This window comes from Pedobacter caeni (genome assembly GCF_900129215.1).
Lineage (GTDB): Bacteria > Bacteroidota > Bacteroidia > Sphingobacteriales > Sphingobacteriaceae > Pedobacter > Pedobacter caeni.
Genome location: NZ_FQUQ01000005.1, coordinates 1 through 115,343, shown reverse-complemented (window position 1 = coordinate 115,343; position 115,343 = coordinate 1). Strand labels below are relative to the sequence as shown.

The following is a 115,343-nucleotide window of genomic DNA, read 5'->3' as shown; positions in this document are numbered from 1 at the left end:
ACCTTACTTTATGGATCTTCCTGGCCATGGCCATTGGAGTGAGCCTGGGTTATCTCATCCCCTCCTCTTCCCAAATGATCAATTCCTTTTCCAGCGGAACAACCAATATTCCGCTCGCTATCGGTTTGATCCTGATGATGTATCCTCCCCTGGCAAAGGTAAAGTATGAAAATATGGGAAAAGTGTTTAAAGACACTAAAGTCCTGAGTACTTCGCTGGTATTGAACTGGATCATTGGCCCTGTCTTGATGTTCGTTCTGGCCATCACCTTCCTGAGAGATTATCCTGAATATATGACCGGATTGATCCTCATCGGACTGGCCAGATGCATTGCCATGGTGGTGGTTTGGAATGAACTGGCAGAAGGAGACCGGGAATATGCTGCAGGGCTGATTGCACTGAACAGCATTTTCCAGGTCTTATTATATAGTGTATATGCTTATGTATTTATTACGGTCCTCCCTCCTCTGTTTGGGTTAAAAGGACTGGAAGTAAACATTACCATCGGTCAAATCGCAGAAAGTGTAGCCATTTATCTGGGGATTCCATTTGCCTTAGGCATCATCAGCAGATACGCCCTTATCCGCTTAAAAGGAGAAAAGTGGTTTCAGGAGAAATTCATCCCTTTCATCTCCCCAATTACGCTGATCGCCTTATTGTTTACCATTGTCATCATGTTTAGCCTTAAAGGAGCGCTTATTGTTCAGATTCCTATGGATGTAGCTCGCATTGCCATTCCATTAACCATTTATTTTGTGCTGATGTTTGTCTGCAGCTTCTTTGCGGGAAAGTACTTTGGCGCAGATTATTCCAAAAGCGCATCCATTGCATTTACCGCCACGGGAAACAACTTTGAACTTGCCATAGCAGTAGCAATCGGGGTGTTTGGCATCAACTCCGGACAAGCCTTTGCTGGTGTCATCGGCCCGTTGGTAGAAGTCCCGGCCCTGATTGCACTTGTCAACGTCGCATTCTGGTTTAGAAAGAAGTACTATCCCGGATCAACAAAAAAGCCTTTAAACGAGATAAATTCTTAATTTCCAATAAAAAAACCACGAAAGATAACTTCAGTTTTAAAAAATTATATAAGTTTGCGGGGTGAGATACTTAGCTTTCATATTTACGTTCTGCGTTCTGGCCCTATCTGTATGGCCATGCTGTGACGACGAAGCTACCCTCCGTACTCCGGAAACTCAATACTGTCAGACAGAAGATGTTCCATGTGATTCGGAAGAAAGTCCACATACCTGTTCCCCATTTTTTCATTGCAGCAGCTGTCAGGCTTTCGCTTTGACCAGCCCTGCTTATCTTGTGCAATCCACCAGCCTCTTTCAAAAAGAAAGCAGCTACCCTGAATTGCCCATTTCTCCTGTGATTGTTTTTGCCGGTGACATCTGGCAGCCGCCTCAGCTGGTATAAATCCATTTTCTTTTTACCGATTTATTTACCATCTGCTCATGGCCGGAACTTCCTGCCATTTAACAGGCTATAAAAACAGACAGACCGTATGTTTGACAAGATTATCCATTTTTCTATCAAGAATAAACTGGCAATTGGTTTAATGACCCTTGCCCTGATCCTCTGGGGGATTTATTCCTTAACAAAGCTCCCTATTGATGCTGTCCCCGACATCACCAATAACCAGGTACAGATCATCACCCAGGCCCCAAGTTTAGGTGCCCAGGAAGTAGAGCAGTTCATTACTGCTCCAATAGAACTGGCCATGGCCAATATCCCTGAAGTGATCGAAAAACGATCCATCTCCAGGTCAGGAATTTCGGTGATTACCATCGTCTTTGAAGACGAAACTGACATTTACTGGGCCCGGCAACAGGTAGGTGCGCAATTAAAAGAAGCGGAAGGAAACATCCCTAAAGGACTGGCTTCGCCCACCCTCGCCCCCATTACCACCGGACTGGGAGAGATTTACCAGTACGTACTCCATACCAAAAAAGGTTATGAAGAAAAATATTCCGCCACAGACCTCAGGACCCTGCAGGACTGGGTAGTACGGACACAACTGGCAGGAACAAAAGGCGTTGCCGAAGTGAGCGGATGGGGAGGATATGTCAAACAATACGAAATTGCCCTGGACAACGACAAGCTGAACTCCCTCAACATCACCATTGCCGATATTTACAAGGCACTGGAAAACAACAATGAAAATACCGGAGGCTCTTATATCGAACAACAGAGTAATTCTTATACCATCCGGGGTGTAGGGCAGGTAAAAAGCCTGGCCGACATTGAAAAAATCGTCGTTAAAAATATGGGCGGTGTACCCATTCTGATCCGGGATGTCGCTACTGTTCAGTTTGGAACAGCTACCCGTTATGGTGCAGTAACCCGGGATGGCGAAGGTGAAGTCGTTGCAGGGATTACCCTGATGTTAAAAGGAGAGAACTTCAATGAAGTCATCAAACATGTGAAAGAAAGAATCGTTCAGATTCAGAAATCACTTCCTGAAGGGGTGGTCATCGAGCCTTTTATCGACCGGACCGAACTGGTAGGCCGCTCCATCAGTACCGTTCAGAAAAACCTGATCGAAGGTGCACTGATCGTTATTTTTGTGCTGTTGCTATTGCTGGGAAACTGGAGAGCGGGCCTGGTAGTTGCTTCTGTGATCCCCCTATCCATGCTTTTCGCCTTTGCCATGATGCGGTTGTTCGGAGTTTCCGGAAACCTGATGAGCCTTGGGGCAATAGATTTCGGACTGATCGTAGATGGTGCGGTCATCATTGTAGAAGCCATTATCTTCAGGCTAAGCGCCAGAAATTCGGCTGAGAACGCCACTCCTTTAACCCAGACTCAGATGGATGAAGAAGTATATACAGCTTCCTCAAAAATCAGAAACAGCGCCGCCTTCGGGGAAATCATCATTCTGATCGTTTACCTTCCATTGTTATCCCTGGTAGGTATTGAAGGGAAAATGTTTAAACCCATGGCTCAAACCGTTGTATTTGCCATTGTAGGAGCCTTTATCTTGTCCATGACTTACGTTCCGATGATGACGGCCTTATTCCTGAGCAAAAACACCACCCACAAACGCAACATCTCAGATAAGATCATGGATGCTTTGCGCAGGGTGTATCAGCCAGCCTTGATTCAAGTGCTGAAATTCAAGAAATTAACCGTAGCATTTGCCATCGTACTCTTTGCCTTCACCCTTTTTGTGTTTAACCGCATGGGTGGAGAATTCCTGCCTCAGCTGGAAGAGGGTGATCTTGCCGTAGAAATCTCTATGTCACAGGGAACCTCTCTGACCCAGGTGGTAGAAACCTTTGGCAAGGCCGAAAAAATCTTAAAAGCACAGTTTCCGGAAGTAAAACAAGTCGTTACCCGAATCGGAAGCGCAGAGATCCCTACCGATCCCATGCCTGTAGAGCGCGGGGACATGATGGTGGCCATGAAACCTAAAGAAGAATGGAAAAGCGCTTCCTCAAAAGCCGAAATGTCGGAAAAGATGGAAAAGGCTTTGTCTATCCTGCCAGGGGTCAATATCGAAATCACCCAGCCAATGCAAATGCGTTTCAATGAGCTGATGACGGGTGTCCGTCAGGATGTAGCCATAAAAATTTATGGGGAAGACCTGGATGTCCTCACCCAGCAGGCCAATAAAATAGCAAAGTTAATCACCCCTGTATCCGGTGTAAATGAGCCTTTTGTAGAACAGGTGACCGGATTACCGCAGATTGTAGTAGAATACGACCGTGATAAAATTGCACAATACGGACTGAGCATTTCTGAAGTCAACACCCTGCTCCGGACCGCCTTTGCAGGAAATACCGCAGGAGTCATCTTTGAAGGCGAAAAACGCTTTGAAATGGTGGTACGCCTGGAAAGAGACCTGAGGGAAAACATCTCCAGCATCGAAAACCTGTATCTTCCACTCCCTTCAGGCAATAAAGTACCCCTCAATCAGGTGGCCAGTGTATTGTTAAAAAATGCACCTGCACAAATTTCCAGGGAAGATGGAAAACGAAGGATCTATGTAGGTTTTAACGTGAAAGGACGTGATGTGGAACGGACCGTATCGGAAATCCAGCAAATCCTCAACGCCAAATTAAAACTGCCTTCAGGATATTACCTGACTTATGGTGGCCAGTTTGAAAACCTGACCAAAGCCAAAGACAGGCTTTCCATTGCCGTTCCGATTGCCCTGCTCCTGATCATGGGTTTATTGTATGCGACCTTCAAATCGTTCGCTCAAACGATCCTCATTTTTACTGCGGTTCCGCTTTCTGCGATTGGTGGCGTATTCGCTTTGCTACTCAGAGACATGCCTTTCAGTATTTCTGCAGGAGTTGGTTTTATTGCCCTCTTTGGGGTGGCGGTACTCAACGGAATTGTGCTGATCGGCTATTTCAATCAATTAAAAGAAGAAGGAATGACAGATATTTATCAACGCGTAATCGAAGGGACTAAAGTAAGGTTACGCCCCGTGATCATGACCGCAGCAGTAGCTTCTCTGGGCTTTTTACCAATGGCCTTATCCGGAAGCGCAGGTGCAGAAGTACAGAAACCTCTGGCCACAGTCGTGATCGGAGGCCTCCTTTCGGCCACCCTGCTCACCTTGTTCGTGCTGCCTTGTCTGTACCTTATGTTTGCCGATAAAAAGATCAAAGCCGGAAAAACCGCTAAAGCACTAAGCCTTGCCCTGATCTTTAGTTTCATTGGAATCGGAGGCAGCCAGCAGGCTCATGCACAAAACAGCAACAGCCCTCTTAGTCTGGACAGCGTCCTTTCTATGGCCCTGAGAAACAACCTGAAACTGAAATCTGCCAGTCTGGGAACCACACATGCACAGGCTCTGCAAAAAACAGGTTTTGATCCCGGAAAGACAGAATTCTCCCTTTCTCAGGATCCAACCAGCGGAGGTGGAAATGACAATGCAATTAATGTGACCCAGACTTTTGCCTGGCCGGGACTCTATAAAAACCAGCAGAAAGTTTTGAACCTGCAGACTTCGGCCTCCGAGCAGTCGGTCCGCTATACCCGTGCAGAAATCATCAGAGATACCAAACTTGCGTATTACCATTACCTCTTCTTTCAGGAAAGCCTGAAAGTCCTTGATTTTCAGGACAGCGTATACCGGAATTTCATCAAAAAAGCAGAGGTCCGGTATAAATCCGGAGAAACCTCCAACCTGGAACTCATGACCGCAAGGAACAAATATCAGGAAGTGCAAAGCTTAAAAAATGCAGCCAAAGCAGGTTTAAAGGTTCAGGAGCTACAGCTTCAGCAGTTGATGAACACAAGAACCCCTATCCTTCTGGAAGAAAAAAAACTACCCGTTCTTTCTCCCGGATCGGAACAGACATTAGGCAACAGCAGCAATCCACTACTGAGTGTTCATCAGCAACAGATTGCCCTTGCCAAGGCAAAAATCGGTCTTCAAAAAGCGAAAGCATTGCCTGATTTCACCCTTGGTTACAGTCAGCAGCTCGTGATCCGGTCTTTTGATCCTGCAAACCTGAACCGCGATTACACCCCGGGCACCAGAATTGCCGGTTTGCAGTTTGGTGTTGCCGTCCCCTTATTCAATGGAGCAGGACGCGCAAAAGTAAAAAGCGAAAAGATCGCTGCGCAAATTGCAGAGACGGACTACCAGAATGCACAGCAACAATTTGAAATCCAGTACAAACAGGCCTTTCAGGAATACCTGAAGAACAAACAGACCGTAGACTACTACACTTCGGAAGGTCTGAAACAGGCCTCAGAACAACTGCGCATTGCCCAGGTATCTTTTGATCTTGGAGAAATCGGCTACATGGAATATGTACAGAACATTTCCCTCGCTGTTCAAAGCAGGATTACCTACCTGGAAACCCTCAATCAATTAAACCAGACTACCATTCAATTAGCATTTATCAAAGGAGAATAATCAGATGAACTTATATAAAAAACAATTCCAGCTTGCCCTAATGATCGCCATTTCCATGAGCATCAGCATGACTTCCTGCGGCGGAAGCAATGAAAAATCGGCAAAGGAAACTGCAGAAGCAGGTAAAGAGGCAGGACACAAAGAAGGAGATGAAGCAGGTCATGAAGAAGGCGGACATGGAGAAGAAGGACACAGCGATGAGATCGAATTAACGGAACAGCAAATGAAAGCTGTAGACATTCAGATCGGCAAAATTGAAGAGAAAAACCTCACCGCAGTAGTAAAAGCAAGTGGACAATTGGCTGTGCCTCCTCAAAATGAAGCAAAAGTAAACCTGCTTTCCGGTGGAATTATCCGCAGGATCAGTGTGTTGGAAGGACAAAAAGTACATAAAGGACAGGTATTGGCCATTATGGAGAATCAGGACATGATCCGTTTGCAACAGGATTACCTTTCTTCAAAGAATGGCTTCAGTTTTGTCGATGCAGAATATAAACGTCAGCAGCAACTAAAGGCGGCAGATGCCGGAACAGGGAAATCCCATCAGCTGGCCGAAGCAAATTACCGTTCAGAATTATCCAAGATCAAGGCATTGGAACGCCAGTTACAACAATTGGGGATCTCTCCTGCCAGGGTTGCTTCCGGTAAAATCATCTCGGAAATTCCGGTCATTGCACCGATTGCAGGTACAATTGGAACCATCTCAGTGACCACCGGATCTTTCATCCAGCCCGGGACTTCCCTGATGGATATCGTAGACAATTCGAAAATCCATGCCGACCTGCTGGTCTATGAAAAAGACCTCTTTAAAGTAAAAATCGGTCAGAAAGTAAGTTTCAGACTCACCAACCAGGAAAATCAGCAGATTGAAGGAGTATTAAACGGGATCAACAAATCTTTCGAAGATGACACCAAAGGGGTTATCGTTCATGCGGTCATCACCAGACCATTGAGCAACCTGATTCCCGGCATGTATGTAACCGGACTGATCAGTGTAGGAACCGCACTTTCTCCTGCAGTACCCATTGATGCGGTGGTAAAAGCAGAAGGCAAGGAATACATTTTTATTGTGGAAGAGGAAGCAAAAGGAGGAGAAAAAGAAGCAGGGCATGGGACACATTTCAAAAAAATTGAAGTCGTGACCGGGGTTTCAGAACTGGGTTATATCAACATCAACCCATTGGAAAAACTACCGCCAAACACACGATTGGTAACCAAAGGGGCATTTTACCTGCAGTCAAAATCTTCGGGTCCTTCGGAACACTCCCATTAAATCCCTAATTTTGCAAAGGATGAAACAACAGATTGGGTATATGGCACTGGTAGTTGCCGATTATGATGAAGCCATTGCCTTCTACACGCAGAAGCTGCATTTTACTTTATTGGAAGATACTGTTCAAAGCCCCACAAAACGCTGGGTGAGGATTGCCCCTCCCGGATCTCCGGAATCGGGTCTTTTACTGGCAAAGGCTGCAAATGAGGAACAGAAAAGCCGGATTGGAAACCAAACCGGCGGCCGTGTATTTCTGTTCCTTTACACAGATGATTTCTGGAGGGATTATCAGGACATGACCGATAAAGGAATCCATTTCATCAGACCACCGAAAGAAGAATATTACGGAACTGTGGCCGTTTTTGAAGATCTTTATGGTAACTTATGGGACCTCATACAATCCAAATAGCAGTTCATACAATCGAAACAGAAGGATGACAAAGGACATAGAACACCGGCTTAAAAACAAGGACATCAATCTCACGGCCATGCGCTTACTGGTACTGGATTTTTTGACTAAACAGGTTGCAGCAATCAGTTTGAACGACCTGGAGAAAGGAATGGGGCCCTCAGACCGCATCACCCTCTACCGAACCTTAAAAACTTTTGAGGAAAAAGGCCTTGTACACAGCATTGAAGATGGCACAGGCGCTACAAAATATGCTTTATGTGAGGACAACTGCGATGGAGACCATCACCATGACCTTCATGTTCATTTCTATTGCAACACTTGTAAAGAGACTTTTTGTCTGCCCAACACCAAAATCCCGGAGATCTCCCTGCCCAAAAGATTCCAGTCGGAGGAAATGAACCTGATCATTAAAGGGATTTGTGATCAGTGTCATCCGGACTAACATTGCAATAGCATTGCATCGTCATAGCAAGTACATTTGTAGTATCAAAATCTATGACGATGCTAAAAATGAAGAAACCCAAAGACTGCTGCTCCACTGAAGAAAACAGCAAACCGGCTACTCACTTACATAATGGTCAGGCACATGACCATAAAAACCATAACCATGCCGGCCATGATCATAAAGGTCATGAGGGCCATGACCATTCCCATGAAGAACATGATGACGATGACGGGCACAACCATGGCTCCGGTGAAACTACCAGCTGGACAGACCACTGGCCACTGTTAACCTCCCTTGCCATTGTTCTGGTGATGCTGACCCTGGAATATGGCTTTGACATCACTTTCAATAATGCCATTCAACTCGCCATATTTATCCCGGCTTATTTACTTGCCGGATATAACGTATTGGAACTGGCTTTCAGAAAAGCGCTGAGACTGGATTTCTTTAATGAATTTTTCCTGATGAGTGTAGCCACCCTTGGCGCCTTCGCCATCGGTTCCTATAGTGAAGGTGTGGCCGTAATGGTCTTTTATTCTATCGGGGAATGGTTCCAGGATGCCGCTGTAAACAGGGCAAAAAGAAGCATTAAAGCCTTACTGGACATCAGACCGGAAAGTGTCGATGTGATCCGCGAAGGAAAAGTAAGTACAGTTGCGCCGGCAGAAGTACAGATTGGCGAGGTGATTCAGGTAAAACCAGGAGAAAAAGTAGCTTTAGACGGGGTGTTATACTCTGATAAAGCCACCTTCAATACCGCAGCATTAACCGGAGAGTCCAAACCGGATTCCAAAGCAAAGGGAGAACAGGTCCTTGCTGGAATGATCAACCTGAACCAGCTGGCCCAGGTAGAAGTAAAATCACTGTTTAAAGACAGTAAGCTGAGCAAAATTCTGGAAATGGTACAAGATGCTACCGCCAGAAAATCACAGACACAGTTGTTCATCTCCCGTTTCGCTAAGGTTTATACCCCCATCGTATTCCTCCTTGCAGTACTGGTAGTGGCCCTTCCCTATTTCATAGTGGCCAATTACAGTTTTCAGGAGTGGTTTTACCGTGGATTGGTCTTCCTGGTAATCAGCTGTCCATGTGCACTCGTGGTTTCTATTCCACTGGGTTATTTCGGAGGAATCGGACTTGCTTCCAGAAATGGAATCCTGTTTAAAGGTTCTAACTTTCTGGATGTGATGACTAAAATTGATACCGTAGTGATGGACAAAACCGGAACACTGACCAAAGGGGTGTTCCAGGTGCAAAAAGTAGTCACCACAGGTATTGCCGAAGAGGAGTTTATTCAACTGGTAGCAGCGATAGAAAGCAAATCTACCCACCCCATCGCTACAGCGATCGCTCAGTATGCTAAAACAGAACCGAACCACGATAGTATCGGCGAAGTAGAAGAAATCGCAGGACACGGCTTAAAAGGGCTGATCAGTGGCAAGGAAGTACTGGCTGGGAATGCCAAACTGCTTAAAAAATACAATATCCCTTATCCTGAGGAAGTAGATGCCATTGTAGATTCAGTGGTAGTGGTGGCCGTCAACCAGCAGTTTGCGGGATATGTGACCATTGCCGATGAGATCAAGGAAGATGCAAAACAAGCCATTGCAGACCTGCATGCGTTAAACATTAAAACCGTGATGCTCAGTGGCGATAAACAAAGTGTGGTGGCTAAAGTTGCGGCATTCCTGGGGATTGATTTCGCCTTTGGCGATCTCCTTCCGGAAAACAAAGTAGAAAAAGTAGAGAACCTCAAAAAAGAGGGAAGAGCAATCGCCTTTGTTGGAGATGGAGTGAACGATGCACCGGTAGTTGCTTTGGCGGATGCAGGAATTGCAATGGGTGGCCTTGGAAGTGATGCCACAATAGAAACAGCGGATATTGTGATCCAGAATGACCAGCCTTCAAAAATCGTTTCTGCCATTAAAATCGGAAAAGTGACCAGAAGTGTGGTCTGGCAAAACATCATCCTTGCCATGGGTGTAAAAGTGATCGTTCTGGTTCTGGGTGCAGGAGGCGTTGCTACCCTTTGGGAGGCTGTAATCGCCGATGTAGGAGTGGCTTTAGTAGCGATCCTCAACGCTGTACGCATTCAAAGAATGAAGATATAAATGCCAATCTGATGGAGTAATCTGCTCATATCAGTTACAAAAAATTCGGATATTATCGCGGTATTGCATCCACAACCGATAATATCCGAATTCTGATGAAATACAAATCCATTTTCTCCCTGCTGATCCTTTCGGTCAGTGCCCTTCTTTTTTCCTTTATCAACGACAATGGAGGCTGGACCTCCAGATTCCTTCAGATCAATAAAAACGGAAGCATCACCTATCATCCTGATGAAAAGGGCAATACCATTCCTGATTTTAGCGCGGTAGGTTACCACCATGGATTTAAAGAGATTCCTCAGCTGAAAGTAGTTAAAACCCTGCATCCTGTAAATGGAGATGCAGGAAAGATGATCCAGGATGCCATAGACGAAGTTTCTGCCCTGGCTCCCGATGCAAACGGACACAGAGGTGCTATTTTGCTGACCAAAGGAGATTATCCCATCGCAGGCACACTGAACATCGAAACCAGTGGCATTGTATTGAGAGGTGCAGGAAGCAATACAGGAGAAACCAGGCTGATCGCCACCGGAAAAGGCCTGCGCTCCCTTCTGAAAATACAAGGCAAAGGAAAAATCACGGAAATTCCAGGAACAAGGGTTCAGATCATGGATAAATATGTTCCTACAGGGGCAAAATCCTTCCAGCTGAGCAATACCAAAGGCCTGAAAGCCGGCGACAAGATCATTCTTTTCAGGCCGGGAACAGACAACTGGATCCATGACCTTCAGATGGATCAGATTGTGGCCAGAGAAGGCACCAAACAATGGACCGGGGCAGATTACAACCTCAGCTATGAACGGGAAGTGGTACGCGTCCAGGGGAAGGTTGTCTTTATAGACAACCCGGTTGTAATGGCTATGGATCAGCAATATGGAGGCGGTAGTATCTTTAAGTACGAATACAAAGGCAGGATTCAGGAAGTAGGCATAGAAAACATGCTGTTCGAATCTGAATACGCCAGCGATACCGACGAAGACCATGGCTGGATTGCTGCAGACTTCAACCATATTGAAAACGGATGGGTAAGCGGCGTGACTTCCCGTTTCTTTGGCTATGCCTGCGTGAGTCTGGATGGAGGCGCAAAAAACATCACCGTAAAGGATTCTAAATGTCTGGATGCCAAATCGATAATCACAGGCGGAAAAAGGTATTCGTTCAATAATAACGGCCAACAGAACCTTTTCATGAACCTGGAAACCACAGAAGGCAGGCACGACTACGTCACAGGCGCAAAAACCTGTGGACCAAATGTGTTTTATCAATGTAAATCCAGAAATACCCATGCAGATATCGGTCCCCACCACCGTTGGGCCAGCGGCACTTTATACGATAACATCGATACGGATGGAGAAATCAATGTTCAGGACAGAGGAAACTGGGGCAGCGGACATGGCTGGGCAGGAGTTACGCAAGTGCTATGGAACTGTAAAGTAAAGTCTGCTGCCATCCAAAACCCCTGGGCATCAGGGAAAAACTATGCGGTCGGCGTACAAGGGAAAAAGCTTGCAGGGCGACTAAACGGCAGACCGGATGGGGAATGGGAAGGACAAGATCAAAAAGGCTTACAACCCCCTTCTTTATTTCAGGCACAATTAAGAGCCCGCGAGCTGACAAAATAAAAACTGCGCTTTTCTTATTATAAACTTAAATTAAATAATTATCTTTAAATACCATCTTGATTTAACCCAAAAAACCGGATTCTTCCGGAGGAAAATGGAAATATTTTTTTTCCATGCAGCAACAACACAAGGAATATTCTTATTACCCAGGCCGTGTAAGGGCCGCATACGGGTCGATATGACGCCGTACTGAGTCCACCTTAAGTCCACAGTGAGTCCACGTCAAGTCCACGTTTTTGCGATAAAAGCTGGACTTGGTATGGACTTAACCAGAACCAGCCCTGGAGTCAGTACGAATTATACCCGAACCTGACCCGAAGGATGGTTAACTTAAACTTAAACAAATCTGATTTTATTGTCCCGTCGCTTTTAGGATAAAGTCGACAATGGGTTGAGGATTGGGAAGGCTATGAGGATGATGTTTTCCTTCCGGTTTATGAATGATTTGAATATCTCCGCCAGCCAGTTTGATCTTTTCGGCAAAGGGAAGGCTGTTTTCAGCCATCGGAACCACCTCATCTATATCTCCGCAAACATGAAGCATCGGATACTTCCCTTTTACAATCGCTTCAATTTTATCCATAGGGCTGCCTTTAAAGGCCATTGCATCCGCATCCGCCTGATAACCATAATCTTTCAGGAAAGTCGCCCAGCTTTCTTTATTTCCAGGCCCCTGTCCCTTTCCTCCGGGCCAGCTTTTAAGGTCCAGTACCGGATTATCGGCATACACACAGGCTACTTTTTCCGGATTGGCCGCAGCCCAGTTATAGACATACACGCCACCCCTGCTCATTCCCTCCAATACTGCCTTTTTAGCAAAGCCCATCTTTTGCAATGAAGCATAAAAAGCATCCCAGACCCGAATAGATTCGGCATTGCCAAATAGCTCTGCGACATCACAATATACCAAATAAAAACCTCTTTCCAACAGGGCAATATCCGTTTGCGGCTCATGCCCCCAAAACCTTGCCCTCCAGATCCATGGTGTTCCTTTAGCTACTTTTTTGGGTTGTACAATTCTGGCTTCATGTCCCTGAAATGAAAATTTAAGGGACTCATACCCATAAAAAGAATCCTTTTGAACCGGGCCTTTAATCTTGTCGGAAAGGGACTTTAAAGGCTTTATCTGTTGTTTGATAAAAGATTCCAGGCGAAGTGCAATGAAGTTATCTCCAACTGCGTTTGGATGGATTTTATCGGCCAGTAACGCTTCTTTATCAGCGAACAGGGAATACAGATCTAAGATCTCCAACGCTTCTTCATAGGCGATTTTTTGAATCAGCGGGATCATGCTGTTTTTAAGATAACTTCCGGAGATTCCATATTTCTCGTCCGAAAAAGCTTTGATTGGAAGCAACAAAACCACCCTGGGTTTACTGCTTAATCCTTTAAAGTTCCGGATCATTTCTTTGTAATCGGCTTCAAATCCCGGCATCTCTGCCCGGTTGATTTGCTTGCTGTCGTTGGTGCCAAGTTTGATAAAAACCAGGTCAGGAGCGGAGCGCATCACCTGCTGATATTCGGGGGTTTTCCAGTAAGGTTTATTTCCTTTTTTCAGCATCGTTGCCCCGCTCACCCCATAATTCAGAACCTCATATCCAGGCCCAAGTAATGCCTGTAAGCGGGCCGGGTAAGACTCCGTTAAGCGGTCCTTCAGTCCCGAGCCATAGGTGATGCTGTTTCCAACACAGGCGATCCTGAATTTTGATTGAGCATAAATCTGATTCCCAGAAAAAAGCAAAGCCCATATCAAGAAACACTTAAACCATATTTTCATTAGTATACATTTGTTTTTTTCTTCTGTTATACCCTACCTTGCTTTTACTATATCTGTTCCTTTTAGCCTCCATTGAAGCTGCGCATCGAACAAAGAACGGGGAAGAACTGCTGCTCCCTGCGACTCATTGATCCCTGCATTTTCAAAGGTAACCAATCTGTCGGAAGTAAAGCCTGCCATCATTGGTGAAGCAATCGTATAGTTCCTTCTTTTGCTCATATCCCAGAAATTATAATGCTGGTCTTTGGCTGATTTATGCTGAAAATTCCAGAGCACCAATTGCTTACCATGGTGCGGATGGCCGGGTTCCGGCCCACCAAGATTATAAAAAACCCCACCCTCAATATCATCATACAGGGTCGCATAAGGTTGTCCGGAGTGGATGTCAAAATTCTGATCTGTTCCCAAAGAACAGTGGGTGATGACTGTCCCGACAGCACTATAACCCGTTCCGGCACCATGATGTTGTGCCCCATTGAAGGAGCAATTCTTAATCAGCACCCCGTAGCCTGTCCGGGCATGTACAGAGGCATGGCCTTTCTTTCCTCTGAAATGAGTGTTTTCGATGGTCATTTGGTACCCGGAACGGATAAAAACACCTTCATTCAGGTCATGAAACTCACAATTCCTGATCCAGCTGTTCTTGAGGTACTCCATTCCAACGGCCTCATATGCATAATCATGAATTTCATTCTTGTGGTGAATGAACTCTTCAGGGTAATTTTTCCAGTTACTGGAGAAAAGAAGGTCCTCAATCCCACATTCGGAGATGGACACATAACGCTCCAGTGTCCAGCTTGCTGTCTTCACCATTTTAATATCCAGGTGCAGCGGGTTCTTAAAAGTCACCTTATTTCCATTGATTTTTTCGATGGTATGGATCTCGTAAATCTGCATTCCGCCATCAGTTCCGAACAACCTTGACCATTGCGGCTTCAGGTCCAGCGGAGCAAAATACAGCTTCGTAAATTCTTCACTTCTGTGGCGGATCACGACATCCTCTCCGGCCTTCAGCTGACTTGCATCTTTCAGCACAACCGAGAAAGTTTCCCTTCCTGCATCTTCCACAATTGTGGTTATTTTTTTCGCCTCTTCAGCGGCAGGTTTAAAGAGAAACTGACGGCCATGGATCCGCATGTTTGCCTGGTAAATTTCGGTCCCTCCCGCAGCACTTCCACTCCCTTTTAAAACGATTCCGCTTTTGGAAATCCGGACCTGTTTCTGAGCATCTCCATCGGGAGCGATCAGGTACTTTCCGGGGGAGAAAAAAACGATGCCTCCACCGGGATTTGCTTCTGCTGCATTGACCGTTTTCTGAATGGCTTCATCATCATATTTTTCATCATTTGGAATCCCTCCGTAGTCGTCTACTCTGAACACCTTTTTACCTTCCAGCGAAGGTAGATTTGTTTCAGACCAGCGGTAACCGGCATAAGAAAAATCCGGAAGGACAGGAGTCCTCCCCTCTTGTTTTGCCTTCACAAAATCAACCCAAAGGGGTGTTACTTTTTGTGCTTTCATGGGCAGGGCCATGAACAAAAACGGAAGGGCAAAAATTGCTTTATTCATGTGGTTTTATGTAGGATATCAGGTCAAACTAGTCATAACCTCTGGTAATACGCTATTTTATCAAAAACATAACAAACTAATTACCAAAGCAAATACTAATTTATAGTAAACTTTTTATTTATATCTAAAAACCAGCCTGGCCCAATCTGCTCTGATTCCCAGAAAGGTTTAAAATCAGCTTGTCCTGGTCTTAAAAAAAGGCCCGAACTGCCCTTTTTCAGTTGCTCATTTCTGAGCTCAAATCCCCTACCCTTCTCACCGGAAAAGGCAGTACTGAAGATCAGGTTGTCTTCAAAATTCACCACTACTTTTTCATCATACACCTTCAAAGGACTCACATTACTCAGGATGATATTCTTTGCAAAATAGGTGTTCAAAGCAGGCAGATACCGGTCCTTTCTATAGCCCGCTGCAATGGCAAAAGGCTCCTTACAATTGAGGATCAGGTTGTCTGTAATCCGGGCATTTTTCACCTGCCAGTGGCTCACCAAAATGGGGTTCGGCAAGCCTGCCATCACAGAGATTGCAGCACTGTTTCCGGTCCCCGTCAGGTCCTGAAAATAGTTATCCCGGACGTTGTGATCTTCCCCGATAATCCGGACACCTCCGGTGCCTGGTTTCCCATTCCCGATGAAGTAATTTCCTATGACTTCCGAGTGGTTTCCATGCCTCAAAGTGAGGGTCGCTTTGCACTCATAAAAGAGGTTATTGCGCACAATATTTCTTCCCGATTTTACAGAGACGGCTTCGATTTCCCCGTCACAATGTTCAAAGATATTCTCCTCTACCAGGGTGAAAGAATCATGAAAAGACCAGGTGCTCGTTCCGATTCGGATCGTCTCTCCGCCATTCCTTCCCAACTCCGGACGCGGCCCGAAATAGTTGTGGTCGATCTGGTGGTAATTCGGTTTTTCGGAAAGCCAGACCACCATGGTTACTCCCTGATGGTTTTTCCCTTTCAGCAGACAATGGTCTACCCGGTTATGGGTTCCTCTCAGAGAAACCCAGGTATAATCCACTTTATCATCACTGCTGTTGTAATCAATAACGGAGGTATTGGTAAGCCGGCAGGAGAAAGACTTTTCAGAGAAATTAACCACCTCTCCGGAGTCCAAACGTCCATTGGCAAAAGAAAGTCCGTCCACGACTAACCATGAACCATCTATATCCAATGTAGAGTTTCCGTTTAAGACGGTTTTCCCTGCATTTGCCGCCATCAAAACAATCGGGCGACCTTTCACACCATTGCCCTTAAATTTTAATTGCTGATCCTTCCATTCGCCTGCTTTCATCAGGACCCGGTCGCCGGGTTTTAAACTGAGGGCCGAAAGTTCTTTTGCAGAACTGACCGGGTAATCCTTGGCAAAGCCCGTTAAACCGCTGGCCAGTAACCATACCAGCCCTAAACACTTTATTTTTTTCATCAGAATATAATTGTTTTTTATCGGTTATGAAGCGATCATGATCCTGATATCAATCGTTATGTGATCGGTATGATCATGATCCTTTCATGATTGATCTGGTTTAATCTAATGCCCCTGTTTTCATTTCTCTCTTTGGCTGATTTCCATGCTGACTGGCGATCTCGCCTTCAAATTCGACCTTGATCACACTTGCTACCGCATCAGGTGCCTGAGCAGGTAAAGTCAGCAACAGATCAGCCCCTTTAGTATCGGCTTTAACCTTTACATTTCCTGCCAGGAGCTTCGCAGAAAGCACTTTGTTTTTAACCCCCGGAATAATCAGCTGCCCGTTTGAAGGCCAGTTGAACACCGAGAAATACAGGATAGTACCCTTTTTAGTTTCTTTTTTCGTACATCTTCCCCAATCCAAAGGCAACAGCGGACTGGCCTTGGTGCCATAGATCGATTCGCTGTTAACTTTCATCCATTTTCCGATGTCGCTTAATCTCTTTACACTCTCTTCAGGAAAGGTGCCATCCGGCTTAGGGCCAACATTCAACAGGTAATTTCCACCTTTGGAGGCAATATCAGACAGGTTGCGGATCAGGGTTTCACTCGATTTCCATTTGTGATCCGAAGTCCTGAATCCCCAGGTTCCGTTCATGGTCATACAGGTTTCCCAGTCCATTCCATCCAGTTCCGACTGATTTGGGATCTTCTGCTCCGGAGTTTTGGTATCACCAGGGAAGTTAGGTCTTTTCAGACGGTCATTGGTGATGATATAAGGTTGTGTTTTTAAGGCATTCTGAAGCTTTACAGCGGCATCGTCTGTCATATTTGTCGGGGTATCCCACCAAAGCACAGCGATATCGCCATAATTGGTCATCAGCTCTTTTACCTGAGGAACGGCAACTTCATCGATGTACTGATCAAAGGTTTTTGTTTGTTGTGCAGGGTCCCAATGGCCTTTATTGGCAAGTGTATAGGCGTCCACCTTTACAGAATCCGGATTTGCCCACCCCTCACTCATCACTTTTCGTGCTGCTGCACCACCCGGATTGTTCCAATCCTGTGCCTGTGAGTAATAAAACCCCAGCTTTAGCCCATATTTTTTACAGGCTACAGCCAGGGGTTTTAGCAAATCTTTGCCATAAGGGGTGGCATCAGTAATGTCCCATTTACTTGCTTTTGAGTTGAATAAAGCAAAGCCATCATGGTGTTTTGCTGTGATGACCAGGTATTTCATTCCTGCATCTTTTGCCATTTTTACCCAGGCATCAGCATCATATTTTGTAGGGTTAAAGCTTTTTGCCATTTCCTGATACTCCGCAACGGGAATTTTGGACCTGTTCATGATCCATTCGGCTCCGCCACGGCGTTGCTCTTCTCCCCGGTACACTCCGGCAAATTGTGCATAGACACCCCAATGGATGAACATGCCAAATTTTGCCTCACGCCACCAGGCCATGCGCTCATCTTTGGAAGGTTGCTGACCATAAGTCAATTGAGTAAAGAAAGAGAGTGCCAGAAGCAGGGATAGTGATATTTTACGCATCATGTGATTAATCATTTGGTTATACTTTTCTAATTTAATATCTATTTATGGAACGGCACTCTGCTCAATTGGCTTATGGTTCAGCAATTTTAACCCTTACAGACTATTTACTGAGCAGCGTCAGCATAGGTAGTCCCGATTCTGATTTTCTTCACGAAATGGGTCACCTGCGCAGTATCGCCACCATAAACGCCCCATTTAGGATCGCATTCCGGTACCGTATCCAGGGTTCTGCAATATAAGCGGTCACTGCCATTGGAGAGTGTTTGTTTCACTCCATTGTACCAGAATTCAATAAATCCTACAGTTTTATCTCTGGATACTTTCATGCGGATCACAAACTTAAGCCAGGTGCTGGTTGAAAGCGTAGTAGACCAGGGAACAGAAGCTACATGATTAATGTCAAAATGCTGAAGTTCCAGTTTTCCGTTTTTGGTACGGACCATAAACGGATGATTTTGATCTGACCCATCCGTAGGATACGATTTCCATTGGAAAAGGGCATCTGTTTTCAGGTCGGTTGGCATATAGATCTTGCTCGTCCAGCCGATATAGATTTCATCGCCTTCCTGAGCACTATAGTTTTTTGCCCCACGGCATTCGGTTCTATGGCTCCCTGATGGTTTTAAAAATTTCCAGACCAGGGTCCCTGTTTCATCATTTACAGTGGTTACCGCCCCTGTCCCTTCAATATTAGTGGTTTTCCAGACATTTGAGGTGCCATTACTCGCATCCCCGTTAAAGAGGACAGACATGATCTGGCTTCCCCCGGAGGCAGTGGCCAGCTCTTTGTTCGCAGCTAGGGCATCTGGTTCTTTTTCTTTTTCACAACTCGACAACAATAGGCCCCCACTCATTAATACAGCAATCATTACATGTTTTGTTTTCATAATTTTTAGGTATATAATTAATATTTGGTTGATTCGTGTTGATTAAAAAAGGTTCTTCATACCCCATTGACTTCTGCAGTCCCCCTTGAACAGGGAGGCTTGTCTATTTCAGCTGATCTGCCCTTAACAAGGCTTCCAGATAGTAATAATCCGCATAGGAAAGCGGCTCATTCACCTCTGTATCAGACGGTTTTGAACCTGTACTACTGGTCAGGATAAATCCTTTGTTCTCCCCTACCCTTGCGGTATAGATATTGGCCATACTTTGCATCATGACCGCTGCTTTTTCTTTGTATAGTTTCTTTTGGTCACTATAACCGCTTAGTTCATAGAGCGCTGAAGCGATTACCGCACCTGCGGATACATCTCTTGGTTCCTTAGGAATGTTTGGCGCGTTAAAGTCCCAGTATGGAATCAGGTCTTTTGGCATATTCGGGTGGTTCAGGATAAAAGCAGCAATATTTTCTGCCTGTTTCAGGTACACCGGATCTTTGGTATAACGATAGCACAAAGTATATCCATAAAGTGCCCAGCCCTGTCCCCTTGACCATGCCGACTCATGGCTATAGCCCTGGTGGGTATTTTTTTTCAGTACTGCTCCGGTGGCAGGGTCATAATCAATTACGTGATAAGAGCTGTAATCCGGACGGAAATGGTTCTTCATGGTGGTGTTCGCATGACTTACGGCAATTTTATAAAAAGAAGAGTCGCCACTTAACCTTGTCGCCTCGAAAAGTAGTTCCAGATTCATCATGTTGTCGATGATCACCGGGTTTACCCATTTGTCCCGGCTATGGTCCCAGGAAAGGATCACACCTGTTTTGGGATTAAAACGGGTAGACAGTGTTTTTGCCGACTGCAGGATGACTTCCTTATAATGCGGATCATTGGTGAGACGGAAACCAGTTCCTATGCTGCAAAATACTTTGAAGCCCATATCATGGGTGCCTCCGTTTAGTTTTTCTTTTTCAATATCAGCAGAGAATTTCTGGGCTTCCTTTTTCCAGTTCTGCTGATGCGTATATTCATAAAGGAACCACAATACCCCAGGAAAAAAGCCACTGGTCCAGTCTTTTGAGGCCACCAGTTTCAATTTTCCATGTTCTATGGTTCTGGGAGAAACCAAAGCGCTCTTTCCCGAGCTGTGTTTTACTTTTTCAATCTCCCCCAACATCACTTCCGTTTGCCGGGCAGCTTTGTCAAAAGCTTTTTTAACGTTTAATTTCTGTGCGAAAGAGCTGGTATGCAATAATGAGAGGGCTAGTACGGTAAAAAAGTATCTTTTCATTGTCGTAGGTTCTTAGTTTTATATAGTTGAGCTGGTAGTTTAATTATAGTTGAGCTGAATTTTTTAGTTAACAGGGATCAATTGAATTTCCAATAGTTTCATCAGCTCCGTTCCGGAAATCTGAACTGGGCTGATTTTTAGTTGTGTCTCTCCTTTCTTTAGATCGACGATTCCAGCTTCCTGAGTCTGTACCCCGTTGGTAAGCGGCAATACCGGAAGTTCTTTTTTGAAACCGGCAACCTGCAGCTGGTAAGTTCCGCCGGCACCGGAAGGTGTAAGGTATTTGACTATGATCTTGTATTTTGAGGAGGCCAGAGACCTGATGTCCCAGGAAAAAAACTGACTCGCTGTTTTCCATTTATCCACAAAATAACGGTCGGTTTTTCCATCTCCAAAGCCAAAGTCTTTGCCATGTAAACTGGCATCAAAAGCCAGTAACCTATTTACATTTTTATCAGAAATGGCACGAACACCTTCTGCATTCCGGGAAGTTTTCAGAGGCGTTTTCAGCTCCAGAACCAGCACGGCATCCGATCCGTCCGGGGCCTGCCCCGGAACAGTGATGCGCAGATCTGAACTACTCAAACGCTTTACCTCAAGTTTATTTTTAGATTGATCAGCAAGCAGATAAGCTGATGAAACTTCCGTTTTTAAGCCAGACAATAATAAAACACCATCTGTTGGCCAGTCAAAGACATGCAGGTAAACCCGTTGCGCTTTCTGAGTCGTTACTCCCCAGGCGGGAATCGGTAAGGAAGAACGTTCCGTTCCAAACACAGCAGCAGAATTGACCTTTACCCAGGCCCCTATGCTGTCCAGAATCCGGCTGTCTTTCCCATCGAAACTACCATCCCCTTTGGGACCGATGTTCAATAAAATATTCCCTCCCCTGGAAGCCGCATTGGCCAATAGACGGATAAAGAATTTGGCCGGCTTATGACTGTTGTCGTGTTTCGAATAACCATAAGATTCGTTCGTTGTCGGGATGGCTTCCCAATCCCCATCCACAGTTCTTAACTCCGCAGGGCGATCTCCGGTATTCAGGTAATCGCCAAAATTTACCGCAGCACTTCTTGCCAGACGTCCGTTTACTACAATATCCGGATCTGTTTCCCGGATGGCCTGAAGGATGCGCAGGTTCTCCGAAAGTGGCAATTTATGAGGGGTATCAAACCAAAGGATGTCCGGATGGTATTTATTGATCAGTTCCTTAATCTGTGGAATGGCCTTCTGGTCTACATACCTGACTGCTTTAGGAAGCCATTCCGGATGACTGTCAAACCAATTGGCTCCGCCAAGGAGCTTGTCTCCTCCCGGATTTTGGTATTCCCAGTCGTTTCCGGGTGCATCAGGATGCTCCCAGTCAAAGGCGTGGGAATAGTAAAACCCAAACCTCATCCCATGTTTCTTTGCTGCAGCAGCAAGTTCTGCCATCGCATCACGCTTAAAGGGAGTCTGGTCAACGATGTCAAAATCCGACACCTTCGAATCAAATAACGCAAAGCCATCATGGTGTTTTGCGGTAACGATGAAATACTGCATCCCTGCTTTTTTAGCATTCAGAATCCATTCTTCCGCATTAAATTTTTCCGGATTGAACTCATGGGCAAGCTCCAGATATGCGGCTCTGCTGATCTTTTCCTTCCTCATCAGGTGTTCAGCATAACCGTTTACCACTTTACCTTTCCACTCCCCTTCAGGCTTGGAATACAGGCCCCAGTGCACGAACATACCAAATTTGGCATCCCTCCACCATTGAATCCGCTGTTCATGGTTTTTCATTGATGCTGTCCACCAACCATCTTTTGCCGCATCTATGGCTTTCTCATCACGTTGTCTTGCCTGATTAAACATCTCCTTATCCTCATCGCCTGCCACCTGAGTATAACCGGATCCTGCAATCAAAGAAAGGGAGAAGAATAAAAAGGCCGACTTACGGTTCATCCTGAGCTTCATATCTGTTTCCGTGTTTATATCAATTAGTTTATATCAAGTTAATTCATCCAGATCAGCGGGTTCCTTACCGGCAGGTTACGGATCACTTCCTCCACCTGAGGGTCATGATCCAGCTTTTTCCAGGTCTGCAGCCAGTCTTTCTGTTGGAATTCCCCGGCACCGAACAGCAATGCAGGCTGTGCCACAGGCCAGTTTTCCCAATGCATCACATCCGGCTTTAAAGGCCATTTGCTTTTATCCTTTAAATAAGGATACAGATAGCTGATTCCTTTTTGGATCGACTTTCCATCTGCAGTTTCATACTTCCAGAGGTTGTCCTCAGGAGTAGAAAGAATCTGACAAAGGGTAGTCATGGCATCCAGGTTGAAGATCGAATAACCATAAGGTTTGGTACGGCTCAGTTCTCTTGGAAAACTGCCATCGATTGCCATTTGATTGGGCAACAACACTGTTTTATAGCGTTCTCTGCAAAAATTCATCAATTGCTCATCCCCTGTTAGTTTTGCAAAAGCAGCCACCTGCATGACAAAGCAGGTTCCATGGTTGTTTTGTGCATTCATTTCGTCTTTACCGTAAGGATGGCTCATGAGCCAGTTCAGGTAATCCCCGAACCATTTCTTTGTACCCTTGAGTACTTCAGGCGTTAATGCGTTTTCCAATACCAGGATCCCCTGCGAAACTTCCAGCAGCTGGATCGTATCAATAATGCCGATTCCTCTTCCGGTAAACCGGCCTTTGATGGCTTGTGCAAAGGTCAAACCAGGGTTCATCCGGCTTCCTTCGTTGATAAACCAGGCTTGTAAATGCACCATGGCCTGTTTTGCGTATTTTTTATCTCCGGTGATTTTGTAGGCAGAAGCCAGCGCACCTATGATTTTGCTGAAGCGGATCATGGCCAGTCTGTGCGCTACAAAATTCTCCGGATTGGTCATCCCATCCTTCTGAATATAAGGACCATCCGGATTTGCCGGATCAGGCCACCAATAATCTCCTTCAGAGTAAAAGTCATGTACTCCTCCGGCAGACCTTGCTGAACTGGCCGCAGTAACGGTTACCGGTTTTTGCTTCATCGCCCATGCTGCCTGTTCCAACACTGTTTTTTTCAAAGTCAGCATGACCTCATTGTTTCTTTGAGAAGCAGCCGAACGCGAAGAAGAAGCAGCGCCTGACAGCTGAGCAAAAGCAGAGAGCGATAACAATAAAGTAAAAACAACAAAGCTTAATCTTTTCATTTGCTTAATCATTGGTCATTGCTTTAAAAATGATTTTATTCAGGCTGTTCGGTTTTCCCTTTTCCGCTTTGGAAATGGAAGTCTTTAATGTGCCCTTCTGATCTTTGCTGATGCTGATCTCTCTAAAACTGAAATCTCCTTTTTCATAGTTAAAAGTCTCCCCATCATCATCATAGAGCTGATATTTACCGGGTTTACTACCATAGTACCTGATTTCCAGGTCGATTTTATCAGTGGGTTTTGGCGCATGCATTAAGGCAGGTCCCATCGGAATGATTCCTCCATCCTTCACATATACCGGAATCCTGTCCAGTCCGGGGCTTACGGTGATGATTTCTCCATCGCCGGCAAATTTGCCCGTATAAAAATCAAACCATTTACCTCTTGGCAGAATCACCGTCCGGCTGGTTTTTCCGGCAAACACAGGGGCAACCAACAGGTATTCCCCAGCCATATACTGATCCTTAACTTCCTTGCTAACAGCCTCTACATAAGGATTATCTTCCAGATTAGTGCTTTTCACTTCCTTTTGAACTTCTGATAAGAAGCCCTCTTCCAGGTTCATCGCCCGGAATGGCGGAATGCCCTGAAAATGGTATTTGGCAAACTCGCTGTACCAGTATGGCATCATCTGCATGCGCAACAGCGCCATATCTTTCACTTGTTGCTCTACTTCAGGATAAGACCATGGTTTTGTGCCGCTGGACCAGGCATTGATCATCGCCATTGGCGAGAATACCACCGACTGCATCCTGCGCAACCATTCTTCTCCCGTTTTCGAAGCCCTGGCTTCCGGTGTCCAGAGTACGCCCGAAAAACTGCTGTTGATCAATGCGGTAATAAAGTCCTCATGATTGTAATAGTCATTGTAGATCACATAAGGCAATGCGGTACCACCTCCATTGGAAGCACGGACCAGTCCATAAGTACGTTGGTTCCGCTGATGAAAAAGCTCGGCACTGTAACGTTGAATCAACAGGCCATAGGTCTGACGTAATTGTTCGGCGCTTTTTCCGGAAGGGAAAGTAGTCACATCCGGCCATAAATAATGGTCATAACCATCCACTTCATCAAATTTGTATCCGCTTACCCCCAGATCTACCTGGCCTTTCTTTAATTGCCCGAACAGGATATTCCTGGCTTCAGGCATCGTCAGATCAGGCACTGCGCCCAGCCATACGGTATGATCGGCAGTGTAGGGCTTAATTTCTTTATAGATGGATGCAGCAGGGGAAACATATGGATTGGTCCATAAATTCAGCCTGATGCCTTTGCTGAGCATGTTTTTAACAAAACCTGCAGGATCAGGATAGCGGCTGTTGTCCCATTCAAAAGTACAGGGATACGCTTTACTCTGCCAGCCTGGCTCCAGACCGATATAGTCCAGCGGGAAACCTTTATCCGCAAAAGCTTTGGCTTCATTTTCAACTTCGGCAGAGGTATACAGGGTTTTAACCCTTTGCGTAAAACCCAGTCCCCAGCGAGGAGGCAAAGGACCGCCACCATTAAACAGGTTGTACCGGCTTACCGCATCCAGGGGTTTAGGGCCGGCAAAAATGTAGAACTCTACGCCTTCTGCAGGAACAAGAATCTCTACCGCGTCCGAATAAGGACGGGAAGACCAGGTTTTATCTGTATTTCTGTCTTTGGCTACCGGAGCATCTTTGCTGTCCAGTCTTACTGCAGAACCGGCATATACTTTTAAATAACGTGCAGAATTAATGAACACCCCATAACCATCCGACGACACATAAAAAGGAGTCGGGGCATGGGTCCGTCCATTGTCTTTGCCTCCATAATGGTCTACATGTAATTCCAGGATCTTCCCTCTCTGATGAACCGTCTGAAAGTTCAGTCCGAAGCCATAAAGCTGTTCCTTTTTGCTTAAAGGAAAACGGAGATAGGTTTTTCCATCATTCTGTTTTGCAACAATATCCTCCTTAAGGAGTGGAAAACCTGCATCTCCCATCCGTTTTAAACCTTCCATTGCCGGATTTGCTCCAGAGGCCGTCAGCAGGTTATAACTTTCAGGTTTCCCTACGCTTCCTTTCCAGATCCCAGGGGCCACCTGCTCCCATTTAATATCCTGCGCCTGTGCCTTCCCAAGGCCAGTCAATAAAAGGGCAATGCAAATAAATGTTCTTCTATATCTGAGGTTAAATATTCTTCTATACATGAGGTTTACAGGGCTATGATTTGATATGTTTTTCCTTTTTCTGTCTTGAAATCGAGCACATATCCATGTCCGATGTCCGGTTTTTCCAGGCGTACTTTTGAATTGTTCTGATAAGGCGGCAGGTAGGCTTTCTGTGTCAGCAGGTTGCTGTTTTCTCCTTTAGCTTCATTTCCGCTTGCAGCAAGTACTTTTCCTTTAGAATCAAGCACTTTAACAGGCTGCAAAGTGCTCAACCTGCAATTCCCTCCTATTTCTGATTTTATCCCTGCGGAAAGGAGCTTTCCCTTTTTCCAGTTGATGTCTACCGTAAAATTCCCCCTGGCTTTGATACCCTGAATACGGCCTTTCTGCCATACTTCCGGTAATGCAGGTAATAAACTGATCCTGCCATCCTGACTTTGCAGCAGCATTTCCGTGATTCCGGCAGTAGCGCCAAAATTGCCATCAATCTGAAATGGCGGATGTGCATCAAATAAGTTCGGATAGGTTCCACCCCCGCTCATTTGTGCTTTCGTTAAGGTTGGGTCGATGTAAGTAAAAGCATCTTCCAGAATTTTATAGGCATGATTGCCGTCCTGTAACCTTGCCCACCAATTGATTTTCCAGGCCATAGACCAGCCTGTACTCACATCACCCCTGAAAATCAAACTGTTTCTTGCAGCACTGGCCAGTTCGGGAGTACCATCAACAGAAATCTGGTTGCCTGGAAACAGGCTGAACAGGTGGGAAATATGGCGGTGTTTATCTTTGGGATCATCCCAATCCTGGAACCATTCCTGTACCTGACCATACTGCCCGATATGGAAAGGGTATAATTTTTCGCGTGCAGCGGTCAGTTCTGTTCTGAATGCGGCATCAATATTTAAGACCTCAGTGGTCCGGATTAAATCCGTAAACAACTGTCTGAGGATCGACATGTCCATCGTTGAAGCTTTGGAAAGCTGGTATTCTTTGCCCTGAATTTTAACTGTATTTTCAGGTGAGGTAGAGGGGCTGGTTACCAGGTAACCAGTCTTCTCATCCCTGATTAACCATTGCAGCATAAATTCGGCTGCCCCCTTCATGAGTGGGTAAGCGGTTTGTTTTAAAAAAGCTTTATCTCCTGTAAACTGATAATGTTCGAATAAATGGGTACTGAACCAGGCACCGCTCATCGGCCATGCCGACCATCTTGGCATTCCTTTAGGGTCCCAATCGTAACCTCCCGGAGGGGAAGTTTTGGCCCAAAGGTCTGAATTGTGGTGTGCCACCCAGCCTTTATCAATGTTGTAATTGACTTTTGCAGTCTTTGCTCCATTTACGGCCAGTTCCTTCATGAAATCGAACAAAGGTTGATGACATTCAGAGAGGTTGGCATTTTCTGCCAGCCAGTAATTCATTTCTGTATTGATATTGGTGGTATAATTGCTTCCCCATGGTGGTTGTACCAGGTCATTCCAGATGCCCTGCAGGTTGGAAGGCCTTGATCCCGGACGGGAGGAAGCAATCATCAGGTACCTGCCAAACTGATAATATAAAGCCTGCAGTCCCTGGTCATTTTTAGTCTTTGCATATTGCTTCAGACGTTCATCTGTCGTTTGCTTTTCGACAGCCGGATTGGGATTAAGTTCAAATTTAACCCGGTTAAATAAAGCCTGATAATCACTGATGTGTTGTGCTTTTAAGCTTTCATAGCTTTTGGGAAAGACCTGGTTCATATTGGCCAGACTTTCTATGGCCGGATCTTTACCCTCCAGGCCAGGGGATTTGTCGAAACCATTGAAACTGGTGGCTTCGGTTAAATAGATCGTTACCGCATTGGCATTTTTAACCAGCAGCTGATCTCCACTTCCACTAAGGGAACCGCCTTCATTTTTGATCCTGAGGCGGATTTGAAAGGTCATCCCTTCTTTTTCATCATAGGTTACCTGTTTCGGTTCATAATCCCTGTTGGCCACAAAACTGGGCGCCTTTCCTTTCAGGATCAGCTCATTCGATCCTGAGGCATTTGCACCGGAAACATTCGTTTGAAACTTCAATTTACTCAACAGACCTGTTGCAAAGCTAATGGAACCAGGTTTGTTTGCCGTAATTCTCATCACCAGTGCTTTACCCGGGAAGCTGGTAAAGATTTCTCTTTTATAACTGACTCCTTTGATCGTATAATTTAAGGTAGATACTGCGGTCTGCAGGCTCAGGTCTCTTTGATACTTTTCCGGAACTGTATCCGTATGGTTAAACTGAAGGAACAGCTCTCCCAGAGGAAGATACCTGGCCGAATAAGGTCCCTGCATCTTCTTCCAGAGTACCGCTGCCTCATCATACTGTCCTTCCTCAATCGCTTTCCTTACCTGCGGAAGCACGGTTGGCCCTGCGGGATTATTTCCAGCGTCGGGAAAACCCGACCATAAAGTATTGTCATTTAAAGCAATGCGTTCCCTGCCTACACGGCCATAAACCATGGCTCCGGTTTTACCATTCCCTAAAGGGAGGGCTTCCTCCCATACTTTGGCCGGACGGTCGTACCATAGCTTAAGGGGATCATTGCTTTGTGCATCGGCATTTACACTGATAAATACGGCTCCTAATAACAAACACTGGGTAATTTTCATTTCAAATCGTTAAAGTTCAACAAATACGGATGCGAGTCCATCAGCTTTTACGCTGGCTACGCTCTTTCCATTGTTCAGTTTGATGCTGATTTCGGCTCTTCCATTTCCGGTCTGCACCTTGCGTGAACCGCGGGCTGTTCCCAGATCATCGATGAGCTTGCCATCGCCGGTCAGGCCGAAAGTCACATAATTCTGAGCATCCAGGCACAAGATATTGTTCTTATCCAGAATTTTTACACGGATCAGGGCAACGCCATCTTTTTCAGAGACCTTCTCTAAAATCATTTTAGCTGGCTTATCCCATTTTGCCGTCTGGTATTCCTGAGTAATTTCGTCAGTAAACACTTTACCATCTTTCTTTCCTACGGCTTTGATCGTGTTGCTGCCTTCATTGAAGGTCACCATCCATCTTAAGCCTGCTGCAGGAAAATCCTGAGAATCACGTTTCTTTTTACCCAGGCTTTTGCCGTTCAGGAAGAGTTCCACCTCATCCAGGTTGGCATATACTTTAATCATTTTCGGTTCATCTGCTGCTCCCCACCTTACCGGCCATGAATGCCCGTAGATATGAACCATTGGAGCGGTTGTCCAGTAAGACTGGAATACATAAAAAGCTTCTTTTTTAGTAAAATCCCTTTCCACTACCCCTTTCTGGTTCATATATGGAACCGGGTTGTCAGGACGTACCGGTGTAGAGAAATCTTTAAAAGGCCAGTAAGCAGCTCCGGTTAACCAGGGCATGGTTTCCTGTTCTTTTAAATGCCAGTCGATCAGGTTCACCACATAACTTTCACTCCAGTCGCCATCTTTGGAAACCCTGGCACTGCCACCAAATAAAGAAGCATCTCCTGCCCTTTCATCAGCGCCTTTGCCGGTTTTCACCTGACTTAAGGCATTGTCCGGATTTTCAGAATGCCTTCCAGCATGACTGTCGCCACCCCATTCCACATGAAGGAAATGATCCACCTTGTCGAACTCCATTTTGGAAACCTCTTTATATTCTGTATAAATCCCACGGTACCATCCTGCCCAGATAGACGGAGAATAGACATCTACGATATCCTTACAGAAGTCGCACCTTCTGATCGCTGTTTTTCTGGAAGGATCCAGGCGATGAGAAAGGTCGTTCAGTTCTTTCATGAACTCTCTGATTTTATGCTGATCAAACTCACTGAAATCTCCCGGCCAGTCGTTTTCATTGCCCATTCCCCAAATGATGATGGAAGGGTGGTTATAATGTTGTTCCACCATATTGGTCAGCATGGTACGGGCCTGGTTCTTATAAGATTCTCCGCCTAGACCGCCTCTGCACCATGGAATTTCTTCCCACACCAGAATCCCAAGGCTGTCGCAAAGCTCCAGCACAATTCTCGATTGCTGATAATGACCGAGGCGGATAAAGTTGACCCCCATTTCTTTCATCAGCACCATTTCTTCACGGATCTGATCTTCTGTCATCGCTGCAGCTACCCCTGCATGGTCTTCATGACGGTGGGTTCCTCTCAGCAATAGCCTTTTGCCATTGAGCATAAAAGGCCCTTTTTTAACAAATTCAAAGTTTCTGAATCCTATTTTTTCTTTATGTACAGCCGTTTCCCCATTGGCGATGATGCTCGTTTCTACCGTATAGAGGTTTGGATTTTCCGGAGACCATAATTTTGGGTTCTTTACCGTGGTTTCCCAAAGGTCTTTCGTTCCATAAAATGCTTTTAGTTCTTTGTTCCAGCTGCTGATCAGTTTTCCCTGAGGATCTTTAACCAGGATCTTAACCATCACGGTATCTATTCCATCAGGATTCAGCAACCTGGTACCGATCTTTAACTGTCCCAATGCTCCTTTCACATCCACACTTGCATTCGCGAAAACTTTTTCTGCGGAAACCTGAGGGGCATATACCAGGTTCAGGTAACGGTATAAACCACCATAGATGTTAAAATCGGAAAGGTCTGAAGGAATCATTTCCAGGTCACGGGAATTGTCGCAACGGATTTCTACAGGGATTTTCCCTTTAAATTGCTTTTGAAACAAGGGGTTTTTACGAAAAGTTTCTACCGCAGCAGTAATATCTGCGGTCCATTCGTCGTAGCCCCCTATGTGCTCCGCCACTTTAACATCATAGATATACACCTGGGTTTTCTGGCCCGCTCCTTCAAAGTGAAGGAGCGTACGGCCATTTTTATAAGGGTTATTAATCGTCAGTTGTGTGCGGTACCATCCTGGTCCCTGATAATAGTTCAGGTCTGGGTCTACCCCGTCTGTCGCATTGAAAGAATGCGGCAGATTTACGTTTTCCCATAAGGGTACGCTTTCCGGGTTTCCTGCTTTCACAGGCCTGATGGCTTCGTAAATCCCACCCAGGTCACCTTTAAGGTATTCCCAGCTTTGGGTTAAACGCTGCGTTTGTTGTGCTTGTAAATTAAGGAAAAGGATCGAGCAAAAAAGGGTTAAAATTAGTTTTCTCATAGAGTTTTCGGTGTTCTGAAAGGATAGATGGTATTGCCGTAAACATGCACGATAGAATTGGTAGCGATATAACCACCAGACCTGTTGGACGTTTTGTCATTGATCATGATTGGCGCCAGATCATCGTTATTCAGGATTTTCAGTTCCATTTTCCCTTCCTGATCAAATCCGGTCTTGCTATTCAGAAAACCAAGCATAGATCTTTGGCTGGCGATACTTCCGGGAGGCAACATGGTTTGTACGGTGATGTTATTTAACGGAATGTTGTTAAAGTTATAGGTACCCTGTACCATCAGGTACAAAAAGAGGTTTTTAACATCTTCCTTAGGGTAATCCTCCCATTTTTCGGCGATACGGGTGGGAAACAATCCTGTTGAAGGATTAACCGGGCCTGTGATAATGGGAAAGTCTACCCATAAACCTGCAGATGTTTTTTTGGTTTTTGAATCGTAAACCCTGATGGCATCATTGTGCAGAAAAATGAAGGTCATGCCTTGTTTTTCATAGGCAGCAAGGTCGATTCCAGCATAATCCAACCCCTTTCTCATCCATTTAAAGACCGTATCTTTTGTATTTACCGCCGATTCATAAGAGCGGTTTTCTAAAAACTGTCTGGCCGTGATATTGATGTTCGGATCCAGGGTTTTATGTTCGTAATCGTATTTTTTCTGCAATTCCATATCGAATAAAGTACATCCTGATAAGGGCAGCAGTAATAAGAAGGCATATCTTTTTAAGATTAATCTGATCGTATTCATAAGGCTAATTTTAATCTGTGTAACCAGGGTTTTGAACTAATTTGCGATTGGAATTCAGCACATTTCTGTTTAATGGCCAGTAAGATTTCGTTTCAGGATCCTGGAAACCCGGAGCTTCGAGGTTACCTGCAGCGAGTTGTCTTCTTTTAAGGATTGGGTCCATTACTTGTTTTACGTGGTTGGTACGTACCAGGTCAAACCATCTTTTACCTTCTCCAAAAAGCTCCAGTTGTCTTTCGTTCAGAATGGCGTCTTCCATTGCTGTCTGACTGGCAACCAATGGGTCGGTAGCCAGATATTCCGGTATTCCTGCCCGTTTACGGATAAAATTCAGGTATTTCAATGCCCCTGCCAGATCGCCACTGCCATTCAAGGCTTCCGCATACAGGAGATAAATATCCCCCAGACGGTACATGGTCAGGTATACCGGCATCTCCCGATAGCTTGCAGGGTAAATATCTGTTGCTGTTGGATTAGCTGCAGTAGGGTACCATTTCAGGAAGCGGTCTCTGTTTGGTTTCGGCTGAGCAAGAAATACATCAGCAGTTTGTCTTGGCCTGATATCGCTAGATCTTGTGGCCTGCGACTGAGGCTGGAACCAGGTTGCCCAGATGCCTTCATCAATACTGATCTGTTTATTATTGCTGGTCCATGAGGATTGCATACAGGCACATCCGTTTTTCAGGTAATCCCAATGGATGCTCCAGATGGATTCATTGCTGGTTGCAGGCGCAGCAAACAAAGTTTTCCAGCTTGCAGAAGGCTGCAGGTTGGCATCGCTCAATCCTGCATAAACTGTACCTAAAGGGTTTTTTGCAGCAAACAGGTTTTTGATCCATTTGATGGCATTCGGATAATCTTTCTTCCACATGTATACATCAGCGAGGGTTGCACAGATTGCGGCTTCTCCCATATTATAGACTACTGGTTTTGATCCTTTAACCACCAGGCTGTAGGCTTTTTCAAGATCCGGAATGATCACCTGAGAGATGACCTTATCTTTTGATTCTCTTGGGTAATCTGCAGGTTCTGCAATGTCAACATAAGGCTCCAGTCTGATCGGGGCATCTCCCCAGACCCGAACCAGGTAAAAATAACTTACCGCACGCAAGGCATAAGCCTGGGACAGGTAACTATCTGCCAATGCGGGGGTCAGCGTCACATCCAGGGCTGCTGCCTGAGGCATAAATTTGATGGTACTGTTGGCCCTTCCGATCACGGCATATAAGCCTGACCAGTCCGAAAACTGATTGGTTGGCGTTAAGCCATTTAAGGCAATTTCATCTACATAATCTTTGGTATAGGCAAGGAAACGGTCGAAATTGTCCGAGCGATATTCTCCCCAGTACAGGTATTTTTCTGTATACTGCTCTTTACCTACCATTTCCTGCTGGAACGCAGAGTACACCCCTGTCAGAGAGGCTTCCATATCGTATCTGTTTTTATAAAAATCACCTATTGCTACCTGAGCTAAAGGTTTCTCAGTTAAAAATTTCTTACACCCACCCAGCAAAAGCACTGTAGCCATGGCAGACATCGTGATTAACTTTCTCGTCTTCATCTTATTATAAATTAATGTTTACACCAAAACCAAACTCTCTTCTTCTCGGGTATTTTCCGGTATCATCTCCTGGCGTCAATACGTTACCGGCACTGAACTCAGGGTCATAACCGCGGTAATTTGTCCAGGTCAGGAGATTCGTACCATATACATAGGTGGTTAAACCTTTAAGGAAAATGCGTTTTGCCCAATCCGGATTTAAACGGTAAGAAAGACGGGCACTCGACAACCTGATGAACGAAGCATTTTCGATGTAAAGGCTATTTTGATTGGTCTTCAGGTTTCCACGGTTATTTCGCTCTACATAATATGGGTATTTGGTATTATCCCCTGGTTTTCTCCATGAATTGTACACCATTTCCGGAGATCCTGCACCTGTATTGGAAGGATTATTCTGGGTTTGCAATAAACTATTGTATACTTCAGCACCAAATGAACCATTGAACAGGAAAGACAGGGAGAAGTTTTTGTAACGGACATTGTTCATGATCCCCAGATAGTAATCCGGAGTGGCATTACCAAGGATCTGACGGTCTGCATCATCGATCACCCCATCCGGTCTGACCTCTTCCCATTCCGCATCTCCACCTTTCAGTTTACCATCGGGCGCACGTTTACTTTTCACATTGCCTGTGTATTCCTGGCCGTCTAAAGTATATACTGCTTTTCCATTGGCATATTTAGGTTTACCATTCTCCAGCACGACCTCCAGTTTTCTCCAATCGCCATCATAGGCATTGGATTCATCCCAGGCATAAACACCAAGGTTTTTCCAGCCATAGAAATTTCCTATTCTTCCACCTTCTTCCACATACCATTTGTTTCCGGCGAAGAAAGGAACGCCATCTGCAAGTGACAACACTTTACCTTTTTCAAAAGAGATGTTGGCGGTGATGTTCCATTCGAAGTCTTTCGTGGCGATGGGTGTACCATTGATCACAAACTCCAGACCTTTGGTTTGTATCGTTCCTACATTCACCTGTACTTTACTATATCCGGTTTCCTTTGCAATTTCCCTTGGATACAGCAGGTTCGAAGTCTTCTTCACATAATAATCTCCCGTAAAGCCCAGGCGGCCTTTAAAGAAGCTCAGGTCTAAACCAACGTTATTTTGCGCAGTTGTTTCCCATTTGATGAATTTATTTCCAAGGATAGAAGTTGGTGCCGCAGAGCCCAGACCATTGTAGCTGCCCGAAAAAGCAATCCTGGTTACCGACTCATAATCACCAATCTGATCATTTCCTAACTGACCATAGCTGTAACGGATCTTTGCATCTTCCAGAAACGATTTAGACCATGACATGAATTTTTCATCAGAGAAGCGCCATGCTGCAGAAGCAGACAGGAAATTTCCCCAACGGTTTTCAGGACCAAACCTGGAAGAACCATCCCTACGGTAAGTTCCCTGCACAATATACCTACCTTTGTAGTTGTATCCCAATCTGGAAAACATAGATACAGTTGAATTTGCGGTGGCTTCAGAAAAGGTATTAGGCCCATTCACATAATCAGGAAGGGTCACTACGATCTCCTCACTTACACTATTTAAATATTCGGTATGCACACGATCCATCTTTTTTCTGTCGGCACTGAATCCCAGTAAAGCGGAGAAATTATGGTCCTCCCTGATCGTCTTATTATAGTTCATAAAGGCCTGATATTCCCAGCTGAAGTTTTTCCTCAGCTCATTTTTTCCTGAATTCTGATCTCTTTTACCAGAAAGGATTCTGGGAGAGAAATAGAGGTTCTGGAAATTATCCAGCTTGGCGTTGAACAAGGTGGTAAATTTCAAATCTTTGGTAAACTGATAATCCAATTGGTTATTGAACTGTCCGGAAAAGGTTTCATCTTCATCCCTTTCGAATAAGGCCTGGGCAATTGGATTTCTTTTAGAGGCTACATAACTTGTTAACGTTCCATCAGGATAATAAATCAGGGAATAAGCAGGCCTGTCGATCACCACTTTAATCGTATTACCTACCGGGATCTGGTTTCCTTTTTGCCAGCTGAAAGACATGTTATTGGAATACTTCAGCTTCTCGTTCACCTGATAGTTAACGTTGATTCTCGACTGCAGGCGTTTTGCCCAGCTGTTGATGATGATGGATTTATCGTCCAGGTAATTGATACTGGTATAATAGCTCAGTCCTTTTTGTCCGCCGCTGATTCCCATTTTAATCTCTTTCTTTTGAGCAAGATTTCCCAACAGGAGTTCCTGCAGGTTGTTATCTGCATTGAAGCTTGGGTTCAGGGAATCTGTTCCATTTGGTCTGGCCTGAATTTCGCGGAATGCCCTTACTTCTGCAGAGTTACTCACCGGAATACCATGAGCCAGACGTCCGAATACATGGTTATACGTCAGGTCGATCATCGGTTTTCCATCCTGACCTCTTTTGGTGGTAATCAAAATTACCCCGTTTGCTGCCCTGGAACCATAGATGGAAGCCGAAGCCGCATCTTTTAAAACTTCTACGTTGGCAATATCTGTAGGGTTGATGTTCGCTCCATCAGGATTGATCACTCCATCTACTATATATAAAGGTCCGTTACCTCCGTTTAGTGTCGAAGCACCACGAATCTGGATAGAACCTGTTGCTCCCGGAGCACCACCACCATCGTTCACGATCAAAACCCCTGCCGCCTGACCTTGTAAAGCGTCAAAAAGGTTAACCGGCTGGCGTTCCAGGATGGTTTTCTGGTTGATGGAAGAACTGGCACCTGTCAGGTCTTTCTTTTTCGCAACCCCACCATATCCTGTCACCACGACCTCTTCGAGGTCAGACAAATTCTCTTTCAGGCTGACATTGATGTCTGTTTTCTTTCCTACAGGGACTTCCTGTGGAAGAAAACCGATATAAGAGAATACCAGAATGGCTGCATCTCCGGGTACAGCAATGTTATAAATCCCATCAATATTGGTGGAAGTTCCAATAGCTGTTCCTTTCACTTTCACCCCTACCCCTGGCATGGGTACACCTTTGTCGTCTTTCACGACTCCTTTTATTTTGCTTGTTTTTTGTGCAAATACAGCGGGCGAAAATAACATGCCCAGGGCGAATAAAACGATCATCCCCAACTGTCTGATATTGCATTCTTTCCATTTGTTTGACAAATAGAGGTTCTTAGTATAAATTTCCTTCATACTTCTGTTTTAAAAAATGAGTAAATATTTTAATTGATCATCAGCAGATTAAACCGGATTTCCGGCTTTAAGCTGTTCAGTAGAGGGATGCCTTTAATCCCTTAAGGCGATTTTTTGTGGAGGTTCTCATGCTCGTTTTGGTTAGGTTTATATTGGTTCGTTATAAGGGATGATCTGATTTGGTTGTTTGTTTTTTTATTTTGATAGCCGATCTTAATAGCCCGTTTAATGTGTATTCGGTTTGTTGTTTATCCGGTAGGTTGCCTATTCAGTTCGCTGTTTATTCGGTTACAAATTCTCGCTGGTAACAAAGCGGGCTCTTTCCGGTGATTTTCTTAAAACACTTATGAAAACTGGCGAAATTGTTAAATCCACTGTTATAACAGATTTGTTTTAAGTTGAGGTGTGCTTCGATCAGGAGCTTACAGGCCTGCCCTACTTTAATCTCTGTGAGGAATTGCGAATAGGTTTTTCGGGTGCGCGATTTGAAATAGCGGCAAAAAGAATTGGGACTGATTTTGGCTACATCAGCAATTTCTTCCAGACAGATCTTATTCCTGAAATTGGCATAAGTATATTCATATATATCACTGATGCGGTCTTTTTCTACCTGCTCCAGGTCGTACTGAAAGCCGATGGAAGCCAATGATTCCAGCTCTCCGCATTTGGCGATCTCCACCAATGCCTGCATCAGCATGATGATCCTTTCGGTTCCTTCAGCTTTAACCATCCTGGTGAGCAGGTCTGCGACTTGCTGCTTGCTCTTCCCGGTCACCTTTACTCCTCTTTTGGATTTCTCCAGCACATCTTTCAGCAGTTTGTTTTCCGGCAGGTTCAAAAAGAAATCCCCCCAAAGGTCTTCCGAGAAATGGGCAACTTTTACATCCAGGTTCGCTCCTTTTTCAGTTTCATCAAAATACACCTCATCAAATTTCCAGTAATGTGGCAGGTGTGCCCCTACCAGGACAATATCACCGGATTTAAAAGGTTGTATACTATCGCCGATAAACTGGGTTCCTTTGCCTTCATTAAAATAGATCAGCTCCAGTTCCTGGTGGTAATGCCATTTGTTATTGACAAAGGGTTCTATATCCTGTCTTACACTAAATGATTGAGCAGGAGGCATGGATACTTTAAGTAATTGTGCTTTCATAATCAATAATTATCCAGGTGAAAAAATGGGGAAAGAAAATGCGAAACCTGTATATAACAGGAATCCACAGAAAGAAGGATCAGCATCGGAAACTCGTTCATAGCTTGGTTTAATCGTAACAGATATTTATAATTGGTTTTGCTAATGTAAGCGCCAGAGCAATCCACGAGGGGGTGAAATCTTAAAGAAAAGGGGTGAAATTCTTAAATAACCAAAGATTATTCTTCAAAAGCGTAATCAGAAGGGGTTCGTCCGAATTGTTTCACAAATTCTTTACTGAAATATTTGGGATCATTGAAACCCACGATATAGGCAATTTCGTAGACGGTATAGATATTCTGGCGCAATAGCTGGGCAGCTCTTTTCAGGCGGACGGATTTGATAAAGTTGTTTACCGTAAGTCCGGTCAGCACTTTAATTTTTTTATAGAGAATCGGTGTGCTCATGCCCAGGTCTGAAGCCAGGGTGTTCACACTGAATTCGGGTTGTGCAAAGTTGTTTTCAATAATCACCATTACTTTGTTCAGGAATTCTTCATCAGAAGATTCTATTAAAATATTTGAAGGCTGCAAAGTGATCTGCTGACTGAACTTGCGCCTCATGTTGGCCTGCAACATCAACAGGTTGGAGATGTTGAGCTGAAGGCTATTGATGCTGAAAGGTTTGGTCAGGTAGGCTTCTGCACCGGTCTTTAGTCCGTTTACCTCATGGATATTTCCGGATCGGGCGGTGAGCAGGATCACCGGAATATGACTCGTGCGGACATCCGTTTTCAGGGTCCGGCAAAGTTCCAGCCCATCCATTACCGGCATCATGACATCGCTGATGATCAGGTCGGGGATTTTCTCTATCGCCAGGTCCAGTCCTCTTTCTCCGTTTTCGGCCACCAGGATCTGATAAAAAGGACTTAAAGACTGTACGATAAAATCCCTCACCTCATGGTTGTCTTCGACAATCAACAGCGTCATGACCTCTTCAGTCGTATTTTCCGCAGGCTGAGGGCTCCATACATGTCCGGGATCGGTATTAAACTGATAATGCTCCGGATTTTCGCTGTTCAGAAACTCTTCCACCAGTTCATCCCTAGAGAAATGACTTTGGCCAAGTTTCAGTTTCAGGTAGAAACAGGTATGCATTCCTTCTTCCCGGATGTCTTTTTCGTCCGCAAGGAACAAACCTCCATAATGGAGCTGGGCAATCTTTCTGGAAAGTGCCAGTCCAATTCCGGTACCACTGTTTCTGGACAGCGGATCTTTCACCTGATAGAAATTGGTAAACAACCTTGCTTTGCTTTCTTCAGGAATCCCCTTCCCATTGTCAGAAATACGGAGTTCCAGAAAGTCCTTTTCTGTTTTTAAGATCGAAAAATGAATCGCACCACCATCGGGTGTAAACTTAAAGGCATTGGACAGGAGGTTAAACAATACTTTTTCCAGTTGTTCATTGTCGAAGAAAACTTCGATCTCTTCTGCTACAGTATGGAACTGATAATTGAGCTGATGTTTAATGGCCAGGTATTGAAAAGAAAGGAAAATTTCCTTGGCAAAAGGCACGATATTTCCCGGAGAGATGTTGAGCCTCAGTTTTCCGGATTCTGCTTTTCTGAAATCCATCAGCTCATTGACCAACCTGGTTAACCTTCCTGCATTCCTTCTCACCGTCAGCAATTTCCTGTTTAATGCCGGAGATTCCTGGGTTTCATTGATCAGGTTTTCCAGCGGGCCAACAATCAGGGTAAGTGGGGTCCTGATCTCATGAGATACATTGGTAAAGAAATCCAGTTTCATCTGATACAGTTCATGTTCTCTTTTTAAGAGCGCCCTGATCCATAGGAATCTGGAGAAGAAAAATAACAGTCCAAGGAAACAGCTCAGGTAAATCAGGTAGGCCCACCAGGTTTTCCAGAAAGGGGGATTGATATGGATCGTTAATCTGGAAGGAGCAGAAGTCCAGACCCCATCGTTATTGGACCCCCTGATCAGTAAAGTATAAGTTCCTGAAGGAAGATTGGTAAATGTTGCCGAAGGGCTGTTCACATAATTCCAGTCTTTTTCAAAACCTTCCAGTTTATAGGCATACCTGTTTTTTTCTGATTTGATATAATTGAGTAGGGCAAAGTCTATGGTAAAGATATTCTGATGGTAAGAAAAGGTAATCGCTTTCGTCAGGCTGAAGTTTTCAGAAAGCAATTCCGTCTCATCATTGATGTTGACTTGTTTATTGAAGAGCTTCAAACGGGTAAATACGGCTTTGGGCACCATTTTATTGTCCTTGATCTGATCCGGAAAGAAGCTCACCATGCCATTGAATCCACCAAAGAAAAACTCGCCCTTGCTGTCTTTAAAGAAAGAGTTGTAATTGAACACATTTCCCGGAAGGCCATCCCTTACGGTATAGGTTTTAAACACCTGATGGTCGAATCTGGAAAGCCCGTTGTCGGTGCTGATCCATAAGTCCCCTTTTGCATCTTCCAGCATTCCCAGCACCACATTACTCGGGAGGCCATCTTCTTTGGTAAAGAAACGTGTGGTTTTGCGTTCCGGGATATAGCGGATCAGTCCGGACTCATATCCACCCAGCCAGATGTTTCCTTTGGAATCTTCCTGAATAAAATTGATGTCATTAAAGAGGTTATGGTTATCCTTTGTTTTAAAGCGCCTGACGATATTGGAATTCTGCTGAAGTATATAGGTTCCGGAACTACAGGCAATCCAGATGTTCTTTTTGGAATCTTCAAAGAAACAGCGGACCACCTTTAAATCATGTTGTGCATCCTGACCGCTGTATGGGGCAAAGTTATCAGATTTCTCGTTGTAAAGATAAATCCCCTGTGCACGGGTACCAATCCAGAAGCGCTGCTGGCTATCGTGCAGCAAGGCAACAATCCGCGTGGAATTCAGCGCATAAGGATCAAGGGGATTGGGTTTATAATGTTTGAAACTTTGAGATTCAGGAAGGAAAAGATCCAGCCCTCCTTCATAGGTACCTACCCATACTTTTCCATTGTGGTCAATGGATACGGCTTTAACAAGATTGGAGCTAAGGGAAGCCGGGTTTTCGGGATCATGCCTGAAGCTGTTGAACTTTCCGGTACTACGGTCGTAATAGTTTAACCCTTCGGCCTCGGTACCAATCCAGAGGTTATGTTTTTTATCTTCCAGCACGGAGCTGACCACATTACTGCTCAGCGCGTTTTTTCCGGTATTTGATTTGTACTCCCTGAAGGGAGTTGAATTTTCATGGTATACATTTACGCCACCATAATAGGTGCCCACCCATATTGATCCGGCATTGTCCTGCATCATGTCGTAAATGGAATTCTGGTTCAGGCTCGAAGGATCATCAGGATGGTGGTTCAGCACGCGTACGGAATGGTTCTCCACATCAATGATATTGATCCCGTTTAAAGTGGATACCCATAGTTTTCCATCCCTGGCCATGATCATTTTACGGATCACATTGCTGCTGATGCTGTTGGCCTGTCCTTTTCTGGACCTGAAATGCCGGAAGGTACCTTTGCTACGGTCCAGGAGTTCCAGGCCGGCACTGTGGGTACCGATCCATAAATTATGCTGACGGTCTTCCAGGATGGAAGCAATGTCGTTGTCGCCTAAACTCTCCGGACGTTTTGCATCATGAACATAAGATTGGTAGCGGTATTTTCCCTTTTCCAGGGTCATGCTGTTCAGCCCCTGTAAGGTCCCGATCCACAAGACATGGTTATGGTCCTGATGGATGGCTTTAATCAGGTGATGAACCGCACCTTTAGGCCGGTCTGCCGTAGTGAAATAACGTTCGAAGCGCTCCTTCCCTACCAATTTATTTAAACCGCTGTCTGTCCCTACCCAAATATGCCCCTGACGGTCTTCATAAATACAACGGATAACGTTATTGCTCAGGCTGTTTTTTTGTCCTTCATGGTATTGAAAGCGTTTGAAGGAGTTTGTTTTTGGCTGATACAGGTTGAGTCCTTTTTGCGTGCCCACCCATAAATTGCCCTTACTATCGGTCAGCAGGGCGTTGATGTTCATGCTGCTCGTTAAGGAAGATTTGTCTTTTCTGTGGTACTTATAGATTTCGAAATTCTGGGTATTGAATTTATTGAGGCCATCTTTTGTGCCGAACCACATGAAGCCCATACTGTCCTGAGTGATCGATAAGACACTGCTTTGAGAAAGTCCGTTTTCTACGGTCAGGTGGTTAAAACTAATGTTATTCTTTTGCGCACTTGCCCCAATAGCAAAAAAGAGCAGCACAAAAAACAATAGTCTGTTAGGGTTCATATGGGTTAGGTTGCAACATATTCAGGTTTCGTCCAATATATTGCGGTATTTGGTCGGAGGTAAAAGTATAGAATTTAATGGAAATTAAAAGCGATCCCGGTTATTGATTTAACCAGTTTTTAAAAGCTTCGGCTCTTTCTTCACTCACCACCACTTCCAGTCCTTCTACCGGAGCAGGTTCAAGAACAATTCTGACACGGTTCCTGGAGAGCTTATACATCTCCCTGATGGCTTTGATATGGATGATAAACTTGCGATTGATGCGGAAGAAATCCGAGTTGTCCAGCTGTGGCTCCAGGCTGCCAATGGTTTCTTCAATGATGTAGTTCTGCTTGTCGTTGGTGATCAGGAAGAGGTATTTATCATCCGCCATAAAATAGGCCACATCATCAGACTGAACCGTCTTGATCAGTTTGCCCAGTTTTACCATAAAACGGTTGCGGACTCTGGTGAGTGGTTCTTCAGGTTTAAAGGCGATCTGAGGGATATTCATGTCAGAAAACTTACGGATACTCTTCAGCTTGGCGAGGGCTCCGGCCACATCTTCCTCATCGAAAGGCTTGAGCAGGTAATCTATTCCCTGATTTTTAAAGGCTTTTAAGGTATACTGATCGTAGGCAGTGGTAAAGATCACCGGGCTTTCTACGGTCACCTGTTCAAAGATCTGGAAGCTTTCGCCATCCCCGAGGTGGATGTCCATGAACAACAGATCGGCGGTGTTTTTGCTCAGCCAGGATACTGCAGCCTCTACAGTTCCCAGAATGGCCAGTACTTCTATTTTCGGATTCAGCTGCAACAGCATCTTATGCAACGTGTCTGCTGCCAGTTCTTCATCCTCAATAATTAATACCCTCATCTTTTTTTGCTGAACTGTAAATGTAAAAAAAAACTCCGGCCTGTAAAAACAGACCGGAGTAATTCACGTTCAAAAGACGTATGCTATTCTCCCCCCTATTGAAGATTAGGATTTGCTGATATGGCTTCCTGAGGAAAACGGATCACATATCTCGGATCATTTTTTTGAAGAGTATAGGTAACCCCTCCAACGGTATGTTTGATTTCCGGTTGGCCATAACGTTTCAGATCATACCAACGGTGACCTTCCAATGCCAGTTCTCTTTCTCTTTCGTTCAGTATTTCCTGCAAAAGACCCGCTTTATCAAGACCTGATATCCTGCTTTGCTCTGTTGCAAAATAAACAGGTGTCAAACGTTTTGCTTTTAAAGCCATCAGACTCTGTAATGCCAATGGCAGGTTATCTGTCTGTAAAGCTGCTTCAGCCTGGATCAGATATAATTCCCCGTTGCGGAAAGAAATTTTAAATTCATTGGAAGCACCTTTCTTTCCTTTAAACCTGCTCCCGGATTTGGAGAAGTATAAAGCAAACCTTTTGTCATTGATCTGATCATAGATACCGATCAGGTGTGCTGAAATAAAGCTGATCTTGGTAAGATCACTATTAAAAGTGTCTTCCATCGACATGATGTTTTCTTTTGAAGTATATTGGTTTGGCAGTAAAACTCCCGCGCCTGCATTCAGATCTTCCAGCTGATTCCCTAATGCCAGTGCATCCTGACTTGCTTTCAATGCATTTGCCCATTCTCCTCTGAATTCATAGACTCTTGCACTGAAGGCCAAAGCTGCACGTTTTGTAAAACGATAATTCTTGCCTGCATCAAAATTAATTACATTTAATAGCTTTTGCCCTTCTTCAAGATCAGCAAAAATCTGGCTGTATACTTCTCCGACAGTTGCCGGTTTAAAATTTTGTTCAAGGTTAACCGTTAGTGCTAAAGGAACACCGCGATCTGTGGAAGCACTGTTCTTATCGTAAGACTTTGCATATAAATTCAACAACTCAAAGTTATTGTAAGCACGCAACAAATAAGCCTCTCCTTTCAATTGTGCTGTTTCAGGAGTTTTCCCTGCTTTGGCTTCTACGTCAGCAATTACAGAATTTGCATAAAAGATAGACTTATAAAATGCAATGTACGGAAAGGCGTTCGAAACTGCATCCGGGGTTGCGTCATTCCATTTATAAATGTCGCGGTAAGCCGCAGTTCCTTCTTCATCCTCATTTGGCAACAACTCATCAGTACGTAAAGCCAATAAGGATTTATGCTCTGCAAATCCTGCATACCCTGAATTCAGCAATGCTCTGAAATCTTCAACCGTATTAGGAATCACTTTCCCTACCGGCTCTATATCTAAATATTTTTTACAGCTGCTGACCGAAAAAACCAGGAACAGCGCTACACTTAATTTTAGGATCTTCTTCATCAGATAATTAATTAAAAAGTGGCATTTAAACCAATAGAAATACTTCTAGTGATTGGTTGTGAATAAATATTACCATAAGTTTCCGGATCAAAGAATCCTTTATGACTGCTTCCGAACACAAAAGGATTCCTGGCTTCAACACTGATTCTTAAGCTGTTTGCTTTAATTTTCCCGGATACAGCCGATGGTAGTGTATAACCTAAACGGATACTATTGATCCTCATATAACTTATCTTTTTTGCAAAGATATCCAGGTCATTGTAACTGTTCCCCGGATCATTACCATCCTGCCATTTATAAGCCATCCATCTGCTGCCATCAAAACTCTCCCTGCCATAGATCCCAGGTAGGGTACTTCCTGAATTCAGTGGAGACCAGGCATTCAGTATATCCCTGGAATAGTTTCTTCCACGATCGACCTGAGCCGGATTATAAGCAGGTCTCACTTTTACCCATTGGTTGATGTTAAAAATGGCTGTTACCGAAAGGTCAAAATTAGCATAGCGGAAACGGTTAGTCAAACCTCCTGTGAATTGCGGATCCATATCACCTGCATAAGTGTAAAGCGCCTGTGTACCTTTCCCATCTAATCCACTATTTACAATTTCCCCAGGCATAAAGTCCGCATACGGGTCATATAATTTGTAGAACTCTTCCAGAGAAACGGATTTGCCATCTTTCTGAAACAAAGGGATACCATTCGCATCCAGTCCATTTGTTTTGATCACGAATAACGCATTCACCGGATATCCTTCTTTTGAAGGAGTCAACTGGTTATCGCGGACTTTATCTTTGACCACCCTGGTTTTATTATGAGCAATGTTAAAATCAGTCCACCATTGAAAATTACTGGTGCTGATATTTCTGGTTGAGATGGTCAGTTCCAGACCTTTATTCCTTACTTGTGAAGCATTGGAACGGGTAAAGTTAAAGCCATTTTCCAACTGTAAAGATTGTGTTCCAATCAGATCTTTACTGAAACGGTTATAATAATCAAAAGTGATCTGTACGGCATTATTAAGTATACCCAAATCCAGACCAGCATTGAAGGTGGAAGTTTTTTCCCATCTCAATTTATCATTTGGAGGGTTAGACACCGAAATTGTGGGTTGATTTGTTCCCGGAAGAATAGATGAATTGGAATAATCTCCAACCACAAAAGGCGAAGTGTTTTTATCAATATTCCCCTGAAGCCCATAAGAACCTCTTACACGAAGATTAGAGATCCAGCTGATGTCTTTAATAAATTTCTCTTCATTCGCATTCCAGGCACCTGAAACCGAGTAAATTGGAAGGTATTTATATTTCGGATCTACCCCAAAAAGATCTGAACCATCATAGCGGATACTTCCATATAAGGTGTATTTCCTGTCATAAGTATATGATAATGTACCATAGAATGAAGCAAATGCGTTCTGATTTTTTTGCTTTTGGTAAGCCCTCCAGATTGATTCTTTAGCCAGACCAGCGTTCGGAAAAACGATAGTTTCATTGGTCAGCGTACGTTCATTATAACCAAATCCCCTACTGATAATCACTTCATTGTTGTTCTTTCTCAGTTCAGATCCTGCAAGTGCTTCAATTTCATGCTTTTCACTGAAGACTTTCTTATATTCCAGAATAGATTTCCAGTTGTACTGAAAAAAGTCGGTATTCTGGTTTTGAATCGTTCCTCCTGCAGGCAGGAAATAATCATTTTTCTTAATTGCAGAATTATAGTATTTAGAAGCTTCTCTCAATTTGCGAAGGTAATATGAATCCTGTCCGGCGAATTTTTCTACACCGGTATCTTCAAATTGAAGTCCGAATTCTGTACGCAGGTTCAGGTCTTTATTCACCTGATATGCCAGGTCCAATACTGCTTTCACACTTTTATTGGCCAACTTATAGCGTGTATTCGCACGTTCTTCCAACATGTTTAGAGGAAGATAAACATCCCCGTTAACGTTCCCAAAAATATCCGGATCATAGTGGTAAGCGCCGGAAGCATCTCTGGCCTGCAGGTATGGGTTTACGTTCCTGGTGTAAGTACTAAGGTTAGTAAATCCATCTGCATCTGTCAGGTAATTATTACGGCTAGTTCTTGAGCCAAATATTGCGACTCCTGCTTTCAGCTTTTGAGAAATGTTATAGTCCGTTTTTAAGGTCAGGTTATAACGTTCTAATCCTGTTTGTTTGGTGGTTCCTTTTTCATTGTAATAGCCACCAGAGAAATAATAGTTAGCCTGTTCATTTCCACCGGACAACCCCAGGGTATATTGCTGATTAATAGCAGTCTGATACATTTCCTTACCCCAATCTGTGCCTGGTTGTCTGAGGTCATTTATGGCACGCTGCGTAGCGGGGCTAAGGCTGGAAAAGCCACCGGTTCTGTATTGGTTAAGCTCAGCACTTTTATTGAGAATTCTCGACACGCTACCCTGGTTATCCCTGTACGTAAGATCACTTCTGGATGCCAGGCCCAGTTCAAAATCCACCTTTTCATTGGCATTCATCAAGTTCAGTTTGTCCAGATCCGGGCGTTGTGAGATAAAGGTATTTGCACTGAAGTTAATCGCCAATGGACCTTTCTTACCTTTTTTTGTGGTAATTACGATAACACCATTTGCAGCCCTTGCACCATATATTGCCGTTGCAGCTGCATCTTTCAGAATGGTAATGTCGGCGATATCATCCGGATTTAACCCGGCAATCGGCAAATTGCGCAATTGGTCAATATCATCTTTCTCTCCAATCGTTTTGGGCAGATCTGTTCCTTCCAGGGGAAGTCCGTCTAATACCCATAAAGGATCCTGACCTCCATTCAAAGAAACGGTACCACGGATTCTGATCTTTGGTGCAGCACCTGGTCCACCTGTAATGGTTCCTACGGCAACACCTGCAACCTGTCCTGCCAGCATCTCGTCTATACCAGATACTCCGGTCTGACGAATCTTACCATAGTCCAGTTTTGTGGTAGCCGTTGTATTCTTGCGTTTGGCAATATCCGTATACCCGTTCACCACCACTTCTCCCAACGTATTATCGCTGTTTTTCAAAGAAACGGTGATATGGGACTTATTGATGATATTTATCAATGCCGCCTCATATCCAAGGTAACTCACCTTCAATGAGGTTGTCCCCTCCGGTACTTTTAAACTAAATTTACCATCGGTATCCGTTACTGTTCCGATCACAGAGTTTTGAATCACTCCGGGAACACTACTTTGTTCGCCGATTGCGGCATTGTCTACAAAGACCGAAGCGCCCGGTATGGGCATGCCGTCTTTTACGTCCAGCACCTGCCCGGTGATGGTCGTTTGTTTCTGACCGTAACCTGTAAGGCTGATGCCCAGCAGGAACAGTATTAAAAGTAATTGTTTATTCATATCCCCTATTATTATATTAGTTTGTTGGTGGTTTTTAATTCATTCTGAGGCTCTGACGAATCCTCAGGATCAGGTCCATATAATGACCTTTTGTGGCATCATCCCCTCTGCCTTTATTTTTCTCCAACAGTGTTACAATCTGTAACAGCTCTCCACGTTTTGCTGCTGCAACTTCAGAAGTTCTGCTCATGGAACTGAACTGAATGTTTCTAAGCGAAGTATTTTCAGCTCCTGTGGCCGTTTTACCATTGTCGCCGAAATCACAGATCTGCAATTCGTTTTTTAGTTTAAATGTGTTTTCTTTTAATGAAGTCTTGGTAATTTTTTCCAGCATTTTATCCGTGCTGACCAACAATACATCTACGTAATTCTGTTCCATCATGCGGTCTTCCACAGAAAGTGTTTTGCCGCTTAACGTTTTTGCAAAAGCAGTTGCCCTCAGATCTTTCAGTAATTCAGCTACCGTGAATACGTTTTCTTTGCCCTGCATCACTTCCATTTCCATCATTCTCAACAGGCGCTCCTGACTTACCAGGCTATACAAAAACCCGTATTGAAGTTCGCGTTTCAGGTTATAAGGCGCATATTCATACGGGCCCATTGGCGATTCTTTAACCGGGAAAGTCTTTTTTAACAGTTCTTTATCGAACAACCATTCCGGGGCAGTTAATGCCTCTTCCTTTAAAAACTTAAGCGCTTTTACCTGCATGGCTTTTGGAACGGGTGTATATGCATTTTTACGGTCGCCCGCTACGGGGTTTTCCAGGTATATCCCACCTATATTTGCCATCACATGTTCTGCATAGGTTTGCCATTGATAGATTGTTGCCATGAATAACTTTCCTGCCTGGATATAGTCTTCACCATCATTGGAAGCCCAGGTACTGATTTGTGGCACCAGACGTTTCAGGTTTGCCAACCCATATTCACTTGCTTTTACAGCATCATCTCCTAAATCTTCCGATTGCGCCCTTGGATCAACTACGTTTTTCGAATCCTGTTGTTCACCATAATGGTATAAAGGGTCGTTGGCATGTGCTTTAATCCATTCCTTTAGGACTGGAAGTTCCTGATGCGGATCTTCTACATCTAACCAGCGGTATCCCCAGGCAATGGCATATTTATCATAAAGTCCGATCTGAGGGGTAATATTGGTTACCTTATCTCCAGGTTGTGCCACATAATTGAAACGTGCATAATCCATGATCGAAGAAGCTGTTCCACCCATACGGTTGGTAAAAGAAGGCGAACGCAAAGAATCTACCGGAAAGGAGAAAGAAGAACTCATATTGTGTTTTAAACCCAAGGTATGACCGATTTCATGAGAAGATACAAAGCGGATGGCATGGGCCATGCGTTCGTCAGAAAGCTTATTGCTTCTTGCTCCCGGATCAATCACTCCCGTCTGTACCCTCATCCAGAAATTAAGAGAAGTCATTACATTATGCCACCAGATCACATCTGATTCCAGGATTTCTCCGGAGCGGGGATCTACAACAGCAGGCCCCATCGCATTGGACTTCGGCGAAGCCGCATAAGTGATCTCCGAATAACGGATGTCATCCCCATCGTAATCACTGGTATCTGTAACTTCTCTCGCCTGAATGGCATTTTTAAAACCGGCTTGCTCAAAAGCTTTCTGCCAGTCTGTTACGCCTGCAATGATTTGTTTTCTCCATTGCGGAGGAGTGGATGGGTCGATATAAAAGATGATCGGTTTTACCGGCTCTACCAGTTCTCCTTTTAGGTAACGGGCACGATCTGCGGGTTTTGGCTCCATTCTCCATCTCGTTAACAGCTCTCTGGTTTCCAGTTTATGCTGGGCATCAGAGAAATACCATCTTGGGGTAGTGAAAAAACCAACCCTATTGTCTGCAAATCGGGGTTTCATCGGTTTTTCCGGTAATAAAAGCAGGTTTGTCGTCACCGCCATACTCACTGGTATGGTTGTTCTGCCTTCGGTTACTTTGGTGGTCAGTAAAGCACGCACCACGATGTTTTCCGGGAAGCTCTTGATGTGTTCTATTGCCGATAAGGAGGTTTTTGGAGCAGTCCCCAATCCTATATCCGAAAAAACATCGTTAAAACTCTTCTCCGTTCCATCAAAAACTTTATTCATTTTGATGACTACTGCCGATGAATCAGGCGAGTAGGCTTCGATCTTGAAAGATTCGATTACAGAAGCAACGAAGTTATCCTTCACGGAACGGGTAATGGCGTCTCCTGCCGGCGATTCTACCTGTGGAACAACAGATTTAACCCAAATCGTTTTAGCCAATTTGTTCTGAGAAAACTGAATGACTTTATTGTCGTAGTTCACCCCTTTATTTAGCCCTAACTCATTTACAGACAGGGGTACGGAAGAGATCTTATTGACGATCAGGAAATCCTTTCCCATCAATTTTAAAGGGATCTCAAAGTAATAATCTGTTTCTACCTGATGAACTTTAAATAAACCATTAAGAGTTTTTGCTTTCTTTAACAGTTCGGTATAACTCTTGAGCTCCTTACCTTTGGTGGTATCGGCAGTACTCTTCTTTTTTAAGGTATCGGTCTGTACTTTTTTAACAGTTTTTTTAGGCAATTTCTTAGGAACCTGAGCGTTTACATTGAACGCAAAGAGGCATACTAAAACTACTAAAAGGGATTTCCCTGAAGTATCGGCTAGTCTAATCTGGTGTTTTTTTTCGGCTGAAAAAAATGAAGTCTTATTCAAAATCATGTTCCAAAGTGCTGCATAATTGGCACATTATGAAATTATTAGGAGTGGAATGGTGCATTATCCTTAGTGAAAGCGCAGTTTTAAGGAGTGAAAAAAATCATTGTTAATTAATTATGATGTCCTGATTACTATTCAGTTAAATAAAGAACAGGCAGATAAACCTGATACTGACCAGCTTCGATGCCATATTTCAGCTGTTCATTTCCAAAATAGGCATAGGTGCTTTGAAGGTAGTTTAAGCCCTGCTTTCCAGAGTCCCTGACATCCGGGCGCAACTGAAGGTTATTGCTCACCACAATTCCATCGTCCCTGCTTTCAATCCTGATCTTTAGCGGTTTGGATTTGGAGAGGACATTGTGTTTTACGGCATTTTCGATCAGGGTTTGTAAACTCATAAAGGGAATCTTCCCTTGCAGGTGTTCTTCAGACAAATCCAAATCTAAGGGCTGCAGGGCTTCTCCGAAACGGATCTTTAATAAGAAAAAATATTCATTCATAAAACGAAGCTCTTCCGCTACGGTAGCCAATCCATTGGGATAGGATTCCAGCACATAACGGTATACCCTGGATAACTTCACGACAAAAGACTTGGCCAGATCAGGGTCCTGGACAATCAATGCATTTAAAGAACTCAAGGAATTGAACAGGAAATGCGGATTCACTTTTTCTTTTAATTTTCCCAGTTGCAGCAAGGCATTTTCCTTTTGCTGGCGTTCTGCGATGGTGTTGAGCATCTGTTTCTCCATAGAGAGTTCCTGACGGTGAATCTCCACTTCCCTTCTCAGCAAAAATTCCTTTTGCCACCTTCGCTGGTAGAGCCAGATCAGGGTCAGAATAACTGCCACGGCAATCAGCCCCATGTAAATGGAGTAAGAGCGGACGGCTGCCAGATCCTCATCTAAGACAAAACCAGGGATATCCACGATAATGGTCCAGTTCAATCCTTTAATTAAATCCGGAATATAATACCTGGTGACCGGAAGCTTCAGATAGTCAGACATCACCACCTCGTTTCTGATATTTCCATCAGCAATCACCTGACTGATCATCGCATCCGGCTTCATCTCATAGAGACGCTGACCAATCAGTTTCTCATTTGGATTAGTAATGCAAAGCCCCGTTTCATCAACGATAAAGGCATAGGAAATCCCTGTTGCATCTACATCATAAAAAGATCGCTGCAAATCTTTCAGGTTGATATCCAGTCCCATCAGCAATAAGGTATTCCCTTGCTGCCGCTTATTTGTTGCCGTTAACCAATGTAAAGAATCGGCAACATTGATCATCTCTGTATTTAAACTCCCGGCTGTTTTAAGCAGCAATTGTTTTCTTACCCAAACTTTGACATAACCCGGCATAGCAGATTTCTGAAAAGTATTTACTTTTCGCAGCAGATATACAAAAGAAGTATCCTTTCCTTTTATCCTGACATACCATGCCTGCCTGACCTTTTCATCAGATAACAATAAGGTACCAAGGCTTTGATTTAAACTTTTTTCAGAGATGTCTTCGCTTAATTTCGGAAATAGGTTTGCCGCGATTTGTGTTCCTTTTAACAGGTTATTGAACTCATAACGAAAAACATTCACCTTTTGACGGTATACATTTACTCCGGAAAATGCGGCAATTTTGGTCAGGCGTTTTTCAACCAGATGACCGGTAAAAAGGATAATCCCGGCGATAAACAGAAAGATGGTAAAACCGATAGCCATCAGGTATCGGGGTTTTTGTATGGCAAGCTTCATTGCCGCAAAGATAAGAAAATCAGATTGATACGACTGGCAATGAAGCTATCTGCTCAGATATGGGATTAACATGACAAAAATTTATAGGCTATTTCTTCATCCTGAAATACGCCAACCTGTGGCAAAAGATCCTTTCTATTCAGAATCAGCACAAGATGAGCCATTCCAATCTGGGAGATATCTCCATATTTTGTGATCAGCTTATGCTTCTTAAAATAAGCCTCCTGGCTTATTTCTTTCTTTTTCAATATTTCTATCGAATTATACAAGTTTTCGTTTATCAAAAACAGCTCATTTTCAGTAAAAAGAGCTTTAAAATCGACGGTAAGACTCACATTTTTCAAGGATGCAACAACTTCTTCCTGCGAAGCATGAGTTAGAAAAGATTTTAATAGTTCCAGGCCATTTGCCTGGCTGTTCCTAATCCTGTTCAAATCCGCAGGACTGGGTTTAAACCGTTCTTTATTAAAGCAATTCACCAATGCCCTCGCTGTTGCACGAACAAATGATCTCATGCAGGTGTCAGGACAAAAGCTTCCATCGATCACCTCGTACACCAGTTTTTTTTCCCGTCTACCCTTTAACGCGTAAAGATAATTACCAAAAAAAGTGAGGACTTCTTCGATTTCATCACGGAAATCGCTTAAATCGGCAGGAATGTATTCTTCCTTTACGTTCCAGATGATCTGATCTGTATAATGGTCCCTTGTATAAACTTTTAGTTCAATATGAGCATACCTTTCAGAAGTTGAAAATACTCCCATCCCCTGCACCAACCCATAATCCCAGTCCTGGATTTCAGTAGTTACCTCTTGAAGATATTCAATGTCATATATAGTTCTCATATCACCAAAGTTATCATATTTTGAATGTCTGTCAACAAACAGCCAGCATTAAACACTAGCTATCCATAAAGGTTTTTCATATGACAAAACCCCGGGACTGCACAAACGTTTGCGACAATTCCGGGGTTCTTATAAATATGCTTTATCCGGGTTTATTTCACACTTCTCACAGTAGTATTTCCGCCTCCATCGAGTGTTAAATCCACAGGTTTATTGCTCGTCCATCCACCTCTGGTGAAATCAGGAATATCTACACTGCCAGATCTTTTCGAAACAGATTTCTTGCTCAATGGTACAATACAACTCCATGCTGCAGCATCGTACACGTCCTGATCCAATGGCAGGCCGTTGCGCAGACAATCAATCAGTCGCCAGTCCATCATAAAGTCCATTCCACCATGTCCGCCTACTTTTTTCGCGATCTCTCCAACATGTTTGATCAAGGGAGGGGTATGTGTATCGTATAATTTTTTCAGTTCATCAGGCTTCAACCATTCTTCACCAAAGGTGATGCGTTCCGGATCCGGCCATTTGCTGGCAAATCCTTTCGTACCACTTAACAAATGGATTCTGGAATAAGGTCTTGGAGAAGTCACATCATGTTGCAGCATCAGGGTTTTGCCTTTACTGGTCCTGATGGTTGTGGTATTCATATTCCCTCTGTAGTTTCTGCCTACAAATTCATTGTAGAAAGGGTCTGTTTTTGCTCTTTCTTTGGCTTCATTCCCCATCATAAAATCATTGGTGGATACAGAAACAAGGTAATCCATTTTATCACCCCTGTTGATGTTCATACATTGAGCGATAGGCCCTAAACCATGGGTTGGATATAAATTACCATTGAAATCAATGTTCTCTTTTAATCTCCACATGCTTTCATAACCTTTCTTATTGAAGTTCAGGCCTAATAAATCGTGGATATAAGCACCTTCTGCATGGATCAGTTCCCCGAACATTCCCTGGCGGACCATGTTTAAAGTGAGCATTTCGAAGAAGTCATAACAGCAGTTTTCCAGCATCATACAATGCTTACGTGTCTTTTCAGAGGTTTCAACCAGTTTCCAGCAATCTTCCAGGGTGAGTGCCGCAGGAACTTCCGTAGCGGCATGTTTTCCATGCTCCATGGCATAAACTGCCATTGGGGTATGTAAATGCCATGGACTACAGATATAAATCAGGTCCAGGTCTTCCTTTTCGATCATTTCTTTCCAGCCATTTTCACCGGAATATTCTTTTGCTTTAGGAAGGCCCTTTTTTTCCAGAATTTTTTGTGCAGCTGTGGCCCTTTCCGGAAGTTTATCACAAAGGGCTTTAATCTCTACTCCTTCAATGAATGACATTCGTCCAACGGCACCTGGCCCGCGCATTCCAAGACCAATAAAGCCAATGCGGACTTTATCAATTTTCGGTGCTGCATAGCCACACATGTTAAATTTTGGCGCGGTTCCGGCATAATGGTCCATCAGCTCTTCTTCAGCTCCCGGATCTTTGGAGAAGCCAGGGAGCCCAATCGCCATGGCGCTGGATCCAATGGCTAGTGTTTGTAAAAATTTTCTACGGTTCGGTTTCATTTGGTGGTTATGTTTGGTTAGTATTGTTCTTTTAAAACATTCTCAGAACGTTCTTAAAACGTTCTCAAAACGAATATAACGATTCCCCTTCTCCCCTTTTAGTCCCATCTCAACGCAAACGCTTGCGTAAATTTCAAATCGCGTTTTATTCCATTAATTTGCCTGCTTCCTGATCGTCATATTTTAGGATCTGCGCGTTCAGCATTCCTTTTAATTCTTTAGTTAGCTGCTCATAGCCTTTTTTACCGAAGAGGTTATTTTCTTCAGCAGGATCTTTTTGAAGGTCAAAGAGCTCCCAGCCATTTACCCGTTCGTAAAAACGGATCAGCTTGTATCTTTTTGTCCTGATTCCAAAATGTGGAGATACAGAATGGACGGTATTTTCATAATAATGATAATACATGACCTCCCTGCCTTTTTCTGTAGGTTTTCCTTTGATCAAGGGCAAGAAAGATTTCCCTTGTACCTCTTTTGGCGGGGTTAATCCTGCTGCATCAAGCATGGTTGGGGCAAGGTCCAGGTTCATCACAAAATCTTCTGATTTGCTTCCCGCTTTGATCATTCCCGGATAACGCATCATCATGGGCGTCCTGAAAGACTCTTCATACATAAAACGTTTGTCAAACCAACCATGTTCTCCCATGTAAAACCCCTGATCTGACAGATAAACCACAATCGTATTTTCTTTTAGGTTGTGCCGATCAAGGTAATCCAGGGTACGTCCGATATTGCGGTCCAGGGAAGCTGCAGTGCTCAGGTAATCTTTCATGTAGCGCTGGTATTTCCATTCCACAAGTGCCTTTCCTTCGAGCTTTCCGGCTTTAAAATCAGCTTCTATGGGTTGATAATACGCATCGAATTTCGCACGTTGTGCTTTGTTCATCCGGTTCACCGCGGGCTCTCCGTTTTTGCTGTAGGAAAGCATTTTCAGGTCATAACCCAGGGTCATCGTTTTATCAATCGTCATGTCCTGAACTTTTGCTGCTTCCCTGTTCTGGTAAGTATCGTAGAAATTTGCAGGCATTGGAAAATCTGTCTTTTCAAAACGTCCCATATCTGTAGTATCGGGCATCCAGGACCTGTGTGTGGCCTTATGTCCGATCACCAGGCAGAAAGGTTTAGCAAGGTCTCTTTTCTCCATCCAATCTTCCGCAGCGTCTTCTATCAGGTTGGAAACATAACCTTCTGTTTTCTTTCTGCTGCCATCCATCATCAGAAAATCAGGATTGTAATAATCTCCCTGATCGGGCAGGATCTGCCAGTAGTTAAATCCTTCCGGGTTGCTTCCCAGATGCCATTTCCCTATCCATGCGGTCTGGTATCCTCCGGATTGCAGCTGTTTGACAAAAGAATCCTGATTGCCATCAAACCTGGAATGGTCATTGTCTTTAAATCCGTTCTTATGGCTGTATTTCCCGGTCAGAATAACCGCCCTGCTCGGGCCACAAATTGAATTGGTCACATAAGCCTTATTGAACAACACCCCTTCTTTTGCAATCCGATCGATATTAGGGGTTTGCATTAGTTTACTGCCATAAGCGCTGATCGTCTGGAACGCATGATCATCAGAAACGATGATGACGATATTCGGTTTTTTCTGCGCAAACAAAGCGGTTGACAAAAGTGCTAAGCTGATCAAAAAGGGAATCTTTTTCATTGAGGTATTTTTTTTGTGATGAAGTGGTCATTAACTCCTATAAATATAAGAAGGCCTTTTATAATTCCCGGCTAGTCACGTTGAAAGCTATAAGAAGAACCTTTGGCAGCCTTAAAACTGAGTACTTCGGCTTTACCTTTTGTCCGGGCAATGATTTTACCTTGCTGATCTTTAAGCTGGGTATTTTCAGGTAAGGCAACACGACAGTCACCGCCATTTAAAGCCAGTATTTTACCGCTTTTCAATTGTGCATTTTGCCATTCGAAATCAACCACAAAAGCATTTCTGGCCCGCATTCCTTTCACACTTCCATCTTTCCAGTCTGCATTGGCAGGTAATGCCGGCAAGATCCGGATCACATTGTCCTGCCCATGACTTTGCATCAGCATTTCTGCAATTCCTGCTGTTCCTCCAAAATTTCCGTCAATCTGGAATGGCGGATGCGCACAAAAAAGGTTTGGATAGGTTCCACCGGTATGCATGTTCAGTTTGCTCATTGGATCTACAGGAGTTACGAGTTGTTGAAATAGTTTTAAAGCATGATCGCCGTCACCAAGTCTTGCCCAGAAATTGATCTTCCAGGCTTTTGACCAGCCTGTTCCTCCATCGCCTCTTTGTTTCAGTGTTTCCCGCGCAGCATTGGCCAGTTCAGGACTACCCCAGGGTGTGATTTCTTCGTAAGGATGTAATCCATACAACTGAGAAGTATGGCGGTGCTGAGGCTCCGCATCTTTCCAGTCGTTCAGCCATTCATTGATATCTCCCGCAGCGCCGATCTGGTTAGGGGCAAGTCGCTCTCTGATGTTGCTTAGCTTTCCTGCCCAGTCCTGATCCTTATTTAAAATCTTTGCCGCGGCTATGCTGTAACCAAAAATTTCCCTGCAGATCTGCATGTCCATCGTTGGCCCCATTGCAGTTTGTCCTTTAAAACCATTTGGCATGATATAGGTATTTTCCGGAGAATTGGAGGGCGCGGTAACCAGCCATTTATGTTCCGGTTCTTCAATGAGGATAGCGGATAGAAAGTTAGCCGCTTCCTTGAGTACAGGGTAATATTTGGCGAGGAAGGCCTTATCGTTGGTAAACTTATAATGTTCCCAGATGTGTTCACACATCCATGCTCCTCCGGTCAGTGTAGAGCCCCATTCTGCCCCTTCTCCCGGAGAAGTGTAGCCCCAGGGATTGGCAATCACATGTGCCACCCATCCCGGAGCATTGTAATAAGCTTTCGCAGTTTTCATCCCGGGTTTAACCAGGCCGGCAATAAAGCGGTGTAATGGGTCTGCCAGATCTCCTAATCCGGTGGGTTCCGCCAGCCAGTAATTCATCTGGATATTGATGTTCATATGGTAATCTCCATTCCATGGCGTCTGGTATTCTTCTGCCCAAAGTCCTTGTAAGTTGGCGGGTAGGCTTCCCCGCTGCGAAGAAGAGATCAGTAAATAACGTCCGAAATTATAATACAATGCCGGAAACTGAGGATCTGGCAATTGCTTTGCGTAGCGGATTAATCGTTCGGGAGTACTTAAAGTGGCAACTTCTGTGCTTGCCCCCTTAAGGTAAAAACGGTTTCTGTTGAAGAAACTGCCAAAAGCTTTCACATGTGCTTTCTCTAATTGCAGGGGGCTTTGTTTCGCTGCTTCAAGCAGGTTGTTTTTTACAACTTGCTCCGGGTCTGCCCCTCTTTTGGTGTAATCAGCAATGTTATAATCTGTAGCTGCCGTCCAGAGCAGGATACATTCGTCGGCATTTAAGATTTCAATTTCCTTTCCTTTAATGGATTTCTTTCCACCTTTGTTCAGGACCTGTAATCCTGCAGCAAAGCGTAATCCGGCGGCTTTACCATTTGGCAATTGTCCGGTCATCACCAGACCTTGTCCCCTGCTTTCTACAATGGCATTTTCTTTCCTGCTCATACTGGTGGAAAGGCTGATTTTTCCCTTTTGCGAGGCAGTGATCCTGATCATCATGATGTTTCCGGGAATGCTGATCAGCGCTTCCTGTGTATAGGTAACCCCATTGCGTTTCCAGGTAGTTCTCGCCATTGCTTTTTCCAGATTCAGCGTTCTGTGGTAATCCAAATAAGCGGTCGTAGTATCCTTCCAGGAGATGAACAGATCGCCCATGGTCTGGTAACAGCCATAAGGGACATTTTGTCCGTTTCCTGAGCCCGAACCTGCTCCTTTTGCCACAAACTGCTTTTGCAGCAGCTCCTGCGCTTCTTTGTTTTGTCCTTTTACCAGGTAATCCTGAATGGCTTTCAGGTATTGGTGTGCATTTTCATGATCGGCATCCTGCACCCCGCCAGACCATAAGGAGATTTCATTCAATGTAATCCGGTCTTTATTAGGATTCCCTCCGATCAGGGCCCCTAAACGGCCATTCCCTAAAGGCAAAGCCTCCTGAAAGGAGGCCGCCGGTTTCTTAAAATAAACTTGAATATCTGAAGACTGTCCATAGACAGAATGACTCATTGCAAAAAGGAAAGTATGGCCAATTGCATAAAGAAAAAAGTTCCGGTAAAACTTCATATTTGGTTTGGTTTCAGGTGTGTTACCCAAAGAACGGCACAAATAACGAGCAGAAAATTTATCTTTTTGTCAAATTATTAAGGGATTTTGGCTTTACACCACTATTTCTTCATGTTTGTTCGCAGTTGTAATTCTTTATCCCCATTCCAATATCCGCAATCCAGTTGCAGGAAAACAGAGGTGTAAGGAATGGTTTCATTCGTTTTGATCACCAACACTTTAAACAACTTTGATTCCGCATCTAATTTTTTAAAGACCTCATCATGCAGAATGGTTTGTACACTTTGTGTACCGAACATGGTCTTTGCATCCCGGACAAACTGTGTCACCCCTTTGGCCTGCTCCTCTTTAATAAAATCCAGCTCTTTATCCCGGTATATGATCGGTTTTACATGTGTAGATTGGTTCACCTGACCCAATACCAGTTTTAACACAGGTAAAAGATCTTCATTGGCGTAAATGTATTCCATGCCCGGGGCATTCTGCTCAGGGAACGCTTTATCTACGATAAGGATCCAGTTCCTATGCCCTAGCAGTGGCAATTTTTCATCAAACTGCTGCTTCCAGTTGTTACTGTTTTTTTCAGGAATCAGGTTTGTTTTCTGATCCATTGGAGGGTTACATCCTGCACTCAGGAAAGCAATGCTGATTCCAATTGAAATCAGCATTGCTTTAGAAGCAGTTATTGATAATACTTTCATAAGGATATGTTTGTGGTTTTAGCGGTTATGAAGCGATCATATGCATATATATTCTTTGGTGAATTAAGAAAACACCAGGTTTAAACTTTGGTTCTCCTTAATCATCAGCTTTTTATCAAACACCAATTCCAATACCTCCCCCTGCTGTTTAAAGCTCAGCGGCACTTTGACCTGATCCAGCGTCGCTGTCACAGATTTCAATGCTCCCTTGTCAATTCTCTCCAGTGTCAGCTTTTGCAGGGCCAACTCTCCATAGCTCATTTTCAGGCTATGCAACTGCTTCATTCCTGTTTTCTTTTGCGCATACGTACCCCATCCTTCGGCTGTGGTAAATGGTGTTTTGAAATCCCCTTTGTTCCATTTCGGAGCAAAACCCAGCTCTCCTTTCGGCCCATGACAGGTAAATCCGCAAGCTGTGATAAAGGTTCCATAACTGGCCATTGCCCTGGCATAATGGTCACTACATTCGATCTCGTTAAAAGGGTTTCTTTTTGAAGCATGGTAACGATCCTGGATTACGCGGGTCAAGACGAGGCTTTCCCCAACCATTCCTTCTGCCATCATATGTGCAGCCACCTGGTGTTCAAATCCACTCATACACTCATGAAAGTACCCCAGCTGCCAGGTTACATTTTCGCCGAAAGGCTGCGATTCGTTATGAGGATTGGTATTCATCACCATCCCGCCTTCTCCTTCAAGCGCATATGGACGGCCACCAACATGGGTTTTAATATAAGGGCCCACATCCATCGTGAAATTGTATTTCCACAATGCTTTCAGTGCGGCCACTGCTTTATCTTTAGCCAGCACCCTTGGCAGACCAACCTGGAAGGCCCAGCTTTGTCCGTAAACCTGATCAATATGACAGGTATTGTACGAGCCTAATTTTTTTCTTCCCTGTACCGGATCGGGACGGTGGATAAAATACTCTCCGTTAAAGAGTTCCTTTTCCATGTTTTTACGTCCATTGGCGACATAAGTTTCGCATAACTGAGCAAAGGTTTTGTCGCCCATTTCTTCGGCCATCAGCTGCGCCGCTTTAGCCGCTGCAATACAAAGACCTACAATCCAGGCAATCTCCCCTTCCCAGACAGCATCCAATGTATTTTCCATTGGCGTATCGGTCATCCCGTCTCCGTTTTTATCCTGAGCCAGCATAAATTCCACTGCTTTTTTGATCTTTGGCCAGTTGGTCCGCAAAAAGGAATCATCAGCATTCATCTGGTGCTCCCGGTAAAAGCGCAATACCGTCCCCGCCTGTCCGTCAATTGCCGGATGGGTTTCATTTTCCCCCCGGAACATAATCGCCCCGCTTTCTTCTTTAAATCCAAGTCCAAGATCTACGCGCTGGCGCAAGTCTCTTTCCAGCTCGGGAAAGATGCGGGCAACCGCATGTGCATATTGCCAGACATGGGTACAGGTTCCGGCACAAGCCCCCACTCCTTCCCAGCTCCAGAACCTTCCATCGGCAAATCTATAAGTGTTGGCGGTAGCAAGGGTACCAATATTTAAAAAGGTCCGCTCCATAAACCAATGTGGCAAAGTGGTATCGTTCCAGGTCTTCACCCAAAGCTCAGTTGTAGTCGTTAGCTTCCCGAAATGATCGTTCAAATAAACACTTACCGCTTTTGCATCTTTAAACCTTTTACCATACTGATAACCTTCTCCGGCATCTTTCACCAGATTTTTCAGTTTAGGATTGGCATTATTAAAATGCCAGCTTACAGAGTAATCGGCAGTAACAGATTTTCCGGGAGCAAGATTTTTGGTGGTGCCAATCCCGCCAACCAGTTTTTCAGGAGCCATTGCAGTAGCCTGTTCCACCACCAGGGTCTTGAAGCTTTGTTCATTTACCGGCCAGGGCTGGAAAGCCGCATAGCGCTTTGCGTTGCTGCCATGAAAACTGAAACACATGCTGCCATGGTCTATTTCTTTAGCCAATTCTTCTGTTCCCTCAAAAGTTGAAAAAATATGACTGGAGTTTGCCGTGGAACTGCCTTCATTTTTGCGTTTTCCGGCACCTTCCTTAGCACTTAATTTATTCACTCCGTTTTCCATCCAGCCGATCAGGGAAACTTCTGCAGGACTATTGGTTGTATTTTTAACCTCCAGCCTCAATACCGTTGCCGGCAATGCAGAATCTGCCGCATCCAGAGGAATAAATGGGGAATAAACTTTAAGTTGAACAGCCAGCGGAAAATCCTTGCTGTGGTAGCTGATGGTGGCCATCGGATAAGCAGGTGTAAAAATCACCTCTTCCCAATGCTCTTCATTCAGTTCTTTTATAATGGTTTTCCCATTGATGACCACCTTTACCGCAAAACCCTGGTCCAGGACCCGTTTATTACCCGCAATAGTAGGCTCTACATAGGCAGCACCATCCCTCACCCGGATCTTTCTTACGGAGGTTCCATCATTCCAGTTGACCACCTTAGGATCAATTCCTTCCTGATTCCCCTCAAAGGTTTCATTGTAAATCTGCCAAAGCCAAAGTCTTCCATCTCCGCCAACATACACCGTTCCGGCATGTAAACCTCCAACAGGCATGCCAATATAACGCAGTTCATTCCTGCTTTTCAGATAGGCAGTTCTTTCCCCACGGTTATAAAGCGATTTTAACCATTGAGGATCTATATTTTTTTCTTCAGGGATATTGTGTTTGGGATAGTCTATAGCAAAAATACTTTTTGCCCAGACAGGGAATTGCAAAAAGGCGAAACCTGCAGTAAGCAAGCCAGCTTTCTTGAGAAAGTCCCTTCGGTCTGTTGAGGTGGTTTTCATAATTACTAATTTATTAGGTTTCTTTGTGTGTGTGTGGTTCCCGAATTAAAAGCGGCTTGTTTAACTAAATGTAAATAGTTTCACCTGCATTATTGATCCGCTGCCAAAATCACACAATGTTTAGACAAAATCGATTAAGGTTTAAGCTAAAAAAGGAGGCCAATACAAATGACAAGATTGACCTCCGGGCATTCATATTACCAACCAGGGTTTTGTTTAATCATTGGATTTGCATCTATTACCGATTGCGGAATGGGCCATACATACATTCTTGATGCATCAAAAGCGCGATCCTGTGCTTTGATCTGAGGAACATTATATGCCCCTACCGGATCAGTCACATTTACGTTTATTCCATATGCAGGTTGATTCAGTACAATTTCTGCAGTCTTCCATCTCAGTATATCGAAATAACGCTTGTGCTCAGCAACAAACTCATGCCGGCGTTCATTACGGATCAAAGTACGCATTGCCGACTGATCAGCAGACACCGACGGTTCTACCACCGGAAGCCCTGCTCTTTGTCTGACCTGATCAATGGCTGATTTGATCTTTGGATTTCCGGGAGAAAATTCATTAAATGCCTCGGCAATGATGAGCAAAGTTTCGGAATAGCGATAGATTGGCCAGTTGATATAGGACTCATCAGGTCTCAGGGTATTCAGGTCATTAAATTTCAGATACATATACCCTGTTTTACCACCACCACCTTCAGCACCAATCCGCTCTGGCATACCAGAGGATGGATCCGGCTGAAAAGGCTTCATTGTTCCGTCGGGTCTTTTAATTGGGATTCCGGGAAGGATAAACGTCTTTGCAAGCCGCTTATCTCTGTTCTGATAAGGATTTGCAGGGTTATAAAGCGACGAAGTCTGGATGGTTTTCCCATCTGTACATTCATAAGAATCCACCAGATCACGAGTGGCACAAAAACTGGCCCATCCTTCACCAGTTACCCCAACTCCTCCTGGTGAAGCAAGAACGGGCAACATATGGGTAATCAGGTTTTTCACATATTGACGCCCAAGGATCACCTCTTTATTGTTGTTATTTGCGGCTTCTGTAAAAACAAAGGCAAAATCATCTTCCAGGCGATACCCCATTGTAGTTACCGAATCTGCTGAATTTGCCGCGTGTTGCCAGTAAACGGTGGCCCCAGATCCGGTATGAAATTTAGCCCAGCTGGCCATATACAAATAAATATTTGCCCTTAACATCAATGCTGCAGCTTTCGTAATCCGGCCATTATCACTGGCATCCGTATAAGCGACAGGTAAGTTGTCCACAGAAAAATTAACACATTGTAAAGCATAAGTAAGCACTTCCTGTTTCGCATTTCTGGGGATTTTAGATTCTTCCAGTAATACCGGCTGCTCTTTAATCAGTGGAACATCACCAAAATGTTCCACCAATCTGAAATACCGCATAGCCAGGGCAAATCTGGCTTCCGCTTCATAGCGCTTTTTTAAATTCGCATCAAAATCTATTGCTTTAAGTTTAGTCAGGTAATAGAGTGCCCTGCGTATAGATTGATAAGGCGTGCTGTATTCTTCCAGCAAATAAGCATCTGAAGCCTTCTGACTTCCCTGATTAATGAATCCCATCCCACCTTCCCCCCAGGCATTGGTCATGATGGAATTATCACTACTACAATCTTTCCAAAAATCACGATCATTAGGCAAAGTGGCATAAACCGCATTCAAGCCAACCTTTGCATCCTCAGCCGTTTTAAAATAAGTATTTTCAGAAGCATTCGCCAGTGGGTCGAGTTCAAGTACTTTTTTACATCCGCAAAAAACTACCGCTCCCATTATTAGTATCAATATCTTTTTCATTTTTTTACAGTTTAGCATTTATACCGAAAGAATAAGTCCTCGAAAGCGGATAATAACCAAGATTGGCTTCGGGATCGAAATTGATTCCCGAAAACGTAGCCATATTCTGCCCGGATAAAAAGAGCCTCAGCCCTTTGATCTTTGCCTTCTTTAACAGCTTGTCGGGGAGTGTATAGCCAACCTGGACGTTTTGGATTTTCAGGTAGTTTGCTTTCCTCAGCCAATAACTGGAAAACTGAGTGTCATTTGAAGTATTGAGCACTGATAATCTCGGGTTTGTTGCGTTGGGATTATCTGGTGTCCAATGATCCAGTCCTCCGATCGGAACGTTATCCGTCAGGAAGAAAGGCCATACCGAATACCCGCTCAGGTATAAATAATTGTTAAATCTGCCATTTAGATTTGCAGAGAAATCAAACTCCTTCCATCCGAAGTTCAGGTTTAATCCGAAGATCATAGGTACCTTCGTGTTGAGTACCACCCGGTCTAATCCATTAATAAGGCCATCTGGTTGTCCATTGGGACCACTCACATCTTTATATTTAATGTTTCCCGGAAAAATATTCAATCCCTGGGAAGGACTTCCTGCAATTTCTGCTGCGCTTTGAAATAAACCAATCGCCTGCAAACCATATAACAGATTAAATTGCTGTCCGATCTCAGAAATGTTGTTCCCGTTTACCGGAGGGTTTGTGCCATTGTTGACCACTTTTGTTTTTGACCAGCTCAGATTAAAACCAACACCCCAGCTGAAATCACCTTTCTGATCCGCATAGTTTCCACCAAATTCCCAGCCTTTATTTTTCAGAACTGCACCATTGGTGAGCGGGCCGGCCAATCCAAATTCGGCAGGTGCCGTACTTCTGAATAAGATCCGGTCGCGGGTATTGTCAAAATAATCAACACTCAGGTTTACCCGCTGTTTAAATAACCCAAGATCTACTCCGATATTCTTTTGTTTGGATACCTCCCAGACAATGTTAGGGTCAACTGCCAGAGACTGAAGTGCTCCCGGCACCGCAACACCATTGAAACCATATATCGCCGGGTTATAATCTAAAATCGTGGCATAAGGGTAAAAATTCGGGTTATTGTTGTCTATTTGCTTCTGGGCATCTCCAGCTTCACCATAAGAAGCCCTTAGTTTAAGCTGAGAAATCCATTCCGATTTAAAGAAGGATTCCCTGTGGATGTTCCAGCCTGCAGAAACCGTTGGATAATAACCCCATTTGTTTCCCGGTCCAAAATAAGAACTCCCATCAGCACGGATACTTGCCTGTAAAAGATAACGCTCATCATAATTGTAGTTCAAGCGGCCAAATCCCGATTGAAAAGCATAATCTCTTGCCGTCCCCGTCGACTGCATATTGGTGCTGGCACCGCTATTGATCACGTCAATATTATTGAAAGGAAGTTTATCCCTGAAAGCAGAAAAACTATTCTGGTAATAATATTCCTTTGAGTAACCAGCCAGCAATTTAAATCCATGCTTCCCAATATTGTAGCTGTAATCCCCTGTTACCTGCAGGGTATTTCTGTAATTTAGGCTTTCAGTTTCCCGCTGGCTGGTGACGTTATTTGCCAGCAATCCCATCGTTCCATCTGCATTGAACAATGGATAGCTCAATACGCGGTTTTTTGTATACTGATCCGTTGATGACCTTGCAAAACGTCCCTGAAAGTTCAGGTCTTTAACGGGGCTATAATTCAAATCCAGATTTCCCAGAAGTTCTTTATATTCATTTCTTGTATACCCTCCTTCATTGATACTGGCGATAGGATTACCTCCGATTGACCGGGTATTAAAATATTGGCCCATGGCATTCCTTATGGGCACGATCGGAGAATTTCTAATGGCTTGCGACTGGAAACCTTCTGTTCCTCCATTCGGCTCATTCAGGTAGGTATTGGTATACTGCAGGTTCGCTGCAACAGATATTTTATCTGATAACCGGACAGTTAAATTGGGCTTAATGACGTACCTGTTGTAATTGTTATTTGGTAGTGTTCCATTCTGATAATCATAAGATGCAGACAAGCGATAGGTCACATATTCTGTATTTCCAGAAACCGCAGCATTGTTATTACTGATCAGTGCATTGTTCTTATAAATGGCTTTATACCACTCATTATCAGGCAATAAACCATTGGCCAGATCCTGCTGTCCTTTTTCACCATAAAGCGCATTGGTACCTGCTCCATCGTTAAGTAAGGCCTGATCTTTCAATCTCATGAAGTCTGATGCCCCGACAAACTTTAGCTGAAACTGTGGTTTTTGAATCCCCACACTTTCATTGAACTCCACTACAGGTTTTCCATCCCCGCCTTTTCCCTGCTTGGTGGTCACCAACATGACTCCGTTTGCTGCCCTCGCCCCATAAATTGAGGCTGAAGCCGCATCTTTAAGAACAGATATGCTCTCAATATCATTAGGGTTTAGGGTGTTGATGTTCCCCACATTCCCATCGATGATCACCAATACGCCGGAGCTATTTCCCATTGTTTGCGTACCACGGATATTGATATTCGCAGCTGAGCCCACAGCACCGGAGTTCTTGGTTACATTCAAACCAGGAATTGCTCCAGCAAGCAACTCCTGAACATTCGTTACAGACCTGCCTTTTAATTGCTTCTCTACATTCACCACTCCGATAGCACCGGTAAGGTCACCTTTCTTTTGAGTACCATAACCCACCACCACGAGTTCTCCAAGCTGGGCCGTAGCTTCAGTCATCAGGATATTCAGGTCAGGATTCTGCCCTTCGGTAACCGTTAGGTTTTTTGAAACACTGGTATAACCAATATAATAAAAGGAAAGCTGATATACCCCTGGCTGAAGGTTGGCAAAAATATAATTGCCATTTTCATCTGTTGTTTTGGTTAACTGGCCTGCAGGACCTTCCAGTTTAATGGTTACTCCTGCCATCGGTCCTTTGGCATCGGAAACTTTACCTTTTAAAAGTCCGCTAACGACAAAAAAGCTCGTTTTCAATGGAACAGGAGCAGTTTTAATGACAATGGTTTTGTCTATAATGTGATAAACAATCCCTTGTCCGGAAAAACACTGTTTCAAAACCTCTTCCAGCAACACATTTGAAACATTGATATCCACAGGTTTTGTTTTACTGAGCACATCGTCACCATAAAGGAATTGATACCCACTTTGTTTTCCAATCTGTTTCAGGATGGTCTTTAAATCAGCATTTCTGGAATTCAGGGTAATCCGCTGGGCATGAGCAGCCTGGCCAACCTGTAAAAATAAGGTGATCAATAAAACAAAAGTTATTTTTGTTCGCATAATGATTCGTTTTATCAGCTCCGAACTGATGCTCAGCCCCCCTGAGTCAGTTTGCAATACATAGCTTACCGGCCAACCGATCGGCCAGCCCAATAAATTAGAAAATTTCATACATTTGATTTGGTTAGATTTCCCGTTCCATTTATTCCTCTTCAGTTGAAAGAATGGTCCGGGGGTTAATTGATTCTGTTTAAATACATTGATCAATAAGAAAATCTAAACTTGCCGGGAGTGTTCTCAGCACTCCTGGCTTCTTAGATTAACCTATTTGTGTAAAAGTTTACGGCATAACGGTTATTCTCCTTTCTTCGATTTTAAAGTGTACAAGATTCGTTGATTCTAACATTTTTAACACCTCACTTACATTCTCATACCGGGAAATCGTCCCTGTAAACACTTTCTCAGCGATCTGCCCTTCATAGATCACTTCCACATTGTACCAGCGGGAAACCGATCGCATGATGTCTTTCAAAGGTTTGCTGTTGAATATGAGCTTATTATTTTTCCAGGCCATTTCCTCTTCCACATCAACCTGAGCAATCCTGATCTGATCTCCTTCCTCTTTGGAAACCTTAGCTTGTTCTCCGGGTTTGATGATACTGCCTTGTTTGCCTGAATATACTTTAACACTTCCCTCCAGAAGTGTGGTCTTATAGGAAGCTTCGTCTTCATAAGCCTTTACATTAAAATGTGTGCCGAGTACCTGTATCATTTGATTTCCGGTTTTTACTTTAAAAGGCATTGCTTTATTTTTAGCGACTTCAAAATAACCCTCACCTTTTAGTTCTACATTTCTTTCCTTCCCTTTAAAACGGTCAGGAAAGCGCAGTGATGAGGCGGCATTTAGCCAGATATGAGTACCATCCGGAAGTGTAATCTGATATTCCCCTCCCTTAGGAGTTGAAATGGTATGGTATAAAACCGGTCCATCTGGCTGGGAGCCAGCATTAATCTGATATACCAACTGACCATTTCCTGACTTTCTAATCGTCATTCCCGACTGGCTGATCAGGACTCCGTCTTTTGCCTCATCGAGTATCACCTGTTTTCCGTTGGCCAGTGTCAAAATTGCTTTATTGCCACCTGGTTTGATATCAGTAGCATATTGGGGCACCGGCACAGTTAGGACATTTTGTTTTTTTACCGGTGATTGGTAGAAGTAAAAAGCAACACCAATCACGATGAGCACGGCCGCAGCAGCGGATAGCTTAACTGCATTAAATTTATAAGGATTTGGTTTTCTTTGATCAGAATCAATGTGCGCTGAGATGTTTCCCCACATGGACGCTCCTTTTTCCAAAAGATCTTCCGGATCTCCGGAAAATTTCCTTTCCTGTACTTGTTCCATATAAAAACGCTCCACCAGCGCCTTTTCATTCGGACTGCAATTACCTGCCACATATCTATCCAGAAGTTCTTTTATCTCTTGATTGTTCATTGATTGTCCGGCTAATGTTGTAAAGACACCTGCCAGCCCCCCTGGTAGTAGAAGGTTTAAAGAATTATTTGAAAAAGAGGTAGATGAGAAGTAAGATCAACCCGGAAGACAAGCTTAATTTCAGACGGATAACCTTAATTGCATTCCCGATTTGTTTCTTAACGGTTTTATCAGATATGCCTAGTTTATCTGCAATTTCACGGTTAGACAGGTAAGCTTTCCGGCTATATTCAAAAACTTCTCTCATTTTTTCAGGAAGGTTTTGAATCTCTTTTTCGATGGCGATTGCCAGCTCCTTTTCAGTAATCTGCTCGAGAACCGAATGATCCTGAGCCTGAATATAGCTTGCTAACACATCGATTAGTTTATCACTATTCTTACGTTTACGAATGGCATTAAGTACTTTATGTCTTGCAGTAACATAAAGGTAACCGGAAAGACTGGTCTTGAAATCAAGCTCATTTCTTTTTGTCCACAGCGTAATAAAAAGGTCCTGAACAATATCCTGTGCATCAGACTCCTCTCTCAACATCTTATGACAGGTCGTATACAACATCGCCCAATACTTATTATAGATTTCAGAAAATGCAGTCTGGTCCCCAGCTTTCAGGAGTGTGGTCAGCTGCTCATCCGAAAATTTGCTATAGTTATCCATTAAATTCTCTCCCCTTTACCTGATATCATCAGACCCGGTATAAAAATTACACCTTATTAAATCTAAATGCTTTACCTGAGATAATTTCACAGATGCCAAAATCGCTTACTATTATGTTGATAGAATAAAACGTTTACCTGATTTTCAATCCCCAGCTCCATTTTTCCCTGATTGTTGGTTTTACAGGCAGTACATTAAATTTGCTCGTATCATATCCTGAAGAAAGCAAAATTGTTTCACCAGGAATAGTGGAAAAGCTGATGTTCATTTTTCCTTCACTTTCAAAAACGGTAAATGCCAGCTCTTGTCTTTTATCCGAACTCACCATACTCACTTTCATATCCGTGAGCACCCGACAAGTATCCCCTTTGGTACTCAGGACCCTAATGAATGAGGTTTCGCCATTTTCTTTGCTTGCAGATACCAGGAAACCACCTTCAGCACGAAGCTTATCAAATGATACATTCTTCCACTGATCTGGTATTGCCGGAAAGACCCTGACTTTCCCTGCCCAGCTTTGCAATAACATTTCCTGGATGGAGGTCGCTGCCGAAAGCGGGGTTTCGATTACCGGACCAGACTCCTGATACAAGGTATTGGGCTTGATAAACTGATCAAACAGCTGGTTTAGCAACTCATAGGATTCATTTCCCTTTCCCATCATGGCATTGATTGAAGCAGCTCCGGTAAATGTATATCCCTGTAAAGCTCCTTTCAGAGAAATCCAATGGTCCAGAGATTTCTGGATGAGCTCCCTGTTATCGGCCTGATCAGGATTGATCAAATGGTAAGGATAGATCATCAGCAAGTGAGAGTAATGGCGATGAGAACTGCTCAGGCTCACATCTTTCCCAATCATATAACCGGTATCATTAACCGGATAAGGCACCAGTTTTTCAAGTACAGATTCCCATTTCCCACGGTCTGCATCTTTCAGATCTTCCTTTTTATCCAATGCGATCAGGGTTTCTAATCCCCAGCGTAAACTGGACAACGCGTAATTGGCATCCTCTGCATATTTGTATTCCGGCGAAAAAGAGGAAGGCAAATGAAATACCCCTGCCTCATCCTTTTTCAAATGATACAGCAGGTGGTTTACCGATCTTTTTAACAATGGATAAATGTATTTTAGGAGTTCCTCCCGGTCTTTGGAATAGGAATAATATTGATAGTAATAAAACATCGTCCAGGTCAGGTTGCCGAGTTCAAATTGTCCGTTGTCTTTGTTGGCTTCTGATAATGGGGCTACCAGGTCATATCCGCTGATGCGCCCGATTGCCGCGGCATCTTTCCGCCATTCTTCAGGTACATTGTTAATCAGGTTCGGAAGGTTTTTATTCAAGGTATTGAACAGCGACTTACCCAATTCCAGATGGTTAGCCGTAAAAACGGGCGAATAGGTCAATTGAGTGTTCAGGTTCCACCATACTGCAGGCCAGGGCGTTTGGCTGGTAAACCAAGGACCCATCAGGTCGATCATGGGTTTATTTGCTCTCGTTGCAGCGGCCAGCTTATACAGCTGGATCCAATAAAAACTCTCCATGCGCTGATCGGGAATAGAAATGAAGCTTTGCTGATAAAACTGGTTCCACCATTTTTGATGGGCAGCCTGAACAACAGGCAGTTTTGTGACCATAAAGCTGTTAATAGCCACTGTCGCTTCTTTTATTTCATCCAACTTTCCTTCCCCATCATAGCCCACAGAAATCAGCATGGTGCTTTCGTTTACCCCTTTTTTTGCGGTCCAGGCGGTCGCATAACCTCCATTGTTTAACAATGGCTGATGACAAACAGAGAATATACCCGATTTAGTCAATACTGAAGCAGGATTTTCCGGATAAACCTCCGGATTTCCGGTATTGTTCTGATTCATCCTGGGGCTTTTACTTTTTTCCCCGACAAACTGCCAGTTGATGTTCTTCTCCTGTTGAGTCCCTTTCGCCTTAATGTAGATTACATTTGTATTTGCAGGAACAAATGAGCTAAACTCCAATGTTCCTTTAGTGGTAAAAATGATTCCTTCGGCTTTGGCATTATAAATATCCAGGGTCATTTTAGCCCCGGTAATTTTTCCTGTGGTTTTGAGGATCATCCTCCCTATTGGCAGTCTCGGCCTGGAGATCAATGGCTCGGAGAGTCCGTTTCCCTGGTGTTCCCTTTGATCGGTCACATCGCTTCTGCCAATATCAAAACGGATGGCATTGTCGTCCTCTTTATAAATATTTGTACCCAGTAAACCGTTTCCAAGCAAGATACCAGTATAATAGCTGGTGCTGATGGAATCCCAGCGCATGGTTTGGCGCTTCATATAATCCGGCCAATTGATGGTGTTGTTGTTGGTGTTTACCTGTGCAGCTGCAGTAAGGCTACCTAACAAAAAGACAAAACCTGCGTAAATCTGTTTCATGAGATTAAATTTAAGCCACCCATACCCCTCTGGATGAATCCCTTACTAAATCTAATCAGATTTACTCAAAATTTTGTCAATTTGCCAAAATCACTGAATGTTATACCGAAATTCCTAAATATCCATGAACTGAATATCCTCCAGTCTGTACGGATCTATCAGCTTATATCCATTTACAAATATGGTTGGCGTAAAGCTGATCTCTGCCATTTCGCACCAGCTTTTTTGCTTTTCAGTCACCATTTTCATTTCTTCATTGATGCTCACCGGGTATTGACTGGCCCAGGAATCGTAGTCCTTATTGCTTTGTTTGTACCAGCTATTCAACGCTTCACCTACATATTTCCCGTCTTTCGACAAGCTTAAGGCGGTGACATGCCTCGCCACCTTTGTCCGGGCATCTTCTTCCTGATTTGCGGTGGTGAATAAAATCTTTAATTGAAGGTCCTCCCTGGTCAGCAACCATTCGTCTAACATCTTATGGGTAGTCGCACATGGTCCGCAAAAAGGGTTCGTGACCATCGTAATCACCGTTTGCGCATTGGGATTACCTAATTTAATGGCTCGTAACTCATCAGGGACAGCATATCGTGGTTGTCCGGTAAGCAGTTTATTGAATAAATCACTATTGTATTTAAAGCCTTTTAATTGCTGTTTCAGTGGCTTCGTTTGTCCGGCTTTAATTAAGAAAGGTTTGATAAATGCCCAGATGGCAATTGGAAGCAGAAAACAGGCAGCCACCGCAGGAAGAACCGATACCGGAATATCAAAGGTAAAAGAAGAATTCATCAGAAAAACCAGGGCTTCCAGCCAGAGCAGCCCCTGTACCGTACAACAGAGGACACACCAGTTCTTAATCTTGATCTGATACCCGATAGAGTAAAAGGTATAAGGCAGACAGGCAAGACTCAACCAGGCCAATAAGTTGATCGACAAAGGATACAACAACAGACAAAGAAATGAACCTGTAAAATAAAACAATCCTACTTCGCTCCAGCTCAGCCAGCTCGTCACTTTAGCCGCATCAGACTTTAGAATGGCGTTACAATTGTTTTCTTTTCCAAGACTACATAAATTCTGTATAAATGGATTATTGCTATCCATACTGGACATCAGCAACAAGACACTCAGCACCATACCTGCCAGTTTTATCCCCAATAAGCCCGCATAAGCCAGGTTTAACCCTGTATAATCGATAGATGCGGCAACACAAGCCAAAAGCAACAGGATTAAAAAGGGCGCACGGGCCTGGTCAAACACCCCCTTAATGACTTCCATCCTGTAATTTTCTTCTCCACTATGTTCTTCTTTTTGAGCATATAAAAGAATCCCATCCCAGTTTCTGAGAAACTCGGCTTCTTCCATTGTGCGCTTTCTTTCCGTTTCAGTACTATAAGTTACCTTTCCGTCTGCAATTCCATGAATCAGTGCGAAACTGCCACCATTACTTCTGAAATGTGCAATTAAAGGAAAAGAAAGGTCCTTTGCATCATACTCACTCTTATCTATTCTATAACTTTCATGAGGCACTTTCCAACCATTCAGCGAATCACTGATCGCCAATAAACTCGGGTATTCAGGATGTTCGTTTAATTGATGAAGGATAGAAGATCTGCTCACTTTGATGTTGAGCTCTTTAATCAGATAGAAAACAACGGCTTCGGAATTCTCCAGCCTCGATTGCAATGGGTTTATCATATAGAGAACAGTTGATTTACAAAAAAGGAATTTTTAGGCCGTATTGATTTACTTTACAAACACTGGAAACAATCACATTAATCTAATCTACAAAAAACAGAAGCATATTTGCAATATATTTTCCTCAAATATTTTTCATTTTCTTTATTATCAGGGATAGAGGATGGGCATTTTAAATCAACAACCTCAGAATTATAATAGCTTAACATGATTTATATGATGAGAATTCAGCATAAATCCTCTTTACTTTTGTCTGATTATTAAAACATATAGAAATGAACATATACCTAACTGCAATTGTAAAAAGTAAAGAAGGAAATTCGGATGTCATGAAAAACATGCTGCAACAACTGGTGGTAGATTCCAGAAAAGAGCATGCCTGCCTGCAATATGACCTTCATCAGGATAAGGATAACAACAATGTATTTATTTTTCATGAAATCTGGGAAAACCAGGAAGGATGGGATCTTCACAACTCACAACCACATATCAGCCGTTTTATTAGTGATTCGGCAGATTTCATTGACGGAACGGTAACGATTTACAAAACGGATAAGCTCAGCTGATCTGGCTTGAACGGTGATGAATTTTAAAATATCCCCGACAGAATGGTTCTTTTAAATGGATAAAATACCGGTTGTTGGGGATATTCTTCCTGAAGTCTTCTCCGGTATTCTTTAATAAAATCAGTCCTCAGGCTGTCTTCCAGCCTTTCTACATAAGGGAGCATCGCAGTGCCCGAGGTCCAGTCGTAAATGGCATTGGCATCTTTCAGGACATGCGGATAGACCTTCTCATAAACGGTCATTTCTTTACCCCCATTCTCAAAAAGAATCTGGGAATAATGATCAATTGAAAGTACTGAAACACCTCTCAACCAACCCTTAAATGCGGTTCGAAAAGGCGCTTCGGAAGCTAACTTTTTCAAAGTACGGTGCGTAAAATGTTCGTGGTTTGAAGGAACCTGAACGAGCAGCTGCCCGCCGGGCCGGAGACAGGAAATGAGGTCAGGAAATAAGGTTTCATGTCCATCAATCCACTGTAAGGCTGCATTTGAAAAGATGAGGTCATATTTTTCGGAAGTCTGTATTTTTTCTTTAATCCCGATGCATTCAAAGCTCAGGTTTTCATTGCTGAAGACTCCGGAATCTCTCAACATCTCGGCTGAGGAATCAATGCCCAGGACCCTGGCTCCAGGCAAATGGTCGGTCAGCTTTCGCGTCAACTCTCCTGTCCCACAACCCAGATCGATTACCTTAAGATCCGGTCGCTGTTTTACTAAAGACAGCAAGTCATAAAAAGGTTCGTATCGTTGTTCCTTAAAGCTATTGTATACATCCGGATTCCATGCCATAATTCCTATTTCTTTCAGCTGATGAATCCAAGTTAGGGATTAAGTACAGCTTTTACAAGCCTGGCCCGAATTGGCAAATATTGATTTTGCTGCAAATAAATTGGTAAAAATGGAGGTGTGCTTTAAATAAAAATGCCCGGACAATTGGAGATCCGGGCATTTCAATTGCGAAAAGATGATTTATTTTTGAGTTACGCGAATGTCAATACGACGGTTTTGCGCCCTTCCCTCCTCGGTGTCATTGCTTGCTATCGGATGCTCAGGACCATAACCTTCTGCTTCCAGACGCTTGGCATCAACTCCAAGTTTCACCAGTTCCTGCACAGCCGCATTTGCACGTTCTGTGGATATTTTCTTGTTCACAGCCGCAACACCTGTATTATCGGTATATCCTCCCATTTTCAGGTTTACATTCGGATATGCTTTTAATATTGCGGTAATATTTTTCAATTGTTCCTGAGATTCGGCTTTCAGAATACTCTTTCCGGTTTCAAAGTACAGGCGGTCAAATGTAAACCAGGTGGTTTTATCAACCGGTTTGTCTTTGTCTTCCAGGAAGGAAATCAACCTGCTTTCAACCGAGTTCTCCCCTATATTAATGGAGGTACCATCAGGCAGTTTTTTACTGATACTGGCACCAAGGTCTCGTACAAAATCTCCGGCTTCATTTAATTTACCAGCGATCGCAGTAGTGGCAGCGGCTGCTCCTGTTTTGATTGCACCGGCAGCAGAATCGATACGGTTACCCATAGAATCAGCTTTAGCGGATAAAGAATCAACGGTACTGCTCATACTTGATTTGTTGCATCCCGATCTGCCCATGATCCACCAGGCACCAATCAGAATAATCAACAAAGGGATTAACCATTTTAAGAAACCACCACCTGATTTAGGTTCAGTACCTGGTCCATAATTTACCGGGGCAACTCTGGGAACCTCAACCTTCGGCACTTCTACTTTCGGTACCTCTACATCTGGCACCACTACACTTGGCACTTCTACATCAGGCACCTCTACTTTTGGAATATGGAGATCGGGCATATTGATATTGGCAATACCTAAAGAATCACTCAGGCCTTGTGGAAGTGCAGCGCTGATATCAGCCTTACTTTCGAAAATTTTACCCAACAAATCAGTAATACTCCAGCCCTTACTTGCCATTATTTTTGAAATAAAGCCGGTAACCAGGGGTACGATCATCGCCAGTAACCCTGCGGATTTCTCTCCACTCAAACCACTCGATGAAGAAATTGCATTGGTTAAAGTATCGGAATCCTTGCCAAATAAACCGCCAAGCATTGATTTCCCCTTTTCTAATAAGGAATCATCATTAGTGGCCGACAAATCGTCTGCATTACTTTCAGCTCCGGAACCGGTAATATTGGAGAGCAAACCGCCGAGAAAACCGGAGTCTCCTCCTGCCCCGTTTTTTAGGATGCCGGCCAGAACGGCAGGAATGCCTGCAGAAAAACCGGATTGCACCTGTTCTTCGCTTACGCCAGCTTTCTGGCTTAAAGATGAGATCAGCCCGGGACTTACCTCATTCTTTAACATTTCAATTAAATTCATGTTTATAGGTTTTAGATTAGAAATTGAACAATCAAATACACCCTCGCCTTGAATTTCAATTCGATATATCAGATAATCAATATATCTACACTAATGCAAACTTAAGCAATACAACTGAAAATCAGCACCTTAAAACACATTAACAACAAAAACAGTTTTTTGTTTGCAGCACACTAAATCACTAAGCAAATTTCTCCTAAATTTGAAATTAAAATACGTTACCCTAAAAAAACACACCGATATGCTGAAAATAGCCCCACTTTTACTATTTCTTACGTTGATCTCCAACCTGACCTTTGCTCAGAAAAACACAGATAAAAGCTCAGCTTTAACCATTGGCTTAATTGAAAAACTAGCCTCCAAAGAACTAGGGGAAGAAAGAACCATCAGCATTTACCTTCCTGAAGATTACAAGAAGAACGATACGACAAAATACCCGGTAATCTACATCCTTGATGGGGGTGTGAATGAAGATTTCATCCATCTTGCAGGAATCGTCAGGTTCAACACCCAACCCTGGATCAACAGGTTCCCAAGATCCATCATTGTCGGGATAGAGAATACGAACCGAAAACGTGACTTTGTATTTTCTGTGCCTAACTTAGATTTTGTAGAGAAAATGGGCTTCAAGAAAGAAAGTTTTCCGGTACAGGGCTCAGCAAAATACATTGCCTTTCTGGAAAAAGAGCTGCAACCTTATATCAGCAAGAAATATAAAACCACTGCTCAAAAAACCGTGATCGGTGAATCCCTGGCTGGCTTACTGGCCACAGAAATCTTGTTGAAACACAGAAATCTATTCAATACTTATATCATCGTAACACCAAGCCTCTGGTGGGGAAATGAATCTTTATTGGCTGAAGCGCCAAAATTGCTGAAAACAGGAAACAACAGCAATGTTCAGGTTTATGTAGGCGCTTGCAACAAAGAGGAAGACCTGACGATGTACAATGATGCACTTGCCTTAGGAGAAGTGTTGAAGCAGGATGGCGTAAATCTGAAACAGGTTCATTTTGATTATATGCCAAACGAAATTCATTCTACAGCTATCCACCAGGCGGTTTACAACGCATTTAAGTTATTGTATCCCAAAACAGCGTATCAAAAATAGGTCTGCAAACTATGACCTATCCTGATAAAGGATACCTGAAAGCCCTTAACATGATCTGTTAAGGGCTTTTCTACAAACATAGGAGGAGCTTAGGACTCCGTTTCTTTCTTCCACCAATTGTAATAATTGTGTTCCTCATCCACTTCAAATCCACATCTTGGATAAAGTTTGTTGCCGATATCGTTTGTTTTCTGTGTTTCCAGGAGCAAACCACAAGCATCAGTTTCTTCACAAAAAGCTTTGCACCTGTCTATGATTTTCACAGACAGTCCAAGTCCTCTGTATTCCGGGTCAACAAACAGGTCGCTCAGTAACCATTGACGCTGAAGGGTCTTGTAATGAAACAGGGAATAAAGCTGGGCAAATCCTACAGCTTTACCATCTACAACAGCCAGAAAGGTATCCGACTCCCCATTTGTAATCCTGTCTTTTAAAAAAGCAGTGGCTTTTTCCAGATCACTTTCCTGCTGATAGAAAATCCTGTAATTATTGAACAGCACTGAAAACTCGGCCAAATGCTTCATCTCTGCTTTTACTATTTTTTCCATATTGAAATTTTTAAAGATTAATGATGAGGCAAAGTTTCCCAAAAACCGGAGCATTGTCATCCTCCAGTTTTTAGAATACAGTAGGTCCAGATCGCTAATCACAGAAAAACAAGTTAAATTTGACCCATTAAGCGCGTTAAATCACAGATAAACATAGGGCCAGATGTTAAGACAATGGAAAACCATTTTTAATATTTCTTTTAATTCAGAGCAGACACTTGTAGCACAGATTGCTTCGGTCATCAGGCAGGAGATCATCAAGGGGCGATTGGAAAAAGGGGCTTCATTACCTGGAACCAGAGCCCTTGCAGCAGATCTGGGCGTGAACCGTAAAACGGTTATTTTTGCTTACGAATCACTTGTTGCGGACGGCTGGGCAGAAAGCAGGTATAAATCAGGAACATTTGTGTCCGAAAACCTGCCCGAAATCAGAAAAGATCAGCCTAAAAAGAACCAGAAGGTCAGTACAAATTTCAAATTCAGGAAATTTGCCCCTGATCCCCTAACCGACCGGCCTTTATCCGGAAATCTGATTGTTTTTAATGAAGGCGCGCCCGACAACCGCCTCGCTCCTTTGAAAGAATTGTCCAGAGCTTACAGACGCATTCTGGAACGGCAAGGGAGATGGCAGCTGCTCGGTTATGGAGCAGAACGCGGGGATTTAAAACTTAGAGAGATGCTTTCCCTCCTTTTATCAAGAGACAGGGGATTTCATGTCGATGTAAACAACATTTGTGTCACCAGGGGAAGTCAGATGGCTTTGTATCTTGCAGCCAAAGTGCTGATCAATACCGGCGATATCGTTCTGGTAGAACAACCCGGTTATCCGGCAATCCGGAAAATCTTTGCCGAAGCAGCTGCAGTTGTCAAAAGTATTGAAGTGGATCAGGAAGGAATTGATCCGGAGGTACTGGAATCTATGTGTAAGAAAATGCAGATCAAAGCAATTTATGTAACCCCACACCATCAGTTTCCAACAACTGTAACAATGAAAGCCGGCAGGAGAATAAGACTTCTGGAACTGTCCATAAAGTACGGATTTGCCATCATAGAAGATGATTACGACCATGAGTATCATTTCGGAGCAGGAAATAACCTGGCACTGGCCAGCAGTGAAATGGCGGCCAATGTGATTTACATCAGTTCCTTTAGTAAACTCATTGCACCAGCGATCAGGGTGGGCTACATCACCGGCCCGAAAGCATTTATGCAATCCCTTGTCAACCTACGCATACAGGTAGATCGACAGGGGGATAACATACTCGAACATGCCATTGCCGATCTTATGGAGGAGGGCATCATCGGCCGGCATTCCAGAAAGGCATCGGTTGTTTACCAACACAAACGGGACTTAATGGGCAGCTATCTTCATCAATACTTCGGTTCTGCGATCAAATTCCATAAACCAGAAGGGGGACTGGCTTATTGGCTGGAATTCAATGAAGAAATTGATTTTGACACCTATATTCAAGAATTAAAGTATAAAAACATTCAAATTGTGCCTCCGGGAGGCTTTTATGAGGACAACAAAGCAAGAAACGGTATGCGCCTGGGTTATGGCTCATTAACTGAAAATGAACTAAAAGAAGGCATTCAGTTATTGGCAGATGTTTACAAGAGCATGCAGGCGCTTTAAGTTCTCTACAGCTTTTTGGACATGAGCTCCGTCATCACTCCATTCACCCTCAGCTTCAGCCTGGATGGCCTGGCGGAGGATATCGTGTAATTCGTAACCTTACCGTCTTTCCAGCTCATATCGACTGTATAATTGCCTCTTGCTTTAAGCCCTTTCACTGTCCCATATTTCTTCCAGGCATCCGGCATTGCCGGCAACAAATCGATAAATCCATCATGACTTTGTACCAGCATCTCGGCTATGCCGGCAGTGGCACCAAAATTACCATCAATCTGGAATGGCGGATGTGCGGAAAACAAATTAGGATAAACACCCCCGCCTCCCCCACTGTTCTTCGGACTAAGGATGGGTCTTAAAATCTCTTTAATCAGTTTGAAGGCCCGGTTGCCATCCTGTAACCTTGCCCAGAACAATATTTTATAGGCGATAGACCAGCTCGTACCTACATCTCCCCTTACTTCCAGTGTTTTCCTTGCAGCTTCTGCAAGCTCAGGAGTAGACAAAGGACTGATCAGGCCAGCAGGATACAAACCATACAAATGGGAAACATGCCGGTGTTTCACTTCTGTTTCTTTATAATCTTCCAGCCATTCCTGTATCCTTCCGTCCTTACTGATCACACCCGCAGGAGGTACAGTTTTAAGGCTTTCTTCCAGCTCCTTTCTAAAGTCAGCATCGAGATTCAGGCGTTTTGAAGCAGTAATTACATTCCCAAACAATTCCCTTACGATCTGATTGTCAATCGTAGGCCCCATACAAATACTGGCCTTTTTCCCATCAGCCATGAAAAAGGTATTCTCCGGGGAAACCGATGGTGAAGTAACCAGCCAGCCCGTTTTAGGATCGGTAACGAGTACACTTTTGTAAAATTCAGCAGAGCCCTTTAATACCGGGTAAATGCTTTTCAGGTACTCCACATCATTGGTAAATGCATAATGGTCCCATAAATTATTACACAGCCATCCCGATCCGGCATTGGAAGCGCCCCATGAAGCACTTTCACCAGGCTCGGTAAAACCCCAGACATTGGTGATGACATGTGCAATCCATCCCTTCGCATTATAGTAAGCCTTAGCTGTTCTCTCTCCTGGTTTCACCAGACTCTTCACCAGGTCAGCAAGCGGCAGGTTCAGTTCGGAAAGATTGGTCACTTCCAGTGGCCAGTGGTTCATCTGCACATTTACGTCCAGGTGGTAATCCCCATTCCAGGCGGTATTGATCTCATGCGCCCATAAGCCCTGCAAGTTTGGTGGCAGTAGTCCTACCCTGGTACTGCTGATACTGAGGTACCTTCCATATTGAAAAAACAGGGTGGCGAGTGCAGGGTCTTTATCATAACTATCGTAAAAACCTTCTAATCTTTTATCTGTAGTGAGCGTTGAAGAAGGGCCATCGCCAAGGTCCAGGTTTACCCGTTTAAACAGCTTACTGAAATTAGCCTCATGCCTGCTTTTTTGTAAGGCATAAGGTTTCTCCAAAGCGGCAGCCAAAAGCTGTTTTGTTTTCTCTCTAAATGCAAAACCTCTGAAATCCGTACCTGCAGAAATATAAATCAGAACTTCGGTCGCATCTCTGATCACTAAAGTATTGCCTTCGACACTCAGGGTACCATCTTTCAGTTTCGTTTTTAACCTGACCAGATATTGCATTCCCTTACCATCCACACCATTGTCCAGCTGACCAGACATCTGCAGCTCTTTGCCTTCTGTCTGAACGGTATATCTTTCCGGCCTGTTCATTGAAATCCGAAGATTCAGCTGTCCGGCCTTATCGGCAGTCAGCTTTACGATACTCACATCATCATCAAAACTGGTAAAATATTCTCTTTTATAATTCACTCCATTAAGGGCAAATGTACAGTTGGCCGTCGCCTGGTCTAAGGACAATTCCCTTCGGTATTGTTTCACTTCAGGTTGACCTGCCTGCTGACCTTTATACATAAAATCAAGCTCCAGCGCCCCCATAACCTGATATTTACCCCATTGTACACCTGTAGATCCAGGCCCTTTACACACAAAGGTTTTGTTGACCAGATCCTGTGCCTCATCATTCCTGCCTTCCGCAATGAGTTTCCTGATGTCCGGCAGGCTTTTATAAGCTTCATAGTTATTGGCATCCTGTGGACTGCCGGACCATAAGGTAATGTCATTAAGAACTATTTTCTCTTTTAATATTCCGCCATCCGGGGTCATCCCCAGTCGGCCGTTACCAAGTGGCAATGTTTCTTCCCAGATTTTTGCGGGTTGATCATACCATAATTTTAAAGGTTTTTGCTGTGCGCTTGCAACAGTAAAACTAAAGCAGCCTATACAAAATAGCGTCAATAACGTTCTCATCACCTGTGTATTCTTTAATTATTTATCCCTGTAAAGTTTATTTATCCCCGTAAACCTTAAATTCATAAATCCCGGCTATGGTTTTGTCCGGAGCAGGCATTAATATAAGCCTTACCCACCGGGCTTTTCCATTGCTTTCATCCACGTAACAAGGAATCGATTTTTTGACATTGGTACTTTTATCTGAAAACACAGACCATTTCCGGTTATCTGTCGAGTATTCAATCTTATACTGTAAACTCTTATCAACGAAATCTGTAAAAGTTTCACACCTCGCGATCTTTTGTACAGATCCAAGGTCTACGGTTAAGGTCTGAGCACCCGCATCCGCTTTTCCACGCCACTTAGAAAGGCTGTTGCCATCAAACGCATTGATCAGGTCGTTACCGCTGGGATCAGCCGGAGAGGTAGCCGTTTTCCATCCCGACAACAGTTGTCCGGATGCAGGCGTATAGTTCAGCAACAAATTATCGAACTTAGCGACATTAAATCCGGATACATATCCTGCAGCACCGATCGAATAACGGTCGTCTTTCACATCGGCCACCATTTTACCATTGATGAAGGCTTTGATGTTATTTCCTTTGCCGGTCAGCTTCAGGTTGTTCCATTTACTGACATCAACTGTTCCACTGGCCAGGGTATCAGTTTTAGTCTGCAGCTTCCAGGTTCCGTCTTTGTAGATGTTGAACCTATAACCAAAGGGAATATTTGCCTGGGAAGCTTTATCATAAGCTCCTCTTAAAATCACTCCGGCATAACCTTTTCCATTAAAGGCATCATTTTCTACAAATACATCTGAAGAAATTTGTCCCTGCTCCCATTCCGTTCCCTGCGCCACAAAGGTATAGGCACACTCATCAGGGATCCAATGGGTAATGTCATTCAGCAGTGATTGCCTTAAATATTTATTGTTACCTGTAGACTGGTGTAACTCAAATGCACCCGAGTTGTCGTAAAAATATTTTGGCGACAGCGGAGCCTGATCCAATGAATACTGGTCAAAATTATCTGCATAGCTTAAAGGAAAGGCTTTTTCCTTAGGAATATCGTGTGTTCCCTTTTGCTGCCCCGTGGTTGTGGTGATGGAATAGATGCTTTCTGGATCCAGCGAGATGGTAATCGTACCATTGATCGCAATCAGATCAGCCTGTTGCTGAAACTGGTTTTCACTATCCGATTTCCAGACATGCAGTTTATCTTTCTTCAGATCTGAAATGTTAAAGGTCAATTGCTGCGCTTTTGTACCATTTGTAATCACAATGCTGTAATCGTTACTTCCATCTGTGTTTTTGTAAGTACAATAGGCACCTTCTCCTTCCAGCTCACCGCAACCACTGTCTATGTATTTCCATCCGGGTTTAGCAAACTGGTTAAAATGTGCAACCGCCCAGATGGTTGGCCATACTTCGTAATAACCAGACCATGGATTGGTTCCTTTCATAATCCCAACATTTGAGAAACAGGCAATATCAGGCATAGAAGCAATCGGACACCACATGTTCACTTTCACTATTTTCTTCTTGATATAACATTTCAGTACGTTCCTGGCCATATACATGGTATTTCTCCATGATTTTCCTGGCAAGGAGAAATCCTCTCCTGACCATAATGGCAGTCCGCTTTCGAGGGCATTCTGGTTCATCTCCTCTTTGTTATCACTCCACATGTAAGAATCAGGATAATGGTAACTGATGGAAGAAAGGGTGTTTTTGAATTCCTCATCCTTTACCAGCAGATCAGCAATTCCCCATGCTTTACCCGCTCCTTCAGGCGCATTGATTTTGACATGGCTTAAGCCGTTTTTGTTAAGTGTCGGCCTTAAGGTATTCACAATCCAGTCGCGGTTGTAATCGCGTTCATTCCAGCATCCGGCAATGTATTTCAAATTTAAGCCCCAATGTTTAGCCCCCTGGATAAACTTCACCAGGTAATCGGCATTGTCTTGCGACCAGACTCCTTTGAACCATCCCGGCATACTCCATTCCAGCGCATCCAGCTCAATACCCGGATTTCTGTTCACCGCTTCCCGCATCAGCCAATACTCGTAACCTCTGTTGAAATTTGGTGCATCCATTTCAGCTTTTGTCCTCGCAAAACTTGGCTCCGAGCCACAGGTGGTATTCCCATCTCCACCGATTTCGGTTTTGAGGTAGGTAAAGCCGGCACCAAAGCCCGGTTTGAACAGGTAATCCAGGATATCACTCCTTGATTTATCAGAATAATCAATCAATAATCTTGAAGATCCACCGGCACTCACCGCACCGATTCCGTCAAAAATCCGTCCTGGACCATTGCCATCTACTTTAATGATGCCTGTTGTCTTATTCTGCAGGGTATTCCCTTGCCCCAACGCCCCCTGTACCAGAGCGGAGAAGCAAAGCGTTGTAATTATATTTTTAGCTGTAATTATATTTTTAAACATATCGGTTTTATTTAATTTACCAGTTGGGATTTTGTATCAGTTTGCCCTTGTACAAGGCGATTTCTTTTGTAGGTAAAGGCCTGAGGTAGTGTTTCTCCGGATTGAATGTTCTTGCCGATACCGGCTGAGCAATTAAAAAGCCCATTGCATCTGTTCTGGACTGATAGCCCGCCGCGTTATAAGGCGCGATATTCTGCCATTCAGACCCCTTGATTTTGATTCCTTTAATGTCCTGAACCAACTCCGTTTCGGCAGTTTTCCACCTTCTGAGATCATCATACCTGAATCCTTCCAATGCAAACTCTACATTTCTTTCTCTTCTCAGTTCGGTTTTCAGGTCCAATCCGTTACTGGCCAAAAATGAATTGGTCAAGGCCGGCATATTGGCTCTGTTACGGATCAGGTTGATACTCTTGTCCAGATCCGCATCAGAAAGCGTCCCGTTTTTTTCAAATAAAGCTTCCGCATAAATCATCAATACCTCTGCATAGCGGATGATGTGGTGGTCGTACCCGAAATTATCTCCGTTATTGGTATTGCCATAGACATTTTCAGAAAGGTATTTATAGGTGATGTATCCCGTATTTCCGTTCCGTTGTGGGGAATTAGGCCAGTTTACCACAGGTACAAGCGGGTTGAACACCTCCACAATTGAAGTTCCGGGAATAACCATGGTCATGGTCATCCTCGGATCACGGTTGTCATATTCTGAGCTAATGGTGTTGTATCCTTTAAACTGCGTAGATTTTGTGATGGGTAATCCATCTTTGCACAGATACATATCTGCCAGCTTCCTTGTAGGCAGGTAACAAACTGTTCCCACAACAGAATAAGGGTATTGCTGTCCGGAGATGTTCACCTCATGCCTGCGGTCCAGGATGCTTTCTTTCGAATCATCGCCTTCTTCAATAAAAAGATACCGGTAACTCTGTGCACCTTTAGCCGTAAACAGGCCATATTCATTGCTGCTCATGACTGCATTTGCGGCATTTACTGCAGTGTTTAAATATTCCGCAGCATCTCCGCCCCTGTATTTTTGCCAGGTACCTTCAAATAAAGCCACTCTTGCCATCAGTGCACTGGCTGTTCCAGTGCTGATTCTGCCTACATCCATCCCGGCAATTTTGCTTTTTAAAGGGAGGTCCGGCAGGGCTTCAACAAGGTCTTTGAGGATCATATCTGCGGTTTCTTTCCTGCTGGCTCTTGCGGTATATAAATCGGGATCATCCACATCAAGCACTCGGGTAATCAAAGGAACTCCACCATAAAGACGAAACAAAAGCCAGTAATTATAAGCCCTGAAAAACCGGGCTTCTGCCACGTAGGTTTTGATCCCCGGATCAGTTTTACCTGCTCCCTGACTGATGATGTTGTTGGCATTGCGGATATAGTAATAAGCATCTGTCCAGCTTTGGACTGTTTCGGAAGGCAGATAATCTCCTGAACTCACTGAATTGGCGGTATTAAAAGCAATATCAGTTTCGGTGTCATTGAAATTAAGGCCTTCCAGCGAGTTGTACAACCCGTTTGCACCAAGCTTAAAATCTGCAGGGGTTTTATAAAAGATCACATCAGATAAGGTATCCTTTGGTTTAAGGTCAAGTTGTTTTTTACAACCTGTGGTAAATATCAATCCTATAGGGAATACTATTGCAAGGAATAGTTTAGAATAATGTTTCATAATCGTCTCTTTATCGAATTCTAAAATTTAACATTCAGGCCAATAGAGGTTACCCTCGTAAAAGGATAAGTTTGTTCAGTATTGGTTTTGTACCCTTCTTCCGGATCAAAGGAACCATTCCATGTTCCTTTTGAAATGGTAAACAAGTCTTGTCCGCTTGCATAAAGTCTGATTCCTTTGAGTTTTAACTTTTTGCAAAGCAGTTCAGGCACATTATAGCCAATGGTGATGACTTTAAAGCGCAGGTAGGCCAGGTTGTTTACACGCATAGAAGAATACCGCCAGTTGTAGCTCAGCAGGTTATCGAAACCTACTGCTCCCGGAATCAACCTGGGATATGGTGCAGCGGTATTTTCCGGTGTCCAGCTTTTTCCATAAAAATATTCGAGCGACTGGAAATAAATGGCACTCATGGGCACTGAAAATGAACCATCCCTGATGTTCATCTGTTTACCTACCCCCTGCATCATCACAGAAAGATCAAAATTTGAGTAAGACAGGTTCAGATTTGCAGAAAAGGTATAACGGGGCAAGGTGTTACCGAGGTTCAGCAGATCACCTTTTGTTCCTTTTGCCGGATCACCATATGGCGTAATGTTTCCATCGCCATCCAAATCGTTATACATGACATCGCCAATGGCAATGTTATTTGGAACGCCACCCAGCTTTTTATAAGTCGCCAGTTGTTCGGCATTTTGAATGATGCCGGCGAAATCATAACCGAAATAACTGTTTAAGGAATAACCCTGATGGGTAAAATTATGCCCCAGGGTAAGCACATCATTGCCCTTCAGCTCAACGAGCTTATTTTTACTGTCGTTCAATATCGCAGTGACGCTGTATTTAACCTGACCAATCTGGTCTTTCCATCCAAGGGAGAAGTCGAAACCTTTAGTCACCAGATGCCCCTGATTCTGGCTTGGAGGGGTCCCACCCAATGTGGCCGGAACCTGGACATTGACCAGCATATTGCGATTTTCTTTGTTGTAAACATCGATGCTACCGGTTAAGCGGTTATCCAGAAATCCGAAATCAACTCCAACGTTGGCAGTTTCAATCGTCTCCCAGGTTCTTTTATCGGAGGCAATGCCTGATACTGCTCCCGGAAATCTTGCGTTTGGAGATCCAAAAGGATAACCACCGCTAACTTTGATCAGCGGGATATAGCCATAATTGCTAAATGCCTTGATTTCCTGATTTCCTGCCTGGCCCCAGGATGCCCGGACTTTAAGGTTACTGATCACATTTAAGGACTTTATAAATTTTTCTTCTGAAAGGTTGTAAGCTACAGATACTCCAGGAAATGCAGCACTCCAGCGTTTATCAGGCGAGAACTTAGAACTGCCGTCCAAACGGACTGTGGCATCCAGAAAGAGCTTGTTTTTAAAGCCATAGCTGAACCTTCCAAAATAAGAATTCAATGCCCAGTCGGTATTAAAACCATTCAATTTGGTATAATCCGCTTTGGTCTGATCGGCCAGGTTAAATGTAAATATTTCGTTTCCGCTAAAGTTTGATCCGGTCACATCTGTTCCCAGGTCTGTATTCTTTTCAAAAGACGTTCCTGCCATCAGGCTCAGGTTATGGTGGTTTCCAATTACTTTGGCATATTCAATTAATCCGGTATAGGATTTAAACAGATTTCTGCTGTTGGCATAATAGGCCGAATTTAAAGGGTTTCTATAGCCATCAATATTACCTTCATAATCGTATAACGTAAACGTCCTTGTGTTTGCGTTATCATTGTAATTGCCGGTATTTACCCCTGCCTGTCCTGTAATTTTAAGGCCCTTTAATATTTCTACATCCGCTTTGACATTAAAAGAGAAGGCATTTGAATTGGATTCCCGCATACCCCCTTCTTCCAGTTGCTGCACGGGATTGATATAACCCTGGTAGGTGTAATATTGGCCGGTTGTATTTCTTAAAGGCACAAAATTGAACAACCTCGGACTGTTCGACATGACATCGGCCAGAGAAGATGGCTCTCTCACGATCTCGTTATTAAAGCTATTCCGCGTCTGTACATTGATCTTATCCAAAAGTTTAAAATCATAGTTCATCCTCAGGTTATAGCGGTCTGAATTATTTTTGCCGTATTTAAAAACGCCATTGTCGTTTGCGTAACCTGCAGAGAATAGGTAAGCACTATTTTCGCCACCACCGGTTACACTGATGTTATGCGTTTGCTGCAGGGCATTTCCGTATAATATTTTATTCCAGTTGTTATCGGTATAAAACCCCGGATAATCCTGAAGGTAAGTTACCCAGCCTTTATTCAGGTCTGCAGGTGCCCCTTGTCTGATTTTAGTAAACACTTCCTCAGGTACTCCCGGCAAACCTACATTCAGGAGTGCTTCGTTACTCATTTCTGCCAGTTGCTGTGTAGTCGTTACGTTTTTGAGGTAGTCAGGCGTTTTCAATCCGAAATTGGCAGAATAGTCTACCTGAGGAGGGCCTTTTACCCCATTCTTAGTGGTAATCAGGACTACACCATCCGCAGCCCTTGCCCCGTAAATTGATGCTGCAGCATCTTTTAAGACCGTAACTGTACCGATATCATTGGGATTCAAGCTATTGAGATCACCAGGCACACCATCAATCAACACGAGTGGTTTGTTTCCATTCACGGAAGAAAATCCACGGATCTGAAGGTCGTAACCCTGACGACCGGGCTGGCCGCTGCTCCTCACCACAGTAAGCCCGGATACGGCTCCCTGCAAAGCGCTGGAAGCATTGACCAATGGCCTTGATTCAAAGACCTTTTTATCTGCCTGAGAAATTGCACCGGTTACCGATGATTTATCCTTTGTCGCATAACCGACAACCACAATCTCCTGCAATTGTGAATCGTCTTCGTTTAAGACAACATTGATCAGTTTCCTACCCGAGACTGGTTCTTCTTTAGTCTGAAACCCAATGAATTTAAAGACAAGTGTTCCATTCCCATCCGGTAAACGAAGCGCATAATTTCCATTATCGTCTGTCGTGGTTCCGATCTTCGTTCCTTTAAGGATGACAGATGTTCCGGGCAAAGGCTTTCCGGTCTTGTCAGCTACATTTCCCCTGATCTGGAGGGTATCCTGCGCTCCCCTGGCAACATTGAAGGCAGGACTGATATTTTTGGCATTCCCTTTAAGGATAATGTTGTTATCTACAATCTTGTATTCAACAGGAAGCCCGTTAAATACAGACTTAATGGCTTCATAAATCGTTACATTTTTGAGTGAAACACTAATTTTAGGTTTATTTAAGTCATAATCCCGGCTAAAAAAGACATATCCTGTTTGCGCTTCTATGGCGTTCAGCACCACTTTAAGCGGGACATTTTTCTGCTCCAGGTTTACTTTTTGGCCGAATGTGCTGGCATACACATTCACCAGTGATAAGATCAATATGAAAATGGTCAATTTCATAATCAACAATAATTTGAGCGGCAGCCAAATTTTGGGCATGCCTGGGTAGAAAGCATTTAATTTCATACTTTTGATTGGTTTGGGCGAATTGGTAAATCGGTTCACGTTGATTTATCCCGGTTTTCCGGGAATGGTTGACCCAAGCTATTTCCGCAGCGGTGCTAGAACACTTCTGCGGTTTTTTATTGGCCACCAAATGAGCACTAAAGCTGCTTTCGTAGTTGTTTTTTCATAAAGGATTTGGTTTGGTTTGGTTTGGTTTATAGTTTAGTTACTTTCAGGGCATAATGACAATAGTTTTGTCTTCTATTCTGAATTTGACATCAGCATATTTCAATACTTCCAGGACCTTTGAAAGGTTAAGATTGCGGTATACTTTACCATCAAAACTTGCTTTAGGTATCTTCCCTTCATATTTTACATCCATATCGTACCACCTGGAAATTTGTCGCATCACCGTTGGTAAATCATCCTTTTCAAACAGGAAAAAGCCATTTTTCCATCCTATTGCTTCGGCAACATTAGCTTTTCCCACCTTCATATTCCCATTGGAAGATAATTGTGCCTGCTCTCCCGGTTTCAGTAAAGTCTGTTCGTTTATTTTCACCGATCCCTCCAGTAATGTTGTCAAAGTCTGACCTTCATCGGTATAACTGTTGATGTTGAAATGTGTACCCAGGACCACAAGATTCTGTTGGGCTGTTTTTACGATAAAAGGATGTGAGGCGTCTTTTGAAACCTCAAAATATGCTTCTCCATTCAGTTCTACCGTTCTGGTCTTTAATGCGGCAAATGAAGCAGGATAAGTCAGGCTTGAGGCTGCATTGATCCAAACCAGTGTTCCGTCTGGTAAACGAACCTGATAGGTCTCTCCTCTGGCTGTCTTCAGTGTATTTTTAGATTCAGTCGCATTCCCCGGATCCTTCAGCTCATAGATCAGCTGACCATCACTTGTTTTTGTAATCAAAACTCCTGCTTCCCTGGCAAGTTCTCCATTGCGGACATTTCCCAATACGATCTTTTTACCATTTGCAAGCGTTAAAGTTGCGGCATTTTTACCAGGTACAATATCTTTCGCCAGTAAAAGAGGATTTTGAGCAACAGGATATTCAGGAAAGAAATAGAGGTACCCTCCAAAGGCACAGGCGATCGCAACAGAAGCAGCAATACTGATGCTCAACCAAAGTTTTCTCGCTGGTTTGATGTATTTACGTTCAAATCCCGAATAGGCATCGGCAGCATTAAACCTATAGATAATTTTCAGTTCCTCTCTAAGTTGATCTTCAGAAGTCAGCCGTTCAAAAAGCAAGCGGTTATGCTCCTCAAGAGCTACCCAGTTTTCCAGTTCTTTTTTACCAGCTTCGCTAATTTCTCCTGAATTGTAATCAGCAATCAGTGTAATGATCTTATCGTAATCTTGTTTCATGCCAATCTCTTATATCTGGTATATTGTTTAAACCACAAGAGTTTAAGAAAGTACCGGAAAAATGTAAATTATTCTGATTTAAGATATCCCCCATTCCTCAAAGCGTTATCCTACTTACGGAGATTGTTCAGGAACAATTGCAATACACTCTGGAAGTTCTCCATACTCTGGGGGATTCCAGTACACTCCGGGAGTTCTCCATCCTTCGGGAGCTCTAAATGCCCGGAATGAATTGCGCACTACTCATGGTCAGATGATGCAATACAGGACCAGGATCGCCTTTCGCCAGATACAATTTTAAGGTGATGTCATTTTCAAATTATAAAGGAGTACAAAAAGCGCAAAAACATCAGGCCTGAGGCAGCGCTTTAAACCATCCAGCCCCTTGGATTTCAGATTTTTTACCGTCTGAACAGAAAGCTCCAGAATGGCGGCAATCTCATCGTTCTTAAGGCCTTCAAAATAGCTCATTTTGATGATCTCTCCGGAATGACCGGGTAATTTATCGATCACTTTCATCACTTCGCGCAGTACTTCTGCCTGGATCATTTCGTCGACATAAGCATGCTCTTCTCCAGGCAGATTCGCATTATAATGCCATTGCCTTTCTTTTGCTTTTGCAGAGGTTTTTATACGGTTTAAACAGGAATTTTTAACAGCCATATAAAGATATGCCCGGATGTTTTCTTCTTCTGATGCCGTCGCTTTACGGTGAAGCACTTTCAAAAAAACATCTTCGACAATATCTTTTGCCTCCTCCTGATCTCCTAAAATCTTAAATGCGAAGTAACAGAGACCCGCATAAAAGTCAAGATACAACTGTTTAAAATCCAAAACCACTACAGACATATTAGCTCAAATATTTGATTAATGATGTAAAAGGTAAGAATACAGCTTATTTTTGAAATATAAAGAACCTTCAGATTTTTTTATGATCAGGCCTTTTTCTCCTCCCAAAAAGATTCTATTTCTTCCAATGATTTTCCTTTTGTTTCCGGAAGCAACTTATAAACGGTAATAAAGGCGATCAGACAAAAGAAGCTGAACACCCAAAATGTAGCAGGTGTACCTGCATATTTCAATAAAATCGGGGTGACCTGTCCCATGATCGTATCGGCAACCCACATCACCATAATACTGACCCCAAGCGCCTTACCTCTGATACGGGTAGGAAAAATCTCGGAGGCGACTACAAATTTCAAAGGCCCTATGGAAAACGCAAAACAAGCCAGAAAAACCGTCACACTGATGACGAGTAACCATCCGGAGGTCAATCCCTGAGAAAAAAGGAAACCTGTGGCAAACAAACTGATAAAAGCCCCTATGGTTCCAACCAGATAAAGCGGTCTCCTACCCCATTGATCCACTTTCCATATCGCGATAAAAGTGAAGACCAGATTGGCAGCACCAAAGATCACCTGCCCTAAAAAGGAGTTCTCCAGGGCAATTCCAGCATCGTTCAGAATAGAAGGACCATAATAGATGATGGCATTGATCCCACTCAGCTGAGAAAACAAAGGCAATAAGATGCCCAGCAGCATTGCTTTCCTCAGCTTCGGAGAAAACAACTCTTTGTAAGTCGCCTGCTCTTCCTTGCTTTCGACCGCTACAGCCGCTTCCATCGGTTCTGTTTGTCCATTATTCAACGCTTTCAGAATGTCCATACCTTCCGCTGCACGTCCTTTTCTGATCAGCCATCTCGGACTTTCCGGAACAAAGAACAGTCCTGCCAAAAACAGGATGGCCAATACCCCTCCCATGCTGAACATGCCCCGCCAGACTTCCTTTACGTAAATAAGGTCTGTAAGTGCTGAAAATCCTGCACCGGTTTGCGCTGCTGAATAATTTAGCAACAGCGAGTTGAATATATAAGCAATTAAAATTCCCACCGTAATCGCCAGTTGATAACAGGTTACCAAACGGCCTCTGATTGCGGCAGGAGCAATTTCTGAAATGTAAAGTGGTACAACAATGGAGGCCACCCCTACCCCCAATCCGCCTATTAAACGGGCAGCAATCAGCAAATCGAGGGAATGAACAACCGAACATCCTATTGCCGAAATCAGAAACAGGATGGCCGAGATGAACAACATTTTTTTGCGACCTATTTTATCGCTTAAGCTTCCTGAAAACGATACGCCTATGATACAACCGACCAATGCTGAGGACACGAAAAGCCCTTCGTAGAAAGCCGTTAAATCAAATTTCTTTTCTACAAAGGGCAGTACGCCTGAGATCACTGCCATATCGAAACCGAAAAGCAGTCCACCTAAAGAAGCTACGAGCGTAATCAGCCCCAGATAGCGTTTGTTGTTGTGGTTCATAAGTTTATATTTGGTCAGGTTATTATTTAGTGTTTAGTACGGTTGGGTGTTTAGCCCTCAAGGTTGTCTTTAAGAAAGACCTTGATCACTTTAGCCCGGAGCTTTCCATGATTGATCAGTTTGTAACTACCAGTTGCTGCAGGCACAATGAATGTCTCTGCATAATTAAACCGGTACCCGTCGCCATCATTAACTTCAGCTGAAATGGCCGTTCCTTCTACCAGCATCAGGATATGACACTTGTCTTCGGTAGAGATCACTACATCTGTATCAAACTCGATCCTTTCTATTTCGTAAAAATGGTCCTGATGGGTAGGTAATTTTACCAGCTCCCAGTCTGCTCCTCTTTCAATGACCTGCTGATTGGAAATCAGTTCCTCCCTGACCTTTGCCCCTTTACGCTCAAAACGCAGGTTGTTAAATGCATGTTCTATATTGATCGGGCGCGGCTTTCCATTTAGTCCCAGTGCCAGCCAGTCGTACATTTTAAAGGTAAAAATATATGGCGTAGCACTGATTTCAAGTACCATATTATTGGTTCCTGAGCTGTGAACGGTTCCGCCGGGAATTAAAAACAGCTCATGTTTGCGGGACGGGAAGCTTTGTACATATTTCTCTATCTCGATCTTCTCATTGTTCAGTTGACTGCTTTCCAGCTCAGCGCGGAATTCTTCAGGATTGATGTCGTCCTGAAAGCCGAGGTAAACTTTTGCGTCCGGTTCGCAATCCATGATGTAATAGGTTTCGTCCTGAGTGATCGTTTCGCCAAAATTCTCCCTGATGTATGTTTTTGAGGGATGACATTGAATGGAAAGGTTCCCTCCCTGAAAAGTATCCAGAAAGTCGAACCTGATGGGGAAATACGTTCCAAACTGGGCGGCATGTTTACCCAGGATGGCTTTAGACTCCAGTTCCATTAACAGGTCGAAAGTAATTTCCAGCAATTTTCCATCACTTTCCAGTACCACACCGTTTTCAGGAGTAATCAGTTCAAATGACCAGGCATAATTGATTTCATCTTTGTTCAATCCTTCAAGATGGCTTTTCATCCATTGTCCACCCCATGAACCGCTTTCAAACCATGGTCTGGCCCTCAGTACCGCATGACTTAACTTAGTTAGTCCTTTTTCAAGATCTGTCTTTAAGATCCAGTTTACCTCATTCAGCCATTGCCCGTCTGCCACAACAGAAATCCTGTTGAGCAATGCAGATCTATGCTGATTCAGTACTACCCAATCGATAAAGTAAAACCGTTTGTACATATAAAAAGGATCGTCAGTAATGCTGCCCCCAAGGTTGGTTATTGCCCCGGCTTTCATGCGATACTGGATCTCGCTTTTAGGTATTTCAAAATAGATGACAGGAGCATCCCATTGTACTAACCCTGCTCCTGCACCTATAATGATATTAACCGTCTTTGTTTCTTCTTTTTTTATCTTTAAGATGTCCTCATACCTGAAGAAATCCTTCAATTCCAGTGTTGTCCTTTTACCCCAGACTTCAGTTGCGCCACCTGTAAAAGGAGCGATCAAAGTCTCCAGTTCTGTTTCGGACTTAAAGTAGGCTGAGGTGTCATGCCATTTCACAGAAATACCACGTTCATCAAGTTCCCTTTGAACCTGAAGCTGTATTTCCTTAAAAAATACCCCACCATAACCATCAATAAGGACTGTACCCTGCTGAATGATCCAATCGGTAAGGCCCCCAAAGCCACTTGCGATCTTTTGGTTTCCTACATTAAAAAAGGGCATTGGTTCATAATTTTTAACCTTCGCTACCTGGCCAATATCGACAGGCAATAAGGGCTGTAAACTTTGTCGCCAATTGTTTACTACAATCTCTTCATGAGTTTTTGCTTTTAATACATTTTCAGAATCTTCAACCATATTTGTGTGTGTGTGCTATCAAAATCAACATAATCTAATATGTACAAACATACTAATTCCCTAAAAAGACGCTTTACAGTAAATACAAGTAGATATCAAACAAATAAAGCAAAATTAAATAGGAGACATAAACTATGTATGTACAAACATAGTTATTTAATCATCATATCCAAATATATTTTCATAATTTTGCTACTCATCTATAAACAAACGGGGAGAGAAAAACAGACATGAAGATAGCGATCAACCACAAAAGCCCGATTCCGTTACATATACAGGCTGAAGAGTTATTACGTAAAATGACAAAGCTGCCTGAATACCAGAATGGCAAGCTTTTGCCAAACGAAATCGATCTTGCGAACCAACTGGCTATCTCCCGGACCACACTGCGACAAGCTTTAAATAAACTTGTTTACGAAGGTCTGCTGATCAGGAAGAAAGGAGTTGGCACTAAGGTGGCGGATGCCATGATCAGCTCTAAATCGGTAAACTGGCTGAGCTTTTCTCAGGAGATGCAGGCCAGAGGTATTCCGATCAAGAACTTTGAACTTCATGTGAGCTGGATTTATCCTACCGAGATCATCGCTAATTTTTTCAATATTAAAACAGATCAGAAAATATTAAAGGTAGAGCGGCTGCGTGGCCGTCCGGAAGGTCCTTTTGTTTACTTTGTTTCTTACTTTCACCCCCGCACCAGCTTAACCGGAGAAGAGGACTTCAAAAGACCACTTTACGATATACTGGAGACTGATTACAACATCATTGCCGAACTTTCCAAAGAGGAGATCAGTGCAACCGCAGCAGATAAATTTATCGCTTCAAAGCTGGAAACAGAGCCTGGAAGCCCGATCTTATTCCGTAAACGGTATGTATATGATCAGGCAGAACGACCAATAGAATACAACCTTGGGTACTATAAGGCAGATAGCTTTGTCTATTCTGTGGAAAGCAGAAGGGCCTAGCCACCTGAACCGATCAGAAAAATGCCTGAAAGCACACCAGTACTTTCAGGCATTTTTTTTTCAGAACTTTTATCGGTTAACGTGTTTTCTGTTTAAGTTCCGTAATGGCCATCCACAGTACGCCTGCTTCTCCCCTGAAGCTTGCAGATCCCTGCGGTTTATTATCAGGAGTATACCATTCATAAAAGCCTTTATTTTTAACCACACGGTCCAACATCGGCTTCATCGCTTCCACTGCTTCTTCCAATAGGTTATAGCGGATCAGCTGGGAAACCATCCGGCCTCCAAACCAGGTCCAGTCTCCACCATTCTGATAAGAGTAAGGGCCCATTCCTTTATTCTTAAAGAAACCTTCAGGGTATACGGGATAAATGGTCAGGCCTATCGTAGCAGCATTGGCCTTCTTTACGTTTTCCTGCATCTTTTTATAAGCCGTTTTCACCTCATCTTTACTTAAGAGCCCTGCTTCAATTGCCACAGCTGTTCCACCATGGTAATAGATTTCCGCTTCATTAAATGAGGCCGGAAAAGGTGAGCCATTCAGGTAAATATGGGGCAGGAATTTCTGGCGTTTTTTATCCCAGAGATGCTTGCGTACATTGGCTGCGATTTTTGTTTTGATCCCTTTCCAGTGTGCCGACATTTTTGGCGACAAGCTGGCGATTTCCAAAAAGTCATTGATTGCAATGATAAACATCGCATTGTCATAGATATCAATGGTTAAATGCGAATTGGAATCTAATACGACACCCCAGTTATGTTCGGGCTGCACATCACCCCAATCCACTGTTGTAGCACCCCATAAAAGTCCATGTTTCTGGTCAAACCTCTTGGTCAGCAAGAACTCCATCGCTTGTTCCAATCGCTTCTGTACGGTTATTCCGGCAATGGTGTTTTTCAGGATGGATTGATCACCTGTTCCTCTGACATATTTCGCCACGGCCTGAACCAATGAGGTTTCCTGATCGGTTTCCACCGTATTTTTATGTCCGGCATATTCGGGTGCCAGGTCAGTATGATAATAATCATAAGCCACAGCCCCTTTTTTAGCCGGCACATAGCCATCTAAAATTGCACCATCAGGCTGCTGAAACTGAAAGAAAGTAAGCAAATGTTTTTTGATCAACTCTTTATCATTCACCTTACTGGCTACCGTTACAAAGGTATTCAGGTCTCTGATCCAGACCTCACCATAGCCATCCCCGGCAGTAAAGCCTTTTTGCACTAATTTCTCTGCCATTATTTTCACGGAATCAGACAATGGCCTGATGGACTCCAGCTTTTTTGAAACATTCGCGGACAGAACACTTTGTGCAGAAGTGTTTTTGCTCAGGGCAAAAACACCAATACAACTTAACATTAACATTTTTACATTCATTTGTGTGTGGTTTTATATGGATAAAATAGTTTCAAAATTATCGGTCTTTGGTCCAGAAAGTGAGTTCTGCCATTGTCATAAAATCAGCTCCGCCCCAGGTTTCAAGTACTTTAATACGGATGTACCTCAGCTTTGGCAAGCCCTCAGGAAAGATAAATTCCTCACCTGCCCTGGCATAAGCCTCATCGATCGCATTAGATTCTGTACCTGGTAAGCCTGAGGGTTTCAGCGACTCGCAGGTCAGCAGTTTTGTCCAGCTTGTCCATGATCCGTCTGGATTCGGAGCATCACTTCCCCAAATTTCAAATTTCCTGACATTCTCCGCCCTGTAAAGCCGGTCGTTAGACTGCCAGGTTTTAAACCTGCTGAGGGAAACTGAGGTGCCCATATCAAAAGTAAACCATTGGGGTATACCATTTGTGGTCGCAAAGCCCTTTGGGTTGTAGTCTTCATTCCATAAATTGGTCATTTTCCAGCCATGGGCATCCCTGGCATCACCAGGAAGGATATATTCCCTGAATTTAGATTTGTCCGCCTGTCGTTCAAATACTGGCAACACCACTTCAGTATACCCCACTGAAAACTCATCTATTGCATTGACTTCAGGAAGGTACACCGACCTGTAAGTCAGCTTACTGCCCTCCTGATAACCAGACAATTCGGTTTTCATGGTCCCCCCAGGAATGATCAGGGTTTTAGCCAGTCCGTCGTTATCCAGGTATTTCAGTTCTATGGATTTTTCACCGGCAATTGCCCCGTTCCAATCTATGACCGTTTTATTTCCATCCAGAGAAAGGGCCATCAACTTAATCGTCCGGTTAGAAAGTGTTTTCAGGTAGTTCTCCCCATATACCATACCCGATGTATTTTTAACCACAGATCTGGCATTGTCACTGGTATAAGTATAGACACTAAAATTATAAGTTCCCTGGTTAAGGTTGTCGATCAGCATATTTACCACCTCTTTCCCATTTTTCTTTACCACCTTCATTTCTACAGAATCCGCATTGTTGTTCCAAAAGGCTTTTACTTTAGTGATCAATGGATCATTTCCCAATTCAATACGCAGCTGAACCCTTCTGTTTCCTCCATATACCGTCACAGAGTCGGCCCTGCCCGGATAGTAAATCTCTCCGTTTTTGGTTGCTTTTTTATAATCATCTTCTTTTGCACAGGAGCTCAAACAGGCGACTGTAACAACAAGAAAACAAACAACCATATATTTCATCAGTATATCATTGTTTTTTGATGGTTTCATAATTTCTTTGATTAGCTAATTAATATTATACCTGTATTATTGTGGATTGCCCCACATGGTGATCTCCGTAAAATTCACATAAGAACCACCAGACCAATTCCTTAGTGTTTTAAACCTGATGTACCGTACCGCAGGCGCTTCTATTGGAAAAAGAACCGTTTCACCAAGATTAGCCGCCTCAACATCTGCATTGGAGTTTTGCCCGTATGGCAGGCCTGAAGGTTTAATCTGTTCATGAGTGGTTAACAAGACCCAGTTGTTGTAACTTCCGTCCGTAGGTGGGTTATTCGAGCCCCAGATTTCTACATTTCTCGGATTGTGAAGCATAAAATACCAACCCTGCCTCATGAACCAGGACAGTCGGCTTAATTTCACGGTTTGTCCCATATCATAGGTAAACCACTGTGGAATCCCATCAACATCAGTAGAATGATAATAGGTATTGTTACTGACATCGTCGTTAAAAAGAGCATCAATACTATTCCCGGGGAAAACACGCGCATCAGTAGGCAGGATCAGGCCCTTCATTTTCGATTTATCGAGCTTAACTTCAAATAGTGGTTTTAGGGTTACATAAGTGGTATCCGACAAATTGCCCCATCTGTCCCGCACAAAGAGCCCGAATTTAGTATCCACCGAAGGGAGATCCCTTGCACTAAAATCACCAGTTTTGGATCTTGTATTAAATGTCCTGATGGGAACAAAGTTGCCCAGACGGTCATTCGCCAACACGACTATTGCAATATTGGCTTCTGAGTCATTCTCATAATCAACACTGATCCCTCCGAAGACTGAGCGGGTTTTAAGCCGGTCCTTGACCAGCACAAAAGGAGGTGTTTTAGGATGTACTTTTACAATTAAGGGCACAGATTCATTTTCACTCTTATCTACTGCATACAATTTTGCTTCGTAAACATCTGAATCTCCAAAACCTTCCAGTGTGAGGTTATTCAGGTAGCGACTTACCTTGGTTTCCCAGACTACACCTCGTTTATTCGTATAAACCGCTCTTACATAGAGCAGATCTTTATCGCCAGGCAGACTAAAAGTTATTTTTGCCGCTCCGTTTAAGTTCTCCACTACTGCATTGCTTAGCGGCCCCGGGGCTTGCTTATCGTCCTTTACAATGGTGCCTACTTCTGTTTCCTTACAGGCTTCAACTGTTATCATCAATAACAGCCCCAGGCCCAGCATATATATTAATCGTTTCATTTTTGTTTCTTTTTGATTAATCATTTAAATTCAGTTCTTTCCCCTTGCAGTTACCATCCCGGGTTTTGAACCAGATTAGGGTTTACCAATAGATTGTTGTCTTTTATTGGCCAGAAATAATCTCTGGGGCTGTTGAAACTCTGGTTAAACAGCAATACTCTTCTGTTGTAATCGGCATAACTGGACCTGATCACATCCCAGCCATAGATGGGTTCATTCAGGACAACACCCGCTAATTTCCAGCGTTTCAGGTCCCAGAAACGACTACCTTCGAACGCCATTTCAATTAAACGCTCCTGGCGGATGATCTCTCTCAGCCCTGTTTTATCCGCATATTTACCAGGATTGGTTGAAAAGTTGGTCCATGAGCTTTCTACGGATTTCAGTCCTGCACGATCTCTGATCATGTTGAGGTATTCCAAAGCCAGGCCCTTGTTATCCGTCTCATTTAAAGCTTCCGCATACAGCAGGTAAAGGTCTGCCAGGCGCATCACCGGCCATGGATAAGACTCCACAACTACTGCTGTAGTGCTGATCACCATGTTCCAGTTCACTAGTTTTTTATTGTAATAGCCTGTTACAGAAAATATACGGCTTTGTTTCTTTCCGCCGAATTGGCCCGACTTACTCTGGATGTTAAAAGTTCCGTTTTGCATAAACCATTTGGAACCATCAAATGCCATATCAGCATAAAACCTTGGCTCCCTATCGAAATGCAGGCCTACAGACTGATATCCGTTTTGTATCCCCAGGTCAGCAGTGGTACTGGTTCTGAGGTTGAACCGGTTGGCATAGTCCCAGGTTTTATCTTCATTAATAGGTACCCCATTTTCTGTATAGAACAATTCAGCCATTTTCATGGTCGGTGCCAGCTGGCCCTTCAGCTGCAGGTTAATCGCCTTTGGGTCCAGCTGTGGGCAGGCATACAACTGCGTCACTCTGGTGTCCTCCGGCCTGGTCGTTGTTCCCCAGATGAGTTCCGAATTCCATTTCTCACATACCGCATTCCTGATGCTCATTTCGATTTTCGTTGCTTCATCCACTGCGTTTGTTGGAGAACTAAAGCGATACAGTTTTACCCCTGCATTCTGCGCAGCAAGAACAGCCACCCTACAGGCCTCAGCAGCTCTGGTCCATTTTCTAGGGTCATAAACCGAATTAAATAATTGTTTTTGATCGTGATTTTTGAAATTACTTAAATCTGTATTTCCATTGAACAGCGGACTGGCTGCAGTAACCAGCAGCCTTGCTTTTATCGCCAATGCTGCTGGCTTCGTAATTCTACCCAGTTCGGTGGTTAAGTTTAAAATTTTATCAGGCAGGCCTGCACTTCCTTCTCCGGAGGCCGCTTCATCTAACAGGTTAGCGATATAGTTTACTACAGAGTCTACCGGCTGACGACTTACTTTGACTTCTTCCGGTGAGGCAGTGATGGGCAAATTCTTATCGATGATCGGGATAGGTCCATACATGCGGAACAAATACCAATGGAGATAGGCTTTCAAAAATTTCGCTTCCCCCACCCAGCGGTCTTTGACATAAGGTTCCAGGTCTTTTACCCGGCCCACATTTTCAAGAAATATATTACAGTTTCTAATTCCCTGAAACAACGATCTTTGGCTGTAACTATCCCAATAATTCAACTCCGGTTCATTCTTATTCTGAAGTCCTCTTGCAATGTTATAAGGAGCCAGGTTCCAGAAATCCTCACTCGTAGACATTGGCCAATAGATCCAATGCTCGTCACCGGCATTCATTCCCGGATTTGTTTCCGGATGTCCTTCCTGTGGCAAATCTGAATAACAGGTGAATAAAAATTTCTCCGCTTCATTACGATTGGCAAAAGCATGGTCTATGGTCGCCACATTATCCGGAACTACGTCCAGGAAACCTCTCTTACAAGAGCTTAGCATCAGGATCAGCAACAGCACTGAAAAGGTCAGGCAAGTATTATATGTTTTCATCAGCATATTTTTTTAATGATCATGAAGCGATCATAAGCGTTTCATTGCTTTTTGTAAGCAGTATGCTTATGATGGTTTCATATCGGATTTTCATAATTGAATTAGAATTGAACATTTAGTCCGAAGTTGAATACCTTTTGAACCGGATAGCCTAAGCCACTGCCACCCTGTTCCGGATCCCACAATTTGAAACTACTTTTCACAAACAGGTTGCTGGCATTTGCATAGAGCCTGATGGAGCCCAATCCGATTTTACTTAATGATTTACCGGACAGGTTATAGCCTATTTCAACAGTCTTTAAGCGCAAAAAGGAACCATTACGCATCCACCAGCTGGAAGGCTGGGTATTATTGGCACTTATCCCCGGACTTAAACGGGGCCAGAACGCATAAAGATCTCTTTTATCTTCAGACCAGTGATCTTCAGCAATGGCCTTCAACAAACCGTTCTGATAACCTCCGTTCAATACAAAAGGAGTCATTTTATGGGAATCAATCCAAAAAGACGACCTGGCAGAACCCTGAAAGAAGCCACTGATGTCTAAGTTTTTATAACCTACAGACAAGCCAAATCCATAAATGATTTCGGGAGTGGAGGGTAAACCAAGTGGTGCAAAATCAAGAGAAGAGATCAGGCCATCACCATTTAGATCTCTATATTTAATATCTCCGCCCTTTACTTCTCCGAAGGTCTGTACCGGAGAGTTTTTCACTTCTTCATCATCCACAAATAACCTTTCCGCAATGAGTCCATAATTCTGCCCGAGGGAATTTCCAACCCTGGACAGATAGGCTAAATTGGCGGGATAATTGGGTTCTTCATTGACCAGTAGTTTACTCGTTGCATAGGTAAATGTTCCTCTTGCCTGCAGCCACATGTTGCCAAAATTCCTATTGTAATCCATAGAAAGGTCTATCCCCTGCCCTTCAGCTTCCCCTACATTGGCTTGTATACCGGCAGCCAGGCCCATGGTGGTTGGAATATAATTCCTGTTCATTAAAATATTACTCCGGCGTTGCCTGTAGACATCCACAATAATATTCATGTTACTGAACAAGCTCAGGTCCATCCCAATGTTTACTGTCTTCGCTTTTTCCCAGGTGATGGCTTCATTGGCATATCTTGAAATGCTGACTCCATCTCTTGAATAGCCATAATTGGTTCCAAAACTGGCCCCGCGATTCCCATCTGTTAAATTCACGTTAGATAAATAGAAGAAGCGGTCTTTGGCATCACCAATCTGATCATTACCCACTAATCCATAGGTGGCCCTGAATTTCAATTTGGTCACTGTATTTTTTAAGGGCTCAAAAAAAGGCTCATTAGAAGCATTCCAGGCAACCCCGATAGAAGGGAAAAACCCATAGCGTTGATTTTTAGCAAAACGCTCTGAACCGTTCAGTCCAAAGTTTGCTTCGAGCAGATACCTGTTGTCATAGCCATAGGTAAATCTACCTGAGACGCCCTGGTTTCGGAAAGGAAGAGAGGCCTGAAGGTTACCCGCATTGCCTGTAAGGTAATTCCGCATCTGGGCAACCAGGAGTCCTCCTATGCTATGTTTTTCAGAAAAGGTCTGGCTATAATTCACTGCGGCCTCTACGTAAGAGGTGGTATTTAATACCTTCTGTCCTTCATTATAGTTTAAATACTCTGTCCCGGTTTTCTCATTCAGCAGGCTCAGGTTGTATCGGTCACCTCCTGTACTTGTGGCATCTGCTCCATAATAGAAGGGGCTGTATTGCCTGTTCAGGCTAAAAAAAGAATTCCGTTGTGTATAAGCCATTATCCTGGCATTAAGGCCGGGAATAAGAAATTTCAAATCCTGTTTAATTTCCAGCTGTACATTTAAAACAGAAGAATTGGACTGCTGAAAACCGGAAACCATATTTGCATATGGATTATAATACAACAGCTCTCCCCTATTGTCCACTTTCGAGTTTCCAAACAATGGATGAGCGACATTGGGTAAATCGGAAGCAGGGAAAATGGCCGGAAACTTCACTGGATTTGAGGCGATGGCTCCTGCAAAAATATTCGCTCCCCCACCTACCGGTCCGCTATAATCGTCAAAGCTACCTGACGTTCTCACGATCCCTTCTGTGGTTGGGGTTAGTTTGACGTTTACGTTTGAACGGACTTCGTAGCTTTTGAGTTTAATGTTATTGTCAAAATTATTTCCCTTTTCAGACTTTAAAACCCCATTATCTACATTATAAGTACCCGAGATGTAATACTGTGCCGCTTTCCCACCTCCGCTCATGTTCAGGTTAAACCTCTGATTGAGGGTGTAATCTTTGATCAGTAAATCAATCCAGTCATTATTGGGATAAAGCAAGGGGTTGTCACCTGCAATGGTGCGGTCGATTTTGTTCTGCTGATAAGGCAATTCTCCAAGTGGATTTCTCGTCAAAACCGATTCATTTGCCAGCTGCATATACGTAATGTTATCGGCCAGTTTAAAGTTCTGTGTATTGGAGGAAAGGGAATTTTCCGCACGGACATTAAACTTTGTTTTCCCATCTGCACCCGATTTTGTGGTCACCAAAACGACTCCGTTTGCCCCTCTTGCCCCATACAGGGAAGATGCAGCTGCATCTTTCAGCACCGAGAAACCCGCAATATCGTCGGGTTGTAACCTGGCTAATGAATTCGAAGTGGATTCCATACCATCGATCAGGATCAGCGGATCTACTTTACCCGTGCCGAACGTGGTGATGCCACGAATAAAAAATTGCGCATTATCTGCACCCGGTTCTCCACTCCGCTGATAGGCTACCACTCCCGATAACCTGCCGGCAAGCATGGTGGTCAGGTTACTGGTAGGCCCTTTTAGTTCTTTAGGATTAATGGCAGTGATGGAGCTCACCATGCTCTCTTTCTTTTGCTGACCGTAAGCCACAACGACGACTTCATCTAACTCGCTCTTATCTTCCTGCAATAGGGCATCTATCTTTTGCAACCCGTTAATTTTTAGTTCTGTTTTGATGTACCCTACGCAGGAAAAGACAAGGATACCTTTTGCATCATTTACTTTAATGGTATAATTACCATCGCTGTCTGTGGTGGATCCGGCAGTACTGTACTTTAGTAAAACACTCACGCCTGGTATTCCTAGTCCAGTTGCATCTTTTACCTTACCCCTGATGGTAAGACCGCCGGTTTGAGCGATAGATGTTTGTACACTGATCCCTAGTAAAAAAACACAAAAGAGGTATTTCACTCTTCTGTAGAAAAAGACACTTTGGTTCATAATATATTTGGTTTAGTTTGGTTCAGTTCAAGCAAAAACTCCTCAGGCAAGAGTTTGTATATACATATATACATAATAGTATTTTAACATCAAAATATTTAAAGAAAAAAATAATTTAGCCTGATTGTTAACGACTTAAACACTATGCATCACCGCGTAACCATAGTGTTAATTAATTAGTCAATAAGAAGAATGGAAGATTTTTGGATTGACTCCATATAGAAGCCCCTGTACTATTTCTCATGACAAATCAAAAGCACAAGCTGAGATCCAGTTGTTACAGGTCGTTATTTTCAGATGGGAAATAACAGGACTCATTTTCGGGCCTTTGAATTAAGCGGAGGATAGGCAAAAGCCAGGAAATAGCAAAATCAGAAACAACGAAAGAGCGTATATGGTATGCGAACAAAGGCTTGAAAGCTATAAAATAATTGGTTCCATTATTTTATGTATATACATTCACCTCCTAAAAGGAGCATTAACATTCCTAGGGCAATTGTTTTATTAATTGCAGCTTTTCCTGGTACCGATGGGATACGCTGTGTTTTATTTTTTTGCTCTCTTTTCTAATGCTTCCCGAGGTGCAATCAACAATTTCCCCATCGCTGTATTTCCTTTAAACGATTGTGCTCTTAACTGATAGATGCTACCAGGGATAACTATCGGTGTTCCATTATAACGGATGCCGGAAGCATCAGGATTGGTATTGTCCAGTGTATAGTAAATATCCAGGCCATCGATATCTGTGCCCAGATCAACAAGTAATTGTTGTTGCTGATCAAGCTTTGCGGTTGCAAGTACATCAAAAGCGGCTTTGGAATAATTGATCTTTGCGGCATCCAGAATGTTAAAATGGGGTGTTATTTTTTTCTGAAAAGAGGTCCAGTTTTGCTTTGTCACCGGCGACCAAAATACCTCAGATAATGCCAGAGACCGTGGCCATGTCATGTATTCGGCATGCCCGCCGCTGGGTACAGACTCTGTCCACAAATTACCTTGTCCCCCCAAAACCAGGGTACTGTCTACCCCAGGAGGAATTGGATTCCATTGGTAAGTGTTTTTTAAACGAAGCATATCATAAGTATCCGGTTCCAATAGCGGATCTCCCTGGTACAGATCTAAGTAAGTATGGTTATTAGGAGTAAGAATCACCTGATGTCCTTGTTTGGCGGATTCTATGCCTCCCTCCATACCACGCCAACTCATCACTATTGCCTCCGGAGCCAGTCCACCTTCCAGAATCTCATCCCAGCCAATTAACCTTTTCTCCTTTTTTTTCAGGATCTTCTCTACCCTTTTGATAAAATAGCTTTGCAGTTCATGTTCCGTCTTTATCCCTTTTTCCTTCATAAAATCCTGCACCACAGCCGAACGCTGCCAGAATTTTTTTGTGCATTCATCACCACCAATGTGAATATAATCTCCAGGAAACAAAGCCGCGACTTCTGTAAATACCTTCTCCAGAAAGGCATACACACGTTCGTCTGCCGGGTTTAAGGTATTGTCATCAATATCATAAAATTTGCTTCCAGGGTTTACCGGATAAAGATATCCTGTTGCCGACAGGTAAGGATAACTCGCAATAGCGGCCAGTGAGTGCCCTGGAACATCGATTTCTGGTACAATAGTAATGTGTCTTTCGGTTGCGTAGGCAATGATTTCCTTAATATCCTCCTGCGTATAATATCCGCCATAGGTAGTCTTTTCATCTTTTTGAGGCACTTCATACGACCACCATTGTCCTGTTCTCGGCACACGCCAGGCCCCCACTTCCGTTAAACGGGGCAGTGATTTGATTTCGATCCTCCATCCCTGGTCGTCGGTCAGGTGCCAGTGAAAAACGTTGAATTTATAACGGGCCATATCATCAATATACTTTTTCACAAAATCCTTTGAAAAGAAATGACGACTTACATCCAGCATCAGGCCTCTCCATTTTAAGCGGGGATAATCAACAATTTCCATGGCTTGCAGGCTATATTGCTTTTGTTGGCTATTTTGTTCGACCGAAAGGTTGAGCAACTGCCTTATCGTTTGTAAACCATAAAACAGGCCCGCTGCTTTGCTGGCTTCCAGCTTTACTTCCTGATCAGTAATGGATAACTGATAACCTTCGTCATTGCCTGTTTTTTTCAATGCCGGATTCAGCAATAGCCTGATAGTGCGTTCCGATCCCGTTGTATTGTTTTTAACAGGCAACGTAAGACCCGTTTGCATATTGATCCATTCCTTAAGACGATTACTCAAAGAGATCAGTTCAGCGTTGCCTTTGGCAATGATTAAAGAGGTTTGTTTGTCAATCACGAATACACCTTTACCATGAACTAAGGATACCGGCTCGGGAATAATGGCAGGCATCGTCTGCGCCACACCAGTATGGCAGGTAAATACAAAAACAAATAAATTAAGAAATATTGCCGTTATAAAGTTGTTATTCATGTTTGTAATTTATCAAGGTCTGCTTTCTACCAATCTGATTCTCTATTTTTCCTGCGGGATCAGCCTGACATTTGTATAATGAAAAATCGACTTTAGGTTCAGGGCTAATAGAAGTAAAATTAAACTAACTTCTTTCAAAAAAAATGGACTATCTGTTTTTTCCAATGGATTATTCTACTACATACAGGCTTGATTACCTCCATCTATTAAGAGACAAAAAGTGATACGACCAATACGATGGGATATTTAGGGGAGCAACAACACTCCCTTAGCATACAGCCTGGCTTGTCCGCCAATAAGCACACGTTCAGCAGCGTTTTTACAAAGCAGTGTCCCTTTCCGCTCCGAGAGTTGCTGTGCAACCATTTCCTCTTTATTTAACTGTCCGGCCCAATAAGGAATCAGGGAACAATGTGCTGAACCCGTTACCGGATCTTCCAGTATGGATGCCTGTGGGGTAAAGAACCGGGAGACGAAATCATACTCCTCTCCTTTAGCTGTCACGATCACCCCACCCGGATCCAGGTTCAGCCGATCAAATAATTGCTGGTCTACCCTGATGTTTTTTATGGTTTCTTCATTTTCGTAGATCAATACGTAATCCCTGGATTTAAATACCTCAAGCGGCTTGATATTTAAGGCCTCTTCTATTTGCCATGGCAATGTTGCAGGCAAAGGAAGTCTTGAAGGAAAATCCAGCCAGAACAGGTCTTCTTCTATCCTGACCACCAGTGTCCCGCTTTGGGTATAGAATATGATTTTATCAGATGGGTAATCCTTACATTTTTTGAGCACGAAGGCGGCAGCTAATGTCGCATGACCACAGAGATCCATTTCGGTTTCAGGAGTAAACCACCGCAGGTGGAAACCATCATCCTGTGGAAGAAAAAATGCAGTCTCCGCAACCGCATTTTCCTGAGTAATTTTAAGTAGAATTTCATCGGGTAACCATTCTTCTAAAATCACCACGCAAGCTGGATTTCCCGAAAAAAGTTTATCCGTAAAACTGTCGACCTGATATAATGCTAACTCCATTCTCAAAGATAGAAATAACTTGCAGGCCAACAGAGAATTTTCGCAAGCAAGAGGGGAAAACACAGTTTCGCAGGGGCATAAGCATCTGGGCTATAGAATTTGATAAATCTGGTATAGTAAACGACTATCTATTGGAGATAGCTTTGTCCTAAATATTTAAATTATGGAAGACTCCTTTAAAATCCCTCAGTTGCTCCTGAGATGCGCACTGGGCATCACATTTCTAACCCCTGTCTTAGACAGATTAGGTATCCTCGGCGCGGCGGGTACCGGAAATATCGAATGGGGCAACTGGGAAAACTTTATCAACTACACCACAACGCTGATGCCTTATCTGGGCAGATCCCTTACCAATGTAATGGGCGGGATAGCTACCGTTTCAGAATCGATCATTGCCATCTGTTTGATCATTGGCTTTAAAACGAAATATGTCGTCATAGGAAGCTGCCTTTTAACATTCACCTTTATCCTGTTTATGGCAACCTCTGTGGGTATACAAAAACCAATAAATTTCGGTGTATTTACTGCTTCCGCAGCGAGTCTGTTGCTTTCTTGTGTTCCTAAATACAAATGGAGCATAGATCAGCTTAATGGATAAATAAACCTCCAAACGTTATCGTTTGGAGGTTTATAATAGAGTTCCAGGGCTATGCTGATCAGGCATCCGGTAGTTCAGGTTCAACAAGTTTAACGAGTTTTTCCAGGGATTCCTGCCAGCCGAGGTAACACATTTCTGCAGGTATCATCGCAGGTATTCCTTCCTGCAGTACTTTTAATTCTGTACCCACCAATGTTTTCCGAAGCGAAATAGAAGTAGTCATTACCCCTGGCAAGTTTGGATCGTCAAATACGTCTGTATATTTCAGAAACTCATTGGGTTTGATCTCTAAATATTCCCCGCCAAATGAATGACCGTTACCCGTTGTGAAATTGTGAAATGACATTTTAAAAGTCCCCCCCACCTTAACGTTCATTTCCTGTACGGTACAAAGGTAACCGTAAGGCGGCAACCATGAAGCAATCGCTGTACTTTCGGTGAAGGCGCGGTATACCTTTTCCGGAGAGGCCTTAATAATTCTGTGCAATGAAACCTTATTGTCTGACATAACATTCATTTTTTTGTGCTCCTACTCATTTGGCTTTTCGGCTCGCCCGTTTTTGTCTGTGGTAGCTGCTCCACCATTGCTTTAATAAAGATCAAGGTAAAAACAGAAATTAAAGGGGGGATAATACGACAATTTAGAGGCAATATTGCGACAGAATACGGATTTAATTAGTTATTCTCCACGCCATAACGAATGGAGAGCAATCCGGTTTCGTATGTTGTACTTTCCAGAAACCTAAGCTTCCTCCTGCCCGTCTGATCCTGAAAAAGGAGTTTACCACCACCAAGCAATATGGGATGTACTGACAACCACAATTCATCCACCAACCCCTCTTTCATCATGGAATCATACAACAAAGCTCCTCCAAACAGCCAGATATCTTTGCCAGGTTCATTTTTTATTCTTCGTGCTTCGGCAATACTATCCTCCGATATCAGTACAGCGCTATCTTTTACCGAGGTCAATGTCTTAGAAAACACATATTCTGTTAACGCTGGCATTCCTGGTACGACTTCCCCACTACCGTTATCGCTGTGCTGCTGTAGCATTTCGTAACTCTTACGTCCAATAAAGATCGCATCAATGCGTTCAAAAAACTCATTTAATCCGTAGTCCTGGTCTGTAAAGCACCAGTCATACTCGCCATTTGGTCCTTCAATATAACCATCCAATGTGATGGCTAATCCCAATATTAGTTTTCGCATATTCTTAATGTTTATATGGCAAAAATGGGCATATTCTATTTCGGTTAATTGTACAAAACGGACATCAATATAAAATATGCCGGATCCGGACTACCTGACCTGGGGTATAACCGGTATAATCCTTGTAATCTCTGATAAAGTGAGCCTGGTCGTAATAACCACTCTTATGGGCAATTTCAGTAAGAGAAAACGCAGGATATCTTTTCAGGTGAGCAAGCGAGCATATGAACCTGGAAACCCGCAGATATTCTTTAGGTGACAAACCGACATATTCCTGAAACTTTCTGGAAAGATGACGCTGGCTGAGTCCGGTATCACAAACAAGCCTCCCCAGGGGAATCAGCCCCGCCGACAAACTCACCTGTCTCAGACAATGTACAATCTGCAAATCATCGTTGTCTTTCATCAATTCTTTTAACAGGTATTTTTGCAGCAGGCTTACCCGAGCTTCATTGTTGCCTGATCCTGCCATTTTTTCTTCTATTTCTGCCGCCATACGACCCCATATATCAGCAAGAGCGATCATTGTATCAGACAATACATGCATAGGCAGCTGAATGAAATTATACGCCATACCCGGATGGAAACAAATTGCAATAACCCCGGCTCCCTTTCGCATTTTCACATCCATAGGCTGGCTCATCCGAAAAGTAACGATACTACGTTTATGTAACTCATCGCTAATGATAGCCACTGGTGTACTTGTATAGTTAACAAACACCTCTACACAAGCATCTGGCAGCACACGAATATAACTTGTGTCGGCATCATCGTCACATTCCATGGTACAAATCAGCTTAATATAAGGCTGCAACGCGCTGAGAATAGGATAGGATTGTATATGCATACTTTGCAAATATAGTTACTATTCCTTTTTGAGATCAGATCAGGAACATTTGCTTCAGCCAGAAACGAAGCCATAAATAATTCTATACACTAACATTCATTCAGAATAATATTCTACATTTTAAATAAAAATAAAATATTATTTTAAACCAAATAAAACAACTACCTTTGGATATAATTAATATACAATATAATGCAACAAGGAACAGTAAAATTTTTCAATGAGACAAAAGGTTTTGGATTTATCGTGCCAGCTAATGGTGATAGCGAAATCTTTGTTCATTCTTCAGGCTTAATAGACAACATTCGCGAGAATGATTCAGTAAGCTATGACGTCGAGCAAGGTAAAAAAGGCTTGAACGCAATTAATGTTAAGATCAGCTAATTAGAATCCTTCATAAATTGGTAAAAAACATCTGTTTAACGACAGATGTTTTTTTATGCCATTATTTTCAGGCAGGCAAACCTGTTTTTCGGATCTCTTGCAGGAAGTGATCATACTTTGGCTTAATCCCAATTGATCAAATGCGATCTGATGGGGAGGAATACAACTACCGCTAATGTTCAATTTTATGAGTATCGCGCACACTACTAAAGGTTAAAGCGAATAGTTTCCAATCCTTTCCTTCTTTCTTATAAACCTCAGTAACTGTAAACTCTGTTACAACATCATTTCCACGAACAACGGCAGTAAGCGTAATACGATTCCAAAGAATCGCAACATTATCCGAAACTTCTACCGCTACATCGTGGACATCAGCATTCTTATACCAAATTCTTCCGGTTTTAATGACATCGAGCTCCTCCTTCTTTTTCCAGGTTCCACTCATATGTACAAACTTCGATTTATCATGAAAAAGTGAGGTCAGCTTGCCCACATTTTTGTCTGCCATCCATTGCCATTTCGCTTTAGAAATATCCCTGATCTTCTGTTCAGTTGCGGAATTTTGTCCAAAGGAAACTTGTATGCTCAGCATGATGAATAATAGTCCGATAATTGATTTTTTCATTTTAGTGCTTATTTATAAGTTTAAAAAAACGGTCTTACTGGTGAATTTTTCTGAAGAACGACTGCCAGCAGACCAATGCTAAGATTCTATCATGACATGTAATCAGATATTTACAAAAATGCAGTAAAAAAACTGCTCCAAGTGTATACAGATCACTGAAACAACTACCATTATTACTGTGTATGTACTAAACAAAGGTTCCATCATGCAAACCACATATCCCCCTCATTTGTCCCCGGTAACTTTTATTCTTACTGATTCCACACAGAAATTTTGAGGTTCATTATTTATCGAATACCTTTAGCTTTATTCCAAGTTCAAAACCTCCTCCTGTATAATTCCTGATTGCCCCTGTTTCAAAATTATAAGCAAAACTAACTGCATAAGAAGACCTGTTCAATCCCAGCCCAACGCTCATGTTGTCACTACTATGATAAATGCCCTGCATATATAAGCCATAGTTCTCCATTGCGAAGTTCAGGCCTACGTCAACAATATCCTTATGGCCCTTTACAAGCCGGTAGGTAGTTAAAGGTTGTACTATAAACCCGGTATTACCTTTATACAACGGGATTTTATAACTAATACTGGCTATAAACAGCAATCTGTCTGCATCAAATCTGGTCGTGGCTGCTTTAAAAAATGCTGATTTAAGATTCGGCAATGCAGCTCCAATATTCAGGCTATTGCTGGTATAAGCGATCCCAAGATCACCATCTACATAAGGTTTTAATTGATTGTACTGTACAACACTCTCATCAGTTCCGTCACCACGAATATTGTTATAATCTATACGCGAATCGTCAATCCCCAGGGAGAGGCCAAAATTCAATTGTTTATCACTGTTATTTAAAGGCAGATGATATGCATATGTCCCCCTTGCTTTTGTAGACCTGATCAAACCTGCTTCATCAAGACTCACTGTTAATCCAAGCCCTACCCTTTTATCTGACTTCATTTCTGCTGTTAAAAAAGATGTTTTGGGGGTTCCTGGAAAACTATTCCATTGCTGCAGGTACCCGATATTGACATTCACCCCCTTTTCCATCCCCGCCATCGCAGGGTTATACAAGAATGGATTTTGAAAATACATGGCCTGCAGGGTATTGAGCTGGGCATTCGCGGACAAAGTCCGGATCATTAGAAATACAGTGACCAGTATCGTTCTGATCATTGTAATCCTCTTGTTTTTTATAATATTGATCATTCTATTTTTCTTTATTTCCGGTTATTTAATTAATTGAACCGAGGCATTTATCTATTGATGATGATGGTAATAAACCCTTTGAACCTGCGCTTACCCGGACCAAGGTCAATGATGTAATAATAGGTCCCTTCTACAAGAGTTGCTCCTTTAAGACTGCCGTCCCATTCATTATTATAACCGTCTTTAGTATACACGACACGACCTGCACGATCATAAACTGTAACCTTATTATCAGGATAGAGCTCAATATCTTTAATAATCCACTTATCATTTTTCCCATCATTATTTGGGCTCAGGATATTGTTTGCAAAAACAGAGGCTTCCGAATCTCCCCTGTAGATTTTCAAGGTATAGTTACTTTTGATCTTCCCATCCTGTGCAATCACCTCAATAGTAATGATATTGAAGCCCACTTTAAGTGGAATATTCATCGACGCCCCCCCATTTATACGCAGAGTAGCTCCTGGATTACTTAAAGTTGGTGTGAGCAGCAAATTATCAACAGCATGGTCCACAAATGCATTGTAACTATAGTTTTCTGTGGCAAATGCCGGCGACAATCTTCCTGAACTTAATCTGAGATCAATGAGTTCTGCATCGGCTAATGGGATAACATTTAGTATACCATCTATATAATTAAAATTATAATTATCCGATACAGCACCTTTCAGGGTGATCGGATAAATACCTGGTAAACTATTAATTGTTGCATTCGTAGCAGTAACAGGCAGTGCTGTCAATTTAGAGACATCATCACCATTTACAAAACCACTATAGGTTACAGTTAATACAGGATTCGTTGTTCCATAAAGTCTGCTTTGATTATTCGCCAAAGCGGTCAGGTTGGCCTTTGAGACAATTAATGTCCTGCTCACATTTATGGCTCCTGTCTGAGCAGCAGTAATGTTGGCCGTTCCTGCTGATACAATGTGTATTTTACCATTTACAATAGTTGCTACAGCTACATTATCAGAAGAGTAAGTAATGTCTGCAGTACTTACGTTACTACTGGCACCTGGATTAAAATCAGTATCACCATAAATTTTCTGCGGAAGAGCCGCAAAATTTATCGTACTGTTTCCTATAATCAGGTTTGCTCCTTTATAAATCAGGTCATAGTTATGATTCAGTTTCAGCGTTCCCTGAGTAATTGCATAAGTGCCAACATTTTCGCCAGGGTACCTCTCCAGATCCCCTGTGAATTTATCAGAGTCATTTAATGTACCTGAAGTAATTTTATAAGTTAATACCGGGTCTGTTTCACCATATTTCTTCATCTTGCCATCTGCTGTAACAGTAATAACCTTCTTATCAATCACCAGATTACCAGTGATTTCAATTGCCGTATAGTTTGCATTATTTAAACTCGCTACTATCACATATGTTCCTGCAGCCATTGGTAACACTGAGGAGCCATCATAAGTGACTGTCAAGCCTGATAATCCTGAAGGATTCGTCGTTGCAATTACTGATTTTCCTGTCCCATCATAAGTTTGAGAAAGACCACTTAAGGCAATTGAAGCTGTGCCTTTACCAATTACCAAACTGCCTGTTCCGTCACTTGCACTGTAGTTCGCATTATTCAGCCTTACAACCACAGCATAAGTTCCTGCAGCTATGGGTAACACAGAAGAGCCATCATAAGTAACTGTCAAACCTGATAAATCCAATGGGTTCGTCGTTGCAGTAACTGATTTCCCAGTTCCATCATAAGTCTGAGAAAGACCACTTAAGGCAATCGAAGCAGTCCCTTTACCAATTACCAGACTTCCTGTTGCATCAGTTGCAGTATAGTTCACATTATTCAACCTTGCAACCACAGCATAAGTTCCTGCATCCGTAGGCAATACGGAAGAACCATCATAAGTAACTGTCAAACCTGATAAATCCAATGGGTTAGTCGTTGCAATTGCTGATTTCCCAGTTCCGTCATAAGTTTGAGAAAGACCACTTAAGGCAATCGAAGCAGTCCCTTTACCAATTACCAAATTGCCTGTCGCATCAGTTGTGGTATAGTTCGCATTATTCAACCTTGCAACCACAGCATAAGTTCCAGCATCCATAGGTAACACGGAAGAACCATCATAAGTAATCGTGACACCCGATAAACTCAAGGGGTTAGTCGTTGCAATTACTGATTTTCCTGTCCCATCATAAGTTTGAGAAAGACCACTTAAGGCAAT

Annotated in this window: 71 protein-coding genes (1 of these 71 running past the window's edge); 14 read left to right on the top strand and 57 right to left on the bottom strand. The window is 43.4% G+C overall.

The annotated features are described in order from the left end of the window. From arsB to BUC20_RS24360, 8 genes are all read left to right on the top strand, one after another. On the top strand, nucleotides 1–1,037 hold the 3' portion of the coding sequence (arsB, locus tag BUC20_RS24390) for an ACR3 family arsenite efflux transporter (protein ID WP_073234268.1). Its footprint begins 61 nt before the window's first position; 1,037 of the gene's 1,098 nt are visible here — the last part of the coding sequence; its start codon lies beyond the left edge, outside the window; its stop codon occupies nucleotides 1,035–1,037. Nucleotides 1,038–1,098: 61 nt separating this feature from the next. Continuing rightward, nucleotides 1,099–1,419 (top strand): DUF6660 family protein, encoded by a 321-nt coding sequence (locus BUC20_RS33775; protein ID WP_143166904.1) that lies wholly within the window; start codon nucleotides 1,099–1,101, stop codon nucleotides 1,417–1,419. Between the two features lie 88 nt (nucleotides 1,420–1,507). Then, nucleotides 1,508–5,884 carry a CusA/CzcA family heavy metal efflux RND transporter gene (locus BUC20_RS24385; RefSeq protein ID WP_073234265.1) on the top strand — a complete coding sequence of 1,459 codons (4,377 nt, stop codon included), beginning with the start codon at nucleotides 1,508–1,510 and terminating at the stop codon, nucleotides 5,882–5,884. A 4-nt stretch (nucleotides 5,885–5,888) separates the two neighbouring features. Next, nucleotides 5,889–7,157: an efflux RND transporter periplasmic adaptor subunit gene (locus BUC20_RS24380; protein WP_073234262.1), complete on the top strand. Its 1,269-nt coding sequence runs from the start codon at nucleotides 5,889–5,891 to the stop codon at nucleotides 7,155–7,157. A gap of 19 nt (nucleotides 7,158–7,176) precedes the next feature. Continuing rightward, a complete protein-coding gene (locus tag BUC20_RS24375) occupies nucleotides 7,177–7,566 on the top strand; it encodes a VOC family protein (protein WP_073234259.1) in 390 nt (129 codons plus the stop codon). Between the two features lie 25 nt (nucleotides 7,567–7,591). Then, a complete protein-coding gene (locus BUC20_RS24370; protein WP_073234256.1) occupies nucleotides 7,592–8,011 on the top strand; it encodes a Fur family transcriptional regulator in 420 nt (139 codons plus the stop codon). A gap of 68 nt (nucleotides 8,012–8,079) precedes the next feature. Beyond that, nucleotides 8,080–10,125 (top strand): heavy metal translocating P-type ATPase, encoded by a 2,046-nt coding sequence (locus tag BUC20_RS24365; protein ID WP_073234254.1) that lies wholly within the window; start codon nucleotides 8,080–8,082, stop codon nucleotides 10,123–10,125. A 95-nt stretch (nucleotides 10,126–10,220) separates the two neighbouring features. Then, entirely contained in the window at nucleotides 10,221–11,747 is a 1,527-nt protein-coding gene (locus BUC20_RS24360) for a hypothetical protein (protein WP_073234251.1), read from the top strand. A gap of 352 nt (nucleotides 11,748–12,099) precedes the next feature. Here BUC20_RS24360 and BUC20_RS24355 read toward each other — a convergent pair whose 3' ends face one another. The 33 genes from BUC20_RS24355 to BUC20_RS24195 all read right to left on the bottom strand — a co-directional run bounded on the left by BUC20_RS24355 (nucleotide 12,100) and on the right by BUC20_RS24195 (nucleotide 73,076). Then, entirely contained in the window at nucleotides 12,100–13,524 is a 1,425-nt protein-coding gene (locus tag BUC20_RS24355) for a GDSL-type esterase/lipase family protein (protein WP_073234249.1), read from the bottom strand. A 33-nt stretch (nucleotides 13,525–13,557) separates the two neighbouring features. Next, nucleotides 13,558–15,093, bottom strand: coding sequence for a DUF4955 domain-containing protein (locus BUC20_RS24350; RefSeq protein WP_073234247.1), 1,536 nt, complete (start codon nucleotides 15,091–15,093; stop codon nucleotides 13,558–13,560). A gap of 95 nt (nucleotides 15,094–15,188) precedes the next feature. Beyond that, nucleotides 15,189–16,517, bottom strand: a complete 1,329-nt coding sequence (locus BUC20_RS24345) for a polysaccharide lyase 6 family protein (RefSeq protein ID WP_073234244.1) — start codon at nucleotides 16,515–16,517, stop codon at nucleotides 15,189–15,191. Nucleotides 16,518–16,617: 100 nt separating this feature from the next. Further along, entirely contained in the window at nucleotides 16,618–18,054 is a 1,437-nt protein-coding gene (locus tag BUC20_RS24340) for an alpha-L-fucosidase (protein WP_143166903.1), read from the bottom strand. Nucleotides 18,055–18,158: 104 nt separating this feature from the next. Then, complete coding sequence (locus tag BUC20_RS24335; RefSeq protein WP_073234239.1) at nucleotides 18,159–18,941, bottom strand: heparin lyase I family protein; 783 nt, start codon at nucleotides 18,939–18,941, stop codon at nucleotides 18,159–18,161. Between the two features lie 103 nt (nucleotides 18,942–19,044). Continuing rightward, entirely contained in the window at nucleotides 19,045–20,229 is a 1,185-nt protein-coding gene (locus BUC20_RS24330) for a glycoside hydrolase family 88 protein (RefSeq protein ID WP_073234236.1), read from the bottom strand. Nucleotides 20,230–20,292: 63 nt separating this feature from the next. Further along, complete coding sequence (locus BUC20_RS24325) at nucleotides 20,293–22,185, bottom strand: alpha-L-fucosidase (protein WP_084529251.1); 1,893 nt, start codon at nucleotides 22,183–22,185, stop codon at nucleotides 20,293–20,295. A 38-nt stretch (nucleotides 22,186–22,223) separates the two neighbouring features. Next, nucleotides 22,224–23,417: an alginate lyase family protein gene (locus tag BUC20_RS24320; RefSeq protein WP_073235616.1), complete on the bottom strand. Its 1,194-nt coding sequence runs from the start codon at nucleotides 23,415–23,417 to the stop codon at nucleotides 22,224–22,226. A 4-nt stretch (nucleotides 23,418–23,421) separates the two neighbouring features. Further along, nucleotides 23,422–25,593, bottom strand: a complete 2,172-nt coding sequence (locus BUC20_RS24315; RefSeq protein ID WP_073234233.1) for a glycoside hydrolase family 31 protein — start codon at nucleotides 25,591–25,593, stop codon at nucleotides 23,422–23,424. A gap of 5 nt (nucleotides 25,594–25,598) precedes the next feature. Next, nucleotides 25,599–28,184, bottom strand: a complete 2,586-nt coding sequence (locus BUC20_RS24310) for a glycoside hydrolase family 95 protein (RefSeq protein WP_073234231.1) — start codon at nucleotides 28,182–28,184, stop codon at nucleotides 25,599–25,601. Nucleotides 28,185–28,193: 9 nt separating this feature from the next. Next, the gene (locus BUC20_RS24305) at nucleotides 28,194–30,647 is read right to left on the bottom strand and encodes a glycoside hydrolase family 2 TIM barrel-domain containing protein (protein WP_073234228.1); all 2,454 of its coding nucleotides are present in this window, start codon (nucleotides 30,645–30,647) and stop codon (nucleotides 28,194–28,196) included. Continuing rightward, the gene (locus BUC20_RS24300; RefSeq protein WP_073234225.1) at nucleotides 30,644–31,405 is read right to left on the bottom strand and encodes a hypothetical protein; all 762 of its coding nucleotides are present in this window, start codon (nucleotides 31,403–31,405) and stop codon (nucleotides 30,644–30,646) included. Before BUC20_RS24300 ends, BUC20_RS24305 begins: the two co-directional genes overlap by 4 nt. 10 nt (nucleotides 31,406–31,415) lie before the next feature. Beyond that, nucleotides 31,416–32,966 carry a RagB/SusD family nutrient uptake outer membrane protein gene (locus BUC20_RS24295; RefSeq protein ID WP_073234222.1) on the bottom strand — a complete coding sequence of 517 codons (1,551 nt, stop codon included), beginning with the start codon at nucleotides 32,964–32,966 and terminating at the stop codon, nucleotides 31,416–31,418. Between the two features lie 4 nt (nucleotides 32,967–32,970). Beyond that, complete coding sequence (locus BUC20_RS24290; protein ID WP_073234220.1) at nucleotides 32,971–36,108, bottom strand: SusC/RagA family TonB-linked outer membrane protein; 3,138 nt, start codon at nucleotides 36,106–36,108, stop codon at nucleotides 32,971–32,973. A gap of 280 nt (nucleotides 36,109–36,388) precedes the next feature. Then, complete coding sequence (locus BUC20_RS24285) at nucleotides 36,389–37,261, bottom strand: AraC family transcriptional regulator (protein WP_073234218.1); 873 nt, start codon at nucleotides 37,259–37,261, stop codon at nucleotides 36,389–36,391. A gap of 218 nt (nucleotides 37,262–37,479) precedes the next feature. Next, nucleotides 37,480–41,544 (bottom strand): hybrid sensor histidine kinase/response regulator transcription factor, encoded by a 4,065-nt coding sequence (locus tag BUC20_RS24280; protein ID WP_073234216.1) that lies wholly within the window; start codon nucleotides 41,542–41,544, stop codon nucleotides 37,480–37,482. A gap of 100 nt (nucleotides 41,545–41,644) precedes the next feature. Continuing rightward, complete coding sequence (locus tag BUC20_RS24275; protein ID WP_073234214.1) at nucleotides 41,645–42,400, bottom strand: LytR/AlgR family response regulator transcription factor; 756 nt, start codon at nucleotides 42,398–42,400, stop codon at nucleotides 41,645–41,647. Between the two features lie 95 nt (nucleotides 42,401–42,495). Then, nucleotides 42,496–43,824 (bottom strand): RagB/SusD family nutrient uptake outer membrane protein, encoded by a 1,329-nt coding sequence (locus BUC20_RS24270; protein ID WP_073234212.1) that lies wholly within the window; start codon nucleotides 43,822–43,824, stop codon nucleotides 42,496–42,498. An 11-nt stretch (nucleotides 43,825–43,835) separates the two neighbouring features. Then, entirely contained in the window at nucleotides 43,836–47,192 is a 3,357-nt protein-coding gene (locus tag BUC20_RS24265) for a SusC/RagA family TonB-linked outer membrane protein (protein WP_073234210.1), read from the bottom strand. Nucleotides 47,193–47,226: 34 nt separating this feature from the next. After that, a complete protein-coding gene (locus BUC20_RS24260) occupies nucleotides 47,227–49,914 on the bottom strand; it encodes a zinc-dependent metalloprotease (protein WP_084529249.1) in 2,688 nt (895 codons plus the stop codon). 128 nt (nucleotides 49,915–50,042) lie between these two features. Continuing rightward, nucleotides 50,043–51,659, bottom strand: coding sequence for a histidine kinase (locus BUC20_RS24255; protein WP_073234209.1), 1,617 nt, complete (start codon nucleotides 51,657–51,659; stop codon nucleotides 50,043–50,045). A gap of 65 nt (nucleotides 51,660–51,724) precedes the next feature. After that, the gene (locus tag BUC20_RS24250; protein WP_073234206.1) at nucleotides 51,725–52,504 is read right to left on the bottom strand and encodes a hypothetical protein; all 780 of its coding nucleotides are present in this window, start codon (nucleotides 52,502–52,504) and stop codon (nucleotides 51,725–51,727) included. 152 nt (nucleotides 52,505–52,656) lie between these two features. Continuing rightward, nucleotides 52,657–54,075 carry a Gfo/Idh/MocA family protein gene (locus BUC20_RS24245; protein ID WP_073234203.1) on the bottom strand — a complete coding sequence of 473 codons (1,419 nt, stop codon included), beginning with the start codon at nucleotides 54,073–54,075 and terminating at the stop codon, nucleotides 52,657–52,659. A gap of 145 nt (nucleotides 54,076–54,220) precedes the next feature. Continuing rightward, entirely contained in the window at nucleotides 54,221–55,732 is a 1,512-nt protein-coding gene (locus BUC20_RS24240; protein ID WP_073234200.1) for a sulfatase family protein, read from the bottom strand. Between the two features lie 71 nt (nucleotides 55,733–55,803). Next, complete coding sequence (locus BUC20_RS24235) at nucleotides 55,804–58,263, bottom strand: glycosyl hydrolase family 95 catalytic domain-containing protein (protein ID WP_200801008.1); 2,460 nt, start codon at nucleotides 58,261–58,263, stop codon at nucleotides 55,804–55,806. A gap of 101 nt (nucleotides 58,264–58,364) precedes the next feature. Further along, on the bottom strand, nucleotides 58,365–58,964 hold the full coding sequence (locus BUC20_RS24230; protein WP_143166902.1) for an RbsD/FucU domain-containing protein: 600 nt from the start codon (nucleotides 58,962–58,964) through the stop codon (nucleotides 58,365–58,367). Nucleotides 58,965–59,027: 63 nt separating this feature from the next. Then, nucleotides 59,028–61,745, bottom strand: a complete 2,718-nt coding sequence (locus BUC20_RS24225; protein WP_073234194.1) for a GH116 family glycosyl hydrolase — start codon at nucleotides 61,743–61,745, stop codon at nucleotides 59,028–59,030. Nucleotides 61,746–61,942: 197 nt separating this feature from the next. Further along, entirely contained in the window at nucleotides 61,943–63,580 is a 1,638-nt protein-coding gene (locus BUC20_RS24220; RefSeq protein WP_073234192.1) for a RagB/SusD family nutrient uptake outer membrane protein, read from the bottom strand. A 4-nt stretch (nucleotides 63,581–63,584) separates the two neighbouring features. Continuing rightward, the gene (locus BUC20_RS24215) at nucleotides 63,585–66,989 is read right to left on the bottom strand and encodes a TonB-dependent receptor (RefSeq protein WP_200801006.1); all 3,405 of its coding nucleotides are present in this window, start codon (nucleotides 66,987–66,989) and stop codon (nucleotides 63,585–63,587) included. 169 nt (nucleotides 66,990–67,158) lie between these two features. After that, nucleotides 67,159–68,316: a FecR family protein gene (locus tag BUC20_RS24210; protein ID WP_073234191.1), complete on the bottom strand. Its 1,158-nt coding sequence runs from the start codon at nucleotides 68,314–68,316 to the stop codon at nucleotides 67,159–67,161. Nucleotides 68,317–68,380: 64 nt separating this feature from the next. Next, a complete protein-coding gene (locus BUC20_RS24205; RefSeq protein ID WP_073234189.1) occupies nucleotides 68,381–68,971 on the bottom strand; it encodes an RNA polymerase sigma factor in 591 nt (196 codons plus the stop codon). Between the two features lie 133 nt (nucleotides 68,972–69,104). Beyond that, entirely contained in the window at nucleotides 69,105–71,378 is a 2,274-nt protein-coding gene (locus BUC20_RS24200) for a glycosyl hydrolase family 95 catalytic domain-containing protein (RefSeq protein WP_073234187.1), read from the bottom strand. A gap of 114 nt (nucleotides 71,379–71,492) precedes the next feature. Further along, entirely contained in the window at nucleotides 71,493–73,076 is a 1,584-nt protein-coding gene (locus BUC20_RS24195) for a cysteine peptidase family C39 domain-containing protein (protein WP_073234185.1), read from the bottom strand. Between the two features lie 275 nt (nucleotides 73,077–73,351). On the opposite strand from BUC20_RS24195, the gene BUC20_RS24190 reads away from it, so the two are divergent. Next, nucleotides 73,352–73,642, top strand: coding sequence for a putative quinol monooxygenase (locus BUC20_RS24190; RefSeq protein WP_073234184.1), 291 nt, complete (start codon nucleotides 73,352–73,354; stop codon nucleotides 73,640–73,642). Nucleotides 73,643–73,665: 23 nt separating this feature from the next. Here the strand turns inward: BUC20_RS24190 and BUC20_RS24185 are convergent, their stop codons facing one another. Both BUC20_RS24185 and BUC20_RS24180 read right to left on the bottom strand, forming a co-directional pair. Further along, nucleotides 73,666–74,430 carry a methyltransferase domain-containing protein gene (locus tag BUC20_RS24185; protein ID WP_073234181.1) on the bottom strand — a complete coding sequence of 255 codons (765 nt, stop codon included), beginning with the start codon at nucleotides 74,428–74,430 and terminating at the stop codon, nucleotides 73,666–73,668. A gap of 180 nt (nucleotides 74,431–74,610) precedes the next feature. Next, nucleotides 74,611–75,999: an OmpA family protein gene (locus BUC20_RS24180; protein WP_073234178.1), complete on the bottom strand. Its 1,389-nt coding sequence runs from the start codon at nucleotides 75,997–75,999 to the stop codon at nucleotides 74,611–74,613. Between the two features lie 241 nt (nucleotides 76,000–76,240). On the opposite strand from BUC20_RS24180, the gene BUC20_RS24175 reads away from it, so the two are divergent. Then, on the top strand, nucleotides 76,241–77,110 hold the full coding sequence (locus BUC20_RS24175) for an alpha/beta hydrolase (RefSeq protein ID WP_073234175.1): 870 nt from the start codon (nucleotides 76,241–76,243) through the stop codon (nucleotides 77,108–77,110). An 89-nt stretch (nucleotides 77,111–77,199) separates the two neighbouring features. On the opposite strand, the gene BUC20_RS24170 is transcribed toward BUC20_RS24175, so the two are convergent. After that, on the bottom strand, nucleotides 77,200–77,658 hold the full coding sequence (locus BUC20_RS24170) for a GNAT family N-acetyltransferase (RefSeq protein ID WP_073234172.1): 459 nt from the start codon (nucleotides 77,656–77,658) through the stop codon (nucleotides 77,200–77,202). 163 nt (nucleotides 77,659–77,821) lie between these two features. Here BUC20_RS24170 and pdxR point away from each other — a divergent pair, with 163 nt between their 5' ends. After that, a complete protein-coding gene (pdxR, locus tag BUC20_RS24165) occupies nucleotides 77,822–79,294 on the top strand; it encodes a MocR-like pyridoxine biosynthesis transcription factor PdxR (protein WP_073234169.1) in 1,473 nt (490 codons plus the stop codon). A 5-nt stretch (nucleotides 79,295–79,299) separates the two neighbouring features. Here pdxR and BUC20_RS24160 read toward each other — a convergent pair whose 3' ends face one another. The 8 genes from BUC20_RS24160 to BUC20_RS24125 all read right to left on the bottom strand — a co-directional run bounded on the left by BUC20_RS24160 (nucleotide 79,300) and on the right by BUC20_RS24125 (nucleotide 94,788). Then, nucleotides 79,300–81,630 (bottom strand): glycoside hydrolase family 95 protein, encoded by a 2,331-nt coding sequence (locus BUC20_RS24160; protein ID WP_073234165.1) that lies wholly within the window; start codon nucleotides 81,628–81,630, stop codon nucleotides 79,300–79,302. Nucleotides 81,631–81,667: 37 nt separating this feature from the next. Continuing rightward, nucleotides 81,668–84,055 (bottom strand): discoidin domain-containing protein, encoded by a 2,388-nt coding sequence (locus BUC20_RS24155; protein WP_084529247.1) that lies wholly within the window; start codon nucleotides 84,053–84,055, stop codon nucleotides 81,668–81,670. Nucleotides 84,056–84,071: 16 nt separating this feature from the next. Then, the gene (locus BUC20_RS24150; RefSeq protein ID WP_073234159.1) at nucleotides 84,072–85,736 is read right to left on the bottom strand and encodes a RagB/SusD family nutrient uptake outer membrane protein; all 1,665 of its coding nucleotides are present in this window, start codon (nucleotides 85,734–85,736) and stop codon (nucleotides 84,072–84,074) included. Between the two features lie 20 nt (nucleotides 85,737–85,756). Next, the gene (locus tag BUC20_RS24145) at nucleotides 85,757–89,152 is read right to left on the bottom strand and encodes a TonB-dependent receptor (protein ID WP_159441156.1); all 3,396 of its coding nucleotides are present in this window, start codon (nucleotides 89,150–89,152) and stop codon (nucleotides 85,757–85,759) included. A 277-nt stretch (nucleotides 89,153–89,429) separates the two neighbouring features. Next, nucleotides 89,430–90,578, bottom strand: a complete 1,149-nt coding sequence (locus tag BUC20_RS24140; protein WP_073234154.1) for a FecR family protein — start codon at nucleotides 90,576–90,578, stop codon at nucleotides 89,430–89,432. A 297-nt stretch (nucleotides 90,579–90,875) separates the two neighbouring features. After that, entirely contained in the window at nucleotides 90,876–91,427 is a 552-nt protein-coding gene (locus tag BUC20_RS24135) for an RNA polymerase sigma-70 factor (RefSeq protein WP_073234150.1), read from the bottom strand. An 86-nt stretch (nucleotides 91,428–91,513) separates the two neighbouring features. Beyond that, nucleotides 91,514–92,902 carry a sugar porter family MFS transporter gene (locus tag BUC20_RS24130; protein WP_073234147.1) on the bottom strand — a complete coding sequence of 463 codons (1,389 nt, stop codon included), beginning with the start codon at nucleotides 92,900–92,902 and terminating at the stop codon, nucleotides 91,514–91,516. 50 nt (nucleotides 92,903–92,952) lie between these two features. Next, the gene (locus tag BUC20_RS24125; protein ID WP_073234144.1) at nucleotides 92,953–94,788 is read right to left on the bottom strand and encodes a class I mannose-6-phosphate isomerase; all 1,836 of its coding nucleotides are present in this window, start codon (nucleotides 94,786–94,788) and stop codon (nucleotides 92,953–92,955) included. A 230-nt stretch (nucleotides 94,789–95,018) separates the two neighbouring features. Here BUC20_RS24125 and BUC20_RS24120 point away from each other — a divergent pair, with 230 nt between their 5' ends. After that, nucleotides 95,019–95,750 (top strand): GntR family transcriptional regulator, encoded by a 732-nt coding sequence (locus BUC20_RS24120; RefSeq protein ID WP_073234140.1) that lies wholly within the window; start codon nucleotides 95,019–95,021, stop codon nucleotides 95,748–95,750. Nucleotides 95,751–95,826: 76 nt separating this feature from the next. Here the strand turns inward: BUC20_RS24120 and BUC20_RS24115 are convergent, their stop codons facing one another. The 7 genes from BUC20_RS24115 to BUC20_RS24085 all read right to left on the bottom strand — a co-directional run bounded on the left by BUC20_RS24115 (nucleotide 95,827) and on the right by BUC20_RS24085 (nucleotide 108,287). Beyond that, nucleotides 95,827–97,128, bottom strand: coding sequence for a GH36-type glycosyl hydrolase domain-containing protein (locus BUC20_RS24115; RefSeq protein ID WP_073234137.1), 1,302 nt, complete (start codon nucleotides 97,126–97,128; stop codon nucleotides 95,827–95,829). Nucleotides 97,129–97,165: 37 nt separating this feature from the next. Continuing rightward, complete coding sequence (locus tag BUC20_RS24110; RefSeq protein ID WP_073234134.1) at nucleotides 97,166–98,386, bottom strand: DUF4998 domain-containing protein; 1,221 nt, start codon at nucleotides 98,384–98,386, stop codon at nucleotides 97,166–97,168. A 36-nt stretch (nucleotides 98,387–98,422) separates the two neighbouring features. Next, entirely contained in the window at nucleotides 98,423–99,598 is a 1,176-nt protein-coding gene (locus tag BUC20_RS24105) for a DUF5000 domain-containing lipoprotein (protein ID WP_073235604.1), read from the bottom strand. 50 nt (nucleotides 99,599–99,648) lie between these two features. Next, the gene (locus tag BUC20_RS24100; RefSeq protein ID WP_073235601.1) at nucleotides 99,649–101,562 is read right to left on the bottom strand and encodes a RagB/SusD family nutrient uptake outer membrane protein; all 1,914 of its coding nucleotides are present in this window, start codon (nucleotides 101,560–101,562) and stop codon (nucleotides 99,649–99,651) included. A 101-nt stretch (nucleotides 101,563–101,663) separates the two neighbouring features. Continuing rightward, entirely contained in the window at nucleotides 101,664–104,813 is a 3,150-nt protein-coding gene (locus BUC20_RS24095; RefSeq protein ID WP_084529243.1) for a SusC/RagA family TonB-linked outer membrane protein, read from the bottom strand. Between the two features lie 546 nt (nucleotides 104,814–105,359). Then, nucleotides 105,360–107,252: a beta-N-acetylhexosaminidase gene (locus BUC20_RS24090; protein ID WP_073234131.1), complete on the bottom strand. Its 1,893-nt coding sequence runs from the start codon at nucleotides 107,250–107,252 to the stop codon at nucleotides 105,360–105,362. A gap of 246 nt (nucleotides 107,253–107,498) precedes the next feature. Then, on the bottom strand, nucleotides 107,499–108,287 hold the full coding sequence (locus BUC20_RS24085) for a PhzF family phenazine biosynthesis protein (protein WP_073234128.1): 789 nt from the start codon (nucleotides 108,285–108,287) through the stop codon (nucleotides 107,499–107,501). Between the two features lie 163 nt (nucleotides 108,288–108,450). Between BUC20_RS24085 and BUC20_RS24080 the strand changes: the two genes are divergently transcribed. After that, nucleotides 108,451–108,885, top strand: coding sequence for a DoxX family membrane protein (locus BUC20_RS24080; protein ID WP_073234125.1), 435 nt, complete (start codon nucleotides 108,451–108,453; stop codon nucleotides 108,883–108,885). A gap of 58 nt (nucleotides 108,886–108,943) precedes the next feature. Here BUC20_RS24080 and BUC20_RS24075 read toward each other — a convergent pair whose 3' ends face one another. From BUC20_RS24075 to BUC20_RS24065, 3 genes are all read right to left on the bottom strand, one after another. After that, entirely contained in the window at nucleotides 108,944–109,393 is a 450-nt protein-coding gene (locus BUC20_RS24075) for an SRPBCC family protein (protein WP_073234122.1), read from the bottom strand. 167 nt (nucleotides 109,394–109,560) lie between these two features. Continuing rightward, entirely contained in the window at nucleotides 109,561–110,097 is a 537-nt protein-coding gene (locus BUC20_RS24070; protein WP_073234120.1) for a dihydrofolate reductase family protein, read from the bottom strand. Nucleotides 110,098–110,161: 64 nt separating this feature from the next. Beyond that, nucleotides 110,162–110,944 (bottom strand): helix-turn-helix domain-containing protein, encoded by a 783-nt coding sequence (locus BUC20_RS24065; protein WP_073234117.1) that lies wholly within the window; start codon nucleotides 110,942–110,944, stop codon nucleotides 110,162–110,164. A 192-nt stretch (nucleotides 110,945–111,136) separates the two neighbouring features. Between BUC20_RS24065 and BUC20_RS24060 the strand changes: the two genes are divergently transcribed. After that, complete coding sequence (locus tag BUC20_RS24060; protein ID WP_073234115.1) at nucleotides 111,137–111,328, top strand: cold-shock protein; 192 nt, start codon at nucleotides 111,137–111,139, stop codon at nucleotides 111,326–111,328. 172 nt (nucleotides 111,329–111,500) lie between these two features. Here the strand turns inward: BUC20_RS24060 and BUC20_RS24055 are convergent, their stop codons facing one another. The 3 genes from BUC20_RS24055 to BUC20_RS24045 all read right to left on the bottom strand — a co-directional run. Then, nucleotides 111,501–111,953 (bottom strand): nuclear transport factor 2 family protein, encoded by a 453-nt coding sequence (locus BUC20_RS24055; protein ID WP_073234112.1) that lies wholly within the window; start codon nucleotides 111,951–111,953, stop codon nucleotides 111,501–111,503. 283 nt (nucleotides 111,954–112,236) lie between these two features. After that, nucleotides 112,237–113,127, bottom strand: coding sequence for a PorP/SprF family type IX secretion system membrane protein (locus BUC20_RS24050; RefSeq protein ID WP_073235595.1), 891 nt, complete (start codon nucleotides 113,125–113,127; stop codon nucleotides 112,237–112,239). Between the two features lie 80 nt (nucleotides 113,128–113,207). Beyond that, a partial coding sequence (locus tag BUC20_RS24045; protein ID WP_143166900.1) for an MBG domain-containing protein occupies nucleotides 113,208–115,343 on the bottom strand: 2,136 nt, incomplete at its 5' end.

What these genes read in the sequence shown, in the direction of transcription:
- BUC20_RS24385 (WP_073234265.1), top strand. Translation starts at nt 1,508, where the DNA reads ATGTTTGACAAGATTATCCATTTTTCTATCAAGAATAAACTGGCAATT.
- BUC20_RS24380 (WP_073234262.1), top strand. Translation starts at nt 5,889, where the DNA reads ATGAACTTATATAAAAAACAATTCCAGCTTGCCCTAATGATCGCCATT.
- BUC20_RS24375 (WP_073234259.1), top strand. Translation starts at nt 7,177, where the DNA reads ATGAAACAACAGATTGGGTATATGGCACTGGTAGTTGCCGATTATGAT.
- BUC20_RS24370 (WP_073234256.1), top strand. Translation starts at nt 7,592, where the DNA reads ATGACAAAGGACATAGAACACCGGCTTAAAAACAAGGACATCAATCTC.
- BUC20_RS24365 (WP_073234254.1), top strand. Translation starts at nt 8,080, where the DNA reads ATGAAGAAACCCAAAGACTGCTGCTCCACTGAAGAAAACAGCAAACCG.
- BUC20_RS24360 (WP_073234251.1), top strand. Translation starts at nt 10,221, where the DNA reads ATGAAATACAAATCCATTTTCTCCCTGCTGATCCTTTCGGTCAGTGCC.
- BUC20_RS24355 (WP_073234249.1), bottom strand. Translation starts at nt 13,524, where the DNA reads ATGAAAATATGGTTTAAGTGTTTCTTGATATGGGCTTTGCTTTTTTCT.
- BUC20_RS24350 (WP_073234247.1), bottom strand. Translation starts at nt 15,093, where the DNA reads ATGAATAAAGCAATTTTTGCCCTTCCGTTTTTGTTCATGGCCCTGCCC.
- BUC20_RS24345 (WP_073234244.1), bottom strand. Translation starts at nt 16,517, where the DNA reads ATGAAAAAAATAAAGTGTTTAGGGCTGGTATGGTTACTGGCCAGCGGT.
- BUC20_RS24340 (WP_143166903.1), bottom strand. Translation starts at nt 18,054, where the DNA reads ATGATGCGTAAAATATCACTATCCCTGCTTCTGGCACTCTCTTTCTTT.
- BUC20_RS24335 (WP_073234239.1), bottom strand. Translation starts at nt 18,941, where the DNA reads ATGAAAACAAAACATGTAATGATTGCTGTATTAATGAGTGGGGGCCTA.
- BUC20_RS24330 (WP_073234236.1), bottom strand. Translation starts at nt 20,229, where the DNA reads ATGAAAAGATACTTTTTTACCGTACTAGCCCTCTCATTATTGCATACC.
- BUC20_RS24325 (WP_084529251.1), bottom strand. Translation starts at nt 22,185, where the DNA reads ATGAAGCTCAGGATGAACCGTAAGTCGGCCTTTTTATTCTTCTCCCTT.
- BUC20_RS24320 (WP_073235616.1), bottom strand. Translation starts at nt 23,417, where the DNA reads ATGAAAAGATTAAGCTTTGTTGTTTTTACTTTATTGTTATCGCTCTCT.
- BUC20_RS24315 (WP_073234233.1), bottom strand. Translation starts at nt 25,593, where the DNA reads ATGTATAGAAGAATATTTAACCTCAGATATAGAAGAACATTTATTTGC.
- BUC20_RS24310 (WP_073234231.1), bottom strand. Translation starts at nt 28,184, where the DNA reads ATGAAAATTACCCAGTGTTTGTTATTAGGAGCCGTATTTATCAGTGTA.
- BUC20_RS24305 (WP_073234228.1), bottom strand. Translation starts at nt 30,647, where the DNA reads ATGAGAAAACTAATTTTAACCCTTTTTTGCTCGATCCTTTTCCTTAAT.
- BUC20_RS24300 (WP_073234225.1), bottom strand. Translation starts at nt 31,405, where the DNA reads ATGAATACGATCAGATTAATCTTAAAAAGATATGCCTTCTTATTACTG.
- BUC20_RS24295 (WP_073234222.1), bottom strand. Translation starts at nt 32,966, where the DNA reads ATGAAGACGAGAAAGTTAATCACGATGTCTGCCATGGCTACAGTGCTT.
- BUC20_RS24290 (WP_073234220.1), bottom strand. Translation starts at nt 36,108, where the DNA reads ATGAAGGAAATTTATACTAAGAACCTCTATTTGTCAAACAAATGGAAA.
- BUC20_RS24285 (WP_073234218.1), bottom strand. Translation starts at nt 37,261, where the DNA reads ATGAAAGCACAATTACTTAAAGTATCCATGCCTCCTGCTCAATCATTT.
- BUC20_RS24280 (WP_073234216.1), bottom strand. Translation starts at nt 41,544, where the DNA reads ATGAACCCTAACAGACTATTGTTTTTTGTGCTGCTCTTTTTTGCTATT.
- BUC20_RS24275 (WP_073234214.1), bottom strand. Translation starts at nt 42,400, where the DNA reads ATGAGGGTATTAATTATTGAGGATGAAGAACTGGCAGCAGACACGTTG.
- BUC20_RS24270 (WP_073234212.1), bottom strand. Translation starts at nt 43,824, where the DNA reads ATGAAGAAGATCCTAAAATTAAGTGTAGCGCTGTTCCTGGTTTTTTCG.
- BUC20_RS24265 (WP_073234210.1), bottom strand. Translation starts at nt 47,192, where the DNA reads ATGAATAAACAATTACTTTTAATACTGTTCCTGCTGGGCATCAGCCTT.
- BUC20_RS24260 (WP_084529249.1), bottom strand. Translation starts at nt 49,914, where the DNA reads ATGATTTTGAATAAGACTTCATTTTTTTCAGCCGAAAAAAAACACCAG.
- BUC20_RS24255 (WP_073234209.1), bottom strand. Translation starts at nt 51,659, where the DNA reads ATGAAGCTTGCCATACAAAAACCCCGATACCTGATGGCTATCGGTTTT.
- BUC20_RS24250 (WP_073234206.1), bottom strand. Translation starts at nt 52,504, where the DNA reads ATGAGAACTATATATGACATTGAATATCTTCAAGAGGTAACTACTGAA.
- BUC20_RS24245 (WP_073234203.1), bottom strand. Translation starts at nt 54,075, where the DNA reads ATGAAACCGAACCGTAGAAAATTTTTACAAACACTAGCCATTGGATCC.
- BUC20_RS24240 (WP_073234200.1), bottom strand. Translation starts at nt 55,732, where the DNA reads ATGAAAAAGATTCCCTTTTTGATCAGCTTAGCACTTTTGTCAACCGCT.
- BUC20_RS24235 (WP_200801008.1), bottom strand. Translation starts at nt 58,263, where the DNA reads ATGAAGTTTTACCGGAACTTTTTTCTTTATGCAATTGGCCATACTTTC.
- BUC20_RS24230 (WP_143166902.1), bottom strand. Translation starts at nt 58,964, where the DNA reads ATGAAAGTATTATCAATAACTGCTTCTAAAGCAATGCTGATTTCAATT.
- BUC20_RS24225 (WP_073234194.1), bottom strand. Translation starts at nt 61,745, where the DNA reads ATGAAAACCACCTCAACAGACCGAAGGGACTTTCTCAAGAAAGCTGGC.
- BUC20_RS24220 (WP_073234192.1), bottom strand. Translation starts at nt 63,580, where the DNA reads ATGAAAAAGATATTGATACTAATAATGGGAGCGGTAGTTTTTTGCGGA.
- BUC20_RS24215 (WP_200801006.1), bottom strand. Translation starts at nt 66,989, where the DNA reads ATGAAATTTTCTAATTTATTGGGCTGGCCGATCGGTTGGCCGGTAAGC.
- BUC20_RS24210 (WP_073234191.1), bottom strand. Translation starts at nt 68,316, where the DNA reads ATGAACAATCAAGAGATAAAAGAACTTCTGGATAGATATGTGGCAGGT.
- BUC20_RS24205 (WP_073234189.1), bottom strand. Translation starts at nt 68,971, where the DNA reads ATGGATAACTATAGCAAATTTTCGGATGAGCAGCTGACCACACTCCTG.
- BUC20_RS24200 (WP_073234187.1), bottom strand. Translation starts at nt 71,378, where the DNA reads ATGAAACAGATTTACGCAGGTTTTGTCTTTTTGTTAGGTAGCCTTACT.
- BUC20_RS24195 (WP_073234185.1), bottom strand. Translation starts at nt 73,076, where the DNA reads ATGATAAACCCATTGCAATCGAGGCTGGAGAATTCCGAAGCCGTTGTT.
- BUC20_RS24190 (WP_073234184.1), top strand. Translation starts at nt 73,352, where the DNA reads ATGAACATATACCTAACTGCAATTGTAAAAAGTAAAGAAGGAAATTCG.
- BUC20_RS24185 (WP_073234181.1), bottom strand. Translation starts at nt 74,430, where the DNA reads ATGGCATGGAATCCGGATGTATACAATAGCTTTAAGGAACAACGATAC.
- BUC20_RS24180 (WP_073234178.1), bottom strand. Translation starts at nt 75,999, where the DNA reads ATGAATTTAATTGAAATGTTAAAGAATGAGGTAAGTCCCGGGCTGATC.
- BUC20_RS24175 (WP_073234175.1), top strand. Translation starts at nt 76,241, where the DNA reads ATGCTGAAAATAGCCCCACTTTTACTATTTCTTACGTTGATCTCCAAC.
- BUC20_RS24170 (WP_073234172.1), bottom strand. Translation starts at nt 77,658, where the DNA reads ATGGAAAAAATAGTAAAAGCAGAGATGAAGCATTTGGCCGAGTTTTCA.
- pdxR (WP_073234169.1), top strand. Translation starts at nt 77,822, where the DNA reads ATGTTAAGACAATGGAAAACCATTTTTAATATTTCTTTTAATTCAGAG.
- BUC20_RS24160 (WP_073234165.1), bottom strand. Translation starts at nt 81,630, where the DNA reads ATGAGAACGTTATTGACGCTATTTTGTATAGGCTGCTTTAGTTTTACT.
- BUC20_RS24155 (WP_084529247.1), bottom strand. Translation starts at nt 84,055, where the DNA reads ATGTTTAAAAATATAATTACAGCTAAAAATATAATTACAACGCTTTGC.
- BUC20_RS24150 (WP_073234159.1), bottom strand. Translation starts at nt 85,736, where the DNA reads ATGAAACATTATTCTAAACTATTCCTTGCAATAGTATTCCCTATAGGA.
- BUC20_RS24145 (WP_159441156.1), bottom strand. Translation starts at nt 89,152, where the DNA reads ATGAAATTGACCATTTTCATATTGATCTTATCACTGGTGAATGTGTAT.
- BUC20_RS24140 (WP_073234154.1), bottom strand. Translation starts at nt 90,578, where the DNA reads ATGAAACAAGATTACGATAAGATCATTACACTGATTGCTGATTACAAT.
- BUC20_RS24135 (WP_073234150.1), bottom strand. Translation starts at nt 91,427, where the DNA reads ATGTCTGTAGTGGTTTTGGATTTTAAACAGTTGTATCTTGACTTTTAT.
- BUC20_RS24130 (WP_073234147.1), bottom strand. Translation starts at nt 92,902, where the DNA reads ATGAACCACAACAACAAACGCTATCTGGGGCTGATTACGCTCGTAGCT.
- BUC20_RS24125 (WP_073234144.1), bottom strand. Translation starts at nt 94,788, where the DNA reads ATGGTTGAAGATTCTGAAAATGTATTAAAAGCAAAAACTCATGAAGAG.
- BUC20_RS24120 (WP_073234140.1), top strand. Translation starts at nt 95,019, where the DNA reads ATGAAGATAGCGATCAACCACAAAAGCCCGATTCCGTTACATATACAG.
- BUC20_RS24115 (WP_073234137.1), bottom strand. Translation starts at nt 97,128, where the DNA reads ATGAATGTAAAAATGTTAATGTTAAGTTGTATTGGTGTTTTTGCCCTG.
- BUC20_RS24110 (WP_073234134.1), bottom strand. Translation starts at nt 98,386, where the DNA reads ATGAAACCATCAAAAAACAATGATATACTGATGAAATATATGGTTGTT.
- BUC20_RS24105 (WP_073235604.1), bottom strand. Translation starts at nt 99,598, where the DNA reads ATGAAACGATTAATATATATGCTGGGCCTGGGGCTGTTATTGATGATA.
- BUC20_RS24100 (WP_073235601.1), bottom strand. Translation starts at nt 101,562, where the DNA reads ATGAAAACATATAATACTTGCCTGACCTTTTCAGTGCTGTTGCTGATC.
- BUC20_RS24095 (WP_084529243.1), bottom strand. Translation starts at nt 104,813, where the DNA reads ATGAACCAAAGTGTCTTTTTCTACAGAAGAGTGAAATACCTCTTTTGT.
- BUC20_RS24090 (WP_073234131.1), bottom strand. Translation starts at nt 107,252, where the DNA reads ATGAATAACAACTTTATAACGGCAATATTTCTTAATTTATTTGTTTTT.
- BUC20_RS24085 (WP_073234128.1), bottom strand. Translation starts at nt 108,287, where the DNA reads ATGGAGTTAGCATTATATCAGGTCGACAGTTTTACGGATAAACTTTTT.
- BUC20_RS24080 (WP_073234125.1), top strand. Translation starts at nt 108,451, where the DNA reads ATGGAAGACTCCTTTAAAATCCCTCAGTTGCTCCTGAGATGCGCACTG.
- BUC20_RS24075 (WP_073234122.1), bottom strand. Translation starts at nt 109,393, where the DNA reads ATGTCAGACAATAAGGTTTCATTGCACAGAATTATTAAGGCCTCTCCG.
- BUC20_RS24070 (WP_073234120.1), bottom strand. Translation starts at nt 110,097, where the DNA reads ATGCGAAAACTAATATTGGGATTAGCCATCACATTGGATGGTTATATT.
- BUC20_RS24065 (WP_073234117.1), bottom strand. Translation starts at nt 110,944, where the DNA reads ATGCATATACAATCCTATCCTATTCTCAGCGCGTTGCAGCCTTATATT.
- BUC20_RS24060 (WP_073234115.1), top strand. Translation starts at nt 111,137, where the DNA reads ATGCAACAAGGAACAGTAAAATTTTTCAATGAGACAAAAGGTTTTGGA.
- BUC20_RS24055 (WP_073234112.1), bottom strand. Translation starts at nt 111,953, where the DNA reads ATGAAAAAATCAATTATCGGACTATTATTCATCATGCTGAGCATACAA.
- BUC20_RS24050 (WP_073235595.1), bottom strand. Translation starts at nt 113,127, where the DNA reads ATGATCAGAACGATACTGGTCACTGTATTTCTAATGATCCGGACTTTG.